We start from the raw sequence: 98,214 nt of genomic DNA, 5'->3' as shown, positions 1-98,214 counted from the left end.
GCGGCGGCTGCTGCGCAGCATCGCCAAGGGCGAGGCGATCACGCAGGACACCTCGACGCTCGAGAACCCGGCGATCCTGGAGCAGTTGTCGCAGGCGAATTGATCGCTGCGCCTACGACTCCGCCGTGAAGCCGATGCGCCTGACCAGCGGTCCCCAGCGTTCGAACTCGGCCTGCTGCGACTTCGCCATCTCGTCCGCGGTCGAGCCGCGCGCGATCAGGCCGACGACGCCGAGGCTGTCGATGACGGCACGCTCCTTGACCGCGGCATTGACGGCCGCGTTGGCGCGCGCGATCGCGGCCGCCGGCGTCTGCGCGGGCGCATAGAAGCCGAACCATTCCTCGGTCGTGAGGTCCGCGAAGCCCTGCTCCGCGAAGGTCGGCACCTCGGGCGAGAACGGCGAACGCTGGCGGCCCGAGGTCGCGATCATCCGCAGCTTGCCCGCGCGGTGGTTGGCGAGGAAGTCGCCGCTCGGCGTAACCATGGCGGCGATCTGCCCGCCGACCACGTCGGTGATGCCGGGCACCGAGCCGCGATAGGGCACGTGCCGCAGGTCGACGTTGGCCGTGAGGCCGAGCAGGGCACCGATGAAATGCGGCGTGGAGCCCGCGGCCGGCGAGCCGTAGTTCGCCTCCTGCGGATTCGCCTTGGCCCAGGCCAGGAAGTCCCGCACGGTGACCACGCTGGTCGGCACCTTCGGTCCCACCGCCAGACCGTGGTGCATGACCGCGCCGATCGACACGGGGGCGAAGTCCTTGTTCGCGTCGTAGCTGAGCTTCGAGTAGACGTGCGGATAGATCGAGGTGCAGGAGAACGGCGACAGCGCCAGCACCGAGCCGTCGGCCGCCGCCGACTTCAGCACCTCGAGCGCGATGCGCCCGCCGGCCCCCGGGCGGTTGTCGACCACCGCGACATTGCGCGAGTACGCGGAGCCCGCGACCTTCTCGCCGATGCGGCGCGCCACGCTGTCGCCGGCGCTGCCCGCGGGAAATCCGTAATAGATCTTGACCTGGTCCAGTGCCTGGGCCGAAGCCGCGAGCGGCAGCAGCGAGGCGAGGGCGCCGCCGCCCGCTGCCTGAATGAAGGTCCGTCGTGTCTGCATGAAAGTCTCCTCGGTCGTTGTGAATGTCGTGCTTCAGGCGGCGGGCGCGATGTCCGCGCCGGCCTGCGGCGTGCGCACCTTGGCGCCCGCGCCGTCGAGGAAGGCCTGCACGCGCAGCTTCGCCTCGGGCGCGCTCTGCGTGATGGCGCTCATCAGCGCTTCGGTCATCAGCCCGTGGTCCGCGGGCTGTTCCGCGATGCGCGGCAGCGCCTGCATCACCGCGAAATTGGTCAGCGGCGCATTGCGTGCCACCTGGTGGGCCAGTGAGAGCGCGTGCGACCAGGCCTTGCCTTCGGCCACGAGGTACTGCGAGAAGCCGACGCGCTCGCCCTCGTCGGCGCGGTACACGCGGCCGGTGAGCATCATGTCGGCCATGCGCGAAACGCCGATCAGCTTGGGAATGCGCACCGATCCGCCACCGCCGACGAAGATGCCGCGCGTGCCTTCGGGCAGCGCGTAGAAGGCGCTGGCATCGGCCACGCGCACATGGCAGGCCGCGGCCAGCTCGAGGCCGCCGCCGATCACGGCCCCGTGCAGCGCGGCGATCACGGGCACCGGGCCGAACTGGATGGCATCGAGCGCCGCATGCCACATGCGCGAGTGCTGCACCGCCTGCGGCGGATCGCGGTGGGCCAGTTCGGACAGGTCGAGCCCGGCGCAGAAGTGCGCGCCCTGGCCGCCGAGCACGGCGGCGCGCACATGGCCGGGCAGGTTCTCGAACGCATGCCGCAGCTCCAGCACCAGGCCGTCGTTGAGGGCATTGCGCTTGCCGGCGCGGTTCAGGTGCAGGTGGGCGATCTCCTCCTGGAGTTCGAGGGTCAGGAACTGGTACTGCATGGCTTTCGATGAGGTCGGGGAAGAAGCTTTTTGCGTTTCTCAATACACGTACAGATGTGTATGGTTAGGCGATGCTATCAGCCGGATCCGGACGAACGGCTCAGGGTTTGCCCAAGGGAATGGGCCCTGACTCTGGTGCATGCGGGCCTCCGCTATCATCGGCGCATGCTGACGACCACCCCTGGCAAACCGCGCCCGCGCAAGGCCTCGGCCGCACTGCAGCGCAAGAGCGAGGCCGGCGCCAAACCGGCCTCCGAGCGGTCCCAGCTCGGGCCCGCCGACTGGATCGTGGCCGCGACCGAACTGCTGATCGACAAGAGCATCGACGCGGTCCGCGTCGACGTGCTGGCCAAGCTCCTGCAGGTGACGCGCGGCTCCTTCTACTGGCACTTCGTCGATCGCGACGACCTGCTCAAGCGAATCCTCGTGAGCTGGCAGGAGGCGCAGACCGAGCAGATCATCGCGCGCTACCGCAAGCAGGGCGTCCAGGCGCAGGACCTGATCGTCGAGCTGGTCGAGCTGCCGTTCCATGGCCGCGCGGCCATGAAGGGCGCCTCGGTCGAACTCGCGGTCCGGGCCTGGGCCCGGCGCGACGAGATGGCGCGCATGATCGTCGACGAGGTCGATGCCAAGCGGCTCGCCTACATCGAGGAATGCTTCCTCTCGTGCGGCTTCGACGCCAGGTCCGCGCGCTCACGTGCCTTCACGCTCTATTGCTACATGCAGTCGGAGTCGCTGTTCAGGAACCAGGGCTCCGCCGCCGACAAGGCCGAGCGCCGCCGCTTCGTGGCCCAGATGCTGCTGGCGCCGGAGCCCGGCAAGGCCCAGGCACGCTAGCTCAGTCGTAGGCGCAGCTGAAGCTGGCCGCCAGGTTCTTGTCGCCGGTGCCGCGGTACTTCGGCCAGGTCGGATAGCGGCACAGCGGACGGGTCATCTCCACGCTCTTGCCGTCGGCCGCGAGCCGCGCCGCCGTGAGCGAATCGTCGGGCGCCTTGCCCTTCTCGACCCAGTTCTCGAGGATCGCGAGGTTGTCGACGATGCCGGCACCCGGGCCGCCCGGACCATGGACCACGCCCGGCAGCATGTAGAAGCGCATGAAGGAATCGGTCGTCTCCTGGCCCAGCTTGCCGACCACGCTCTGGTAGTAGTCCGTGGCATAGCCGGGCGGCACCAGGTTGTCGCTCGCGCCGGCCCACAGCAGCAGCTTGGCGCCGCGTCCCGCGAAGGCCGACAGGTCGGGATTCGTCGCGTTGACCTTCTCGGAGAGCTCGAGCCAGCGCGCCGGATCGGACCCCGGCGTGTAGCCGAGCACCGTCGTGTTGACGTTCGAGGTCACCTGGTACTTGAGCCACCAGTCGGAGAAGAAGTAGAGCTGGCTCGCCGGCGCCGTCGGGCTGGCGCCGAACTGCGCGATGGTCCAGTTGCCGGCCGCCGCCGCCTCGCCGCCCACGCCCCAGGCCGGCGCCCTGGTGATGCCGTTCGCCACCGGCACGGGCAGCGTGAAGTCCGAGCGCATGAAGTCGACCGAGGCGATCTGTGGGTCCGACAGGCAGCTGTCGCCGCTGTCCGCGCCGCCTGGGCAGCGCAGCGTGCGCACGTCGAAGCGGCAGGCGCTGACATGGGAGATGACGCCGTCGACCGCGCCATCGAGGCCATCGCAGGCCGCCATCTGGGCATCGCCGAACAGCTTGATCTTGGCCGGGCTGAGCCAGCCAGCGCCGTTGTTCGAGAACGCCAGCTTGGCCAGCGCGATCCCGCGCTGGATCACGTTGCTGTAATCGACCACCGGCTCGCCGGCCACGATGCCGTCGTAGCTCTGCGGATAGCGCTGCGCCTGCAGCAGCGCCTCGCGGCCGCCGGTGGACATGCCGTAGAAGTAGGTCCTGGCGGCGGGCTTGCCGTAGATCGACTGGATCGCGGCGCCGGCCGCCTTCAGCACCTGCGGGTGGTAGGCGAAGGCGAAGTTGTCGAAGGCCGAGGGGTTGTTGAGCGTCGAGCTCAGGTCAGGCACCTGCACGCCGCCATCCGCGCTGACCCATGCATAGCCGCGCTTGTAGACGTCGCCATTGGCCAGCATCACGAGGTCGGGCCCGACGACCACGCCGTCGTAGCCGCCACCGCCGATCTGCACCAGCCGCTGGTTCCACACCGAGTCCTCGGGCAGGTCGATGCGGAAGTTGATGGTCGAGGTGGGCGAGCTCACGATGGCGCCACGCACCTGGCAGGTCTGCAGCGTGGTTGCGGACGCGGCCATCACTTCGGCCGTGGCGATGCTGCCCGGTCCGACGGCCTTGCCGACGAGTCCGCTGCAGCGCTCCTTGAACGCGGCCCGCGGGGCCGGCGGTGCGGATCCCGGCCCGTTGGCGCCGGCATTGGCCGCCGCGATCGCGGCCGCCAGCGCGGCCGCGTCTCCACCCCCGCCGCTGCCGCCTCCGCACCCGGCGATCAGCGCGGCCAGGCTGCATGAAAGGGCAAGGGCTATCGATCTGTTGCGAGTCATGTTGTCTCCGGTTTGGGTCGCCAGTTCGATCATTTACCATACACATATGAATGGTCGGAGCGGATGATAGGGAGGGCGAAGCGACGCGCAGCCAGGACTTACCCTGACTTTTCCATACAGAAGTGAATGGTCGGAAAGACTCGGCCAGGCGCCGAGAGCGCATCGATCCGGGGCTCAGCCCGCGTGCCGCGCCCGGTAGGCAGCCGGCGCCAGCCCGGTCCACTTGCGGAAGGCGCGGCGGAAGTTCGCCGCCTCCGAGAACCCGGTGCGCAGCGCCACCTCGTCGATCGTGAGGCGCGTGCTGCGCAGCAGATCGGTCGACAGCTCGAGCCGCGCCTCGTCGACCAACTCCTGGAAGCGCACGCCCTCGTCGGCGAGCCGGCGGTGCAGCGTGCGCACCGAGAGCCCGAAGCGCTCGGCGAACTGCTCGGCGCCGGGCATCTGGCCGCGCCCGCCCAGGCAGGCCATGCGCACGTGTTGCGCGAGGCCGCCGCCTTCGCCGGCGTTGTGCTGCAGCTTCTCGCACAGGCGCCGGCACTGGTCGGCCGCATAGGCATTGGCCTGGGGACAGGGTCGCCGCAGCAGCTCGGCATCGAAGGACCATTCGAGCGTGCCGGCATCGAAGCGCACCTCGCACTCGAACATCGCCGCATAGGCATCGCCATGCGCGGGACGCGGGTAGGGCAGCTTCAGCGAGCGGGAAGGGAAGGGCGCGCCGAGCACGCAGCTGGCCAGGCTCAGCGTGGTGCCGATCCAGAACTCGGTGGCCAGCGGCAGCAGGTCGCCGAGGTCCATGACGTCGCGGCCCTCGAACTTCGCGAGCCCGCCCTCGAGACGGAAGCGCTTCTCGAGCACCGGGCCGACCAGCTTCAGGTGCTTCATGCCGACGATGATCGCGTCGCCGATGGTGGCGCAGCTCGCAGTCGCGTAGCCATAGATGCCGAAGTCGCCGAGCTGCTGGCGCGCGCCGGCGCGCAGGCCCACGTCGGGGTGGTGGCTCAGCCGCTGGGCATTGCGCAGGATCGCGATCTTCTGCGCGTTCGACATGCGCGCCTCGGAGTCGCCGAGCTGCCGCGCCTGCACGCCGCTGCCCCGCAGCAGGGTGTCGGCATCTATCCCTTGGTCGGCCATCTCGCGCACCAGCGCGCGCAGGCCCAGCATGCTGTGGACGATCGCGTCCAGGTCCCTGCCGTGGCTGCCGACGATCTCGAAGGTGGAGGGGGAGGCGTCCATGTCCATTCGCGGGCTTCGGGTGGTTGGCAGATTCTGACCCCTCGCTGGCGCGATCGACCCTGGTGCTACCACCCGCCCGGCGGAACACTGCGCGGCGATCCGGGCCCTTCGGCACCGGCTCTCCAACCAGGAACGAGACATGCCATCACCCATGAACGCCGACCTCCGGCATCCGCTGCGCGAGGTCTTCGAGCGCTACCACGCGAGCTGGGAAGCCCGCTCGCCCGAACGCATCGCCGCGCTGCATTCGCCCGACACGGTCTTCCAGCTGCACGATGGTTCCGCGCCCGTGCACGGCCGCGCGGCATTGCAGCAGCAATGCGCCGCCATGTTCGCGAAGTTCGATTTCGCGCTCGAGCCGCTGCGCCTCTTCTACGGCGACGGCCACTGGACCTTCGAATGGTGCATGGCCATCGCGCTGCGCGATGCCGAAGGCAGTCCGTTCACGGCCACGGTCGAGATGCTCGACCTGGTGACGGTCGATGCGCGCCACGAGGTGACTCGCAAGGACGTCTACATGAACGGCGCGCAGGCGATGGCGGCGTTCAGCCGCGCGGGCATCGCCACGGATGGCGGCATCCGGTACTGAGCGCGGGGCATGACCATGCAAGACCTCCCGAACATCCCGCATTGGCCCGCGGGCGTTCCGCGCACGCTGGCCCCCGCACGCACGCCGCTGTGGGCCAACCTCGAGACCAGCGCGCGGCGCCATCCCGATCGCGCCGCCTTGGTCTTCCTCGGGCGCGAGTTCCGCTACGGCGAACTCTGGCAGGCGGTGCTGTCGCTCGCGGGCCGGCTCCACCGCCTCGGCGTGCGCCAGGGCGACCGGGTGCTGCTCGACATGCAGAACTGCCCGCAGCTGGTGATCGCGCATTTCGCGATCCTGCGCGCCAATGCCGTCGTGGTGCCCATCAACCCGATGAACAAGGCGCAGGAGCTCCGGCACTTCATCGCCGACGCGCAGGCGAAGCTGGCCTTCACCACGGCCGACCTCGCGGCGGAGATGGTCCGTGCCAGCGATGCATTGCCGCCGGGCGAGGGCCTCGACCACCTGGTGGTCACGCGCTTCACCGATGCCTTCGATCCCGCGGCGGTGCCGCCGCACGAATGGCCCGTTGCCTGGCGCGAGTGGCTGACCGCGCCGCATCCGATGCCGGCGCTGCGCCGGGGCCAGGTGCACGACTGGGCCGATGCGGCCAGCGGCGACGAGGCACCGGCGCCCACCTGCGCCGCCGGCGATCTCGCAGCGCTGCCCTACACCAGCGGCACGACCGGCCATCCCAAGGGCTGCATGCTGTCGCACGCGGCGATCATGCACAACGCGATGGCGGTCAAGGCCTGGAACGGCCTCGTGCCCGAGAGCGTGAACCTGGCCGTGGTCCCGATGTTCCACATCACCGGCATGGTCGGCGTGATGCACGCGGCCATCCACGCGGGCGCGTGCTCGGTGCTCATGCCGCGCTGGGACCGCGAGGTGGCGGCGCACCTGCTGTCGGCGCGCGGCGTGACGCACTGGGCCAACATCCCGACCATGGTGATCGACCTGATGTCGGCTTCCGCTTGGGAGCGGCTCGATCTCTCGCGCCTGGCCTACATCGGCGGCGGCGGCGCGGCCATGCCCAAGGCGGTCGCGCAGGGGCTGCTCGAGAAGACCGGACTGCGCTATGTCGAGGCCTACGGCCTGACGGAGACAGCCGCGCCCTCGCACAGCAATCCGCCCGACGCCGCCCGCCAGCAGTGCCTGGGCCTGCCCTACATCGGTGTCGACGCGCGCGTCATCGATCCGCAGACGCTGCAGCCGCTGGGGCCGGAACAGGACGGCGAGATCGTGGTGCGCGGGCCTCAGGTCTTCGCGGGCTACTGGCGCCAGCCCGAGGCCACGCGCGCCGCCTTCGTCGAGATCGAGGGCCTGCGCTTCTTCCGCACCGGCGACATCGGCCGCGTCGACGCGGACGGCTACTTCTTCATGACCGACCGGCTCAAGCGCATGATCAATGCGTCCGGCTTCAAGGTCTGGCCCGCCGAGGTCGAGGCGCTGATGTACCGGCACCCGGGCATCCAGGAGGCCTGCGTCATCGCCACCCGGGACAGCTACCGCGGCGAGTCGGTCAAGGCCGTGGTGGTGCGCCGGCCCGGGCATGCGGAGCTCGACGAACGGGCGTTGATCGATTGGTGCCGCGCGAACATGGCGAGCTACAAGGTGCCGCGCGCCTTCGAGTTCGCCGAGACGCTGCCCAAGAGCGGCAGTGGCAAGGTGATGTGGCGGCTGCTGCAGGAGCGGCAGGACGCGGCGGATGCGGCCTGCTGACGCCGCGCCGCTCACCGCTCACCGCTCACCGCTCACCGCTCACCGCTCACCGCTCACCGCTCAATCGAGCTTGATCCGCGCCTCGCGGATCACCTTGCCCCACATCGCGCGATCGGCATCGATGAAGGCCTTGAACTCCGCCGGCGTGTTGCAGCGCAGCTCGCCGCCGTAGTCGCGCCACTTGCGCGCGAGCTCGCTCGACTGGCAGGCCTTGCGCATCGCCGCGCTGAGCTTCTCGAGCACGGGCTTGGGCGTGCCCGCGGGCGCGAGCAGCCCCTGCCAGGCGATCGGCGCGTAGTCGGGCAGGCCGGCCTCGGCAAAGGTGGGCACGTCGGGGAAGCTCGGCGCGCGCTCCTTGCCGGTGATGGCCAGCAGCCTGAGCTTGCCGGTGTGGATGTTGCCCGCGGCGGCCGGCAGGCCGTCGAACATCAGCTGCACCTGGCCCGCGATCAGGTCGACGTAGGGGCTGCTGCTGTTGTAGGGCACGAGGTTGGTCTTCACGCCCGCGGCGCTGTTGAACCACAGGGCCGACAGGTGCGAGTAGCTGCCGATGCCCGCGGTCGCGACCGCCACCGAATCGGGCCGGGCCTTGAGCGCGGCGATCAGTGCGCGCGCGTCGCGCGCCTCCACGCCGGGCGTGGCGATCAGGCCGGTGTTGAGCACGCCGAGCAGGCTCACGGGCGCGAAGTCCTTCTCGGCATCGAAGGGCAGCTTCGAATAGAGATGCGGCACCACCGACAGCGAGCTGGTGGTGCCGATGTAGAGCGAGTAGCCATCGGCCGGCGCCTTCGCGGCGACCTCGGTGCCGATGATGTTCGAGGCACCGGGGCGGTTCTCCACATAGAAGCTCTGGCCCAGCAGCTTCGTGAGCTCGGCCGCGATCTCGCGCGCGTTCGCGTCGGGGCCGCTGCCGGCGGGGAAGGGGGCAATGATCCGCACCGCCTTGCTCGGGTAGTCAGCCTGGGCCCAGGCCGCGCCCGCCAGCACGCCCGCGACGGCGATGCATCCATGGGCCAGCCAGCGGCGGCCCCGCGTCTTCGAAACAGTCATCGGTTTGTCTCCATTCGATCTTGGGTGCGGCTTGCACCGGTCGCGATGATAGATAAAACATAGTTATTGTCAAAATATGAGAATAACTATAGTATTTCATCATCGAGACGGAAAAGCTCCGTGCGATTTATCGTTTGGAGACATTGAGATGACGTATTTCGGCCCCTCGGACCTGCAGTTCAGCCACATCGGCCTCTATGTGAGCGACCTGCCGCGCATGGCGCGCTTCTACAAGCAGGCGCTGCGCTTCACGCAGACCGACGCGGGCGACCTGGGCTCGGTGCAGCTGGTGTTCCTGAGCCGCGATCCGCGCGAGCACCACCAGCTCGTGCTGGCCACCGGCCGGCCCGCGAACCCGGGCTTCAACGTGGTCAACCAGATCTCGTTCCGCGTGCCCGACCTCGGCGCGCTGCGCCGCTTCCACGACCGGCTGCTGGCCGAGGGCGCGAGCGAGATGCACCCGGTCACGCACGGCAACGCCATCTCCGTCTACTGCCGCGACCCCGAGGGCAACCGGCTCGAGCTGTTCATGGACACGCCCTGGTACTGCGACCAGCCGCTGCGCGAGACCATCGACCTGTCGCAGTCCGACGAAGCCATCCTCGCGCAGGCCGAGGCCATCGCGAAGCGCTTCCCCAAGTTCATGAGCCGCGCCCAATGGCAGGCCGAGGTGGCGCGCCGCATGCAGGAAGACCAGCGTGGCTGAAGCGGCGCGCATGTACGACGTGGCGATCGTCGGACTCGGGCCGACCGGTGCCACGCTCGCCAACCTGCTGGGCGCGGCCGGGTTGTCGGTGCTGGTGCTCGAGAAGGAGGCCGGCATCTTCCCGCTGCCGCGCGCGATCCATTTCGACGGCGAGGTGCTGCGCATCCTGCAGGGCGCGGGCCTGCGCGAGCGCGTGCTGGCCATCGCGCGCCCCGGCGAGCAGGGCATGCATTTCGTCAACGGCGCGGGCGAGACGATGCTGATTCGCGGCGGCAGCGCCGCGCTCGGCCCGCATGGCTGCGCCAACAACTACTACTTCCACCAGCCCGAGCTCGAGGCCGTGCTGCGCGAAGGCCTCGCGCGCTTTCCCAACGTGGAGCTGCGGCTGCGGCACGAGCTGATCGGCATCGCGCAGGACGCGGACGGCGCCACGCTGAGCGTGCGTGACCTGCAGCGGCAGGAAAACACCACGCTGAGCGCGCGCTATGTCGTCGGCTGCGACGGCGCGCGCTCGCCGGTGCGCCGGCAGATGGGCAGCGCGATGGTTGACCTCGGGCTGCGCCAGCCCTGGCTGGTGTTCGACGTGCTGCTGCGGCAACCGGTCGCACTGCCCGACCACACGGTGCAGCACTGCGACCCGGCGCGGCCCATGACCTACTGCAACGTGGTCGGCGACCGGCGGCGCTGGGAGATCATGGTGCTGCCCGACGACGACCGCGAGGCGCTGGTGCAACCCGACACGCTGTGGCGTCTGGTCGCGCCCTGGGTGAAGCCCGAGCAGGCGTGGCTCGAGCGCGCCGCCATCTACACCTTCCATTCCGTCATCGCGCAGGGCTGGCGCCAGGGCCGGCTGCTGCTGGCCGGCGATGCCTGCCACCAGACGCCGCCGTTCCTCGGGCAGGGCATGTGCGCGGGCATCCGCGACGCGGCCAACCTCGCCTGGAAGCTCGAGGCCGTGCTCGCGCGCGGCGCGCCCGCCGCGCTGCTCGATACCTACGAGTCGGAGCGCGCGCCGCATGTGCGCGCATTGATCGAGCTCGCGGTGCGGCTGGGCAACATCATCCAGACCACCGATCCCGCGCGCGCGGCCGAGCGCGATGCGCGCTTTCGTGCCGGGCGCCCCGAGATCTTCGAGCTGCCGCCGCAGTTGCTGGGCCAGGGCGCCTTCGATGCCGACGCGGGCTCGCTCGCCGGGCGGCCCTTTCCCCAGCCGCGGCTGACCGACGGCCGCTTGCTCGACGAGCTGCTGGGCCGGCGCAGCGCGGTGATCGGCAGCCCCGACGCGCTCGCGGCCGCCGCGCCCGCCACCGCCGAACGCTGGCGCCGCGCCGATGCCATCGTCATCGACCGGCCCGACGCGCCGCTGCGCCACTGGCTCGAGGCCCACGAGGCGCGGGCGGTGATACTGCGCCCCGACCGATATATCGTCGGCATCGCGCGCACGGGGCACGATCTGGATCGCATCTCGCAACACCTCCCCGTCGCGCCATGACACTCTGGAGGAATTGGCGTGCCGGAAAAATCCATGTCCAGCCTGGGGCGCATGCTGGGGGTGCTCGACCTGTTCGACGACACCCACCTGACGCGCACGGCGGACGACATCTCCGCGGCGCTCGAGGTCTCGCTGCCCACCGGCTACCGCTATGTGCGGCTGCTGCTCGAGGCCGGGCTGCTGCAGCGCGTGGAGGATTCGCACTACGCGCTCGGGCCGCGGATCATCCTGCTGGACCACTACATCCGCAATGCCGACCCGGTACTGCGCGAAGGCATCCCTGTGATGCGCGAACTGGTGGCCGCCACCGGCTTCGACTGCGTGAGCTCGGGCATCTTCGGCATGCAGGTGCTCGACACCCATCGCGAGATGGGCGGCGCGCCGCCGACGCTGGCCTACGGGCGCGGCCGGCCGCGGCCGCTGTTCCTGGGCGCCGCGCCCAAGGTGCTGCTCTCGACCTTCGCGCCGCCGCAGCTGCGCAAGGTCTTCGATGCCCGCCACGACGAGGTCGTGCGCAGCGGGCTGCCGGCCGAGTGGAGCGAATTCCGCCGTCTCTACGCGGGGATCCGCAAGGCCGGCCACTACGTGTCGATCGGCGAACTCGAACCGCAGCTCGCGGCCGTGGCCGCGCCGATCCCGAAGGCAGACGGAGGCGCATGGGCCGCCATCCAGCTGGTCTTCGACACCTCGCGCCTGTCCATCGTCGACCTCGACAAGATGGTTCACCTGATCACCGAGGGCGCGCAGCGCATTGGAGGTCGGCTGGCGTAGTTCTACTTCACCCACTCCTCCTCACGGACAGACCATGAAACTCATCAGCTACCAACTCAACGGCACCGACAGCTACGGCGCGGTGACCGGCGACCGCGCGGACCGCGTCGTCGACCTGCGCCAGATCTTCGGCGAACGCGCCGCGGACCTGAAGGCGCTGATCGCGGCCGACCTGCTGGCCGAGGCCGCCACGGCCGTGGGCCAGGCGAGCGCCACGCTGGCGCTGAGCGAGCTTCAACTGCTGCCCGTGATTCCCAACCCCGGCAAGATCGTCTGCGTGGGCCTCAACTACGGCGAGCACGTGCGCGAGACCGGCCGCGAGATCACCGAGCAACCCACGCTGTTCCTGCGCGTGGCCGAATCGCAGCTCGCGCACGGCGAGGACATCGTGCTGCCGCCCGAGTCGACGCGCCTCGACTACGAGGGCGAGATCGCGGTCGTGATCGGCCGCGGCGGCCGGCGCATCGCCGAGGCCGATGCCTGGGAGCACATCGCGGGCTATGCCTGCTACAACGACGGCAGCATCCGCGACTGGCAGACCGCCACGCCGCAATGGACCGCCGGTAAGAACTTCTGGCGCACCGGCGGCTTCGGCCCCTGGATGGTCACGCGCGACGAGATCGCCGACGGGCGCGTGATGACGCTGGTCACGCGGCTCAACGGCCAGGAGATGCAGCGCACCACCACCGACAAGCTGATCCACAGCATCCCGCGCCAGATCGCCCACATCTCGGCCTTCACGCCGCTGGCCGCGGGCGACGTGATCGTGACCGGCACGCCGGGCGGCGTGGGCGCCAAGCGCAACCCGCCGGTGTGGATGAAGCCCGGCGACATCGTCGAGATCGAGGTCGACGCCATCGGCGTGCTGCGCAACGGCATCCGCGCCGAGTAACCCGCCGGCGGCATTCCCATGAACCGACGATTCGATCGCCGGAGCGCGCTGCTGCTCGCTCTGCTATGCGCCGCGCTGCCCGCCGCGGCGGCCTCCGACTATCCCTCGCGCCCGATCCAGGTGATCGTGCCCTTCGCCGCCGGCGGCGGGCTCGACATCAATGCGCGCAGCCTCGCGCAGGCCATGTCCGAGAACCTCGGCCAGCCCTTCGCGGTGATCAACCGCGACGGCGCGGCCGGCACTATCGGCCTGAACACGGGCGCCGGCGCGCGCGCCGACGGCTACACCGTGGTCTTCACGCCCGCCGTGCCGCTGACCAGCGAGCCGCACCGGCTCAAGGCCCTGAACTACGGGCTCGACTCCTTCCGCTACGTCTGCAAGGTGTTCGACAACATCTTCGCGATCGCGGTGCCGGCCAAGTCGCCGTACCGCAGCGTGCAGGACATCCTGGCCGATGCGAGGAAGGAACCGGGCAAGGTCAGCTACGGCACCTCGGGCGCCGGCTCGATCCCGCACCTGGGCACCTCGGACATCGAGGCCGCCAGCAAGGTCGCGCTCACGCACGTGCCCTACAAGGGCGACGCGCCGATGCTGCAGGACCTGCTGAGCGAGCGCCTGAGCTTCGGCGCCGTGCTCGCGAGCTCGCTCACCGGCCACCTGCAGTCGGGCGCGCTGCGCCTGATCGCCGTGTACACCGACAAGCGCCATCCCTCGTTCCCCGACGTGCCCACCCTCAAGGAGTCGGGCGTGCCCGTGGTGCAGGCGAGCTTCGGCGGCGTGCTGGTGCCCGCGAAGACGCCCGACGCGGTGGTCGCGCGCCTCGAGTCCTCGTGCCGCGAGGCCGTGGCCTCGCCCAAATACCAGGCCTGGGCGCGCGGCGCCAACCAGGTGGTCGACTTTCAGCCCGGCAAGGACTTCGAGCGCCAGGTGCGCGAGGACAGCCGCCTCAAGGCCGCGACCCTCGCGCGCCTCGGACTGGCCGCGCCATGACTTAGGATTCCGCGATGACCCGTCCCATCCTCCATACCCTGATCTGCAGCACGCGGCCCGGCCGCGTGGGCCCGGCCGTCGCCCAGTGGGCGCACGGCATCGCCGAAGCGCACGGCGGCTTCGAAGCCCGTCTCGTCGACCTGGCCGCCTTCGGCCTGCCGGTGTTCGACGAACCCGAGCATCCGCGCCTGCAGCGCTACACGCACGAGCACACGCGCGCCTGGAGCGCGAGCGTCGCCGAGGCCGATGCCTTCCTGTTCGTGCTGCCCGAATACAACTTCGCGCCGCCGGGCGCGCTGGTCAATGCCCTGAACTACCTCGTGCGCGAATGGCAGTACAAGGCCGTCGGCTTCGTGAGCTACGGCGGCATGTCGGGCGGCATCCGCGCGGTGCAGGTCACCAAGCAGCTGCTCGGCACGCTCAAGGTGGTGCCGATGCTCGAGGCGGTCGCGTTCACGAACGTGGGCCAGCAGCTGCAGGCCGAGGGCGGCCTGTCGGCCAACCCCGCCAACGCGACGGCCGCGAAGGCGATGCTCGACGAACTGCTGCGCTGGACTTCAGCGCTGCAAACGCTGAGGTCGTAGGGCGCCAGCGAGAATGCGCGCATGAACCCCATCGCGCGCGAAGACATCACGGGCCTGGTGCTGGCCGGCGGCCGCGGCAGCCGCATGGGCGGCGTCGACAAGGGCCTGCAGGACCACCGCGGCACGCCGCTGGCGCTGCATGCGCTGCGCCGCCTGCAGCCGCAGGTGGGCACGGCCATGCTCAGCGCCAACCGCAACCTGCCCGACTACGAGGCGATGGGCGTGCCCGTGTGGTCCGATTCCATCGAAGGCTATGCGGGGCCGCTCGCGGGCCTGCTGACCGGGCTCGAGCATGCGCGCACCGATTGGCTGGTCACCGTGCCCTGCGACACGCCGGACTTTCCGTCGGATCTGGTCGACCGGCTGGCCGAGGCCGCGGCCGCGCAGGGCGCCGAGATCGCGATGGCCGCCACGCGCGAAGACGGCGAGCTGCGCGCGCAGCCCGTGTTCTGCCTGCTGCGCACCGGCCTGGCGCCGAGCCTGCTCGCCTTCCTGCAGGCGGGCGAGCGCAAGTTCGGCCAATGGACCGCGCAGCACCGCAGGGTGCAGGTGGCGTTCGACGATGCAGCGGCCTTCTTTAATGCAAACACCAGCGACGAGCTGCGCCAATTGCAAGGCTGAGCGCGGCGAAAGCGATGGGGCCGCCGCGGCCGAGAGCTTCCTGGGGCGCGGCTGGTTCACTCCGTGGCGTCGAAGGCCTCGCTGTACGCAACGCTGCCGGTCGGCACCGTCCCCGCCAAAGCGAGCGCCATGAAGTACTCGGGCGGAACGCCCGGCAGCGTCAGGCCGGGCTCGGCCCTGAAGCCGAAGCGCGCGTAATAGGCCGGATCCCCCAGCAGCACGCAGCCACCGGCGCGCAGAAGGCGCAGCGCGTCGAGGGCTTGCGCCATCAGCAGCGAGCCGATGCCCCGACCCTGGCAGTCGGGCCGCACCGAGATCGGACCCAGGCCGTACCAGTCGCCCGCCCGACCGTCGACGCGAACCGGGGACACGGCCACATGGCCGACGAGCCGCTCGTCCTCGATGGCGACCAGCGACACCGTGAGCTGGCCCCGCGCGCGCAGTGCCCGCACGATGAACTGCTCGGTATGGCTCGTGTGCGCGGCATGTTCGAAGGCCGCGATGGTGACGGCTTCGATGGCCTGGGCGTCAGCGGGCGTTTCCTGGCGGATGTGGATGTTCATGGTGTCGGATTCTCGGGCCGGCCATGCACGGCATCGAACGCGTGTCAGCGCTTCCCGGTGGTCGAAGCGCGGGACTACAACCGGCCCTGCCGCATGTCCTCGGTCATCTTGAGGATCCTCTGCTGCTGGCCGACCTGGACACGCTCCCACAGCGTGCCCTTGCCCTGTTCGCGGCCGAGGCGATCCTCGCGCCGCAACCATTCCTCGGCGCTGCGGATCCTGCCCGGGTGGATCTCGTCGAGCAGCTCGTAGTTGCGCCGCACCACGTCGTGCTTCCAGACGTTCCAGAAGCCGGTGAAGTTGTCGCGCACGCTCATCGTGCTCTTGTCGCGCGGATCGGCGTTGTAGCCGGCCGGCGCATCGGCGATGCGGCCGAAGGGGCCCTGCCAATAAGCGGCCAGGTCGGTGTCGACATAGCGCGCCGGCTGGCCGGTGACCCGCTCGAACGCTGCGGCGAGATCGGCATAGCGCACATGCTCGATCGCGACCTCGAGGTCCATGCCGTTGGCGAGGTTCGGATGATCGAACAGCCAGCGCACGTAGTGGCCGCAGTCCTCGAGCGCCACGTGCGGCACCGCCCCCTGTCCCAGCGGCACGCGCCAGGTGAGCACGCCGTCCTCCACGGCGGGGGACATCGGCGTCATCGCCGAGATCGCCATCTCGATGTAGGGGCCCGAGGTGAAGATCGCCGCGCCCATGCGCTCGCGGTGGGCCTGGTTCTGGAAGCGTATCCATTCGCCCATGCGGCCCTTGCCGTCGTAATGGCCGGTGCGAAAGGCCGCGTCGAAGCCCGCCTTCTTGAGCGCGTAGTCGAGGTTGCCGTAGACGAAGAAGCGGATGCCCTGCTCGAGCGCGATCTCGTAGGCGCGGAAGGCCCAGTAGGTCTCGGCCTTCTCGCCGGTATTGAAGCCGTCGATGTTGACGAAGGCACCGTCGCAGCTCGAGAAGCCCTCGCGCAGCACGGCCTCGTCGGCGAAGCTGCCCTCGAGCAGGCTCACGTTGCCCAGTGCCAGCAGTTCCTTCGCGCGGCGCGAGGCCGTGTCGCGCGTGAGCACGCGCACGGCGTAACGGCCGTCCGCGACCAGCGCACGCACGATCGGCATGCCCTGGGCGCCGGTGCCGCCGACGACGAAGATCCTCGAGGTTTTCTTGGAGTTCATTTCATCTTTCCTTTGAATCGTTCACAGTGAGAGTGACTTCATTGTATGACGTGCATAATTCTATTGGTCGAGTTCGACGTGCCTTCGACAAGTCGGATGAAGCGGAGAGAGGGAAGCGGAGCGCGCGGCCTAGAGGCTCGCGGCGTCCAGCCGCAGCCGGCCCAATATCGAATCGCGCGAGCGCGCGAGCACCGCATCGGAGGCCTTGCGCTGGCCGATGCCGCGTGCCAGGGTCATCGCGCCGACCATCTCGGCGACCACGGAGCCCGCGAACTCCCGGGCCTCGCCGATGCCCAGCGCCTCGATCGGCCCGGCGAGCGCTTCGGTCAGCGTCTCGACGCCGTGCTGGAAGTCGCGGCGCGCCTCGGCGCCGAGGCGGGCAACCTCGTTCACGAGCAGCGGCAGCGGGCAGGTGATCGTCATGCTGTCGCGATGCTGGGGGGAGAGATAGAAGCGCAGGTAGGCGGCCAGGGCCCGGTCCGGCGGCAGCTCGGCCGTCACCTTTGCGAAGCGCTCGGCGATCTCGCCGTACATGCGTTCGAGTGCGGCGTCGACCAGCGCATCCCTGGAGCCGAAGTGCGCATAGAAGGCACCATGCGTGAGCCCCGCATCCGCCATCACGCTGGCGACGCCGACCGCGGCGACCCCATCGCGGCGGATGGTCTTCGCGGCCTCCTTGAGGATGCGCTCGCGCGTCTGTGCCTTGTGTTCTGGCGAATATCTCATGCGGCTCGCGGTCCGGTTCTTTGCATGATCTTCATCATACGATGGCCCATGCCTTCCGCGACAGGTCGGCGTGCGTCAGGAGCGCGAAGTGCCGGGCAGGTCGAGCTCGATCCAAGCCGGCGCATGGTCGCTCGCGCCCGGGCGCCCGCGCACGTCGCGGTTCACGCCCGCATCGCGCAGCAGCGGCGCGAGTTCGGCATTGAGCAGCAGGTGATCGATGCGCAGGCCTGCGTCGCGCGGGAAGCGGTTGCGCCAGTAGGTCCAGAAGGTGAAGGGCGCGCGTTCGGGATGGCGCGCGCGGATCGCGTCGGTCCAGCCCTGCTTCAGCAGGCGCGCGTAGGCAGCGCGGCTCTCGGGCTGCAGCAGCGCGTCGTCGCGCCACGAGGCGGGGTTGTAGATGTCGGCATCGGTCGGCACGACGTTGTAGTCGCCCGCGAGCACCACGGGCAGGCCGCTCGCGTACAGCTTCTTCGCATGCTTGGCGAAGGCTCCGAACCACTGGAGCTTGTAGTCGAACTTCGGCCCGGGCTGCGGATTGCCGTTGGGCAGGTAGAGGCAGCCGATCACCACGCCGTCGACCACGGCCTCGAGGTAGCGGCTCTGCGGGTCGTCCTCCATGCCCGGCAGGCCGCGCCCGGTTTCGATCGGTTCGCGCCCGCGCGCGAGGATGGCCACGCCGTTCCATGCGGGCTGGCCGTGCGCGACCACGCCGTAGCCCGCGCGCCGGATCGCGGCGAGCGGCAGCTTGGCGTCGGGCGACTTGAGTTCCTGCAGGCAGGCCACGTCGGGCTTCGACGCGGCGAGCCATTCGAGCAGCCGGTCGAGCCGGCTGTGGATGCCGTTGACGTTGAAGGTGGCGATCTTCATGGCGGCCATCTTCCGGCGCGTGCCGGCGCTTCGCGCGTCGGACAACGCGTCCTCCTGCCCGCAGAAATCACCCGGCCATGACGTCGCGCAGGTAGATGCCCTGCGACAGCGCGCCCTTGACCTGGCGCGTGCCCTCGTCGACCAGCACCTCCTCCTGGCCGGCCTCGATGGCCGCGAAGGACTGGCGCACCACGTCCTCGGGCGAGGCCTTCGGCACTTCGAGCGCGCGCACCATGTCGGTATCGATCGGGCCGGCATGGAAACCCACCACCTGCGTGCCCTGGGCGCGCAGCTCGTGGCGCAGGCCGTTGGTCAGCGCCCAGGCCGCGGCCTTGCTCACGCCGTAGGCGCCGATCATCGGCGTGTTGGCCCAGCTGAAGAGCGACAGCAGGTTGAGCATCGCGCCGCCGCCGTTGCGGCCCAGCACGCCCGCGAAGGCGCGGCTCATGTGCAGCATGCCGAAGAGGTTGGTCTCGAGCTGCTCGCGCAGGACGGCCACGGGGTCGGTCTCGGCATCGCCGCCGACGAAGCCGCCGAGCCGGCCGATGCCCGCGTTGTTGATCAGCAGCGTCACGTCGCGGCAATCGGCCGCGACCTGGGCGACCTGCGCGGGATCGCGCACGTCGAGCCGGATCGGCAGCACGCCCAGCAGCGGAATCTGCGAGGGCTCGCGCGCGGCGGCATAGACCTTGGCGGCGCCGAGCGCCAGCGCCTGGCGGGCGAATTCGAGGCCGAGGCCACGGTTGGCGCCCGTCACGAATACGACGGAACCTTGGATCTTCATGGTGTTTCCTTGTGCGCCGGAGCGCGGGGTGAGTCAAACGGTGGCCAGGGCGATCTGGTGCAGGAACAGGGTGCGGCGATGGCGGAAGCCGAGCCGCTCGTAGAGCGCGATGGCATTCGCGTTGTCGCTGAGCACGTGCAGGAAGGCGGTCTCGCCGCGCGCCTCGATGCGCGCGCGCAGCAGGTTCACGAGGCCGGCGGCGAGGCCGCGGCCGCGCCAGGCGTCGTCGACGCAGACCGCGCTGATCTCGGCGTGGCCGTCGAAGCGCATGCGCTCGCCGGCCATGGCCACGAGCAGGCCCTGGTCGCGGATGCCGAGGTAATCGCCCATCTCGAGCGTGCGCGGGCCGAAGGGGCCGGGCCGGGTGCGGGCGACGAGGGCCAGGGCATCGGGCACATCGGAGGCGTCGAGCGGCGTGGCTTGCAGCTGCGCCGCACGGCCCGAGCCGGGGTGCAGCGCGACCATCTGGTGGACCTGGCCGATCAGCCTGGCTTGCAGGCCATCGATGCCGGCGACCGGCGCGAGCGTGGGCAGCATGACGCGGTCGTCCGGACCCAGCAGCGCACGCAGCGCCTCGAAGGCGGCCGGGCTTTCCTCGGCCAGCCCCGCGAACGGCGCGACCTCGGGGTGGTAGCGGCGGGCCAGGGCGTTGCCGTGTCCCAGGTGCGCCTGCGGGCCGACCAGCGAGGTCCAGGCCGAACGGTCGAGCGGGGAGTCGATGGGTGATGTCATGGTCTCTAGCGTAGGGCTGTCTTTCCTGGAGGACAACGGTCGTAAATGACAATATTGATATCATTTGCGCCATGATGAAGCTAGCGATCCTGGCGCTCGACGGCGTGTTCGATACCGGCCTGAGCGTGTTCCTCGACCTGTTCTCCGCGGCCAACGAGGTGGCGGCCGAGCAGGGCGCGGCGCGGCCGCCCTTCGAGCTGCGCGTGGTCGGCGTGCGCCAGCGCATCCGCACGGCGCATGGCCTGACCATGGTGGTGGACCCGGCCGACGCGCTGCGCCAGCCCGACTGGGTGCTGGTGCCCGCGCTCAACACCAAGCAGCCCGCGCGCCTGGTCGAGGCGCTGGGCCGGCGCGACGTGCGCGATGCCATGGCCATGCTGCGCAACTGGCATGCGCAGGGCAGCGGCGTGGGCGGCGCCTGCATCGCGAGCTTCCTGCTGGCCGAGACCGGCCTGCTCGACGGCCAGGAGGCCACCACCATGTGGCCGCTGGCGCCGCTGTTCCGCGAGCGCTATCCGCGGGTACGGCTCGACGAGTCGCGCATGGTGGTGGCCTCGGGCCGCGTGGTCACGGCCGGCGCGGCGATGGGGCATCTCGATCTCGCGCTGTGGCTGATGCGGCAGGCGAGCCCCGAGACGGCCGCGCTGGTGTCGCGCCTGATGCTGGTCGACAAGCGGCCCTCGCAGGCGCAATACATCATTCCCGACCACCTCGCGCATGCCGATCCGCTGATCGAGCGCTTCGAGCGCTGGGCCCGCGAGCGCCTCGCGCGGGGCTTCTCGCTGCACGACGCGGCGGACGCGCTCGCGGTCAGCCCGCGCACCCTGCAGCGGCGCATGGAGGCCGTGCTCGGCAAGTCGCCGCTGGCCTTCTTCCAGGACCTGCGCGTCGAGCATGCGCAGCACCTGGTGTCGATCGGGCAGGGCCTCGAGGAGATCGCGAGCGAGGTCGGCTATGCCGATGCAGCGACCGTACGCAGCCTGCTGCGGCGCAAGCTGGGGCGCGGGGTGCGGGAACTGCGCTCGGCGCTGGCATAGGTCGTGGGGCACGATCTCTTCGTGTCCGCCAATGGCGCGATTCGCAAGGCATCCGAATTGGCGCGTCGATTCAGTGGACGCGCAATTGCTCTGCTTCTTTCATGGCCCGGCGCATTGGCGAAATAGCGCTCGCTCATTCGACGCGCGCCGTGTTGCGAGCGCATTCCACGCTCAGGCTTCGCCGCAATTCGAGACGCCGGCGAAAGGCTTTTATTCGTAATGAGATAAATTCTCATTCGAATTGATTGCGTCGTCAGAGGGCAACAAGATTCGCAAACCAAAGGTAAAGTTGCCGTAAATCGATAGTGCGAGTCATTATCATTTGCGGGTACTTTGTTACGCCGATGTCACTTCCAGTGCACACCCGGCGTGACCGCCGGCGCCGCGCGCCGGCAGCGCTTTCACCTCGACAAATCACTCACAACATGACCTACATCAGAAGCCGCAAGCACTCGACTTCGCGCTATCTCAACGCGCACGCCGCCACCACGACCGCCGCCACCCTGGTCGCGCTCGGATCGGTCGGCGCGGCGCATGCGCAGGGCGCGCTGAAGGCGGTCCAGGTCGATGCGGCGCCCGACTACAAGGTGGAGCAGTCCTCGTCCTCGAAGCAGACGGCGCCGCTGCTCGACACGCCCAAGTCCGTCACCGTCATCCCGCAGGAAGTGATGACGCAGATCAACGCGACGACGCTGACCGAGGCGCTGCGCACCACGCCCGGCATCACCTTCGGCGCCGGAGAGGGCGGCAACCCGGTCGGCGACCGCCCGTTCCTGCGCGGCTACGACAGCCAGGCCAGCACCTTCGTCGACGGCCTGCGCGACATTGCGCCGAGCACGCGCGAAGTCTTCAACCTCGAGTCGGTGGAAGTGGTCAAGGGACCGGACTCGACCTCGGGCGGACGCGGCGGCGCCGGCGGCACGATCAACCTCTACACCAAGGCACCGAAGCAGGAGAACTTCTTCCTCGGCTCGGTCGGCCTGGGCAGCGACAAGTACCACCGCGAGACGATCGACTGGAACCGCAGCTTCGGCGAGAACGGCGCCTTCCGCCTGAACCTCATGGACTTCGGCGCCGATGTCGCGGGCCGCAACGGCCCGAGCAACAAGCGCTTCGGCATCGCGCCCTCGATCAGCTGGGGCCTGGGCACGCCCACGCGCGTGACGCTGTCGCTGTTCCACATGCGCACCGGCGACGTGCCCGACGGCGGCATTCCCTACTACCTGCCCTCGAGCTTCCCGCGCTTCGGCGTGGTCGAGCTCCAGCCGACCTACGGCTTCGACCGCAAGAACTGGTACGGCGTCGAGAGCCGCGACTTCCGCAAGGACAAGTCCGACTCGGTCACGCTGCAGGTCGAACACGACATCTCGCCCGAGATGAAGCTGCGCAACATCACGCGCTTCACCAAGAGCAGCATGGACTACATCTGGACCCAGCCCGACGACAGCCAGGGCAACGTGGCGCGCGGCCTGGTGTGGCGCCGCTTCAACGGCAGCATGCGCGACATCGACACCTTCGCGAATGCCACCGAGCTCAGCGGCAAGCTGCAGACCGGCAGCGTCAAGCACAGCTACGTCACGGGCCTGGAGCTGTCGCGCGAGCGCGCCGACAACGACAGCTACACCCAGGTCAACCGCGCCTACACGGCGCAGCAGAAGTGCCCGGGCGGCGCCGGCGTGGGCTCGAGCTTCGTCTGCACGAGCCTCTACTACCCCACGTCCAGCGACCCGTGGCTGGGCACCTTCGTGCCCAACGGCAACCCGACCAGCTACCGCACCGACACCGCGTCGCTCTACGGCTTCGACAGCATCGAGCTGTCGCCGCAGTGGATCGTCAACGCGGGCCTGCGCCTGGACAGCTACAAGACGCAGCAGACCAACCCCTATCCCAGCACCACCGCCACGGGCGGCATGGCGCTGCCGGTGCTCACGAGCGGCATCCGCACGAGGTTCGAGCGCAACGACACGCTGCTCAACTACCAGCTCGGCGTGGTCTACAAGCCCGCCACCAACGGCAGCATCTATGCGTCGATCGGAACCTCCTCCACGCCGGGCGGCAACAGCCTGGGCCAGGGCTCGGAGAGCCAGGCCCTCAGCGGCACCGTCGGCGGCGTGGCCAACACCGCGATCGACCTGAAGCCGGAGAAGAACCGCAGCATCGAGATCGGCACCAAGTGGGACCTGCTGGAGCGCAAGCTGTCGCTGACCGGCGCGATCTTCCAGATCGAGACCACCAACGCGCGCATCACCAACCCGACCGACGGCACCGTGTCGCTGGCCGGGGACAAGCAGGTGCGCGGCTTCGAGCTCGGCTTCTCGGGCAACATCACGCACCAGCTCTCGGTCTTCGGCGGCTACACGCTGCTCGACAGCAAGGGCAAGAACCTCGGCCAGAGCAGCACCACCGACGCCAACGGCCGCACGGTCTACGTGCCCAACGCCGGCACGGGCCAGCCCTTCCCGAACACGCCGAAGCACAGCGCGAGCATCTGGGCGACCTACAAGCCCACCTCCGACTGGACCTTCGGCCTGGGCGCCTTCTACCAGAGCGAGGTCTACGGCGGCTTCGCCTGGGCGGCCGGCACGGGCGGCGCCACGCTGATCAAGCGCAGCATTCCGGGCTACACCCGCATCGACGCGATGGCCGGCTACCGCGTGAACAAGAGCTTCAACCTGCAGCTCAACGTCCAGAACCTGACCGACCGCATCTACTACAACACGGCCTACTCGACGCACTACGCGAACATCGCGCCGGGCCGTTCGGTAACGCTGACGGGCAACTTCTCGTTCTGATCGCCGAAGCGCTCGACACGACGACGAGAGTGAACAGCGAAGGCGCATCCCCCGCGTTCGTGTTCCCCAACGCGAGCGCGCTCAACACCCTGACGCGCGCGCAATGGGACGCGCTGCTCGCCGGTCCGCCCGAGCGCGCCGCTACCTGGCTGTCGGCGGCCGCCCATGCGGGGCATGCCGAAGCGCAGGCGGTGCTCGGGCAATGGCTGCTCGATGGCCGCGGCGTGGCGCGCAACGAGACCTCGGCCTTCGCCTGGTTCCAGCGCGCGGCTGAACAGCGCCATCCGATGGCGGCCAACATGCTCGGGCGCTGCTTCGAGCATGGCTGGGGCACCGCGCCCGATCCGCAGCGCGCGGCGAGCGCCTACCGCGTGAGCGCCGAGCTCGGCCTCGACTGGGGCATGTACAACCTCGCCAACCTGCTGGCGACCGGGCGCGGCATCGCGCTGGACCACGCCGCGGCCTTCGACTGGTACCGGCGCGCGGCGGCGCGCGGCCATGCGCGTTCGATGAACATGCTCGGCCGCTACCACGAGGACGGCCTCGTCGTGCCGCCGGACCGTGACCGGGCCCGCGCGCTCTACCAGGCGTCGGCCGAGGCCGGCGACTTCCGCGGTCGTTTCAGTCACGCCAGCATGCTGGTGGAGCAGGGCGAGGTCGACGCGGCGGTGCGCTGGTTCGAACGCATCCCCGAGACCGCGCCGAAGCACTACCTGGCCGAGGTCGTCCAGCGGCTGCGGGCCTCGCCGCTGGCGGCGCTCAGGGAGGTCGCGGACCGCCTGGAGGCCCAGGCGTCGGCGCGCGCCTGAAGACCGCCCGGCGATCCGGTATCCGCGCGGCACGAACCGGAAGCTCACGGGAACGCGGCATCGCAGGCGACTGCTAAAATTGAGAACCATTCGTATTAAATCCTGAACGCAGTCTGCGCGCTGCGTGGAGATGCCATGCCGGCCGCCGAGTTCGTGCCTCCGCACGAAGTGCAAACGCTCTACAGCAACCACCACGGGTGGCTGCAGGGGTGGCTTCGCCGCAAGCTGGGCTGCCCGCACAACGCGGCCGACCTCGCGCAGGACACCTTCGTGCGCGTGCTCGGCAAGAAGGAGCCGGTGGCCGCCGCGGAGCCGCGCGCCTACCTCGCGACCATCGCCCACGGGCTGGTGGTCGACTTCCATCGCCGCCGCGCGCTCGAGCGCGCCTACCTCGAGACCCTGGCCGCGCTGCCCGAGCCGCAATCGCCCTCGCTCGAAGAGCGCGCGATCGTGCTGGAGGCGCTGAGCGCGATCGACGCGATGCTAGACGGCATGAAGCCCGCGATCCGGCAGGCCTTCATCCTCTCGCAACTCGAGGGCCTGACCTATGCGCAGATCGCGCAGCGGCTGCAGGTGACGGTGCGCACGGTCAACAACTACATGCTCAAGGCGCTCGAGCATTGCTACCTGCTCGCCCCATGAGCTCCTTCGAACTCGATCGACCGGGCGGCGACATCGGCCTGCCCGCCGGCCACGAGGCCCGCGTGCGCAAGGAGGCGATCGCCTGGTACGCGCAGCTGTGCTCGGGCGAGGCCACGCCGGCCGACCAGGAGGCCTGGCGCCACTGGCACCGCGCGCATGCGGAGCACCGTCGCGCCTGGGAAAAGCTCGAGGCGATGCAGGCCACGCTGCAGCGCGTGCCCGGCCACATCGCGGCTTCGACCCTGCACGCGGCCGCCGCAGCGCGCACCGACCGCCGACGCCTGCTGCGCGGCGTCGCGCTGATCGCCTCGGGCGGCGCGCTCGGCTACCTGTCGTGGCAGGTGGCCGACGGCGGCGGGGGCTGGCCCGCGCTGCTGGCCGACTACCGCACCGGCACCGGCGAGCAGCGCACCGTCGACCTCGCCGACGGCTCGCGGCTGCTGCTCAACACGCGCAGCGCGGTCGACGTGGTGTTCGACGGCACGCGCCGGCTGGTCCGGCTGCGCGAGGGCGAGCTGCTCGCGGAGACCGCGCGCCACCGCGTGCCCGGCAGCCACGATGCGCGCCCCTTCCTGGTCGAGACCGCGCAGGGGAGCATCCTCGCGCTCGGCACCCGCTTCACCGTGCGCAGCGAGGGCGGCATCACGCGCGTCACGGTGCTCGACGACGCGGTCGAGGTCCGGGCCGCGAATGCGCCCGAACGCGCGCTGCGGCTGCAGGCCGGCCAGCAGGTCGACATCGGCAGCGACGGCGTGGGCGTGCCGCATGCGGCCGACACGGCCTCGGCCGCCTGGGCCCAGGGCAGCCTGGTCGTCAACGACTGGACACTGCGGGAGGTGGTGGCCGAACTCGCGCGCTACCGGCGCGGCCGGCTGGCCTGCGATCCGGCGGTGGCGAACATCAAGGTGTCGGGGGCCTTCCCGATCCACGACACCGACAGGGCGCTGTCGGTGATCGCGCGCAGCTTCCCGGTGCGCGTGGCCAGCCTCACGCGCTACTGGGTCTCGCTGGTGCCGGCCTGATTCCCGCATTCCGGGTCCGCGCAAAAAAATCTTCCGCCGCCTTTCATCTTTTCCGATTTCGTTCGGCCTTCCTCCTGAGAACCATGGCGAGCGCCATGGATTGCAGTTCTGCCGAAGGAATCCCATGCACGCGCACCCGTCCTCACCCACCCCCGTCTCCAAGGCGCTGCTGTGCCTGCTGGCGCTGGCGGCCGCCATGCCCGTCGCGGCGCTGGCCGCCGAGCCGGCGCGGCTCGCCGCCAGCGCCAGCGCGCCCGGTGCCACGCGCGCCTACCGCATCGAGCCCGGCCCGCTGGCCGCGGTGCTGGGCCGCTTCGCGGCCGCGGCGGGCGTGGCGCTGTCCTTCGATCCCGCCCACACCCGGGATCTGAACTCGCGCGGCCTCGACGGCAGCTTCACGGTGCAGGCCGGCTTCGCCACGCTGCTCGCGGGCACGGGCCTCGAGGCGGTCGAGGGCGGTGCGGGCGAATTCATCCTGCGCCGCTCGGCGAGCGCGCAGGCCGAGCCCGCCGTGATCGAGGGCGCCGGCGCGCTGCCTGCCGTGCGCGTGGTGGCGCGCGCGGCACCCGTGCCCGGCGATGCCGACGACCGCTACCAGCCCACGCCCGATGCCTCGACCCTGCGCACCACCGCGCCGGTTCTCGAGATCCCGCAGGTGGTCAACGTGGTGCCCGCGCAGGCGATCCGCGACCAGCGCCCGCGCAACATCGACGATGCGCTCACCAACGTCAGCGGCATCAACCAGGGCAACACCCTGGCCAGCACGCAGGACACCATCATGAAGCGCGGCTTCGGCGGCAACCGCGACGGCTCGATCATGCACAACGGCATGCCGCTGGTGCAGGGTCGTGGCCTCAACGCGGCGGCCGAGAGCGTGGAGGTGCTCAAGGGCCCGTCCTCGCTGCTCTACGGCCTGATGGACCCCGGCGGCGTGATCAACGTGGTCAGCAAGAAGCCGCAGCTGCGCCAGCGCACCGCGCTGTCGCTGGGCGCCTCGGGCTATGCGGGCGGGCGCAACGGCACCGGCCAGACGCTCGACACCACCGGTCCCATCGGCGAGAACGGCCTGGCCTACCGGCTGATCGTCGACCGCGTGGACGAGGACTACTGGCGCAACTTCGGCACCCACCGCGAGACGCTGGTCGCGCCCTCGCTGGCCTGGTATGGCGAGGACACGCAGGCCGTGCTCTGGTACGAGTACCGCAAGTTCGTGACGCCCTTCGACCGCGGCACCGCGCTCGACCCGCGCACCAGGAGCCCGCTGGACCTGCCCAAGACGCGGCGCCTGGACGAGCCCTGGAACGAGATGCGCGGCGAGAGCCACCTGGCCCAGCTCTCGGTCGACCACCAGTTCGGCGGCGGCTGGGCCGGCCACCTGAACCTCAGCTACAACCGCGAGACCTACGACGCCAACCAGCTGCGCATCACCGGTGTGAACACCACGCGCGGCACGCTCACGCGCAGCAACGACGCCACGCACGGCGCCCTGAGCACCGACAGCTATGCCACCGCCTACGTCGACGGCCGCGTCGAGCTCGGCGGCATGCGCCACGACCTGCAGTTCGGCTGGGACGCCGAGTACCGCAAGATCTACCGCGCCGACCTGCTGCGCCAGGCCGTCGCGCGCAGCTTCAGCTACCTCAACCCGGTCTATGGCCTCGAGTTCCCGTCGGCCACGGTGTCGGCCAGCGACAGCGACCAGACCGACAAGCTGCACAACCAGTCCTTCTTCTTCCAGGACTCGATCCATCTCAATGAGCGCTGGATCGCGGTGGCCGCGCTGCGCTACCAGGCCTGGTCGCAGACCGCGGGCCGCGGCCGTCCGTTCAAGGCCAACACCGACACCGACGGCTCCAAGGTGCTGCCGCGCCTGGGACTGGTCTACAAGTGGAGCGACAACCTGTCGCTCTACGGCAGCTACACCGAGTCGCTCAAGCCGAGCTCGACCATCGCGCCGCTGTCCTCGGGCTACGTGCTCGACGCCTCGGTGGCGCCCGAGCAGGGCAGGTCGTGGGAGCTCGGCGCCAAGCTCGACCTCGCCGGCGGCCTCACCGGCACCGTGGCGCTGTTCGACATCCGCAAGAAGAACGTGCTGGTCTCGCAGTTCAACGACGTGACCAAGCTGACCGACTGGCGCACCTCGGGCGCGGCGCGCTCGCGCGGCCTCGAGGTCGACGTGGCCGGCGAGCTCGGTAAAAACTGGAGCGCGATCGCGAGCTACGCCTACATCGACGCCAAGACCACCGAAGACCCGCTGTACGCCGGCAACCGCCTGTGGAACGTGGCGCGCCAGACCGCGTCGCTGTCGGCCGTGTACGACTTCGGCCAGGTCTTCGGCGCCGAGGGCCGGCTGCGCGTGGGCGGCGGCGTGCACTACGTGGGCAAGCGGCCCGGCGACTCGGCCAACAGCTTCATGCTGCCGGGCTACACCACCGCCGATGCCTTCGCCACCTACGACACGCGCATCCACGGCCGCAAGGTCAAGTTCCAGCTCAACGTGAAGAACCTGCTCGACAAGACCTACTACCCCTCGGCCGCGAACACCTATTTCATCTCCATGGGCGACGCGCGCCAGGTGTCGCTGCTCACCACCTTCGAGTTCTAGGCCATGAGGGACGTCGCTTCCATCGATCGCCGTGGCGCGCTGCTGCGGCTCGCGCTGCCGCTTGCAGCGGGACTGGCCGGCGCGGCCGGCGCTCAGGCCGCGTCCGGCCGCAAGCTCGTGCTGCTGGTGCAGCGCGGCAGCCCCAACGCGGCGGTCGACGAGCAGGTCGCGCAGCACCTGGGCACGCGCGGCTTCGCGGTCGCCATGCTCGACCAGGCGGTGGAGCCCGGCGCGGCGGCGGGCGCCGAGCTGGTCGTGATCTCCTCGACCGTGGCCGCGAAGGACGTGCATCCCGGCTGGCGCCAGCTGCCGGTACCGCTGCTGACCTGGGAGAACGACCTGCTCGACGATCTCGCGATGACGGGCAAGCGGCACGACGTCGATTTCGGCGAAGCCGCGAAGGAACGCTACCTGTGGCTGGTCAACGCACCGCATCCGATGGGCGCGGGCCTGCCAGCCGGCGTGGCCAACGTCTACCAGCGACAGGCCGGCATGAGCTGGGGCCGGCCCGGACTCGGTGCCACCACCATCGCCACCCTCTACGGCCAGCCCGAGAAGGCGGCCATCTTCGGCTACGAGAAGGGCGCCACCATGGACTACGAGTCGCTCGCGCCGGCGCGCCGCGTGATGTTCTTCCTCGGCAACGACGGCTTCACCAACTTGGCAGCGGCCGGTCGCGCGCTCTTCGACGCGGCCGTGGACTGGGCCGCGGGAGCGCGCTGAATGACGATGCCGACATGGCGCCAGGCCTGGTTCCAGCTGCACTGGCTGCTGGGCATCACAGCGGGCAGCGTGCTGCTCGTGATCGGGCTCAGCGGCGCGGTGCTGTCGTTCCGCGAGGAGCTGATCGATGCGCTCAATCCGGGCGGCCGCCACGTGGCGGTGCAGACGCAGGAGGCGCTCGCGCCGCCGCAGCTGCTCGCGGCCGTGCGCGAGGCCTTCCCGGGCCGCCAGGTCGGCACGCTCGCGCTGTTCGCCGAACCCGGCGCCGCGGCGCGCGTGATCTTCGCGCCGCGCCCCGGCGAGCGCCGCGGCGACACCGTCTACCTCGATCCCTACGCGGGCCGGCCGCTGCCGCCGCTGGTGGGCGCGGAGTTCTTCGAATGGGTCGAGGCGCTGCACCGCTGGCTGCTGCTGCCGCGCGAGCCGGGCCGCGTCGCGGCCGGCGTGCTGGCGATCGGGCTGTTCGTGCTGGCGCTGTCGGGCCTGTACCTGCGCTGGCCGCGGCGGCCGCTCGACTGGCGCGCCTGGTTCACCTTCGATCCCGCGCTCGAGGGCCGGCCCTTTCTCTGGGGGCTGCATTCGGTGGCCGGCGCCTGCGCCCTGCTGCTGTACCTGGTGTTCACCACCACCGGCGTCTACTGGGCCTTCGACGCCGTGCGCGACCGCGTCGATGCCTTCGCGGGCCAGCCACGCGCGCCCGCGCAGGCACGCAATGCGCCGCGCGTGCGCAACATGCCGCGCGACGACGCCGGCGCGGTCGACGTGGCGCCCGCCTGGGCCACGTTCCAGCGCCAGGCCGCCGCCAGCGGCTGGAGCGAGGTCATCCTGCGTGTGCCCACGGGGGCCGCGCCCACGGTGCTGTTCACCTGGCTCGATGCGCATCCGGCGCACGAACGCGCGCGCAACCGCATGACGGTGCGCCTGCCGGGCGGCGAGGTCGCGCAGGACGAGCGCCATGCGGACAAGCCTGCGGGCGGCCGCTTCCTGGCCGCCATCTATCCGCTGCACATGGGCACCTATTTCGGGCTGCCTGGGCGCATCGCGATGATGCTCGCGGCGCTGATGCTGCCGGTGTTCACGGTCACGGGCTGGATGCTCTACCTCGATCGCCGACGCAAGAAGCGCGCGGTGGCCGCGGAACGCTCGGCGTTCGCGGCCGGGGCAGGGCGGCCGCCGGCGGACAGCGCGACAGCGCCCGAGAGCGTGCTCGTGGCCTTCGCGAGCCAGTCGGGCACGGCCGAGGGCATCGCGCTGCGCAGCGCCGCTGCGCTCGAGGCCGGCGGCCTGCGCGTGACCGTCGCTTCGCTCGCGCGGCTCGACCCCGAGCAGCTGCGCCATCACCAGCGCCTGCTGCTGGTGGCCAGCAGCTTCGGCGAGGGCGGCCCGCCCGATGCGGCGCGGCGCTTCGCCCAGCGGCTGGTGCGGGTCGGCGGCGATGCGCTCGCGCACCTGCGCTACGGCCTGCTGGCGCTCGGCGACCGGCACTACGCGTGCTTCTGCGGCTTCGGCCATGCGCTCGACCATGCGCTGGTGGCGGCGGGCGCGCAGTCGCTGTTTCCGATGATCGAGGTCGACAACGGCGACACGGCCGCGCTCGCGCGCTGGCGCCGCCAACTGGTGGCGCTGCGCGGCGCCGATGCGGGGCCGGCCGGGGCGCTGGCCGATGAACCGCTCGAGCCCGCGTTCGAACCCTGGACCTTGAACGCGCGCCGGCTGCTGAATCCCGGGAGCCTCGGTGCGCCGCTCTACGAGATCGAACTCGCCGCGCCGCCCGAAGCGGCTGCGGCGTGGCGGCCCGGCGCCTTGGCCGAACTACAGCCGCGGCTCGCGGCCGACACGGTGGCGACCCTGTTGCGCGCGACGCCGTGGACCGCGGATGCACCCGTCGTGTTCCAGGGCCGGCACTGCACGCTCGCCGAGGCCCTGGCCCGCAGCGCCGTGCCCGCGCCGCAGGCCCTGGTGCAAGGCCTCGACGCGCAGGCGCTGGCCGATGCGCTGGTGCCGCTGGCCACGCGCCGCTATTCGATCGCGAGCCTGCCTTCGGAGGGCCACGTGCGGCTGCTGGTGCGGCAGGCGCGCCATGAGCAGGGCCTGGGCATTGCCTCGGGCTGGCTCACGGCGCATGCGCCGTTGACGGCGCAGGTGCCGCTGCGCCTGCTCGCCAACCCCGGTTTCGCGCCCGTCGCTGACGACCGCCCCTGCATCTTCGTCGGCAACGGCTCCGGTTATGCCGGCCTGCGCGGCCACCTGCGCGAGCGCATCGAGCGCGGCCATCGGCGCAACTGGCTGGTGTTCGGCGAACGCCAGCTGGCGCGCGACGCCTTCTTCATGGACGAGCTGCGCCACTGGCAGGCCACGGGCCAGGTCGAGCGCGTCGACCTCGCGTTCTCGCGCGACCATGCGCCGCGCATCTACGTGCAGGACCGCCTGCGCGAGCACGCGGGCGACCTGCGCCGCTGGGTGGGCGAGGGCGCCGCGATCTTCGTCTGCGGCAGCCTGCATGGCATGGCGGCGGGCGTGGACGAGGCACTCGAGGCCGCATTGGGGCGTGCCACGCTCGACGACCTGATCGCCGAAGGGCGTTACCGGCGCGACGTGTACTGAGAAGGCGCGCGCGGAGGCGGCGCTTCAGCCGCCGTTCAGCTTGATCGGCAAGCTCGGGGCTTTGGCCATTCTTTCGCGCATGCCCGAGCTTTCCCGTCCTTCCGCATCCGACCCGGCCCCGGTCCACCTGTCCATCGAGGGCCTGCGTGCATTGCACGTCGGCCCCATCGCGCTGCAGGCCGCGCGCGGCGAATGCATCGCCATCCTCGGCCCTTCGGGCTCGGGCAAGAGCGTGTTCCTGCGGCTGGTGGCCGACCTCGATCCGGGCGAGGGCCGCGTGGTGCTCGACGGTACCGATCGCGCGGCGCTGTCGGGCCCCGAATGGCGCCGGCGCGTGATCTACCAGGCGGCGGAGCCGGCGTGGTGGGGCATTGGCGTGGCCGAGCACTTTCCGGCCGGGCTCGACAGCGGCGTGCTCGCGGGATGGATCGCGGAGCTGGGCCTGCCGCGCGACGTGCTGCAGGCCGACATCGCGCGGCTGTCGACCGGCGAGCGCCAGCGGCTGGCCCTGCTGCGCTCGCTCGCGCACCGCCCCGTGGTGCTGCTGCTCGACGAACCCACCGCCTCGCTCGACCCCGCCACCACGCTCGCGGTCGAAGCGCTGCTGGCGCGCGAGCAGGCCGCGGGGCTCACGCTGCTGTGGGTCACGCATTCGCACGAGCAGGCCGCGCGCGTCGCGGCACGCCATCTCGAACTGAACGCGGGCCGGCTGCAGCCGGTGGGGAGCGTCGCATGAGCCCCATCCACCTCGACGCCACCGACCTCGTGCTGGCCACGGTGCTCGTGCTGCTGAACGCGCTCGCCTCGCTGCTGCTGGGGCTGCAACTGCATCGGCAGGTGCTGTGGGCCGCCGCGCGCATGGTGGTGCAGTTGCTGCTGGTGGGGCTGGTGCTGCGCTTCGTGTTCGCGGCGGCCTCGCCGGGCGCCACCCTGGCCATCGTGCTGCTGATGATCCTGGCCGCGGCGCGCGAGGTGGCGGTGCGGCCCGCGCACCGGTTGCGCGGCGGCGGCAACTTCGGCATCGGCGCGGCGGCCGTGGGCGTGTCGAGCGTGGCGACGGTGGTGCTGGCGCTGATGACCGCGATCCGGCCGCAGCCCTGGTACGACCCGCGCTATGCGATCCCGCTGATGGGCATCGTGCTCGGCAGCGTGCTCAATTCGGCCAGCCTGGGCCTCGACAGCTTCTTCGAGGGCGTGACCGAGGGGCGTGCGCGCATCGAGGCCCGGCTGGCGCTGGGCGCGACCATTCACCAGGCGATGGCGGCGCTGATCCGCGCGTCCATCCGCAAGGGGATGATCCCGATCGTCAACCAGATGTCGGCGGCCGGCGTGATCACCTTGCCCGGCATCATGACCGGCCAGCTGCTCGCGGGCATGGACCCGGTCGAGGCCGCGAAGTACCAGATCCTGCTGCTGTTCCTGCTCACAGGTGCCGGTGGCATGGCCGCCGCCGGCGCGGTCTACCTGGCGGCGCGCTCGCTGACCGACGACCGGCAGCGACTGCGTGCCGACCGCCTGCGCTGAACCGGCAACCCCCTGGACGGACGATGCGCCCATCTTTACCTGCTGTTTTCAATCCGTTCGGCAGTTTTGCAACTGCGCTGCATCATGCTTTTGGAGAGCGCGCCGCACCGCGGCAGCCACCGTACCGACCCATCGACCATGCCCATGCCTGCTGAAAAACACCGGGAAGAAACGCTCGGCGACGACGTCGTCCGCCAGCGCCTCGAGGAAGCGGACATCCGCGTCAACGCCGAGCGGCTGCAGATCCTCGGCCGGCTGATGTCGAACGCCGGCCAGGCCTGCACGGCCCAGGAGCTCTATCCGCGCGGGGTCGAGGAATCGAATGCCGCCGCGGTGTCGCGCGTATACCGGACGTTGCACCTGCTCGAGAAGAAGAAGGTGATCGAGCGGCGGGTGCGGCAGGTGCGCGGACGGCCGGTGTTCAGCTACGTCTACGGTGCGCAGAGCGCGCCCTCGCGCATCCGCTTCCAGTGCCGAAGCTGCGGCGCCAGCGTGATTGCCGAGGATGTCGAGCTGCGCGAGCAGGTCGCGAAGGTGGGAGCCGACCAGGGGCTGCCCGTCGCCTCGAAGGAGGACATCGTGGTGTGGATCGCGTGCAACCGCTGCAGCGCGGGCGCGCCCGACTGAGCTACTCGACGCGCGCGGCCGTCTCCGACCACCAGCCGCGCAGCACCCAGTAGAGCGGCGGCAGCATCAGCACGGCGCACAGCCAGGCATGGCGCGCGCCCTCCTCGAAGAAAGGCGCCACGGTCAGCGCCCAGGCCACGCCGTCGTCGCGCAGTTCGGGAATGCGCAGCAGGTCGGCCACGCTGTAGAGCAGCAGCTGGATCGCGAGCAGGGCCAGCAGCAGGGCCGAGACGCGGAACGCCAGCAGCAGCCGCGCGCGCAGGTGCAGCCACTGCCATGCGGGCAGCAGCAGCCCGGTGGCCGTGACGCCCAGCAGCACGCCCAGCGCGGCATCCACCATGCCGGCGCGCGCGCCGATCGCGCGCACGAAGACCGCGATCTCGAGCGATTCGCGAAAGGCCGACAGCGCGACGAAGGCCACGACCAGGAAGGGCGCGGCGGGGCTGTCGAGCCAGGCTTCATGGAACAGGTGGACGCGGCCGCGGATCTGCCGCACCGAGGCCGCCATGCTCGTGGCCATGACCAGGATGCCGATCGCCATCAGGGTGCTGAGCCCGGCGCTGACGTTGCGGTCGATAGAGGCATCCATCAGCAGCATCGACAGCGCCGCGGCCGGCGCGAGCCCCAGGCCCAGGCCCCAGCCGACGTACTTGAGCAGCGAGAGACGCCGGGATTCGCGCAGGCAGGCATACAGCGAGCCCACGATCAGGATCAGCTCGGCCAGCTCGCGCAGGGTGATGGCGAAGGCGTCAAACATCGGTGGGTCGGCGCGGCATCGAGATGACAACGATTCTCATTGTTAAAGTATCGCACGGCCGTCCTCGAGCGGCCCCGTGCGACACTGCCGTCGCGCCTTCGACAACAGAAACAGCGCTCAGCAGCACTCAGGGGTATCGCCGTGGCCGTGAACGATCAAGAAATCCTCAGCATCGTCGACCGGGCCGTCGACGAGTTCAACGGCGACCTCGACGACCTCGAAAGCGCGATCGGCATGCTGCTGCTCGGGCGGCATTACGGCTGGCGCGTGGTGTTGCTGATCCACAGCCCGACCACCGTGCGCAAGTACCTGAAGATCCTCGGCCTGAAGAACCTGCGCGACGTGCTGCCCGAGGTCGGGGTGCTCGCGCATCGCTCGAACGCCTGGCGCCTGCTCGACGGCACCAAGAACTTCTGGAAGGTCGTGCGCGGCCAGATCAGCGGCGTGCGTTCCGCCCGGGTCGAGAAGACCCCGAGCAAGCCCTCCTGACCCCCTCCGATTCGTCTGGATCCGGGACTCGCCGGAGGGTCGGCCGTGCGCGCTTGCGTGGCATTTCCCCAACACGAAAGTAGTTCTTGCAAGGACTACTTGTCCTTGGGTTGCAGAGCCGGCGACTTGCTTTTTTCTACCTTGAATCCGATTCGCAGGGATTGGTTTGCGCCGAATCAGTAGCACTTGACAGTACTACTACCTGCTTCTACATTTGCTTGAAATTGCGAATCGTTCGTATTTCCGTCTCTTTCGCGGCCGCGATCAGAAGGGGGAGATGGCAGCGGCGATGCGCTCTTTCGCAGCCGGCGCGAATGCGCCTTCTCTTTCCTTCATCGGTTCCAAATGAACAAGTCACGCAGCCCGCGCCTTCCGGGCATGGCACCCGCTACCGCGCCCAGCGCCGTCGTCCGGGCGATTCACCTGCTCACCGCCGGCGCCACCCTGGCCCTCGGCGCATCGACCGCCTGGTCGCAGACCGCGACCGGCACCAACTCGCTGCCGCCCATCACCGCCACGGGCGCCGAGCAGGGCTACGCCGCCCGGCGCAGCACCACCGCCACCAAGACCGACACGCCGCTGCGCGACACGCCGCAGTCGATCAGCGTGGTGACCGGCGACGAGCTGCGCGACCGCGCGGTGCAGAGCATTGCCGAGGCCGCGCGCTACGTGCCGGGCGTGGGCTTCGCGCAAGGCGAGGGCAACCGCGAGACGCCGATCTTCCGCGGCATCAGCACCACCGGCGACTTCTTCATCGACGGCATCCGCGACGACGTCCAGTACTACCGCGACCTCTACAACATCGAGCGCGTGGAGGTGTTCAAGGGCCCGAACGCGATGATCTTCGGCCGCGGCGCCACCGGCGGGCTGATCAACCGCGTGAGCAAGCAGCCCGAGTGGACGCCGTCCTACGGCGCCTCGGTCACGCTGGGCTCGCACAGCAACCGCCGCCTCACGGCGGACATCAACCAGCCGATCAACGACCAGCTGTCGTTGCGTCTCAACGGCCTGTACGAGAACTCCAAGAGCTACCGCGACGGCGTCTGGCTCGAGCGCTCGGGCATCAACCCGACCCTGAGCTGGCGCCCGAGCGCGAAGACGCTGGTGACGCTGGGCTACGAGCACTTCAAGGACAAGCGCATCGCCGACCGCGGCATCACCTCGTTCCGCGGCGTGCCGGTGGCGACCGATCCCTCGACCTTCTTCGGCAACGCGGCCGGCAGCCCGACCTGGTCCTCGCTCGATGCCCTCAACGCGCTGGTCGAGCACGAGTTCGACAACGGCGTGGTGCTGCGCAACCGCACGCGCTGGTCCGAGCAGGACAAGTTCTACCGCAACGTGTTCCCCGGCGCGGTCAACGCGCTCGGCACCACGGTGGCGCTCAGCGCCTACGACAACGCGACCACGCGCAAGAGCTTCTTCAATCAGACGGACGTCAGCTTCACGCTGAACACTGGCGCGGTGAAGCACAAGTTCCTCGTGGGCGCGGAGATCGGCAAGCAGGACACCGACAACTTCCGCAACACCGGCTACTTCAACAACACGGCCACCAGCGTGAACGTGCCGCTGTGGCTGCCGACGACCTACGCGCCGGTGTTCTACCGCCAGTCGGCGACCGACGCCAACAACAGCGGCACCGCCAAGGTCGCGGCCCTCTACGTGCAGGACCAGATCGAGCTGAGCCCGCAGTTCCAGCTGATCGCGGGCCTGCGCTACGACCGCTTCCGCGTCGACTTCCGGAACAACCGCAACGGCGACCGCTTCAAGACCGACGACGACCTCGTGTCGCCGCGCCTGGGCGTGATCTACAAGCCGGTCGAGCCGCTGTCGCTGTATGCGAACTACAGCATCGCCTACCAGCCGCGCGCGGGCGACCAGCTATCCTCGCTCACGCTGAGCTCGTCGGCGCTCAAGCCCGAGAAGTTCAAGAACTACGAGATCGGCGCCAAGTGGGACGTGCTGCCCGCGCTCGCGGCCACCGCCGCGCTCTACCGCCTCGACCGCTCCAACGTGGTGGTGCTCGATCCGACCGACCCGACCGGCGCGCGCACCATCCTCAGCGACGGCCAGCGCACCCAGGGCTTCGAGCTCGGCCTCAGCGGCAACATCACGCCGGCCTGGAGCGTCTCGGGCGGCTACTCCTACACCGACGCCAAGTTCAAGGCCGACACCTCGGCCACGATCCGCGCCGGCGCCCGCGTCGGCCAGGTGCCCAAGCACACCTTCGCGTTGTGGAACCGCTACGACTTCACGCCCATGTGGGGAGCGGGTGTCGGCGTGATCCACCAGGCCAAGATGTTCGCGTCGAGCGAGCAGATCGTGACCGCCGCGCAGCCGTTCCCGAACGTGGTGCTGCCGGGCTACACGCGCGTCGACGCGGCCGTGTTCTTCACGCTCAACCGCAACGTGCAGATGCAGCTGAACGTCGAGAACCTGTTCAACCGCAAGTACTTCCTCAACGCGAACAGCAACACCAACATCACGCCGGGCGCGCCGCGCTCGTTCCGCGTGTCGCTGAACGCGAAGTTCTGATGCGCGCGGCCGGCGAGCTTCATCGCCCGCCGGCCGTGTCCGCCCGCGAACCGAAGCTTTCAGGAGCCCGACGATGAATCCACCCACGAGCCCGCCTTGGCAGCCCGACGCGATGATCCGCCTCGTCAACCGCAAGGCAGGCCTGCGCCATCCGGCGTTCGGAGCGCATTCCGGCGTCACCGACCGCAACCAGCTGCAGCACGACCGCATCCTCGCGGTCATGGCCGAGCCCGAGGGCGACAGCTTCCATCCGCGCGATCTGCACCGCAGGCTCACGCAGCGGGGCACGCCGATGAACATGTCGGCGATCTATTCGGCGCTCAAGCGGCTGGCCGCCGAGGGCGCGATCGAGCACCTGCTGGTGGAGCGCAACGGCCGCGCCGTCTCGACCTACCGTCTGCCCGAGCACGAAGCCGCCGCGCCTTCCGAGGCCGCGGGCCGGCTGGTGTGCACCGGCTGCGGGCGCTCGGTCGACCTCCGCGGCACGGGCCTGCTGTCGCGGCTCATCGCCGATGCGGGCAAGGCCCATGGCCTGCCGCTGCCGGTGGAGGCGGTCGAGGTGCAGGTGCTGTGCGAAGCCTGCCGCGAAGCGCGGGACGACTGAGCTTCGTGCCTCCCGCGCGCCGCCATCACCAGCGGTGCGTATAGCTCAGCTTCAGCACGGCACCGGGAGCCGGCAGGCGGCTCGTGTTGTTGTTGCTGCGAAGCAGCTGGCTGTAGAGCGGGAAGTACTTGCGGTTGAAGAGGTTCTCCACGCCGATCGCCAGGTTGTTCCTGTCGTCGATCTTCCAGCGGCTGATCAGGTCGACGGTGGTGTAGCCGCTGGTGTCGCGGCGTCCGAAGCTGCTCACGCCGTCGAGGCGGTAGTCCTTGCCCGCATACGAGGTCGCCTGCAGCCGGTGGCTCCACCGGCCATCGGGCTTGTACTCGACGTAGGCCGTCAGCTTGAGCGGCGGGATGCGGTAGCCGGTCATGTCCTGGTAGCGCGCGGCGCCCTGCGGCAGTTCGCGGCCCTTCATCCAGGTGAAGCTGCCGCCCAGGGCCCAGCGCTCGTCGTCGCTGAAGTAGTCGAGCGCGCCTTCGAGGCCGTGGATGCGCTCCTTGGTGCGCAGCAGGTTCAGACCGTTGTTGAAGCTCTGCACGGCGCCGAGGTCCGACTGCGACTGGAAGGCCGCGAGGTTCGCGACCACGTTGGAGAAGCGGCCGCGCCATCCGAGCTCGAAGGTGTCGGTCTTGACCGGCTGCAGGTCGGAGCCCGCGATGTTGAAGGCCGGCGTGGCATTGCGCACCTGCAGGCCGATGTCGGGCAGCTCGAAGCCCTGGCTGTACGACAGGTAGAGGTCGTGCGCCTTGGTCGGGTTGAAGACCAGGCCCGCGTTGTAGGTCCAGCCCTTGTAGTCGACCGCGCCGCCGTTGACGGCACGCGGGTTGGCCACGCGCGATTGCGACAGCGGCACGAAGCTGTCGAAGCGCGTGCGGGCGCGGTCGTAGCGCACGCCGCCTTCGACCGACCACCGGTCGTCGAAGCGGTGCTGCAGCTGGGCGAAGCCGCCGAGGCTGCGCGTGGTGATCGGCGGCATGAAGATGCGCGAGCCGGTCTTGAGGAAACTCAGGCCGCCGCTCAGGTCGTACAGGCGCGGCTCGAACACGTCCAGCGGCATGTCGCTGCGTTCCTGGTTGAAGTCGGCGCCCCAGGTCAGTTGCGTCTTCCTGTCCGCGCCCAGCGGCGTCTTGATGGTCAGCCGGCCGCCGTAGACCTCGGAGTTCTGCGTGACCTGGTCCACGTTGGCGCCGCGCACCGACACGCCGCGCGCATCGAAGGGCGCGAAGCGGGTGAAGAAGTCGCGGTAGTAGAACTGCGCGGCCAGCGAGCTGTCGGCGATGTCGCGGTGCTGGTAGTCGATGCCGACCAGCGTGTTCTTCACGCGGTTCTGCTCGGCCAGCTGCAGCCCGCGCAGCGGCCGGGCCGCGGCGCTGCCGGCGGGCAGCTTCGCCACCGAGGGATCGGAGCCGTAGTCGGTGTCCTGCTTCGCGTCGTAGTGGCTCGCGGACAGCTGCAGCCGCTGGTCCGCATCGATGCGCCAACCGATCTTGGCCGAGGCGCTGTAGATGTTCGAGTCGAACAGGTCGCCCTGGCTGGGCTCGGGCGCGATGCGGTTGCCTTTCGCGTCGTAGGAGGCCCCGACGCGGCGCGCGCCGAGGCTCAGCGTGTAGTCGAGCTTCTCGCCCGCGCCCGAGAGGTAGTGCTGCACCTCGCCGCCGAAGCCCGCCGAGCCGATGCGCGACAACGGCGTCACGCCGGTCACCGTGGTCTCGGCGCGGGTCTGCCCGTCGGGCTGGCGCGTGCGGATGGAGACGATGCCGCCGGCCGCGCCGCTGCCGTAGATCGCGCTGCTGCCGCGCAGCACCTCGATCTGCTCGACGTCGGCCGGATTGACGTTGGCGAGGTTGCGCGAGGAGTCGCGGTTGGTGTTGAGCGGAATGCCGTCGACCAGCACCAGCATGTTGCGTCCGCGCAGGGTCTGGCCGTAGTCGGTGATGGTGTGGCTGGAGTCGGCCATGCCGGGCACCACCTTGCTCAGCAGGGTGGCCACGCTGTCGGAGCCCTGGCGCAGGACCTCGAGCTCCTGGCGCTCGATCACCGTGACCTGGCGCGTGGGTGCCATCAGGTTGCTCTGGGTGCGATCGGTGACCGTGATCGGCGCGAGCGAATCGACCGGGCTCGCGGGATCGGCGGCCGGCGCGGCGGCGCCGGCGGGCGCGGGACGGCCGGCCGGCCGCGTCGCATCGGCTGCATCGGCCGCCTCCAGCGTGAAGTTGCCGCCGCCCAGCGCGCGCGTGCGCAGGCCGCTGCCGGCCAGCAGGCGGTCGAAGCCTTCCTGCACCGCGAACGCGCCGCGCAGGCCCGGCGTCGAGAGGCCGCGCGTGCGTGCCAGGTCCATGCTGAGGTTGACGCCGGCCTGGCCCGCGAAATTCAGCAGCGCCGGGCCCAGCGGGCCGGCGGGAATGTCGTAGCGCGCGGCGGCCTGGGCCACGGCGGGATCGGCGGCCCGGGCCAGCGGCGCGGCCAGCGTGCCACACAGGCCGAGCAGGCACAGCGCGCCGCGCACGCTGCGCACGAGCGGGCGCGGCGGCGCCGCGCGGAGGGTTCGGGAAGCGGAAGGGCGGGGCCGTTCGGTCATGAAGGGGTTCCTGTCGTCGATCGTTGAAAGCGGGTCTCGTCCTGCATGACAGGCGAGCCGCGAAAACCGGACAGGGCGGCGCAAAAAAAGAACCCGCCGGGGTGGCGGGCCAAAGGGGGTGGTGGTTGGGGCAGTCAACGCGCGGCGATGGTCACCCAATAACGCGTTCTGGATTCGATGCGCACCGGCAGGGTCCGGGCCAGCAGTTCCAGGATCCGGTCGGTGTCGTCGAGCTGGAAGGCACCCGAGACGCGGATCTCGGCCGCCGCCGGATCGCAATGCAGGGCGCCGCTGCGGTAGCGCGCGAGCTCGGCCGCGAAGTCCGCGAGCCGCATCTCCTCGGCATAGAGCACGCCGCGGGCCCAGGCATCGGCGCCGGCTGGCAGTGCGCGTGGCGCCGACACGCTCGTCGCGCTGAAGAAAGCCTGGCGCCCCGCGGGCACGATAACGGGGGCACCGGGATTGCGCGCGGGCCGGATCTCGACCGCGCCTTCCAGCACGCCGAGCCGGCCGCGCGCGTCGTCGCTGCGCACCACGAAGCGCGTGCCGAGCGCGCGCAGGCTGGCATGCGCGGTCTGGACGAGGAAGGGACGCGGGTCGGGCGCGGTCTCGATCAGGATCTCCCCGGCCCGGTGGCGCAGCAGCCGCTGCGTGTCGTCGAAGTCCAGGCTCACGGCCGATGCGGTGTCGAGGTCGAGCCCGCTGCCGTCGGGCAGCGTCAGGTGCCTGCGCTCGCCGGTGGCGGTGCTGACGTCCGCGCCGATCGCCTGCCAGGGCAGGGTGCGATAGCCGATCCATGCAGCCGATGGCACGCCGAGCAGCAGCGCCACCGTGCGCAGCAGCGCGCGCCGGCCGGCCGCGTCCCGGCGCCGGTCGAGCACCGGCATGCCCACGGCCGCGGGCACCGCGCCGAAGCGACGGCTCAATTGCTCGGCGCTCTGCCAGACGCGCTGGTGCTCGGGGCTCTGGTTGCGCCATGCCTCGCAGCCTTGCAGGTCGGCCGCGCTCGGGCGCCCGGCATGCAGGCGCGCAAGCCACTGCGCGGCTTCGTCGAGCAGCCGGGGATCGACCGGGGCGCCCGCGGGTCTCACGCGCCCTGCGCCAGCATCAGCCGCAGGCATTGCCGGAACCCCTGCGCCATGTAGCGCGTGACGGTGCGCACGCTGAGCTTCAGCCGCGCGGCGATCTCGTCATAGGACAGGCCTTCGAGCTGCGACATCAGGAAGGCGGTGCGCACCGCGGGCGGGAGTTCGTCGAGCAGGGCGTCGAGTTCGTGCAGCGTTTCGAGCAGGATCGCGCGCTCCTCGACCGAGGGCACCAGCGCCTCGGGCAGCAGGGCCAGCGAGGCCAGGTAGGCGCGCTCGAGCGACTGGCGCTCGAAGTGATTGACCATCAGGCGCCGCGCCACGGTCGTGAGGTAGGCGCGCGGCTCGCGCAACGGCGGAATGGCATCGGCGCGGTAGCCGGTCCACACGCGCATGAAGGTGTCGTGCGCGATGTCCGCCGCGTCGCCGCTGTTGCCGAGCCGGCTGCGCAGCCACCCGCAGAGCCACCCGTGGTGGTCGCTGTAGAGCGCGTGGACCTCCCGCTGCAGGGCTGATTCGCCGATCACCATGCGCTTTCTCGTGCAGACCTGCTGCCGCCCTCTGTTTCTAAATAGGAATCCTTCGCATTGTAATGCCTTGTGGCTACGCGCCCCCCGCTCAGTGGCCGGCGCGCGGCAGCACGAAGGCGAGGGTGGCTTCCAGCCCGTCCTCGTCGGCCTCGCTGGTGTCGCCGCGCGGGCGCACCAGCGAGGCGGCGATCACGTTGAGGCCGCTGCTGCCCAGCGTGACCGTCGCGCGGCCCTCGCGGTCCGTCCTCACGCGCGGACCCGCGGTGTGGCCCGTGAAATCGCCGATCACCTCCACACCCGCCACCGGCTGGCCCTTCGACAGCACGCGAACCGCGAGGCGCTGGCCGCGCCGCAATGCGAAGGGATCGGCCAGCGGCACGATCTCCAGTTCGGCACCGAGCGGCGCGAACGGCAGGCGGACCGGTGCGAGCAGGGTCGTGCCGTACTTCATGTAGTGCCCGGCCTTGCGCGCATCGGGCACCTGCCGGCGCGAGCCGCCGACCCACTTGCCGTCGCGGCCCTGCGACCAGAAGCCGTCCTCGAGCGCCACCCACAGCACGGCCGCGTCCCCGGCCGGCTCGACCACCGCGTTGCGCGCACGCGCCGACACCTGCACCTGCGCTGCCGCACCGGCGGCGGTGAACGCCTTCGTCTCGCGCAGCTGCCGCGGCTCGTAGGCCTCGTCGAGCGCGCCTTCGCCGAGCACCACGGCCAGTTCGCCCGCGCGCTGCGCGACCCACACGCCATGGGCCGACGACGCGCCGCAGCACAGGGCCGCGAGCGCCAGGACCATGTGCCGCAAGCCATTCCTTGCATCGATCTTCATGCGCGCCTCCATCAGAAGTTGGCCGTCATCGACAGCCGGACGATGCGCGGATTGCCCTGCGTCACGCCGCCGTAGTTGACCGAGCTCCAGTAGCGCCGGTTCGTCACGTTCTCGATCGACAGCCGCAGGATCGATGGCACGCCCATCAGCCGCGTGACATAGGCCGCGCCCAGGTCCCAGCGCGTGAAGCTCGGCACGATCAGCGCGCTGGCGCGGTCCAGCGGCCGGTTGCCGACGTGGTAGATGCCGGTGTTGAACGACAGCCCCGGCACCGCCATCAGCCGGTAGTCGAGGAACAGGTTGGCCTGGAAGCGCGCCACGTTGCTCGGGCGGCGACCCTCGAGCGCGGGGTCGCCGGTCTCGCGCTGTTGCGCGTCGAGCCAGGACACGCCGGCGATGCCACTGAGTTGCGGCGTGATCTCGCCATTGGCCGTGAACTCCACGCCGCGATGCCGCTGGCGGCCCTGCTGGCGGAAGACGTTGTCGACCGGAGAGACCGCCTGCAGCGGCTTGTCCATGTCGAAGGCCGCGGCCGTCACCATCAAGCCGTCGCGCACGCGGCTCTTCACGCCGATCTCGTACTGCCGGCTCTTGATCGGCCCGAGCTTCTGCAGCGCGTTGTCGGCGTAGCTCGGTGCATAGGCTCCCTGCTCGAAGCCCTCGCCATAGGTCGCATAGAAGGTGGTGCGCTCCGAGGGCTTGTACATCGCGCTCACCGTGGGCACGGTCACGTTGGTCGTGTACTTCGGCGTGCCGTCGTACTTGCTGCCGATGTCGCTGCCGTAGTCGATGTGGCGCGCGCCGATCAGCAGCTGCCAGTTCGGCCCGAAGGAGATCGTGTTGCTCGCGAACAGGCTGCTCTGGCGCGCCTTGCTCGCGGGCAGGTGCGTGTCCTCGGGGATGAAGGGCGCGAAGTAGGGCAGCGGCCGGTAGATATTGCCGATGTACTGCGGGAAGCGCAGGTAGTCGCCGTCGGGCGACTGCAGGCTCGAGTACGAGTAGCCGATGACCGCCTCGTGCCCGATCGAGCCGGTATCGAAGCGCCCGGTCGCGAACACCTGGCCCGCGGTGGTGGGATAGGCCTCGCCCTCGTAGCGCGTGTTGCCGGCGAGCACGTCGCCGTTCGGCGCCACCTTCGAGGCATTGAAGAAGATCGCGTTGCGCTTGGTGCGGCTCAGCGCGAGCTGCGCCGTCAGGTCCCAGTGCTCGCCGAGCGCGTAGTTCAGCCGCGCGCCGAGGTTCCACGCGTCGGTCTTGTACTGGCCCCAGGGTTGGCCGACCAGCGTGCGTGGATCGAAGCTGCGCGCGGGCACCAGCAGGCCGTCGCTGCGCGGGCCGATCATGCCGCTGGCGGCCAGCGACTTGCGCTGCCAGTCGAAGTCGAGTTGCAGCAGCGCATCGCGGTTGAGCTTGATGTCCATCGCGCCGCTGAGGAAGTCGCGCCGCAGGTCGCCGAAATGGGTGAAGTCGCCGACCCGCTCGCTCGCGGCATTGAAGCGGTAGCCCACGGTGCCGGCCTCGTTCAGCGGACCGCCGGCATCGACGCTGGCATAGCGCCCGCCGTAGCTGCGCACCTCGGCGCTCACGCTGGCGAAGCGCTCGCGCGTCGGGCGCTTGAGCACGTAGTTGACGATGCCGCTGGGTTCGCCCACGCCGTACAGGAAGCCCGACAGCCCCTTGAGCACGTCGACGCGCTCCTTGTTCTCCAGCGGCACGTCGCTGTAGATGTTCGCCAGCAGGCCGTCGCGGCGCACGTTGTTGAAGGAATTGGCCGAGAAGCCGCGCACCGCGACGCCGTCGAACGAGGAGAAGCCCGAGGTGGGCGTGACCGAGGGATCGTTGCGCAGCACGTCGAGCGCGGTGCGCGCGCGCTGGTTCTCGATGGTGTCGACGGTGTAGGAGCCGACCGCGAAGGGCAGGTCCTGCAGCGAACGCACGCCGAGCGCGCCGGCGTTCACGTCCTGCACGTCGTAGAGCCGTTCGCGCTGGGCGCTGACCACCACCGGCGCCAGCGTGCCGGTGCGCGCCGCGGCCTCGGCGGCCGCGTCGGACGGCGCGCTCGCACCGGTGGCCAGCGCGCCGATGCGGCGCAGTCGCCAGCCGCCGCCGGCCCCCGGCACCGCCTCGAGGCCGCTGCCGGCCAGCAGCCTGGCCAGGGCCTCGTGCACCGCGTAGCGGCCCTGCAGGCCGGGACTCGCGAGGCCCTGCGTCAGGGTCGGGTCGATCGCGATCATGGTGCCCGACTCGCGGCCGAAGCGGCCCAGCACGCTGTCGAGCGAGCCGGCGCCGATGGCATAGCTGCGCGCAGCCTCGGCGGCCGGCGCGGGCTGGGCCAGCGTCGGGGCGGCCGAGGCACCGAGCAGCGCCAGGGCCGCGCTCAGGCAGCCGGAGCGGGCGAAGGGCGCGAGCGGAAAGGGGCCGGTCCGGGCGACGGACCGAGCATCGAATGCCATGGGAAGAACTCTCCGTGATCGTTGGAAGATGGGGCCCCGCGGCCTTCGCCGCGGGTGTCTCTTCCTGCTTGATGCACGAGGTCTGGAAACCTGCCGTTTTTCTTCGATCTTTTTTTCGCGGCCCGTTGCCCCTGCTATCGCGCCGCGATCGTCGTCCAGTAAGGGCCGAGCGAACGGCGACGTACCGGCAGCGTTTCTTCCAGCATGTCGAGCACCGCATCGGTCCGCGCGACCGGGAACGCGCCGCTCACGAGGATGGCGCCCACGGCCGGGTCGCAGCGCAGCACGCCGGGCCGATAGCGCCCCAGCTCCACGAGGAAGTCGTCGAGCCGCATGCGCTCGACCACCAGCACGCCCTGAGTCCAGGCCGCGGCGTTCTCGCTGCCGGGCTCGGGTGCCGAGATGCCATCCGCCGCGTAGCGCGCGCCTTGGCCCGCGGGCAGGCGCAGCGTGCCTTCGCGGCCGGCCACGCCGAGCTCGACCTGGCCTTCGAGCACGACGACCTGCCCCGGGGCGGAGGCATCGGGCGCGCGCACCAGGAAGCGCGTGCCGATCGGCACCACGCGCCCGGGCCCCGCATGCACGACCAGCGGCCGCGCGGCCGGGTCGTGGCCCGAGCTGACCATGATCTCGCCGCCGAGCAGGCGGATGCCGCGCTCGGCCGCGCCGAAATCCACGTCGATCGCGCTGCGCGTGTTCAGCACCACGCGCGTGCCGTCCGGCAGCAGCACGTCGCGCCGTTCGCCGGTGGCGGTTCGATAGTCGGCGCGCCAGTAGGCCATGTCGTCGCGCAGCGCCCAGGCGCCCACGCCGCCGCTCGCGGCCAGCACGAAGGCCTTGAGCGCCCAGCGCCGCCGCGCCGCGTCGGCGCCGCGCAATGCGCCGCGGGCCGTCTCGGGCGCGAGGCCATGCACGCCGTCGCGCAGGTCGGCACCGAGGCCGCGCACGCGCTGCCAGGCCTGCTCGTGGTCGGGGTGCGCGCCGCGCCAATGCTCGCAGGCCGCGCGCTCGGCGGCGGAGGCGGCGCCCGATTGCAGCCGCACCAGCCATTCGACCGCCTGCGCGACGATGGCGCGATCGAGCGCCGCATCGCCCGCGGGCTGGAAGACTGCGCGCCGCGGCGCCGTGCCGGTCTCAGCCGCCATAGACGGCGTCGTAGCAATGCGCGTAGGCCTTCACCATGTCCTTCTGCACGACGTGGATCGACAGGCCGAGCCGCTGCGCGATCTCCGCATAGGGCAGGCCGTCGAGCTGCGACAGCAGGAAGACCTCGCGCGTGCGCGGCTTCAGCCCGTCGAGCACGCGGCTGACCGCGGCCAGCGCCTCGAGCACCAGCAGGCGCTCCTCGGGCGAGGGGCTCGTGGCCTCGGGCAGGTGGGCGATCGCCTCGAGGTAGGCGCGCTCGAGCGCGAGGCGGCGGAAGTACTGCGCCGCGATGCGGCCGGCCACGGTCGTGAGGTAGGCGCGCGGTTCGCGCAGCGGGCCGGTCTCGTCGGCCGACAGGATGCGCGCGAAGGCGTCCTGCGCCAGGTCGGCCGCGTTCTCGAGGTTGCTGAGCTTGCGCCGCAGCATCTGCAGCAGCCACGAATGGTGTTCGCCGTACAGCGTGGCGACCAGTCGCACGGAGGCATCGGAGGTGGACATCGGAGGACGGCAGGCCGCGCGGCTCGTTGAGAATGGTTCTCATTGTACGAACTTCGTGTGCATGCCGGCCGCGACCGTCGCGACCGGACAACGCTGGCGACGTTCAGCCGCCCTGGAGCACCGCCGACAGCGGCGCGATCCGGATCGCGCCCGGCTCGCCGGCCGCGGGCAGCGCCAGCGCGCGCAGCACCGCGTATTCGCGCATGCGCGCCGCGCCGTGCGGATCGCCGGGCACGCGGCCCAGCGAGGGATGGCACATCAGCACGTCACCGCGCCCGGCCACCGCGAGCCAGGCCAGCAGGCGCGCGCGGTAGGCCTGCCCATCGCCCGAGAAGCCGTAGACCCCGAGCAGGCGCCGGCTGGTGGGAATGCCGTGCTCGCGTGCCAGCGCCGCGAGCGCCGCGCCGCCCAGGCGGTGGATGACACCGGCCTTGAAGCCGTCGCTGCCGCGGCGCCAGCCGGGCTCGGTGCTGCGCAGCCACGGCGGCGCATCGGGATAGCGGCGCGCGAGCTCGGCGACCAGCAGCTCGCGCACTCCCGCGAACTGGTGCACGTGCCGATGGCCGTCCACGAAGGCGGGCGCGCGGCCCATCGCGTCCTCGAAGCGCGCGAGCTGGGTGCGGATCTCCGCCTGGATCGCCTGCCGTGCCGCCGGGCGCAGCCGAGGCGCGACCAGCAGGCCGAGCAGGCCCGGCTCGCGGCCGCCGGGCGCGGCCGGCGACGTCAGGTCCAGGTGCAGGCCGATGTCGGTGCGTTGCCGGTCGAGCCGGCGCAGCAGGCGCGCGCCCGACGACCAGGCAGCGCGGCGCACCATGCAGCCCACGGCACTGAGGCGCTCGTGCTCGACCAGCGCGAGCACCGCTTCGTTGATGGCATGCCCCATGCCGAAGTCGTCGGCGCAGATGCAGACCGGCCGGGTGCCCTCGGGGGCCGTGTCGCGCGGCGATGCGTTCATGGTTGCCGCTCCGGCAGGTCGTCGGACAGGCCCGCGCAATGCGATCCGCGGCGCGCCGCGCCGTCGTGGCGCCAGACGGCCAGCCGGTCGTTGACCGCCACCAGCTTCGTGCCCGCGAGCCACGGATGCTGGAGCTGCGAGTTGTTGGGGCCGACCAGCCAGGTGACGCGAGGCGCGCACAGTATCGCGGGCAGCCGCGATGCATCGACCAGCAGCCGCGAGGCCCGGGCCTCGTCGAAGCGCGCGGCATCCGCGAGTTCCTTGCGCCAGTCGTCGCGCTCGGGCTCCGGCGGGTTCTTCCATTCGCCGAGCACCATCACCGGCGCGCGCAGATGCCAGTAGAACGGGATCTCGTAGATGTAGCTGTCGAGCATCAGCACCTGGTCGTCGGGCCCGATGCGCGCGTCCGCGGGCAGGCGCAGCCGCGCGCCCGGCTGCGGCATCGCGACCAGCGTGCCCACGCCCGCCAGGCACAGCGCCATTGCCGCCGCGGCGGCCGCCTTCAGGCCCCGCCCTTCGCGCATCGGGCCGCTGGCCAGGATGCGCCGCGCCACCACGCAGGCCAGCGGCGCGAGCACCGGCAGCACGTAGCCGACGAGCTTCGAGCGCGGCAGCGAGAAGAAGACCACGATGACGATCAGCCAGGTCCACATCAGCCGGTCGACGTCGCGCGCGGCGGCGCCAGGCTCCGGCGCCGCGTTCCCGCGGCGCGGCAGCAGCAGGCCGAGCGACCACGGCAGCGTCAGGCCCGCCAGCACCGGCAGGTAGAACCAGAACGGCTGCTCGTTGTTGAAGCCGCTCGAGGCGAAGCGCCGGAAATGCTGCGTGATCACGAAATAGTCGAAGAACTCCGGATACGCGCGCTGCATCGCCACGAACCAGGGCGCCGCGAGCGCGAGCAGCAGCGCCCAGCCGGGCAGCCAGCGGCACAGCCGCCACAGCGTGGCCAGGCGTCGGGTCCAGGCGCACCAGGCGGCCAGCACCAGGAACGGCAGCAGCAGGCCGATCAGGCCCTTGGCGAGCAGGCCGGCGGCGGCGCCGGCATGCGCGAGCGCCAGCGCCGCGCGCCATGGCTGCCCCTCGTCGTGCGCCAGCACCGCCCAGGCCGCGAGCAGCACCGTCGCCGAGATGCAGCCGGCCACCAGCATGTCGAGATTCGCGAACTGCGCGCCCAGGAAGAAGTAGGGCATGGTGGCGAGCACCACCGTCGACCACAGCGCCAGCCGGTCGTCGGTCCAGCGCCGCAGGAAGGCGAACAGCGCGATGCCGGCGGCGCTCGCGCCCAGCACCGAGGGCAGCCGCGCGGCCCATTCGACCGGCCCCGCCACGCCCATCGCCGCGGCGCCGATCCAGTAGAAAAGCGGCGGCTTGTGGAAGAACGGCAGGCCGTCGAGCCGCGGCACCAGCCAGTCGCCCGAATGCAGCATGGCCAGCGCCACCCCCACGTAGCGGCCTTCGTCGGGCGCCATCAGCGACCGGGCCCCCGAGGTCGCCAGCAACCACGCGACCAGCACGATACCGACCCGCAGAACCTGCGCGCGCCCCCGAGCCTCGCCGCTCACGGACCCTCCGTGGCGAGGCCGCTGCCACGCTCGCGGCGAACCACGTACAGCGGTCGCCCCTTCGACTCCTCGTAGATCCGCGCGACGTACTCGCCGAGGATGCCGGTGGAGATCAGCTGGATGCCGATGAAGAACATCAGGCTCACGACGATCGTGGTCCAGCCCGACACCGCGTTGCCGAACAGCAGCCGTTCGACGCACAGGTAGAGGCCATAGGCGAAGGCCGGCAGCGCGATCGCGAGGCCCGCCACGCTCACCATGCGCAACGGCCAGGTCGTGAAGGCGGTGAGCCCGTCGAGCGCCAGCAGCACGAGGCGGCGCGCGTTGAAGCTCGAGTGCCCCTCGGCGCGCGGCGCCGGCGTGTAGGGCAGCGCCACCGCGCGGAAGCCGACCCAGGCGTAGAGCCCCTTCATGAAGCGGCCGCGCTCGGGCAGGCGCATCAGCGCGTCGACCACCTTGCGGTCCATCAGCCGGAAATCGCCCGCGTCCTCGGGCACCGCGAAGCGGTCCGAGGCATTGAGCAGCCGATAGAAGAGCCGGCTGCCGAGCCGCTTGAAACGGCTCTCATCGTCGCGCCGCTCGCGCACCGCATAGACCACTTCCGCGCCCGCGCGCCACTGCGCGAGCATCGCGTGCAGCAGCTCGGGCGGATGCTGCAGGTCGCCGTCGAGCAGCACCACCGCGTCGCCCACGGCCGCGGCCAGCCCCGCGGTGAGCGCGGCCTCCTTGCCGAAATTGCGCGACAGCGAGATGCAGCGGAAGCCGCGCAGCTCGCACCAGGCCTCGGCCACCGCGGCCGTGTCGTCGGTGCTGCCGTCGTCCACGATCACGATCTCCCAGCTCAGATGCGTGGACCAGAGGATGTCTTCCAGCAGCGGCAGCAGCCGGCGCAGGTTCGGGCCTTCGTTGAAGCAGGGGATCACGCAGGAGAGGCTGCGCGTTCGTGCCTCGGGTGCCGTGGGCGCCAGTACCGCTTCGGGCGCGCGGTGCAAGGGTGTGCGCGCGTTCACGGCAGCCTCCAGGTCGCGGGCGCCGCATCGTCGGCGGGCAGGAGCCGGCGTGCGAGCCGCACCGCGATGGCCAGCGCGCCCGCGAGCACCGCGCCCAGCGCGAGGCCGGCGGCGATGTCGAGCGGGAAATGCACGCCCACGTAGATGCGCGCCCAGCCCGTGACGATGGCCGATGCCAGCAGCGCGAGCCCGACACGGCGCAGGCTCGGGCGCAGCAGGCAGGCCGCGGCCACCATGAACATCACGCTCGCATGCGTGCTGGGCAGCGAGCCGCGGCCCGCGTGCTCGATGTAGGCCTGCGCCATGCCCAGCACGAAGGGACGCGGCTGGTCCAGACGCAACGCGATGGCATGAGAGAGCATCGCGCAGGGCCCCGCGGCCGCGAGCACGATCCACAGGTAGGCCCGGTCGGCGGCCTTTTTCCAGATCGCGAGGCCGACGATTCCGGCGCTGAGCCAGGCGCCGCCGAGCGCGAAGGCGGTGGCGAGGAGCAGCGCCGGGCGCGCCGGAGGCGTGCCGGCCGCGAGCCATTGGAACAGGGTGATGTTCAGATCGCTCATCGCGCAGGCCTCGACGCGGCAGCGAAGACGAATGAAGGGGGCAAGCCGATGCGCGCGAGCGGCGCAGGGCGGCACAGGGCGCGGCTTGCGCACCCGGAAAAAACGAACACGGGAGACCTCCGATCGAGGAAGAGAAGGGCTGCCGCGGCAAGGCATGCGCGGCGCGGGGGGCAACGCGCGAGGCGTCGCTTCTCTCAGTGCGCGAGGGGTGGTGCGGCGGCGGGAGGGCGGCGCCTCCACGGCAATGCGGGCGGTGGCGCGCCACCGCGGGGCGGCACCTGCTCGGGGCCGAGACGGCTGGCCGGCCGGATCGGCCGGATGGGGATCAGCGCCAGGGGCAGCAGCGCGAGCACCAGCGCCAGCAGCGTGTTCAGGCCCGCATTCAGCGCATGGGGGTGATCGATGCCCGCGGGCACCTGCGCAAAGATCGTGGTCTCGCGATCGGAGGCATGGTTCTCGCGGTCGTCGGCCTCGAACTGGCTCGTTTCTCCGAGCGCGCGCACCCGCAGCATGGGCTCGTCCTCGATGCCGTCGCAACAGAAGTGGACGGCGATGAAGGGCTGCAGGAACACCAGCAGGATGCCCGCGAAGCACCATGCGCGATGGTGCGCTTCGGCGAATCGGCGGATGCGTGCGAGCAGCATGCGCGGATGCTAGAAGCCTTGCGTGAACGGAACCTGATCGGGCCGGTCAGCATCCCGCAAGCTGCGCGAAGGCTGACGCCACCCGGTTGCGTCATGGATCTGTCATCGCCCGGCCACGGGCTTTCGGTGGGCGGCGCCCATCGAGGCGGCGATGGCCACGACGCGCTCGACCATCGGATCCCGCGTCCTCGCGCTCCATGCGACCGCGATGGTCACGATGTCCACGGGTTCCTTCAAGGGCTTGATCGCGACCCGCTCGCCTCCGAGGTCGTGCAATCCCAGCGGTACCAGCGCGATGCCCTGGCTGCAGCCGACCATGGCGATCTGCGAGGTGACCGAGCGCGACTCGTGCAGGATGCGCGGCGTGAAGCCGTGCGAGCGGCAGGCCGCGACGATGCCATCGAAGAAGCTCGGGCTCACCGCGCGCGGGAACATGATGAACTCCTCGTCCGCGAGTTCGCGCATCGCGATGGTCTTGCGCGCGGCCAGCCGGTGCCACGACGGCAGGGCGACGCCGAGCCGTTCGGTGCGCAGCGGCCGCGCCTGGACCTGCAGCCCCGCATCGCCCTCGATGCGCGCGAAGGCGACGTCGATCGCGCCCTCGTCGAGCGCGACCAGTGCCTCGGCGCTGTCGATCTCGATCACCGAGATGCTCGCGTCCGGCACCTCGGCCTTCAGCTGCTCGATCACGGCGGGCAGGGGACTGGCCATGGCCGTGGTGATGGCGCCGATGGTGAGCATGCGCCCGCGGCCGCGCAGTGCCTCCTGCACCGAAACCTCCACGCGGTCCATCTGGAACACCAGCTTCTTCACCGCCGGCAGGATGGCCGCGCCCTCGGCCGTGAGCTGCACGCCCTTGCTCGAGCGCTCGAAGAGCCGCACCTTGAGCGCGGCCTCCAGCACCTGGATCTGTTCGGTGAGCGGCGGTTGCGACATGCCCAGCCGCGCCGCGGCGCGCCGGAAGTGCAGCTCCTCGGCGACCACCGAGAAAAGGTAGAGATGGCGGAGCAGGCGAAAGTTGATCATCGATAGGCCAAGCGTATCAAGTTCTTCTTGTCTTGCGAATGGACGTATCAGGTACGGCCCCGGAACATCGGTGCTTCCTCGCCTCGATGAACGCCATGAAAGACTCGATCGCCTCCCTCGATGCCGTTGCGCGCCGCCTGCGGCGGCTGCTGGTTCGCGGCGCGCTGGCGCTGCCGCTCGTGCTGCCCGTCCTCGGCGGGGCCGCGCAGGCCGGCTATCCCGGCAAGCCGATCCGGATGGTCGTGCCCTATCCCGCGGGCGGCGCCGCGGACGTCGTCGCCCGCGGCTTCGGCCTGCTGCTGGCCGACAGGCTCGGGCAGCCGATCGTGATCGACAACAAGCCCGGCGCCTCGGGGAACATCGGCACGCTCGACGTCATGCGGGCCCGGCCCGATGGCTACACGCTGCTGTTCAATCCGTCGGCGCACGTGATCAACCCCGAGGTGCTCGACAAGACGCCCTACCGCGCGCTCGAGGACTTCACGCCGATCAGCCAGGTGGCGAAGGGCCCGCTGGTGCTGATGGCGAGCCCGGCGCTGCCGGTGAAGTCGCTCGCGGAGTTCGTCCGGCTGGCGCGCTCGCAGCCGAAGGACATCAGCTTCGCAACCTCCGTGATCGGCTCCGCCAGCCACCTGGCCGAGGAGCTCTTCAACCGCATCAACGGGGTCGACCTGCTGATCGTTCCCTACAAGGGCAACGCGCCCGCGCTCAACGACCTGATGGGCGGCCAGGTATCGGCGATGTTCGATCCCGCGGTGACCGCGGTGCCCCTGGCCCGCGGCGGCCGGGTGCGCGCGCTGGCCGTGACCGGGAAGACCCGGCTGCGCTCCGCGCCCGAGATTCCCACCACCGAGGAGGCCGGCCTGCAGGGCCTGGAGTTCTACACCTGGTACGGGCTCTGGGCGCCGAAGGGCCTGCCCGGCCCGATCGCCGCGGCGCTCGAAGCCGCCGCGCGCGAGATCGCCGCGAACCCGAAGTTCGTGGCCGCCATGGACGACAAGGGCCTGCAGGCGATCGGATCGAGCAGCGCGGAGTTCGCCGCGCTCATCGCGACGGAAAGCAGGCTCTACCGATCGATCGCCCAGCGGTCGAACCTCCGCATCACCAGCCCCTGAAAGACCATGAGCACCGACGCCCAACGACTCTCCCGCCTCGCCGACCTCGACACCAACACCGTGTCCGACGCGCTCGACTTCCTCGAACTGCCCGGCGCCACCGTGGGCCTGCGCCCGCTGTGGCACTGCCCGAGGATCGTCGGCCGCGCCTCCACCATCCAGTTGGCGCCCAAGCAGGCCGACGGCGGCCTCACGGTGCATCCCATCACCAGCGTGATCGCCGAGAGCCAGGGCGACGACCGGGTGCTGGTGATCGCCGGCGGCATCGAGGGCGTCTCGTGCTGGGGCGATATCGTCGCCAATGCCGCCACGATGAAGCACATCCGCGGCACGGTGATCGACGGCTTCAGCCGCGACATCGACGGCAGCGAGGAGATCGGCTATCCGGTGTACGGCCGCGGCGTCACCATGGTCAGTGCGCGCAACCGCCTGGTGCAGACGGGCTCGGGCGCGCCCGTGACGGTCGCCGGTGTCGAGGTCGCGCAGGACGACTTCGTGATCGCCGACCGCTGCGGCACGGTCTTCGTGCCGGCCGCGCGCATCGACGAGGTCCTCGACATCGCCGAGCGAACGGCAGCGAAGCAGGCCGTCATGGTGTCGCGCATCCGCGCCGGCCAGTCGGTGGCCGAGGCCATGCACGACAGGCACTTCGCGGCGGTGATGGAAGAACGCCGGCCCGCCGAAGCGCGATAGGCCGGTCCGCATCGATCCTTCCCGAGGTACTCCATGAAGAAACTCGCAAGCCTCCTGGCCGTCGCGCTCGCGCTGGGCATCGCGGCCGAAGCACCGGCCCAGACCCTCGATCGCATCCGCGCCACCGGCGTCGTCACGCTCGGCGTGCGCGACAGCTCGCTGCCGATGTCCTATGTGCTGGGCAGCGACCAGGCCGTGGGCTTCCAGGTCGACATCTGCCAGCGGATCGTCGCCGCGATCAAGAGGCAGTTGAACCTGCAGAAGCTCGAGGTCCGCTACCAGGTCGTCACTTCGCAGAACCGCGTGCCGCTGGTCAGGAACGGCGCGGTCGACCTCGAGTGCGGCTCCACCACCAACAACCAGGCCCGCCAGCAGGACGTCGCGTTCACGCTCACCACCTACATCGAGGAGGTGCGCATGGCGGTGCGGGCCAACTCGGGCATCCGCTCGATCAGGGACCTCGAGGGCCGGACCGTGGTCGCGACCACGGGCACGACCTCGGTCCAGCACCTGCGGCGCAACAGCCGCGCCACCGGTCTGAAGTTCAACGAGATCCTCGGCAAGGACCACGCCGAGAGCTTCCTGATCCTCGAATCGGGCAAGGCCGACGCCTGGGTGATCGACGCCGGCCTGCTCAATGCGTCGATCGCGAACGCGCGGAACCCGGCCGACTTCGCCGTGGTGGGCGAGGTGCTCAACACCGAGCCGCTGGCGATCATGCTGAGCAAGGACGACGCGCCGCTCAAGGCGCTGGCCGACCAGACCCTGCGCGACATGATGCGTTCGGGCGAGATGAAGGCGCTGTGGAACAAGTGGTACGCCGAACCCATTCCACCGCGCAACGTGCGGCTGAACATGGCGCCGCCCGCCGCGCTGCAGAAGCTCTGGCAGGACCCGAACGACCTGCCGATGGAAAGCTACGCGGCCCCGCGATAGACCACGACACCCAGCGAGATCATCTTGACCTCTTCCAATTTCGACATCGGGCCCGTCCCGAAGCTCGCGCCCGAGGCGCTGACCGCCGCGCTGCGGGACGTGGTCACGCCGCACATCAGCGACAACCTGCAGCGCATGTCGGGCATGCTCGGCCTGCGGCGCTTCAACCGCTCGCGCAAGCTCGTCGGCACCGCGTACACGATCAAGGCGCGGCCCGGCGACAACCTGCTCGTCTACCGCGCGCTCAAGGAGATCGAGCCGGGCCATGTGCTCGTGATCGACGGCGGCGGCGACCCGAACAACGCCCTGGTGGGCGAACTCATCATGCTGTATGCGATCCAGCGCGGCTGCGCGGGCTTCGTGATCGACGGCGCGATCCGCGACGTGCGCGCCTTCTTCGAGGCCGACTTCCCATGCCACGCACGCAGCAGCACGCATCGCGGGCCCTACAAGTTCGGCCCCGGCTCCATGAACCGCGACGTCTGCGTCGGCGGGCAGGTGGTGCATCCGGGCGACGTGGTGGTCGGCGACGAGGACGGTGTGGTCTGCTTCGATCCCGCGGACGGGGAGCGCCTGCTCGCGGCCGTCGCGCAGACCGCCCGGACCGAGGACGCGATCAAGGCGGAGATCGCCACCGGGCGCGTCGAACAGGGCTGGCTCGAGCGAACCCTGTCGGCCCACGGCCTCTGAATCCCGTCACCACACTCCCAGTGAAAGCCATTCCCATGCAACAAGAAGACAAGGACCTCGTGGCCCTGTTCGAAGGCCTCGACACCCCCGGCGTTTCGGACGCCATGGACAAGCTCGGCCTGCCGGGCCACTGCTTCGGCCTCGTGCCGCTGGCCGACTACGCCGGCGTGACCGTGGGGCCCGCCTTCACGGTGAAGTACGTCCCGGCCAGCACGCCCGCGGGCTCGGTCGGCGATTTCATCGACGAGGTGGCCGAGGGCGACGTGCTCGTGATCGACAACGGCGGCCGCACCGACTGCACGGTGTGGGGCGACATCATGACCCAGTACGCCGGCCAGCGGCGGATCGCCGCCACCGTGATCGACGGCGTCTGCCGCGACGTGTCGAAGGCATTGGACGACGGCTACCCGCTGTTCACGCGCGGGCGCTTCATGCGCACCGGCAAGGACCGCGTGCAGGTCGAGGGCGTGAACGTCCCGGTGTCCATCGGCCAGGCCCGCGTGGCCGCGCGCGACATCGTGGTGGCGGACGCGAACGGCGTGCTGGTCGTGCCGCGCGCGCGGGCCCGCGAGGTCGCGGAACTCGCGCGCGGGATCGAAGCGGCCGAGTCGCAGATCCGCGCCTGGATCGCCGAGGGCAAGACCCTGGGCGAAGCGCGCGCGGCGATGGGCTATCACACGCTGCAGCGCAAGGCACCATGAGCGGCGACACCGCGGCGGCGAGATTGAACGTCCACCTCGCGGCGGCGCAGCCCTCCGCGACCTACAGGATGATGGACCGGGTGGCGGCGCGCCGCGCGAGCGGCGCGCGCATCGTCTCGCTGTCGGCCGGCGAGCCCGACTTCGACACGCCCGCGCACATCGGCGACGCGGCGGTGGCGGCCATCCGGGGGGGCCACACGCGCTACACGCAGGTCGCGGGCCTGCGCGCGCTGCGCGAGACCGTCGCGGCCAAGTTCCGGCGCGAGAACGGCCTGGACGTCGGCTGGCAAGACACGATCGTCTGCTCGGGCGGCAAGCAGGTGATCTTCAACGCGCTCGCGGCGACCTTGAACCTCGGCGACGAGGTGATCGTGCCGGCGCCGTACTGGGTCAGCTACCCCGAGATCGTGCAGCTGTGCGGCGCCCGGCCGGTCGTGGTCCCTTGCGGCGTCGCTTCCGGGTTCAAGCTCGGGCCCGAAGCGCTGGAAGCCGCGATCACGCCGCGCACCCGGTGGCTGATCCTCAACTCGCCGAGCAATCCGACGGGCGCCGTGTACACGCTCGTGGAACTGCGCGCGCTCGCCGAGGTGCTGCTGCGCCATCCCCAGGTGCTGGTGCTGGCCGACGACATCTACGAGCACCTGGTCTTCGACGGGCTGGCCTTCCACACGCTGGCCCAGGCCGAACCCCGCCTCGCCGCGCGCACGCTGACGATGAACGGCGTCTCGAAGGCCTATGCCATGACCGGCTGGCGCATCGGCTTCGGCACCGGCCCGCGCTGGCTGCTCGAAGCGATGGAGAAGCTGCAGGGCCAGCAGACCTCGGGCGCCAGTTCGATCTCGCAGCATGCGGCGATCGCCGCGCTCGACGGGCCGCAGGATTTCATCGCGCGATCGCGCGCGAGCTTCGAGCTGCGGCGCGACCTGCTGGTCGCGGCGCTGAACGCCACCCCAGGCTTGCGCTGCGATGCGCCCTCGGGCGCCTTCTATGCCTTCGTCGCGTGCGAGGAGCTGATCGGCCGGACGACGGCGGCCGGCACCCTGCTGGCCAGCGACGAGGATGTCGCGCTCGCGTTGCTGGAGGAGGCGGATGTCGGCGTGGTCCACGGCGCGGCTTTCGGGCTCTCGCCGTACTTCCGCATCGCCTACGCGCTCGACGAGGAGTCGCTGCGCATCGCCTGCGATCGCATCGAACGCTTCTGCCGCGCGCTGCGTTGAGCCGGATTCAGGGCAGCAGCCAGGCCTGCATCCACACCGCCATATGGTCGAGCAGCTGTTCGATCACCAACTCGTCGGTCAGGCCCGATTTCTTCGGCACATGGAAGCCGTGGTCGGCCGCCGCGTATTCGTCGACGCTCGCCCAGTCACCGAGCGAATCGACGACCTGCGCGAAGCAGGGCGGTTCCGCGAGCTTGTCCTGCGCGCCGTGCACGAACAGCATCGGCACGTCGACCTCGTGCAGGTGCGCCGCGCGATCGATCGAGGGCTTGCCGGCCGCATGCAGCGGGAAGCCGAGGAAGACCAGCCCGGCCACACCGGGCAGCAGGCCCAGCGCCTGGGCCTGCGACGTCATGCGTCCGCCGAAGGACTTGCCGCCCGCGAACAGCGGCAGGCCCTGGAAATGCGCCGCGGCACTGGCCACGGCCGCGCGCACCGCGGCATGCGCGAGCGGCGGCGCGTCGGGCCGCTTCGAACCGCGCTCCATGTACGGGAACTGGTAGCGCAGGCAGGCGATGCGGCGCTCGGCGAGGCCGCGTGCCACGGCCTCCATGAACGCATGCGTCATGCCCGCGCCCGCACCGTGCGCGAGCACCAGGGCGAAGCGCGCATCGTCGGCCGCATCGATCAGGCCCGACACGCGCAGCTCGGCGTCGACCTCGATCGCGATCTTTCTCGACGTGCTCATGCGGCGGCCTCGATGGGTGGGAGTCCGAACAAGCGCCGGCTGTTGGCGCTGCAGGCCGCGATGACCTCGGCGACATCGCGTTCGAGCAGTTCGGCCACGCCCGCGGCCACCCAAGGCAGGTACGCCGGTTCGTTCGGCTTGCCGCGCAGGCCCGCGTTCTTCGGCATCAGGTAGGGCGCATCGGTCTCGAGGTGCAGCCGGTCCAGCGGAATGGCCGGGATGGCCGCGCGCAAGGCCTGGCCGCGCTGCAGGTCCGTCACCCAGCCCGTGATGCCGATATCGAGGCCCATCGCGAGAAAGGCCTCGGCTTCGGCGCGGTCGCCGGTGAAGCAGTGCACCACGCCGTGCGCGCCATCGGCCACCACGGGCGCGAGCATGTCGTGGAAATCGGCGAAGGCATCGCGGCAGTGCAGGAACAGCGGCTTGCCGGTCCGCGCGGCCATCGAGAGCTGCCGGTCGAAGGCCGCGCGCTGTGCCTCGGGCGTCGAGAAGTTGCGGTTGTAGTCGAGGCCGCACTCGCCGACCGCCACGACCTCGGGGCAGCGCCAGAGTTCGGCCAGCTGCTCGAAGGTGGCGCCATCGAAGGACTTCGCGTCATGCGGATGCACGCCCGCGGTCGCGAAGACCAGGCCCCGATGCGCCCGCGCCAGCTCGAGCGCGCGCAGGCTCGAGGCGAGCGAGGTGCCCGTGGCCAGGATCTGCGCGACGCCCGCGGCCTTGGCGCGCGCCAGCAGCGGCGCGGTCATCGACGCCAACTGGCTCGAGTGGAAGTTGACACCGATGTCGACGAGGAGAGGGGAGGCGGCTTGCGCTTCGATGCTCATGCATCGATGGTACGAGAACACCGCGCGATGCCGCGGCCCTCAGCTGCAGCTGTAGCTCGCCGCCGCATTCACATCGCCCGAGCCCTTGTACTTCGGGTACTTGGGGTACTGGCAGGCCGGCATGCTGCGCGCCGTGCCGCCGCTGGTGAAGTTGTAGGTCAGCTGCGTGGGCGCGTCGTCGTTCTCCACCCAACCCATGATGGCCGAGGCCCAGTCCACTTCCTGCAGGCTGCCGCCCGCGCCATGCCCGCCGCCGGGAACGATGAAGAAGCGTGTCGCGCTGTTCGGATCGGCGAGCCCCAGCGACCTGGCGATACCCGTCATGGTGGTCCAGTTGCGGTAGTGGTCGTTCGGCGACAGCAGCGCGTCGCTGCCGGCGTGCCAGGAGATCAGCTTGCGGCCCGAGGCCACGTAGCTGGCGATGGCGGCCTTGTCGTGGTCGGCGCCGATGCGCGCCAGGCCCGCGCCGAGCATGTAGTAGTCGGTCTCGAACTGGAAGCCCGCCTGCCTGGCCGGCGTGAGCCAGGCGGGGTCGCCGCTCGCGAGCAGCGCGAAGCCGCCGCCGAGTCCGCCCCAGCCGAGCCCGAGGCCGTTGCCCCACGAATAGCCCGAGAGCACGGTCGAGCCGTTCGAGAGCTTCAGCGGCGACAGGAAGGACTGGAGCGTGCCCACCTGCGCGGCGCTCAGGCAGAGGGCCGGATCGCTGCTCGCGCCCGCCATGCCACACTGCAGCACGGCCGGATCGAAGCTGCAGGCCTGCGGATTGCCGATCAGGTTGTCGCTGGCGCCGTCGAGCGCATCGCAGGCCGACAGTGCGGCCGCATAGGCCGCGCCGGTCTGCGCGGGGCTCAGCGCCGCGGGCGTGCCGGTCAGCGAGGCCGCGCGCAGCCAGGCGCTGGTCTGGCCCGCCATGTCCATGGTCTCGCAGCCGGAGACGATGCCATCGAACTCCTGCGGCCAGCGCTGCGCGGCGATGTAGGCATTGCGTCCGCCGTTGGAGCAGCCGTTGAAATAGCTGTGCGTCGGCGCCTTGCCGAAGAAGGCCTGGGCGACGGCCTTGCCGAAGCGCAGCGTGGTGCCCACCGCGGCATAGGCGTAGTCGGTCGCCGACTGCTGGCCCTCGGCCGTGCCGCTGGCCCAGACGCCGGGCGCCGCCTGCGCGGGCACGCTCGCGCGGTTGCCGCCGTTCGAGGCCGCGTACACCGCGCCCTTGATCGCGAGCGTGGGGTCGACCGCCGTCACCGCGCCGCCGCCGTCCTTGGTCACCGCCGAGGCGATGCGTCCGTCGAAACCGCCGCCACCCTGTTGCCAGTAGCGGCCGGTCCAGTTGTCGGGCACGTCGATCTCGATGTCGAGGAAGGGCGCGCGCGTGCCCAGCACCTGGCAGAAGCCCGAAGCGTTGACCGCCGCCTTGGCTTCGAAACGCGCGGTCTGCGTGACCGTGACGCCCGCCAGCACCTGTCCCTTGAGGCCGTTGCAGGTGCTCTTGAGCTGCTCTACGCTGGGGCCCGACGGACCCGCGGGCGGCGGCGCGGCCGGTGCGGGCGCGGGCGCCGGAATCGGGAAGAAGCCGCCTCCGCCGCCACCTCCGCAGCCCTGCAGGGCCAGGCCGGCGGCCATCAGCAGGCCCGCCGACAGCAGGACACGGTTCACACACTTCTCGTCACGCATGGTTGTCTCCGATTTTTTGATGGGGTGCCGGTGGATCGATCAGAAAACCAACCGACCGGTCGGTTTGGAAGCCGCGCAAGGCTAACGCAGCAGTGCGGACACGGGCAAGCGGCAAGGGCTCGGGACTAACCCCTAAGATCGCGGACCGCGTGGCCTCGCGCGCAGCCCCTCATTGCCCTCCATGACCGTTGACACCGCTTCCCCCCGCCCTGGCGACCAGCGCAGCCTGATCGCCAGGGCCGCCGCCGAGCTGTTCGCCCGCAAGGGCTATGCGGCGACGTCGATGAACGAGATCGCCGAGGCCAGCCATCTGTCCAAGCCCGGCCTCTACCATCACTTCAAGGACAAGGCCGAGGTGCTGCTTCACATCGCCGACGGCCATGTGTCGCGGCTGGTCGACATCGTCACGGGCGTGGAAGCGCTGCAGCTCGCGCCCGACGAGCGGCTGCCCGAGCTGATCGAGGCCTTCATGGCCGAGTACGCCGAGGCGCAGCACGAGCACCGCGTGCTCACCGAGGACGTGCGCTTCCTGGCCCCCGAGGCGCAGGCACGCGTGCTCGACAAGGAGCGCACGGTGGTGCGGGTGTTCGCCGACGCCATCGCCGCCACGCGCCCGGATCTGCACGCCTCGCAGCTGCACAAGCTGCTGACGATGTTCCTGTTCGGCATGCTCAACTGGATGTTCACCTGGTTCAAGCCCGGGGGACGCTTCTCCTACGACCAGATGGCACCGATCGCGACGCAGCTGTTCCTCAACGGCATCACGGGGCTGGAGATCGCGCCGGCGAAGAAGGCGCCGAAGGCGCGCAAGCCGTGATCGGCTGATCGAACCCATCGCGCGCCTCTCCGTCATGGATCTTGCGAAGGCCGGGCCGCTCCATCGAGCTTGATGCGGCCGCTCGCGAGCAGCGCGCGGTGGCGCGCGATCTCGGCGGCGACGGTGCGCCGCATTTCCGCGGGATCGCCCGAGGCGGGATCGAAGCCCCGCGCGACCAGGGGCTGGCGCAGCTTCGGACTGATCAGCGCGCGCTGCCAGGCCTGCGGGACTTCGCGCCGCGCCGCCGCCGGCATGCCGGCGGGCAGCACCAGACCGATTCAGGAGTGGTTTTCATATGCTGCGGATATGGCCGCGTTCGCCTTCATCTTCCGGCACATCGGCGGATGGAGAGGGGCTCTGCCCCTCGCGCGGAATGCCCGTCACGGTGACAGGAGAAGGCGCGCGCGTGGCCCGCTTGAAGATCGATGGCGAAATCCCCGTGTGCTCCTTGAAGAAGCGCGAGAAGTTGCCGGGCGCCGAAAAACCCAGGTCGAGCGCAACGTCCGTGAGTTCGCCACCTTCGCTGACGCGACGCATCGCTTCCTCGACGCGCACGCCGCTCCAGAACACCTGCGGTGTCGTGTGCAACTGGTCGCGGAACAACGCGAAGAAGTGCGCCCGCGACAGGCCGACCTTGGCCGCGATCTCGTCGATGGTCGTTTTCTCCGAGACGTGCGCGCGCATATGGGCGATGGCGGCCCGAAGGCGATGATCGAGCGTGACGCCGATGCCCGCCGCGACCGAAGGGGCCTCGCCGCCCGTCCTGGAGGCCGCGATGGCGGCTTCCAGCAGGCGCTCCACCTCCCTGTCGACCTGGTCGCGTCCGCTGCCGGCGGAGATCATCAGGTCCAGCACACGCCAGCATGAACGGCGCAGCGCATCGCCGATGGGCACCCGCGGCGAGGGAAAGCGAAAGCTGCGGTCCTTCGCCTGGCCGAGCTCGTCGAGCCACTCCTTCTTGATCATGAAGACGATGAACAGGCTCGATCCGCTGTCGTCCAGGCGAACCATGTCGTGCGCCTCGAACGCGTTCACGCCCAGCGCCACGCTCTCGCTGTAGGGCACGGTTTGCGCACCGACATGCGCGCAGGCGCGCGCCCCGCCGAGCCAAAGGGCGAGCTGCGTTTCCGAGTGGGCGTGCGACACCAGATTGGCGCTCGCCTCCAGGACGATCGCCGTGCCGAACGCGCCTTCGTGAAGTGCATAGGCTTCCTGCATCTGTCTGCTTCATCGAGGTGGTTTGCGGCGATTGTTCCCTCCCGGCTCCGCGACCGGCACCGCGCCTCGGGTAAGTCCTTAGGAGGACACCAGACGATCCGATACGTCGCCGGATCGACCGATAAGCGGCGTGGGCCCGCAATTCCTAGAGTTGCCGCATCGCCACAACACAGGAGCAAAGCTTCATGCGAATCGCCACTTTCACGAGCGAAGGCCACCGCAAGGTCGGGCTCGTCTCCGCCGACGGGAAGACCGTCACCCCGCTGCAGCTCACGCAGGTCCAGGCCGACAGCGGCGTGCTGACGCTGATCCAGTCCCTTGCCGAAGGCGGCTCGCTCCCGGAGCCGGCCGGCCCCGCCGTCGACCTGGGCGAGGTGGTGCTCGATGCGCCGCTGCCCAGGCCCCTCCGCAACCTCTGGTGCGTGGGCCGCAACTACCATGCGCACGCCAAGGAACTGGCGGCCTCGGTGTTCAAGGACAACACGGCCAGGACCGACGAATGGCCCATCGTCTTCACCAAGGTGCCCGAGTGCGTCGTGGGCCCGCACGACGACGTGCTCGTTCCTTCCGGGGTCTCCACCCAGATCGACTACGAAGCCGAACTGGCCGTCGTGATCGGCAAGGGCGGCAAGAACATCGCGCGCGCCGCCGCGATGTCGCATGTGTTCGGCTACACGGTCGTCAACGACGTGACCGCGCGCGATGTGCAGATGCGCCACGGCCAGTGGGACCTGGGCAAGTCTTTCGACACCTTCTGCCCGATGGGCCCGTGGATCGTCACCGCCGACGAGTTCAACGGCACAAGGACGCGCGTGCGCTGCTGGGTCAATGGCGAACTGCGCCAGGACGGTCCGACCGAGAACATGATCTTCGACATCCCCACGCTCATCGAGACCATCTCGCGCGGCATCACGCTCTACCCCGGCGACGTCATCGCGACCGGCACGCCGGCCGGCGTGGGCATGGGCATGAGTCCGCCGCGTTACCTGCGCGCCGGCGACGTGGTGCGCGTGGAGATCGACCGGCTCGGCGCCATCGAGAACAAGTTCGTCTGAAGGGCTGCGCATGACGACTCGAATTCTGAACGACCTGGCCGTCGAGATCGACGGCACGGGCGAGGCACTGCTGTGCATCCACGGGCTCGGCGGCTCCTCGAACAACTGGACACCCCTGTTGCCGGTGCTCGGCGGCTTCCACTGCATCAGGCCCGATCTTCCAGGCAGCGCGAGGTCGCCGCTGCCGCAAGACGGCCAGGCGTTGTCGATCGAGCGCTACGTGGACGCGATGGTGCAGTTGCTCTCGGCGCTCGACATTGGATCGGTGCATGTCATGGCCCACTCGATGGGCACGATCGTCGCCCAACACCTGGCGCTTCGCCGTCCCGGCACGGTGAAATCGCTGGTGCTCCTCGGCCCGCTGGCCGCGCCTCCCGATGCCGCCCGCCCCAACATCGCGGCCCGTGCCAACGCGGCGCGAGGCGGCGTGGCCGCCATGCAGGAAATCGCCGATGCCATCGTGAAGGGCGCGACCAGCACGCCAACGAAGGAACAACAACCGGCGGTGCTCGCGCTGGTGCGGGAGAGCGTGATGCGCCAGTCGCCCGAGGGCTACGCGCAAAGCTGCACGGCGCTCGCCGATGCGCAGTCGGCCGCGCTCGAACGCCTGGATGTGCCCACCCTGCTGGTCACCGGCGATCAGGATGGCGTGGCGCCGCCGCACAACGTCCGCGCCATGCAGGAGCGCATCGCGGGCAGCCGCGTCGTCGTGCTCGACGGATGCGGCCACTGGACGACCTTCGAACAACCGCAGCGCTGCGCACGAGAAATCGACGCCTTCTACGCGGCACTGCGCTGAGACGGCGCCAGGCGCCATTCGACAACCCCATGGCCGGCAACGCATGCCGGAGGAGACAACGATGACCCGTATTGCATTCACCAACGTTCGCATCTTCGACGGCTCGGGCGAGGACCCCTACGCCGGCGACCTTCTCGTGGAGGGAAAGCGCATCGTCGAAGTGGCGCGCTTCCCCCGGCGAGTGAGCACCGATGACGCACGCGTGATCGACGGCAAAGGCCGCTTTCTGATGCCGGGCATGACCGAGGCCCACACGCATTTCTCGTGGAACGACCAGCCGTCCCTCGCTGCCATTCAGTTCATGCCGCCCGAGGAACACATGCTCTGGTGCGTGCGCGTGGCCAAGCGCTACCTCGACATGGGATGGACCTCCGCGATCGGCGCGGCAGCGGCCAAGCCGCGGCTGGACGTGGTCTTGCGCAACGCCATCGACGCGGGCGAGTTCCCCGGCCCGCGCTACCTGGCCGGCAGCCAGGAGATCACCACCATCGGCGCGCTGGGCGACAACACGCTGCCGCACATGAAGTTCGAGGAACTGAGTTTCGGCAGCGTCTGCAGCGGCCCCGAGGAGATCCGCAAGTCGGCCCGTACCTTCATCAAGTACGGCGTGGACCACCTGAAGATCAATCTGTCGGGCGAGTACATCGCCGGCCTGCCCGCGGAGATGTCGCCGTTCGCCGAAGACGAGGTCGCCATGCTGGCGCAGGAAGCGAAGCGCTACGGCAAGCGCATGGCCGCGCATGCGCGCTCCAGCGAGTCGGTCAAGCAGTGCGTGCGCCACGGCATCGAGATGGTCTACCACGCCAGCTTCGCCGATTCGGAAGCGCTCGACATGCTCGAGGCGGCCAAGGACCGGCACTTCGTCGCACCGGGCATCGGCTGGCTCATTCGCACGACCTACAACGCGGCCGAGTACGGCATCACGGAGGCGGTCGCCACGCAGATGGGCTACAAGCGCGAACTGGAGATCGCATCGGCGTCGCTGCGCGAGATGCACAAGCGCGGCATTCGCATCCTGCCGGGCGGCGACTACGGATTCGCGTGGATGCCGCACGGCACCAATGCCAACGACCTCCAGTACTTCGTCGACTACATCGGCATGACACCCAAGGAGGCGCTGATGGCTGCGACGCGGCTGGGCGGACAGATCATGCTGCGGCCCGACGAACTGGGACGCTTGAAGGCCGGCTTTCTCGCCGACATCGTTCTGGTGGACGGTGACCCGCTGCAGGACCTGTCGCTGCTGACGGACCCGGCCAGGGTGCAACTGGTGATGAAGGATGGCGTGATCCACAAGGACTGCGCAACCCCGGTACCGCCGCACGCGGCCTTGCACCTCGACGGCGGCGACACGCCATTGCAGGAACAGGGCGTCAAGGAGGCGCTGGCCGAGATGCAGTGAGCTTGGCTTGCAAGCCCGCCCGTGATGAGCCGGCGTGCTGCCTCGATCGCGTTCCCGGCGGCCGCCGGGCCTCGGCCCGAAGCGGCCGACCCTTACACTGCCGCCCATGCGTACGCCGGGCGCCACCTCCACCCCGTCGGGCCAAGTGCCCGGACCCGCCGATTCCCATGCGCAGTTGGTCCGCGAACGCCTGCTGCGCCGCATGTTCGTGATGGGCCCGCCCACGGTGCTGACGGCGCTGGCCTCGGCGATCGCGATGGCCGGCGTGTTCTTCGGGATGACGCGCGGCTACGGCGCGCTGGCATGGGGCGTCGCGATCTGCACGCTGCTGTGCCTGCGACTGGTGTTCATGCGCTGGAACGCGCGCCTCTATCCCGAGCCCGAGTTCACGCTGCGCCAGCCCGATGGCGCCTGGCGCTTCATGCTGCCGCTGGGTGCCTACATGTCGATGTGGACCCTGGCGCCCTGGGCGCTGATGCCGCCGGGCACCGAGTCGCCGATGCGCATCCTGATCCTGCTGCTGGGCATGTTCGCGGTGCTGATGGGCTCGGTGCCGGTGATCGCCACCTGGCGCGCGATGGTGCCCGTGGTCACGATCCCGCTCACGCTGGGCGTGGTCACGCGCTTCGCCTGGATGGGCGGCACCGATGGCTGGTTCACCTGCGTGGTGGGCCTGCTGTTCGGCGGCTCGATGGCGCGCTATGCGCTGTCGCAGCACCAGCTGATCCGGCGCAGCCTGTCCGACCAGATCGACAAGGAACTGCTGAGCGAGCAGCTGCTGCGCCAGTCCTTCGAGCTGCAGCGGCTCAACCGCGAGCGCAGCCGCTTCTTCGCCTCGGCCAGCCACGACCTGCGCCAGCCCGTGCATGCGCTGGCGCTGTTCTCGCGCTCGCTCGAGCGCGACCTGGCCGACCATCCGCTGGCGCCCGTGGCCGGCCGCGTGGTGCAGGCCACCGATGCGGTGAGCGGCCTGCTCAACGCGATGCTCGACATCTCGAAGATCGATGCCGGCACCGTGGTGCCGCAGCCGGTACGAATGGCGGTGGACCCGCTGTTCCTGCGGCTGTCGCAGATCTTCGAGCCGCGCACCCAGCAGGCGGGCTTGGCGCTGCGCTTCCACACCGCGCCCGAATGGCTGCAGACCGATGGCGACCTGCTGCTGCGCGTGCTGACCAACTTCGTCGACAACGCGCTCAAGTACACGCGCCAGGGCGGCATCCTCGTGAGCGCGCGGCCGCGCGGCGACCGCCTGCGGCTGGCCGTGTGGGACACCGGCCTGGGCATCGCGCCCGAGCACCTGCCCCATGTGTTCGACGAGTTCTACCAGGTCGACAACCCGCAGCGCGACGTCGCGCGCGGCCTGGGCATCGGGCTGGCGATCGTCAAGCGGCTGGTGGACCTGCTCGGCGGCGAGATCGGCGTGCGTTCGCGGCTCGGCCACGGCAGCGTGTTCTGGGTCGACCTGCCGCGCCGCCCGCCCGTGCCCGCCGCCTTGCCCGTCGCGCCCGCGGCCATGCCCGATGCCGCGCAGGCCGACAGCACCGAACCGCCGCTGGTGCCGCCACGCGTGCTGCTGCTCGACGACGAGCAGCCGGTGGGCGAGGCGGTGCGCATGTGGCTCGCGCCCTACTGCGAGCGCATCGAGATCACCTGCCGGCTCGCCGATGCCAGCGCGCAGGTGCGCGCCACGCCCGACGGCTTCGACGCCTTCCTCATCGACTTCCGGCTCGCCGATCCGCAGGACGGCATCGAGGCGACCGCCGAACTGCGCCGGCTCGCCGGCCGCCGCGTGCCCACGATCCTGGTCACGGGCGATACCGATCCCGAGCGGGTGCGCGCGGCCTATGCCAGCGGGCTGGTCGTGATGTTCAAGCCGGTGCAGCCGGAGGTGCTGTTGCGCACGTTGCACCAGATCATTCGCGGGGAGCACAAAGAGCGGGGCTGAGAGGGCCCCGCGGGCGATCTGCGACACCCGCGGTTCAGGTGTCCGCCGACTCCACGCCAACGTCGCACCAGATCATCCTTTGCATGCTCTCGAAGCTGCGCAGAAGTGGGTGTCACCCCGAAAGGAATCGCGTCGTCAGGCCTTCGGCGCCTCGTCGCGCAACCGCCGCCACAGCGTCGAACGGCTGATGCCGAGAATGACGCAGGCCTGGTCCTGGTCACCCTGGACCGACTGCAGTACCTCGCGCACCCGTTGCCGCTCCGCGGCCGTGCGCGCGCCCTTGAGCAGGCGATTGCGCGCGGGCGCCGGACGCGCCTGCGTGCATTCCGCGAACACCTCGAGCAGCCGGGCGCGGTCCAGCCGGCCCTCGGGCGCCAGGTAGCCGTGGCAGGCCAGCAGGCGCTCGACGAGGTTCTCGAGTTCGCGCACATTGCCGGGCCAGCCGTAGCCCGCGGCCAGCTCCAGCAAGGCGGCGAGCCAGGCCGATGCCCGGTCCGCGGGCACACCCGCCGCGGGCGCGCGGCGCGCCATCAGGCCGGCGGCCAGGGACGCGATATCGGCACCGCGCTCGCGCAGCGGTGGCGTCTCGATGCGCAGCACCGCGAGCCGGTAGTACAGGTCACGCCGAAAGAGGCCACGCTCCACCTGGCCCGCCAGGTCGGCATGGGTGGCCGCGATCACGCGCAGGTCGACCGGCACCGCCGCGGTCGCGCCCACGCGCAGCACCTCCCGCTCCTGCAGCACGCGCAGCAACCGGGTCTGCAGCGCCAGGGGCATGTCCCCGATCTCGTCGAGGAACAGGGTGCCCGTGTGGGCGGCCTCGATCAGGCCGGTCTTGCCGCCGCGCCGCGCGCCGGTGAAGGCGCCTTCCTCGTGGCCGAACAATTCGCTTTCGAGCAGGCTCTCTCCCAGCGCGGCGCAATTCACGGCCAGGAAGGGCTGGGTGGCGCGCCGGCTCGCGCTGTGGATGCCCTGGGCCACCAGTTCCTTGCCGGTGCCGCTCTCGCCGACGATGAGCACGGTGGCGTCGCTGGCCGCGCACTGCCGCGCCAGCTCGCGCACGCGCCGTGCCGCGGCGCCGTCGCCCGCGAAGGCCTCGATCCGGTAGCGCGCGGGCGCGCCGCGTTGCCGCTGGTTGGCGCGCAGGTGGCGGTCGGCGCGCTGGATCGCGGCAGGGTCGCGGCACACCAGCAGCGCGCCGGTGACCTCGCCGTTCTCGACGATGGGCGCGCGCCGCACGACCAGCGTGCGCATGCCGATCTGCAGCACCTCCTCGACCGGGGCTTCGCCCAGGCGCAGGGTGGCGCCGAGGTCCAGCACGGGCTCCACCTCGCTCAGCACGCGGCCGACGAGCTGCGCCACGGAAGCGCCGAGCAGTTGCGCCATGGCAGGGTTCAGGGCCTCGATGCGCTGGCGCAGGTCGACCGCGACCACGCCGTCCTGCAACTGGCCGAGGATGGTGCCGAGCCGTTCGCGGCGCGCGCGCTCGGCATGGCCGTGGCGTGCCAGGTGGAGGGCGTCCTGCAGCGCCTGGCGCACCGCATCCTCGGAGTACATCAGCACGCTGGCGATGCCGGCCTGCTCGGCCAGGTCGGCCACCAGCCCGGGCGACACCACGGCCTCGATGCCGGCGGCGCGCAGGGCCTCCACGCAGGCCGGCGCGTCCTCCGCGCCGCGGTAGCTGAACTGCGCGATGCCCATGCCGAACAGCGCGTCGAGCTGCGCAAGGTGCTCCGACGGACCGTCGAACGACACCAGACCTACCCGGGGCGAGAGGGCGCGCGCCGCGGCCAGCGCGCGCATCAGGTCGAAGCCGCGCACCTCCACGATGGCCACCGGAATGTCCAGGTGCCGGCGCAGCCATTCGCCGCTGGCGCCCGCGGCCACCACCGCGTCGACGGGGCGCCGGGCATGCAGCGCGCGCACGGCCGCCACGGCATCGTCGAAGGCCTGCCCGACCAGCTCGACCTCCGCCTGCCCGGCCACCTCCGGTATCAGCCGCGCCAGCACGCGGCCCAGTCGGTGGCGGGCCACGGCCACGATGTGCAGCGGCCGCGGCGTGGTGGGGGAATGAGGGCTCGGAGCGGCGGGCAATGTATTCATTTCAATGGATTTCATTGTCTCATTCATGAAATCAGATTGAAATCAAGAACGGGACGAGCACTCGCCGAGGCAGCGCGAATTCCTTTCGAATCAATGACTTGGAAACGAGGGCCGCACCCCTGGCGCCGATGGCACAACGCTTGCGCAAACCCCGGCTTCCAGCCCAAAACCAAGGAGACCTCCGTGCGCTTCCATCGCCTTTCCACCATCGCCTGCCTGACCGCCACCGCGCTGGCCTGTGCCTTGCCGCTGGCCGCGCAGGCCCAGGCCTGGCCCGCCAAGTCCATCCGCTTCGTCGTGCCGTTCGCGGCGGGCGGCGCCAACGACCTGCTGGCGCGCTCGGCGGCCGAAGGGGCGGCCAAGGTGCTGGGCCAGCCGGTCATCATCGACAACCGTCCCGGCGCGGGCGGCTCGCTCGGCGCCGACCTGGTGGCGCGCAGCGCGCCCGACGGCTACACCTTCCTGATCAGCGCCGCGGGCGTGATCTCCAACAGCATGATCAAGAAGTCCCTGCCGTTCAAGGACGAGGACCTGGTGCCCGTGGTCATGATCGGCCTGGCGCCCTCGGTGATCGTGGTGCCCCAGTCGGCCCCGTACGACAACCTGCGCGACTTCGTCGAGGCCTCGAAGAAGGGCGCGGGCTTCAACTTCGCGACCGCGGGCACCGGCAGCACGCCGCACTTCGTGGCCGAGATGCTCAACGTGAAGTACGGCGCGAAGCTGCAGGCCGTGCCGTACAAGAGCGGCTCGGAGAGCACGACGGCCGTGCTGGGCGGGCAGGTCGAGGGCACCTCCGAGGCCAGCATCATCGCGTTGCCGCACATCCGGGGCGAGGGCAAGTTCAAGCCGCTGGCCACCACCTGGACCCAGCGCATCTCGGCCTACCCGCAACTGCCCACGGCCGTCGAGCAGGGCTTCCCTGAGCTGCAGATCGCGCACTGGGCCGGGCTGCATGCGCCGCGCGGCACGCCCAACGACATCCTGGACAAGCTCGCCGCCGCCGTCGACAAGGCCATGCGCGACCCCGCCACCGTGGCCAAGCTCCAGGGCCTGGGCATCGAGCCCGTGGGCGGCACGCGCCAGGAGTTCGTGAAGTTCACCGATGCCGAGCGCAAGCGCCTGGGCGAGATCGTCAAGGCGGCCCGGATGCAGGAGAAGTGAGCGCACCGCGGGCTCTTCTTCCTTTTCCTTCCAGCCGATCCATGAATACCAAACAACAATTGCGCGCCCTGGCGCAGGCCCGCCGCGGCGTCATCGTTCCGGGCGCCTTCAATGCCCTGTCGGCCCGCATCGTCGAGGACCTGGGCTTCGAGGCGATCTACATCACCGGCGCCGGCGTCACCAACATGTGGTTCGGCCTGCCGGACCAGGGCTTCGTGGGCCTGGCCGAGATGGCCGACCACACGGCGCGCATCCGCGATGCGGTGCGCGTGCCGCTGATCGTCGATGCCGACACCGGCTTCGGCAACGCGCTCAACGTGCGCCATGCGGTGCGCACCCTCGAGCGCGCGGGCGCCGACTGCATCCAGCTCGAGGACCAGATCGCGCCCAAGCGCTGCGGCCACTTCGAGGGCAAGGCCGTCATCTCGACGGAGGAGGCCGTGAGCAAGATCAAGGCGGCCGTCGATGCGCGGCAGGACCCCGACCTGCTGATCCTGGCGCGCACCGACGCCTGTGCCGTGCTGGGCTTCGAAGCCGCGATCGAGCGCGCGCAGCAGTTCGCCGAGGCCGGCGCCGACATCCTGTTCGTCGAGGCGGTCACCAGCGCCGAGCAGATCCGCGCCTTGCCGCAGCGCCTCGACCGGCCACAGCTCATGAACATGGTGATCGGCGGCAAGACGCCCGTCTTCGGCGCCGAGGACCTCGGCGGCATGGGCTATGGCCTCGTGCTGTACGCGAACGCCGCGCTGCAGGGCGCCGTGGTCGGCATGCAGAAGGCGCTCACGGTGCTGCGCGATGCGAGGCGGCTCGAGGAAGATCCCGCGCTGGTCGCTCCGTTCGCCGAGCGCCAGCGGCTGGTGGGCAAGCCCGAATGGGATGCGCTCGAGCGACGCTACACATGAAGGGGGTGTTCGGGCGTTGAGGGGCGTGGACCCTTCATCGCTGCCCGGACGCGAACAGTTCCAGGTGCCCGCTGCGCAGCTGGAACTTCTGCACCTTGCCCGTCGGCGTCATCGGCAGCGCGTCGACGAAGCGGATCGACTTCGGCACCTCGAAGCGGCCCAGGCGCTCGCGGCAGAAGGCCAGCAGCTCGTCCTCGCCACAGGCTTCGGCGGCGGGGCGCCGCACCACGAAGGCCGCGACCGCCTCGCCCCAGTGCGGATGCGGCAGGCCCACCACGGCCGCGGCGCCCACCGCGGGATGGGCCAGCAGCACCGCCTCGAGCTTGATGCTCGAGACGTTCTCGCCGCCGGACTTGATCATGTCCTTCTTGCGGTCGAGGAACAGCATCTGCCCGTCGGCCTCGAACATGCCGATGTCGCCCGTGTGGTGCCAGCCGAAGCGGCGCGCAACGGCCGTCGCCTCGGGGTCCTTGAGGTAGCCGAGGAAGACGTTGGGACCGCGATGGACGATCTCGCCGATCTCGCCCGGTCCGAGCAGGCGGCCGTCATCGTCCATCACCGCGGTCTCGACGCCCGCCACCGACATGCCCCAGCAGTTGCCGTCCTTGCCGGGATGGTCGCTCGCGCGGTAGACCATGGTCGGCGGGTACATCTCGGTCTGGCCGGTGCCCAGGCGCACATCGGCGCACATCTCGCTGCGGATCTGCGCGAGCAGGTTCTTCGGTATCGGCGCCAGGCCGTACATGCACAGGCGCAGCGACGAGAGATCGGTGGCGGGGCGCCGCGGATGCTTCATCAGCGCGTCGTACATCATCGGCAGGCACGACAGCCAACTGATGCGCTCGCGCTCGATCGCCGCCAGCATGGCCGCGGGATCGAAGCCGCTGGCCAGCCAGATCGTGGCGCCCGTCAGCAGCGCGCCCATGCTGATGGTGTGCTGCGCGCAATGGAACAGCGGCAGCACCGAGCCGACCACGTCGTGCTCGGTGGCCTCGAAGCTCTGCGCGCAGCTCAGCAGCGCGCCATGCACCGAGCGGTGCGAATGCATCACGCCCTTCTGCTTGCCGGTGGTGCCGCTGGTGTACATGATCAGCGCGAGCTCGTCGTCGCCGCCCGGCGCGCCCAGCGGCTGCGTGGGCGCGCGCGAGGCCAGCGCGTCGAAGGGCAGGGTGCCCGCGGCGGCCGGCTGCGGGCCGCCGATCACCACCGTCAGCAGGCCCAGGCGCCCGATCAGCGCGCGCAGCGCCGGCACGGCGTAGAGCGCGGCGTCGATGAAGGCACCCCCGACCTCGGCATGGCTCAGCACGTGCTCGATCGCGGCCGCGTCGAGCTGCACGTTGACCGGCACCCAGACATTGCCGGACTTGTGGATGGCCTGGATCGCGCTCAGGTGCTCGATCGAGTTGAGGCACAGCGTCGCGATGCGGTGGCCCGTGAATCCCTGGTCGCGCAGCGCCTCGCCGACGCGCTCGCTGCCGGCGTCGAGTTCGGCGAAGCTGATGCGCCGCTCGCCCTGGATCACGGCGGTCTTGCCGGGATGGCGGCGGGCGCCGCGGCGCACGATGTCGGCGAGGGACACGCGCGCGATGGCCGCGCGTTCGGGGTCGATGGTCTGCATGCGGGGGTCTCCTGAAGGGGGGCGAAGCGAAGAGGTCACGGTTCCACGAAGAAGTCGATCAGCGGCTCGACGCCCGGCGTCACGAGGTAGGGCGCGAAGTCGGTGACGCCGGCCTCGCGCAGCACCTGCTCGTCGAGCAGCAGCTGGCCCGTGAGTTCGCGGCTCGGCCGGGTCAGGATGTGCCAGGCGGCGTCGGCCATGACGGCCGGCACGCGCGCCTGGCCCGCCACCTCGGGCGCCGCGATGCGCAGCGCGCTGGTGGCGATCACGGTGCGCGGCCACAACGAATTGCTCGCGATACTGCGTTCGCGCAGCTCCTCGGCCAGGCCGCGGCTCAGCATGCTCATCGCGTATTTCGAGGTGGTGTAGGCCGCATGGCGCGCGAACCACTTGGGGTTCAGGTCCAGCGGCGGCGACAGGGTCAGGATGTGCGGATTGGCGGCCTTCTCGAGGTGCGGAAGGCAAGCCTGCGCGCAGAGGTAGCTGCCGCGCGCGTTGATCTCGAACATCAGGTCGTAGCGCTTCATCGGCGTGCGCTCCACCGTCTCGAGGTGGATCGCGCTGGCGTTGTTGACCAGGATGTCGATGCCGCCGAAGCGCGCCACGGCGGCATCGACGGCCGCGCGAACCTGCGCTTCGTCGCGCACGTCGACCACCACCGCGAGCGCCTGGCCGCCGGCCGCGACGATTTCCTCGGCGGCGCTGTGGATGGTGCCCGGCAGGCACGGGTCGGCCGTCGCGGTCTTGGCGGCGACCACGATGTTGGCACCGTCGCGCGCGGCCCGCAGCGCGATGGCCTTGCCGATGCCGCGGCTCGCACCGGTGACGAAGAGGGTCTTGGATCTGAGGGAAGGCATGAACGCTCCGGAATCGCGATCGCTCGATCGCGGGATGCGCAGGCTATGCGCGCCGGGCGGGGCGGCGCTTGCGCAGACTGGCTGGCATGGCGGCGCGCGGCAACTCAGCCAATCGACGCAAGGCGCGCCGGCACGCTGCGAGCGACGATCGGCGAGCCCACTTCCGGCGTCGAGCCCCGCACCCGATGATCACGCTCTACCACTGCGCGAATGCCCGTTCGTTCCGCGTTCTCTGGATGCTCGAGGAACTGGGCACGCCGTACCGGCTGGAGATGCTGCCGTTTCCGCCGCGCGTGCTGCGGCGCGACTACCTCGCGATCCATCCGCAGGGCACGGTGCCGCTGCTGGTCGATGGCGAGATCCGCATGAACGAGTCGGTCGCGATCTGTCAGTACCTGGCCAGCCTGCATGCGCCGACGCCGCTGAACGTGGAACGCGACGAGGCCGGCTATGCGCAGTACCTCAACTGGCTGCACTTCGGCGAGGCCTCGCTGACCTTTCCGCAGGCCCTGGTGCTGCGCTACGGCACGCTCGAGCCGCAGGAGCGCCGGCTGCCCCAGGCCGCGCAGGACTACGCGCAGTTCTTCCACGGCCGCCTGCGGACGATCGAGCAGCTGCTCGAGACACAGGACTTCGCCTGCGCCGGCCGCTTCACGGCCGCCGACATCTCGCTCGGCTATGCGCTGATGCTGGCGCGCGTGCTGGGGCTGCACGAGCGCTTCGGCCCGGCGGTGCACGCGTACTGGTCGCGGCTGAGCGCGCGCGCGGGCTTCGAGCGCGCGATGGCGGTGCAGGAAGAGGCGGCCGCGCGGCTGGAGCTGCCGTTGGTGCCGACGGCCGGCGTGGGCACCGGCAGGCGGCCGCCGGCGCACGGCTGAAGCGCGGGCCGCTAGAGCGAGAGCGTGCCTTCCACGCAGCTCACGCAGGCACCGCCCACGCGCACCTTGCCGTGGGCATCGACGCGCACCTTCACGCGCCCATCGCGTCCCACGCAGCGCCCCTGCGCGGCCACGTAGGCGATGCCGTCGGGCGGCAGCAGGCCGCGCTCCCACTGGAAGGCCGCCGCGCTGGCATTGCCGCTGCCGCAGACGGGGTCTTCCTCGACCCCGCTCGAGGGCGCGAAGGCCCGGACCTCCATCGACACCTCGCCTTGCGGGTAGCGGCCGTACACGATGAGGCCGGTGACGCCGAGACGGCGCTCGAAGGCCGCGAGCCGCGCGAAGTCGGGCTGCAGGTCGATCACCGTGGCCGCGTCGGCCAGCGGCAGCACGACCCAGCGCGGGCCCACGTCCACGATGGCCGGCGCGGCCTCGGGGCTCGGCTGGCGGCCCAGGATGCGCCCGAGCTCCGCGAGGTCGTCGGCCGCCAGCGGCGCCAGTTGCGCGGAGGGCAGGGCGAAGGCCAGTTCGCGGCCCTCGGGGCCGTCCTCCACCGTCACGTCGACGAGGCCGACACCGCACTGCTGCACCAGCCGGCCGCCGTCGCGCAGCGCGCCCCGTTTGGCTTCGAGGAAGGCATGCGCGCTGCCCAGGGTCGGATGGCCGGCGAAGGGCAGCTCGTTGCGCGGCGTGAAGATGCGCAGCCGATAGTCGGCCTCGGGCACGGTGGGCGGCAGCACGAAGGTGGTTTCCGAGAGATTGGTCCAGCGCGCGATGGCCTGCATGGCCTCGGTGTCCAGGCCGTCGGCGTCGAACACCACGGCCACGGGATTGCCGGCCAGCGGTCGGGCGGTGAAGACGTCGACCACGGTGTAGCGATGGGGTCGTTTCATGCGGGGCTCCAGGGGATGTCGGTGCGTCAGGCAGTGTCGTGCATTCACTTCGCGGCGGCGTCCAGCACCGTCGAAAGGGCGGACAGCGCGGGTGCCAGGCGGTCGGGCGGCAGGTAGCCGAAGCCCAGGCGAAAGACGCGCTCGCTCTCGCCGAACCAGGCGCCCGAGGCCAGCTGCAGTTCGTGCCGCGGCAGCAGGTCCCAGAAGCGCGAGACGGCCGCGTCGTCGAAGCGATCGGCGCGCAGGCGCAGGCAGCACAGCGCGCCGCCGTCCGGGCGGATCCATTCGATGCGCTCGCGCTCGGCCTCGCACCAGGCCGCCAGTGCCGCGAGGCCTTCGGCGAGCAGCCGGCGGCGCGGCGCGAGCACGAGCTCGCGATGGCGCAGCAGCGCGGTGGCCAGCGCCTCGTCGAGCACCGAGCCCGAGATCACGGTGTTCATCTTGGCCACGACCAGCCGCGCGCGCAGGTCCGCATCGGGCACCGTGAGCCAACCGGTGCGCAGGCCCGGCGCGCCCAATGCCTTCGACACCGAGGCGCCCGTGACGATGCGCGGATGCAGCGCGGCCAGGCTTTCCGGCACGGCCTCGCCGCCGTAGCCGGCCTCGCGGTAGGTCTCGTCGATGAACAGGATGGCCTGCGGCGCCTGGCTTTGCAGCAGCGCGAGCAGTTGCTCGATGGCGGCGCGCGGCGTGCGCACCCCGCTGGGGTTCTGCGGCGAGGCGAGGCTCACGAGCCTCGTCTTCGGCGACAGGCTGGCGGCGATCGGGTCCAGGTCGAGCCGGTAGCCGTTCTCGAAGCGCAGCCCGACCTCGCGCACGGTGACACCCGCGCCGCGCAGGCAGTCGCGGCTCGGCGGAAAGCAGGGCGTCACGAGCACCGCTTCGTCGCCGGGCCGGCAGACCTCGAAGGCCAGCAGGAACAGCCCGAGCGCCGTGCCCTGGGTGGTGACGATCTGCTCGGCGGGCACGCCGCAGGCCTTGGCGATCTCCTCGCGCAGTTCGACCGAGCCGGCCGAGCGGCCGTAACCCAGCTTCAGGCCGCGCAAGGTCTCGAGCCCGGCCATGTCGAGCACGTCGCCGACCGTCAGGTCCTGCGAGGTGCTCTCGGCCAGGTTGAACGGCCGGTTCACGTCGAGCAGGGAAATGATCTCGTTGCAGGGAAAGCGGCCGCGCCACGCCGGCTGTGCCGCCGCGGGGGCTTCGTTTTCAAGCACTGTCATTCGTTTCCAGGTCGCCCGGGTGGGAGGGTCATCCAGCGCCCGGGGCGTGTCGGGCAGCGGGAAATACCGGCCATGCTAGTGATCGCCGGGCCATCGGAACAGCCACAATTTCCGTGAATTCGGACCAGCACAGTTCGCGTGCCTTCGGAAGCCGCTTCACCCACAATCGAGCCTCGTCATGCACGAGCCCCCCATGAACACAGGCACCCTTCAGCGCAACAGGCAAGCGGCCGGCAACGTGCCCGCACCCCATCGCTACGAGCAGCTCGCGGAACTCATCGTCGACACGATCGACAACGGCACGCTCGCGCCCGGCGAGCGCCTGCCGTCGGTGCGCGCCGTCAGCGAGCAGCACGGCATCAGCATCTCGACGGTGCTGCAGGCCTACCGCCTGCTCGAGGACCGCGGCGTGCTGGTCGCGCGGCCACAGTCGGGCTTCTACGTCGCCGCCACGCAGGGCGGAACGCTGGCGCTGCCCTCGGCCTCGCGCCTGCGTTCGAAGGCCTCGACCGTGTCGATCAGCGGCGCCGTCGCGGCCCTGCTCGAGCACGCCTCCAACCCGGCGCTCGTGCCGCTGGGCTGCGCGGTGCCCGACGCGGCCCTGCTGCGTTCCCACCGGCTCGACCTCGCGCTCGCGCGTGCCGCGCGCCAGCATGGCGATCGCCACAACGTCTACGGCACGCCGCGCGGCGACCCGCGGCTGCGCCGCGAGATCTCGCGGCGCGCAATGCGCATCGGGCATGCGCTGTCGCCCGACGACGTGGTCATCACCAACGGCTGCACCGAAGCCTTCACGCTCGCGCTGAGCGCCGTCGCCAGGCCCGGCGACACCATCGCGGTGGAGTCGCCCACCTACTTCGGTTTTCTCCACACGCTCGAGGTGCTCGGACTCAAGGTGCTGGAGCTGCCCACCGATCCCGTCGAGGGCATCCACATCGAGGCCTTCGCTCGGCTGCTCGATGCCGGCCCGGTGGCGGCCTGCCTGCTGTCGTCGAGCTTCAGCAATCCGCTGGGCGTGTCGATGCCCGATGCACGCAAGCGAGAGCTGCTGGCCTTGCTCGCGCGGCACGACGTGCCGCTGATCGAGGACGATGTCTACGGCGACATCCACTTCGCGCGCGAGCGGCCCACGCCCTTCATCGCGCTCGACGGCGGCGCGAACACCCTCTACTGCAGCTCGTTCTCGAAGAGCCTCGCGCCCGGCTACCGCGTGGGCTGGATCGCGCCCGGCAAATACGCGCAGCAGGTGGTCGACCGCAAGCTCGCCTTCAGTCTCTGCAGCCCGGTGCTGCCGCAGATCGCGCTCGCCGACTTCCTTGCCAGCGGCGCCTACGACGCGCACATGCGCCGATTGCGCCGCCTGCTCGAAGAGAACCTGCGGCACCTGACCCGCGCCATCGAGGCCAGTTTTCCAGCCGAGACACGCGTCAGCCGGCCTGCCGGGGGCTTCGCGCTGTGGGTCGAACTGCCGCGCGGCTTCGACTCGCGCGCGATGTTCGACGCGGCGCTCGAGCTCGGCATCTGCTTCGCGCCGGGCGATGTCTTCTCGGCGAGCCGGCGCTTTCGCAACTGCCTGCGACTGAGCGCCGGCTGGCGCTGGAGCGAGCGGATCGAGGAGGGGGTTCGGCGGCTGGGGCAGCTCGCAGGCCGCCAGCACCGGTCCTGAGCTTCCAGGGGCCTGCGAACACGATGCAAGGGGTCGCGAAGCTCGCCAGAGCCCGTCCATCACGGCGCGTGATGCCGCGTGTCCATCCGCACATGCAAGAAACGCAGCGCTGAGGGGCGGGCTCTGGCGAGCTTTCCCCCGGGTTGCCCCGCAAAGGGGCTCGTTGTAGTGCTGACAGGCCCTAAGCCGAAAGCCGGGTGAATTGCGCCCGCGAGAGGAGTCGCCTGAAGTCGCCGTCGAACGTCACCAGGTGTTCGCCCTGGTGGGCGACAGCCGCCGCCAGCCATGCGTCCGGTATATCGTTCGCTGCCAGCTTGTTGTTGGTGCAGATTTCGCGCAGCAAATGCCACTCGCCGCCGAGCTGCGGCTGCTCCACTCCCGGGGCTTCGAGAATCGCATCGACGAACTTCAACGCCGCGCTGATCGGCGTAGGCGTTACGAAAACTCTCGGGTTCGTGACGAGTCGAAGGAAACTGGCAATCACCATGGGCTGCAGCGCAAGCGGCCTTCCCGCACTGGCGCCTGCAAGGGCCTGCTCGAGCCATGCAAGCGCGGGCACGTGTTGCGGATGGTCGCTCCTCGAGGCGGCGACCAGGATATTCACATCAGGCGTCACGATCGGCGGCGTCCAGCATTTCCTTGTTGCTCAAGCCGCTGATGCCATCGACCAATCCGCCCTTGCCGCGAAACACTGGCAAGCGAACGGCGCCGGTCGGAAGGGGCCTCGCCTTCAGCCGCAGCTGCAGTCCTTCCTCGATGAGGCGCGTGAGACTCGTGCGTTGCTGCACTGCCATCGCCTTGGCCTGCGTCAGCAAGCTGTCATTGAGATTGAGCGTAGTCTTCATGAGGTCGCCGCGAGATTTTCGATACAGATTTCTGTATCGTAGTTCGATTGCCACGAAAGTCAACCTGACGCGCTCGCCGAGGCAGCGTCCCGAACAAACCGCCCGCGCGTCGAACCTCACCACGCAGGAGCGCGCCGCCCCTCCTCGGCGAGGAACTCGACCAGCGTCGGCAGCGAGGCATCCATCGGCCGGTTGGCACGCACGCGCATCACGTATCCCCATGAGCCGGCCATGCGCAGGCCCGGCGTCAGCGCCACCAGCCGGCCGCGCGCCAGTTCCTCGTCGACCAGCGGCGCACGCCCCAGCGCGATGCCCACGCCCGCCGCGGCAGCCGCGACCACGGTGCTCAGGCCGCTGAGCACCAGCGGCTCCTGGCTCGCGCTGTCGGGCAGGCCCAATCGGGGACGCCAGGTGCGCCAGTCGGTCTCGGGGCTGTCGATGTGCTTCTCCTCGAGCCAGCGGTGGCGCGCGAACACGCGCGGGTCGTCGCGCTCGCCGGGCTCGACCAGCGCGGGGCTGCACACCGGCACCACGGTCTCTGTCATCAGCGGGATGTCGCCGGGCGCCGCGAGGTGCGGGCCGAGCGCGCGCACGTGCAGGAACGCGAGATCGATGTCCTGCGCGTCCCAGGCGGGATCCTGGCTGGCGTGCAGGAACAGCTGGATGTCGATGTCGGGATGCAGCTCGATGAAGCGCCCGATCCGCGGCGCCAGCCACAGCGCCGCCAGCGACGGGTTGGCCGAGATGTTGAGGCTGTTGCGCCGCGTGCCATGGGCACCGGCGCGGGTGTTGCGGCATGCCGTTTCGAGCAGGGTCAAGGCCTGTTGCACCGACACCAGCAGCGCGGCGCCGGCCTCGGTGGTCCGCGCGCGACGCACCGTGCCGCCACGATGCAGCAGGGTCACGCCGAGGTCTTCCTCGAGCGCGCGCAACTGGTGGCTGATGGCGCTCTTCGTGACATGGAGTTCGGAGGCGGCACGGCTCAGGCTGCCCAGGCGGGCAACGGCTTCGAAGGCGCGCAAGGCAGCCAGTGGTGGCATGGGGCGGGGTGGAGCGGCAAAGGGTGCAATCTATCTCAACCCAGGATTGAAAAACCATCGCTTTCGCCGCCCCGCGCGATGCATGACGATGACGGCCCGACAGGAAGAACTGATCGCACCACCATGTATTTCGATATTCGGCTTTGGCAATTGACAGCGGGCCTGCGCCTGCAGATGGCGGGCGGCATCCTGCTCGGCCTGCTGGCGCTGGCGGCCGGCATCGCGCGCTACGTGTTCCTCGGCCAGTTGCTGGCACGCGTGTTCGACGGCGCGCCCTACGGCGACTGGATCGCACCGGCCGCCTGCGTGGGCGCGATGGTGCTGCTGCGCGCACTGTTCGACCATCTGCGCACGGTGCAGGCCAACCGCGCCTCGGCCGAGGTGCAGCAGGCGCTGCGCGCACGGCTCTACGACCGCATCGTGGCACTGGGCCCGGCCTGGTTCGCCAACCAGCGCACCGGCGGCGTGATGCTGACGGTGGTCGATGGCGTGGAGCAGTTGCAGACCTTCTTCGGCCAGTACCTGCCGCAGGTCGTGATCGCGGCCGCGGCGCCGTTCGCCATCTTCGCGGTCATCGCCTTCTGGGACCTGCCGACCGCGCTCGTCTTCCTGGCCGCGGCGCTGTTCGCGCTGCTCGGGCCGATGGCCGTCCACATGCTCGACAGCCGCGCGAGCCTGGCGCGCACGCGCTCGCTCAACGAATTCGGCGAGGAGTTCCTCGATGCGATGCAGGGCTTGCCCACGCTGAAGGCCTACGGCCAGGGCAAGGCCTGGGGCGAGCGGCTGGCGGCCCGCGCGCACAAGCTCTCGGACAACACCTTCTGGGTGCTGTCGGTGAGCCTGCTGACGCGCGGCATCAGCGACCTCGGCGTGGCACTCGGTGCCGCGCTGGCGCTCACGGTGGGCGCCTGGCGCGTGACGGCCGGCGACATGAGCGTGGAAGCCCTGCTGATCGTGCTGATGGCCGGCACCGAGATCTTCCGTCCGCTGCGCGAGCTGCGCTCCGTGCTGCACCGGGGCATGCTGGGGCAATCGGCCGCGGCGAGCATCCATGCGCTGATGGATGCGCAAGCACCGACGGCCTCGCCTGAAACGACGCCGAACGCCGCCGGGCCCGCGCATCTCGCGCCCACCATCGAATTCGACGCCGTGGCCTTCTCCTATTCGCCGCAGCGCGCGGCCCACCAGGGCCTGTCGTTCCGCATCACGGCCGGCGAACGCGTGGGCATCGTGGGCCCGAGCGGGGCCGGCAAGTCCACCATCGTGCGGCTGCTGCTGCGCGAGTTCGTGCCGCAATCGGGCACGGTGCGCGTCGGCGGCCACGACGTCAACGGCCTGGCCACGCAGACCCTGCTGGGCCACATGGCGCTGGTGAGCCAGGACATCACGCTGTTCCACGGCACGCTCGACGACAACCTGCGCCTGGGCCGGCCCGATGCCACCCACGAGCAGGTGCGCGCCGCGGCGCGGGCCGCCAACATCGACGACTTCATCATGGCGCTGCCGCAGGGCTACGCCACCCAGGTCGGCGAGCGCGGCCTGCAGCTCTCGGGCGGCCAGCGCCAGCGCGTGGCGATCGCGCGTGCCCTGCTGCGCGACGCGCCGATCCTGATCCTCGACGAGGCGCTGTCCTCGGTCGACACCGAGAACGAGGCGCTGATCCAGCAGGCGCTGGACCGCCTGATGGTCGGGCGCACCACGCTGATCCTCGCGCACCGGCTGGCCAGCATCATCGGCGCCGACCGCTGCCTGGTGCTCGATCAGGGGCGCGTGGTCGAGGAGGGCCGCCATGCGGTGCTGATGCAGCGGCAGGGCCTCTACCACCGCCTGATGCACGAACAGGCCGTGGGCCTGGCCGGCGCGGCGCCCGCGCCTGTCGATGCGCAGGCCGCATCGGTGCGGCGCATTGCCGCGGAAGAGGAGGGCGATCGCGGCCCCGCGCTGCGCCCGCTCGATGCCGATGCCGAGAAGGTCGGCTGGAAGGCCACGCTCGCCACCTTGCTGTCGGTGGTGCGGCCCTGGCGCGGCACGCTGATCGCCACCATCGTGTTGGGCGTGGCGCGTGTCGCGGCCTTCATCGGCGTCGGCGTGCTCAGCGCGCTGGTGGTGGCCGCGATCCGCGACGGCCGCGACACCTCGGCGCTGATCGTCGGCCTGCTGGTCGCGGCGCCGCTGGCCGCGCTGTTCCACTGGCTCGAGTCGTGGCTGGCCCATGCCATGGCCTACCAGCTGCTGGCCGACATGCGCGTGAAGCTCTACGACAAGCTCGAGCGACTGGCGCCGGCCTACCTGCTGCAGCGCCGTTCGGGCGACCTGGTCGCGCTCGCCACGCACGACGTGGAGATGGTCGAGTACTTCTACGCCCACACCATCGCGCCGGCCATCGTCTCGGTGCTGGTGCCGCTGTCGGTGCTGGGTTTCCTCGCGCTCTACAGCTGGCCCGTGGCGCTGGCGCTGCTGCCGTTCCTCGCCTATGCGCTGGTGTCGCCGATACGGGGCCGCCGCCAGGTCGATGCGCTCGGCGACCGCGCCCGCCATGCGCTGGGCGAGATGAGCGCCCATACCGCCGAGACCATCCAGGGCCTGGCCGACCTGACCGCCTTCCAGGCCACGGGCCGCCGCCGCGCGCAGTTCCTCGAGGTGGCGGACCGCAGCCGCGCGCGGCGCCTGGACATCCTGAACGACCTGTCGCGCCAGACCGCGTGGTTCGAGATCGCGATGGGCCTGGGCGGCCTGGCCGTGGCCGTGGTCGGCGCGCTGCAGGTCGCGAGCGGTGCCTTGCCGGCCGGCATGTTGCCGCTGCTGGTGCTGATCGCGCTCGCCACCTTCCTGCCGGTGTCGGAGATCTCGCAGGTCAGCCGCCAGCTGGCCGACACCATCGCGGCCACGCGCCGCCTGCACGTGGTCGAGAACGAGCCCGAGCCCGTGGTCGACGGCCCGCTGCCGCCGCCGGCCGCGGGCCGCGGCCTGTCGCTGGCCTTCGAGCGCGTCTGCTTCGCCTATCCGGGCAAGGCGCAGGACACCCTGCACGAGCTCGGCTTCGAGGTGCCGGCCGGCGCCACCGTGGCCGTGGTCGGCGCCTCGGGCGCCGGCAAGAGCACCGTGGCCAGCCTGCTGCTGCGCTTCTGGGATCCGCGCCAGGGCCGCGTGAAGCTCGACGGCGTGGACGTGCGCGAGCTGCGGCTCGACGGCCTGCGCGAACGCGTCGCGCTGGTGTCGCAGGACACCTACCTGTTCAACGACACGCTCGAGGCCAACATCCGCCTGGCGCGCCCCGATGCCAGCGGCGAGGAACTGGCGCTCGCGCTCGACCGCGCCGCGCTGACGGACTTCGTGCGCACGCTGCCCGAGGGCCTGGCCACGCGCGTCGGCGAACGCGGGATGCAGTTGTCGGGCGGCCAGCGCCAGCGCATCTCGATCGCGCGCGCCTTCCTCAAGAACGCGCCGGTGCTGATCCTCGACGAGGCCACCTCGCACCTGGACACGCTGTCGGAGCTGCAGGTGCGCGGCGCGCTCGATGCGCTGATGCGGCACCGGACCACGCTCGTGATCGCGCACCGGCTGTCGACCATCCGCGACGCCGACCTGATCCTGGTGCTGGAGCACGGCACGCTGGCGGAGGCCGGCACGCACGACGAGCTGCTGCGCCGGCAGGGGGTGTATGCGAAGCTGGCGAGCCACCAGGGCGCGAGTGCCGAACCATCGCAACGGGCGCGGGCATGAGGGTGCGCGGTCCGGCCCGCGGCGGGCTTCATAAGCCGCGCCTATCGCCCCATCCGATCAAACGATTGGCCTGAAATCGCGCGCTGCGAAACCATCTCCTCCGTGCAGCGATGTGCTGCCGCATCAACCAGGAGATGACTTTGGCCAAGATTGTTTGCGTGCTCTACGACGACCCCGTGACGGGCTATCCCACCACCTACGCCCGCGACGACCTGCCGCACCTGGAGCGCTATCCCGATGGACAGACGCTGCCCACGCCGCGGCGCATCGACTTCCAGCCCGGCACCCTGCTGGGCAGCGTCTCGGGCGAGCTGGGCCTGCGCAAGTACCTCGAGGCCAACGGCCACCAGCTCGTGGTCACCTCGAGCAAGGACGGCGCGGACAGCGTGCTCGACCGCGAGCTGCACGACGCCGAGATCGTGATCTCGCAGCCCTTCTGGCCCGCCTACATGACGGCCGAGCGCATCGCGAAGGCACCCAAGCTCAAGATGATCGTGACCGCGGGCATCGGCTCCGACCATACCGACCTGCAGGCCGCGATCGACCGCGGCATCACGGTGGCCGAGGTCACCTACTGCAACAGCAACAGCGTGGCCGAGCACGTGGTGATGATGACGCTGGGCCTGGTGCGCAACTACATCCCTTCGTACAACTGGGTGGTCAAGGGCGGCTGGAACATCGCCGACTGCGTGGCGCGCTCCTACGACCTCGAGGGCATGCAGGTGGGCACAGTGGCCGCGGGCCGCATCGGGCTGCGCGTGCTGCGGCTGCTCAAGCCCTTCGACGTGAAGCTGCACTACCTCGACCGCCACCGTCTGCCCGAGTCGGTCGAGAAGGAGCTCAACCTCACGCACCACACCAGCCTCGAGAGCCTGACCAAGGTCTGCGACGTGGTGACGCTGAACTGCCCGCTGCACCCGGAGACCGAGCACATGATCAATGCCGACAGCCTGAAGAAGTTCAAGCGCGGCGCCTACCTGATCAACACGGCGCGCGGCAAGCTGTGCGACCGCGACGCGATCGCCTCGGCGCTCGAGAGCGGCCAGCTCGCGGGCTATGCGGGCGACGTGTGGTTCCCGCAGCCCGCGCCGGCCGACCATCCGTGGCGCACGATGCCGCACCACGGCATGACGCCGCACATCTCGGGCACCAGCCTGTCGGCGCAGTCGCGTTATGCGGCCGGCACGCGCGAGATCCTCGAGTGCTACTTCGAGAACCGGCCGATTCGCAACGAGTACCTGATCGTGCAGGGCGGCCAGCTCGCGGGCGTGGGCGCGCATTCGTACAGCGCGGGCAATGCCACCGGCGGCTCGGAAGAAGCCGCGCGCTTCAAGAAGTAGCACCTCGTGCTCTCGACGACCGCGGCGCCTCGCAAGGAGGCAGGCGCGCCGCGGCGCGACCGGATCGCCAGCATCCTGCTGGCGGGCCTGGGCGCGTTCGTGGCGCTGGCAACGGTGGGCGCGCTGGCTGCGACCACGCACGACGCCTGGGTGATCGGTTCGTTCGGCGCCAGTTGCGTGCTGCTGTTCGGGTTTCCCGATGTGCCGTTCTCCCGTGCGAAGAACGTGATCGGCGGCCACCTGCTGTCCTCGGCGGTCGGCCTGCTGTTCCTGCACCTGCTGGGGCCGGGCTGGTGGGCCATGGCCGCGGCCGGCGCCTGCGCGGCGATGCTGATGATGGCCACCGACACGGTGCACCCGCCGGCCGGCAGCAACCCGGTCATCATCTTCCTGAGCCAGCCGGGCTGGGACTTCCTCGTGCTGCCGACCCTGGCCGGCGCCTGCGTGCTGGTGCTGCTGAGCCGGCTGTACCGCTTCGCGATCCGCTGCCGGGCCGCGAGACGGGCTGCGTGACCGCCTCGGGCGGTCGCCCGCCCGAGGCAGTGTTTCGAAATGGAACAACCGGCCTTTTCACCGCGCGGGCGCCGCACCCGATGTATTCTGGCAAGCACAACGCAATCCTGCGACAACGGCTCATCAGGAGACACCGGCATGCGCGACTACCTGCAGTTCTATATCGACGGCCATTGGGTCGACCCCGCCACGGCAAAGAGCATCGACGTGATCAACCCCGCGACCGAGAAGCCGGCCGGCCGCATCTCGATGGGTTCGGCCGCCGATGTCGATCGCGCGGTGCGCGCCGCTCGCGCCGCCTTCGGCGACTATTCGCGGACCAGCGTGCAGGAGCGCATCGCGCTGCTCGAGCGCATCGTGGCCGAATACAAGAAGCGCTATGCCGACATGGCGGCGGCCATCACCGAGGAGATGGGCGCGCCCGCCGCACTGGCCAGGGACGCCCAGGCCGCCATGGGCCTGGCGCACCTGCAGACCGCGCTCGAAGTCCTGAAGACCTACAGGTTCGACGAGGCGCGCGGCACCACCCTGCTGGTCAGGGAGCCGATCGGCGTGTGCGGCTTCATCACGCCCTGGAACTGGCCCGTCAACCAGATCGCCTGCAAGGTGGCGCCGGCGCTCGCGGTGGGCTGCACGATGGTGCTCAAGCCCTCGGAGATCGCGCCGTTCTCGGCGGTGATCTGGACCGAGATCCTGGATGCGGCCCAGGTGCCCGCCGGGGTCTTCAATCTCGTCAATGGCGACGGGCCGACCGTGGGCGCCGCGATCTCCAGCCATCCGGAAGTCGACATGGTGTCGTTCACGGGCTCCACGCGCGCCGGCATCGAGGTGGCGCGCAACGCGGCCCCCACCGTCAAGCGCGTGCACCAGGAGCTCGGCGGCAAGTCGCCGAACATCATCCTCGAGGACGCGGACTTCAAGCGCGCCGTGACGGCCGGCGTGCGCGGCGTGATGGGCAACTCGGGGCAGTCCTGCAATGCGCCCACGCGCATGCTGGTGCCCAATGCGCGCATGGCCGAGGCCCTGGCCATCGCGAAGGAAGCGGCGGAGGCCACCACGGTCGGCGATCCCGCCAGCGGCGCGGCCCTCGGCCCGGTGGTTTCGGCCGCGCAATGGGACAAGATCCAGACCTTGATCCAGAAGGGCATCGACGAAGGCGCCACGGTGGTGGCCGGCGGTCCCGGCAAGCCCGCGGGCCTGGAGACCGGCTACTACGTCAAGCCCACGGTGCTGGCCCAGGTGAACAACCAGATGACGGTGGCGCGCGAGGAGATCTTCGGCCCCGTGCTGACGATCCTCGGCTACGACACGGTCGAGCAGGCCATCGAGATCGGCAACGACACGCCCTACGGGCTCGCGGCCTACGTGTCGGGCACGGACCCCGAAGCGACGCGAAAGGTCGCTGCGCGCCTGCGCGCCGGACAGGTGAACATCAACAGCGCGGCCCTGGACCTGAGCGCACCGTTCGGCGGCTTCAAGCAGTCCGGCAACGGGCGCGAATGGGGCGATCACGCGTTCGGCGAATTCCTCGAGGTCAAGGCCATGCTCGGCTTCGCGCCGAAGGCCGCGGCCTGAGTCTGCAGTACCCGGCACACCTGCCCGCGGCATCCACGTGCACAGGGCAGCGGGTGCTTCCCGCAGCGAAATCAAGGAGGAGGCCGAAGGCCGGGGGACATTCGCGGAGGGAAGTACCCGCTGTCCTGTGCACGCGCCCCGAACAGCAGGCCGAACCTCACTGCCGTTCCTGAACGAACCCGATGGCGATCGCCACCTCCATCCGCCGCGGCGGCTTCTCGAACGGCGCGCCGGCCTGCGCCGCCCGCATGGCGCTCTCGTCGAGCACCGGGTAACCGCTGCTCTTCGCCACCGCGAGCGAGCCCGACAGGATGTTGCCTTCCTCGGTCAGCGTGAAGCGGATCGTCGGCGCGCCGACATAGCCGGCCTCGCGCGCCTCGGCCGGATAGACGAGCTTGCCCTGGATCGCCTTGCGCAGGCCCGCGAGGTACTTGCGCAGGGCATCGGCGCCGTCGTCGCGCGCGCGCACGGTCTGCTGCATGCGCTCTTCCTCGGCGGCATTCGCGACCGGCGGCGGCGCGGCCACGGGCGCCTGCGTCGGCGGCTCCGGCGGGGCGCGCACGGGTTCCTCGACGCGCGCCACCTGCACCGGGCTCGGTGCGGCCTGGCGCGGCGCCGGTGCCCGCTCGCGTGTCTCCTTGCGCGCCACCGGCTTCGGCTGCGGCGCCGCAGGAGGAGGCTCGGCCGGCCGCGCCACCTGCTGCTGCTCGACCTGGCGGTTGCTCACCATGCCCAGCAGGTCGACCACCAGCTGCTCGCGCGGTGGTGGCGATGCCTCGGGCCGCGCGCGCACCAGCCACGGCAGCACCAGCGCCGCGTGCAGCAGCACCGAGAGGCCGAGACCGATGGCGAACCTCATCGCGGCGCCGGCTCCGTCTGCACCGCCACCTTGGCGAAGCCCAGCTGCTTGAGCACATCGGCCACGTCGATGAAGCGCTGCAGCTGCACCGTGCGGTCGGCGCGCAGCAGGAAGGGCGTCTGCTTGTCCATCGCGGCGAGCCGGGTCTTGAGCGCGTCGGCATTCAGGGCCTCGCCGCCGAAGTGGATGGTGCCCGCCGCATCGATCACGATGGTCTGCGTTTGCGAGGTGTCCGAAGGGCTCGCGCTGGCCTGCGGCAGGTTGACCGGAATCCGCCCGCTCGCGATGAAGCTCGAGGTCGTCAGCACGATGGTGAGCAGCACCAGCATGATGTCGACGAAGGGGAGCATGTTCATGCTGTCAATCGGCTTTTCGGTCACGCGCGATCTCCCATTCGAGGATCAACACCTGCACCTTGCGCAGCAGCGTGTTGTAGAGCACCACCGACACCAGCGCCACCCCCAGGCCCACGGCCGTGGCCTTCAGCGCGAGCGCGAGGCCGACCATGATCTTCCCGGTGTCGATGGAGGCGTCCTGCCCCATGTTGTAGAAGGTCAGCATGATCCCGAACACCGTGCCCAGCAGGCCCAGGTAGGGCGCGTTGCTCGCCACCGAGGCGATGACGAAGAGCTTGCGCGTGAGCAGCAGCTCGAGCGACTTGATGTCGCGGATCGCGTGCGTGTCGATGCGGCTGTAGAGCCAGGCGCGTTCGATGCCGATCGCGACGACGAAGACGCTCAGCACCACCAGCAGTCCGATGACGCCGTAGTCGATGGCGCCGGCGAGCCAGTTCATGTTCATTCCGTGGTCCTCCTCGATGCTTCAGAACAGCACGCCGGCCTGCACCAGCACGCGCGTGCGGCCCTCGCGCGCAATCTCCTGCGGGCGTGACCCGATGGCGCGCGCGACCTGCAGCCGCCCGAACAGCGCGCCGTAGCGCGCCTGGTAGCCGATGCCCACGTCCGACAGGCGCACGCCGTTGCGCGTCGTGTAGTCGGCGTTCTGCAGCCAGGCGCGGCCGAGATCGGCGAAGACGCCCACCGAATGCGTGAGCCCCTCGGGCGCCGGCAGCGCATAACGCACTTCGGCATTGAGCAGGTAGCCGTTGTCGCCGCTCACCCACTCGCGGTACGCCTTCACGCCGTTGGGGCCCGAGATGCTCATCTGCTCGCTGCCATCGAGGTTCTTGTTGCGCAGCGCCTTCTGCAGGCTCAGCGCGCTGCTCGCGGTCCAGCCCTTGGCGAATTCCACGTTGGCGGCGAGCCGCAGGTTCAGGTGCGCGAAGTCGCCGGCCGTGTTGGCGCCGGCCCGGTTGAGCGCCGCCTGCGCGGGGTTGTCGATGTCGAGGTGGCCGTAGCTGAATCCGGCGACGACGCTGGTGTAGCCCGGCCGGCCCAGCAGATCGCCCCAGCGCTCGTGCTGCACGGCGAAGGTCGCGACCCGGGTGGTCTTGCGGTCGACGCTCTCGACGGCACCCACCTCGTCGCGCAGATGGCGCTGCGCGAGGTTCAGGCTCAGCGACAGGTTCTGCGCGCGGCTGCGCAGCAGCGGATAGCTCAAGGTGGCTTCGACCGTGCGCGCCCGTCCCCTGGCCTCGAGGTCCTCGTAGTCGCCGCCCAGGTGGTAGGTGGTGCGCGCGGCGGCCAGCTCCAGGCGCAGGCCGCTCGCGGTCAGCGGAAAGCCGTAGGCCACGCGGCCGTTGTCGAGGCCGCCGCCCTCGGTGCCCATCAGATTGAGGCTCAGCCGGTCGGCGATGCCGAAGGGCGAGTTGATGTCGAGCCCCGCGCTCAGGCGGTTCTTGCCCGTGTAGAGCGAGCCCTGGTTGTCGCCCAGTACATAGCCGCTGAAGCGCTTGCGCTCGCCCACCTCGACATCGAAGTCCGAAGTGCCCGGGGCTTCGCCGGGAGAGATCGTGAGGCGGGGCAGGGTGGCGCCGGGCATGTCGCCGACCAGCAGCATCGCGCGCTCGAGCTGCGCGCGCGAGACCGGCTGGCCCGCCTGCAAGGGCGCGAACGCATCGGCCACGGTCGCGTCGTGCACCAGCGAGCGGTTCTTGAGCGTGAGCTTGCCGTAGCTGCCGATCAGGACCCGGACCGTCAGCGTGCCGGCGCTCGCGTCCTGCCGCGGCACATAGGCGCGCGCCACGAGGTAGCCGCGGTCGCGCAGCAGCGCCGTGATCCGGCCCGCGGCCTGCTCGATCTCGGCCATCGACAGCGCGCGGCCGCGGTAGGGATCGAGCGCGGCCCGCAGCTCGGCGGGCGGAATCTCGTCGGCGCCCTCGACCTTGAAGTCGCGCACCGTCAGCGTCTCGCCGGCCGGCAGGGCGAGCGGCCGCTCGGGCTGCTCCACGATCACCGGCGCGGGCGGTTGGCGCGGGGTGCCCAGCGGACGCGGCGGCTGGGCTTCGCGCAGCGCATCGCCGCTGCCGTAATTGGGGATGGGCGCCACCTGGGCATGGCCACTGGTGGCGAGCGAGCAGAGCACGGAGAAGGCGGCGAGCGCGGGATGCGCCCGGCGTGAGGACGAGACGGGACGAAGGGGGTTCATGTCGCAACGGGAACGAAAAGGAGAAGGGGGGAGGCGGGACCGGCCATGCCGTCCCGCCGCGGGGCGGCGATGTCAGCGCGGCGGCGCCGCGGGCGCCTTGGCGCCTTCGTCCTCGAGTTCGAACACCTTGCCGTCGATCTCGATGCGTTCCACGTTGGCGGAGAAGCTGCGCCGATCGGCGAAGACGATGTTGTCGGCCAGTGCCGCGGCCCGTTGCGTGAATCCCGCTGTCGTCTGGGTCGCGGGGCGTTCCGGTTGGCGCTGGGCCTCCGAGGTTGCGGCGGCCGCGAGACGCGAACCCGTTTGCGCGCGTTCCTGCAGCGCCGCCGCGCGCGCGGCGGCCTGCGCGGCGGCGACGGCGGCCGCCTGCGCTTCGGCGGCGGCCTGTGCCGCGGCCTCGCTCGATGCTCGGGCGGCCGCCTCCGCCGCGGCTTGCGCTGCCGCGGCCGCGCGGGCCGCCGCCTCGGCCGCGGCCTGGGCCGCTGCTTCGGCCGCCGCATCGCGGTAGGTGCTGTTGGTGATGGTGCCCGAACCCGTGTTGTTCCCGATCAGGCGACCCGTGGTGTCGTTGCCGTGGATGACCGACCCGGTGGCGTGCGAGTTGTCGATGTCGCCGCCCTGCATGCGGCCCACCAGTCCGCCGGTGAAGTCGTAGTCGGCGCCGCCCGTCACGTTGCCGCTGGCACGCGAGTCGAGGATCGAGCCACCGTCCATCTGCCCGACCAGGCCACCGGCCGCGTAGGAGCCGAACACGTTGCCGCTCGAAAAGGAATCCGTGATGAGGCCCGCGTTGCCGCCGACCAGGCCGCCCGCGATCTCGCCCCTGACGTTGCCCGTGGCATGCGAGCCGAAGATGGTGCCGCTGTTCGAGCCGACCAGGCCGCCCACGCCCGCGCTGACCGGCCCGCCGTTGACGTCGCCCGTGGCATAGGAATTGGTGATGCTCGCATCGGGCCCTCCGTTGCTGCCGACCAGCCCGCCCGCCGAAGCACCCGAGGCCGTGACGGTGCCGCTGGCATGCGATCCCGAGATGGTGCTGCCGTTGTTCCAGCCGACCAGGCCTCCGATGTTCTGGGAAGCGTTGCTCGCGCCGCCTGTCACGTTGCCGCTGGCGTAGGAGTCGACGATGCGTGCCCCGCCGAGGTTCTGCCCGGCCAGGCCACCGACGTTGGAGTCGCCGCCCGTCACGTTGCCCGTGGCGTAGCTGTTGGTCACGGACGCGGTAGCGCCGCTGTTGATGCCGACGAGGCCGCCGACGGAGCTCGCGTTGTCCGACACCGACACGTTGCCCGTGGCGTGGGAGTCCTCGATCGCGCCGTTGAGATTGCCGCCGACCAGTCCGCCGATGTTTCCGTTGAGCAGGCCGGTGCTGGTGTCGGTGACCACCGAGACGTCTCCGGTGGCGCTGGAGCGAAGAATCTTGTAGGTCGCGCCGAAGTTCCTGCCCACCAGTCCGCCGATGTAGCTGAAGCCCCCCGCGTAGCGTGTCGATGCCGTCACGGCAGCGGTCGAAAAGGAGTCCGAGACGATGCCGTTGCCGACGATGAACTCCCCGGTTTCGAGGTTGAAGCCGCTCCCGTTGTAGCCCACCAGGCCACCCACGTTGACGACGCCCTGCACCTTTCCGGTGACGTAGGCGCGGCTGATGGCGCCGCCGAAGTTCTCCCCGACCAGTCCGCCGACCCGGCCATAGCCGCTGACGTCGACGCCGAGCAGGCCGATGTCGCGGATCGCGCTGCCGACCTGCGCCGTGCCGACCAGTCCGACCGGCGTCTGCAGATAGTCGTCGTGCACCGGCTCGATGATCCTCAGGTTGCTGATGGTGTGGCCCAGGCCCGCCAGCGTGCCCGACAGCGAAGACACGACGGCGCTGCCGTAGGTCTTGCCCGCCGCATCGAGATTGCCCGCGAGCGCATAGCGGCCCGCCGCCACACCGCCCGCATCGTCGATCTTTTCCAGGTCACTCATGCTGTGGATCAGCGTGTAGGCCTGCCCGTTCATCGCGAGCGTCGCGTCGGCACCGCTCAGCGTGACCGACGCGCCCTGGCCCCCATCGATGCGGTAGTCGCCGCCGTAGTTCAGCTTCAGCCCCGCGCGCGCGCCCGTCGCCGCGATCGGCGCATCGATGCGCACGTCGTTGGCCGCGGTCAGCGTGAGCGCGGTGTTGGCCGACCAGTTCACGGCCTGTTCGATGTACAGATGGCCATCGGCGCCGTTCCCGCCCGTCGATGAGATCGCCACGTTGTTGCGGCCCAGCTGCCTGCCGAGCTGGGCACCGCCGATGTTCGCGCCAGCGCCGACGGTGAAGGCACCCGAAGCCAGCGTCCATGTGCCGGTGTCGCCGTTCGCGGCCTGGGTCGTGACAACGGCGTCGTCCGACACGCGCACGCTGCGGCCCGAGGTCTCGACGGTTCCGCCGCCGACGGTCGCGGGCGAGGAGGCATCGAGCGTTCCGCCCACGTCGACCGTGCCGCCATCGGCGCGCAAGGCGATGCGGCCCTTGAGATCGTCCATCGTGCGCGCCTGCACGATGCCGGTGTTGTTGACCTGGCTGCCCAGCAGATCGTCGGCCGCCTTCGCTGTCAGGATCACCGTGCCGCCGTCGGCCTGGATCGCGCCCTTGTTCTCGACCAGCGCGCCGAGCGTGCCTTCGTCGATGCTGAGGCTCACCAGCGAATCGCCATTGAAGTTGAGGCTGATCTTCTCGCCGCTGCCCAGCGCCACCGTGCCCTTGGTGGCGACGATCACGCCCTGGTTCGACACCGAGCGCCCGAGCAGCGCGACATAGCCGCCCTGGGCCGCGGTGAGCGTGCCCATGTTGATGACCGAGCCGCTGCCGCCATTGCCGCGGAAAACGAAGCGCCCGGCATTGAAGTCCGCGTCGCTGATGTCCAGCGTGCTGGCCACGAGGCCGGCCGTGTTCACGCTGCTGCCACGGGTGAAAAGCACGCCATTGGAATTGACCAGGAAGACCTTGCCATTGGCATTGAGCGCGCCCTCGATCACGCTGCGTTCATTGCCCACGACGCGGTTGAGCGTGATCGCCGAGGCATTGGGCTGGTTGAAATTGACGGTTTCGCCGGCGGCGATGCCGAAGCCCTGCCAGTTGATGCTCGCGCGCTGCGTGCTCTGGTCGATCCGCGTCACGCTGCCCATCTGGCCGATGGTGGCACTGCCGCTGGTGACCGTGCCGCCCTGCGGCGCGGCCATTCCCGGGAATGAATAAGAACAAAGCAACGCGTAAATCGCCGCGCATACTTTCGAATTCAATTCGAAGTGGGGTCTTCTGGATTTTTTCGTGAGTCGCTTCATTCGTTCACCTGTCTCGTTATATTTCTGAGAGTATAGCGTCCGTGATTTTTTTGGCGCAATAGAACGTTTTTAGCTCGCATATGACATCAATTCGATGTTCATGCATTACTCGAATGCTATGCAACCTATATGCAGCTCTATATAGCGCTAAAGACTCACGGACAACCATTCATTCAATTCTTCGAGGAGATAACGTGAAAAGACTTCCGGTCAAGAAAATTGCATTGAGCGTGTCGGCATCGGTGCTGATGCTGGGTACATCCGCCACCTGGGCGCAGTCGATCACCGTGGCGGTGGCCGCGAATTTCCAGGGCGCGATGGTCCAGCTCGTCAATGCCTTCGGTGCCTCGGGCCTGCCGTTCTCGGGCAGCAGCTTCACCGTGACCTATGGCGCGACGGGCGATTTCCAGACGGCGATCAACACCGCGCTGGCCACGCCCGGCGGCACCACGCCCTACGACCTGTTCTTCGCGGCCGACGACACCACGCCGGCCGCCCTGCGCACCGGCCATCCCACCGTGGTGCAGGTGCCGTTTCGCTATGCCGAGGGCAAGTTGATCCTGTGGTCCAAGTACGGTCCGAACGTGAGCACCAGCGGTTCGAGCGGCTTCACCAATCCCGCGAGCTACGCCTACGCGAACGGCCAGGTCGCGATCGCCAACCCGGTCACCGCGCCGTACGGCACCGCCGCGCAGCAGGTGCTGAGCCGCGTCAACGCCATCACCTACCCGGGCGGTGCCTACGACGCCAAGTTCGCGCAGTACACGACCATCGGCACCACCTACACGGCGGTGAATGCGAGCACCAGCGCCACGACCTATCCCAATGTCGGCTTCGTCGCCAAGTCCCAGCTGTGCGACAGCAGCACCGGCGCCATCCGCACGCCGCTGACCGGCACCTACTTCGAGTACACGCCGGCCACGGTCAACGGCAACCCGCCGCATGACCGCCTGCTGCAGGACGCCGTGGCGATCCGCGGCCGCGCGGGCTCGACCAACGCCGCGGTCGACGCCTTCATCGCCTACGTGGGCAGCACGGCCGGTCGCGCGATCATCCTGAAGAACTGCTACATCTAGGGCAGGAGCATCGCCGGCGGGGTTCGATCGGGCATCGCTGTATTTTGTAAGATACAGCGATTGCCCCGATCCAGGCAGACGGATACCGCCGATGACCATGATGCTTCCCGAATTGCTCCGATCCGCCGTCACCGAGGCGGGGTTGCCGTTGGCGGCCCTGCGGCGCGCACGCTCGCTGTCGCAGCGCGCGGTCCGGCAGATCGCGTCCGGCATCCGGCCCGGCATGACGCATGCGCAGGCCACGGCCCTGGCGGCGACGACGCTGCAGGCGCTGGAGATGGAGCGCAACTGGCATCCGGTCGCGATCCGCTTCGGCGAGGACACGCTCAAGACCGCCAGGGACGCATCCGACCCGGGCCGCGTGCTCGGCGAACAGGACATCTTCTTCATCGACATCGGCCCCGTGTGGGAAGGCCACGAGGGCGACGCCGGCGAGACCTTCGTGGTCGGCGGGGATCCCCAGATGGAGGACTGCGCGAGAACCGTGCGAGCGATCTGGCATGAAGTGGGTTCGCGCCTGCGCACCGAGGGCCTCGATGGCGAGACGCTGTATGCGTACGCGACGCAGCGTGCGCAGGCGAGGGGATGGCGCCTCAACCTGGGCCTCCACGGGCACCGTGTCGGCGACTTCCCGCCTGCGATTCCCGCGGCCGGGCGCGATCCGGGACTCTGGGTGCTGGAGATCCAGATCGCGCATCCGACGCGCCCGTTCGGCGCGTTCTACAAGGACCTGCTCATCGCGGACGAAGTGGTGCAC

The 98,214-nt window shown here is 70.3% G+C and carries 88 protein-coding genes (1 of these 88 running past the window's edge); 45 read left to right on the top strand and 43 right to left on the bottom strand.

Features of this window, described 5'->3' with window-relative positions:
* Positions 1-112: 112 nt before the first annotated feature.
* Together KV106_RS25645 and KV106_RS25640 are read right to left on the bottom strand one after the other, a co-directional pair.
* Positions 113-1,102, bottom strand: a complete 990-nt coding sequence (locus tag KV106_RS25645) for a Bug family tripartite tricarboxylate transporter substrate binding protein (RefSeq protein ID WP_261213310.1) — start codon at positions 1,100-1,102, stop codon at positions 113-115.
* Positions 1,103-1,135: 33 nt separating this feature from the next.
* The gene (locus KV106_RS25640) at positions 1,136-1,939 is read right to left on the bottom strand and encodes a crotonase/enoyl-CoA hydratase family protein (RefSeq protein WP_057596253.1); all 804 of its coding nucleotides are present in this window, start codon (positions 1,937-1,939) and stop codon (positions 1,136-1,138) included.
* Positions 1,940-2,104: 165 nt separating this feature from the next.
* Between KV106_RS25640 and KV106_RS25635 the strand changes: the two genes are divergently transcribed.
* Positions 2,105-2,776 (top strand): TetR/AcrR family transcriptional regulator, encoded by a 672-nt coding sequence (locus tag KV106_RS25635; protein ID WP_261213308.1) that lies wholly within the window; start codon positions 2,105-2,107, stop codon positions 2,774-2,776.
* A 1-nt stretch (position 2,777) separates the two neighbouring features.
* Here the strand turns inward: KV106_RS25635 and KV106_RS25630 are convergent, their stop codons facing one another.
* Positions 2,778-4,439 carry a tannase/feruloyl esterase family alpha/beta hydrolase gene (locus KV106_RS25630; RefSeq protein ID WP_261213307.1) on the bottom strand — a complete coding sequence of 554 codons (1,662 nt, stop codon included), beginning with the start codon at positions 4,437-4,439 and terminating at the stop codon, positions 2,778-2,780.
* Between the two features lie 174 nt (positions 4,440-4,613).
* Positions 4,614-5,672, bottom strand: coding sequence for an AraC family transcriptional regulator (locus KV106_RS25625; protein ID WP_064262314.1), 1,059 nt, complete (start codon positions 5,670-5,672; stop codon positions 4,614-4,616).
* A 151-nt stretch (positions 5,673-5,823) separates the two neighbouring features.
* Here KV106_RS25625 and KV106_RS25620 point away from each other — a divergent pair, with 151 nt between their 5' ends.
* Positions 5,824-6,261, top strand: coding sequence for a nuclear transport factor 2 family protein (locus tag KV106_RS25620; protein ID WP_261213301.1), 438 nt, complete (start codon positions 5,824-5,826; stop codon positions 6,259-6,261).
* A gap of 15 nt (positions 6,262-6,276) precedes the next feature.
* Complete coding sequence (locus tag KV106_RS25615; RefSeq protein ID WP_409976559.1) at positions 6,277-7,980, top strand: long-chain-fatty-acid--CoA ligase; 1,704 nt, start codon at positions 6,277-6,279, stop codon at positions 7,978-7,980.
* A gap of 60 nt (positions 7,981-8,040) precedes the next feature.
* Here the strand turns inward: KV106_RS25615 and KV106_RS25610 are convergent, their stop codons facing one another.
* Positions 8,041-9,030: a Bug family tripartite tricarboxylate transporter substrate binding protein gene (locus KV106_RS25610; protein ID WP_261213298.1), complete on the bottom strand. Its 990-nt coding sequence runs from the start codon at positions 9,028-9,030 to the stop codon at positions 8,041-8,043.
* 148 nt (positions 9,031-9,178) lie between these two features.
* On the opposite strand from KV106_RS25610, the gene KV106_RS25605 reads away from it, so the two are divergent.
* From KV106_RS25605 to mobA, 7 genes are read left to right on the top strand one after another with little or no spacing between them, the layout of a single operon-like run.
* Entirely contained in the window at positions 9,179-9,736 is a 558-nt protein-coding gene (locus tag KV106_RS25605; RefSeq protein WP_261213296.1) for a VOC family protein, read from the top strand.
* On the top strand, positions 9,729-11,228 hold the full coding sequence (gene mhpA / locus KV106_RS25600; RefSeq protein WP_261213294.1) for a bifunctional 3-(3-hydroxy-phenyl)propionate/3-hydroxycinnamic acid hydroxylase MhpA: 1,500 nt from the start codon (positions 9,729-9,731) through the stop codon (positions 11,226-11,228). Before KV106_RS25605 ends, mhpA begins: the two co-directional genes overlap by 8 nt.
* A gap of 33 nt (positions 11,229-11,261) precedes the next feature.
* Positions 11,262-11,999, top strand: a complete 738-nt coding sequence (locus tag KV106_RS25595; RefSeq protein WP_057596260.1) for an IclR family transcriptional regulator — start codon at positions 11,262-11,264, stop codon at positions 11,997-11,999.
* A 34-nt stretch (positions 12,000-12,033) separates the two neighbouring features.
* Positions 12,034-12,891, top strand: coding sequence for a fumarylacetoacetate hydrolase family protein (locus KV106_RS25590; protein WP_261213291.1), 858 nt, complete (start codon positions 12,034-12,036; stop codon positions 12,889-12,891).
* Positions 12,892-12,909: 18 nt separating this feature from the next.
* On the top strand, positions 12,910-13,881 hold the full coding sequence (locus KV106_RS25585) for a tripartite tricarboxylate transporter substrate binding protein (protein WP_261213289.1): 972 nt from the start codon (positions 12,910-12,912) through the stop codon (positions 13,879-13,881).
* A gap of 14 nt (positions 13,882-13,895) precedes the next feature.
* A complete protein-coding gene (locus KV106_RS25580; RefSeq protein WP_261213287.1) occupies positions 13,896-14,465 on the top strand; it encodes an NADPH-dependent FMN reductase in 570 nt (189 codons plus the stop codon).
* Positions 14,466-14,486: 21 nt separating this feature from the next.
* Positions 14,487-15,086 carry a molybdenum cofactor guanylyltransferase MobA gene (mobA, locus tag KV106_RS25575; RefSeq protein WP_261213285.1) on the top strand — a complete coding sequence of 200 codons (600 nt, stop codon included), beginning with the start codon at positions 14,487-14,489 and terminating at the stop codon, positions 15,084-15,086.
* A gap of 56 nt (positions 15,087-15,142) precedes the next feature.
* On the opposite strand, the gene KV106_RS25570 is transcribed toward mobA, so the two are convergent.
* From KV106_RS25570 to KV106_RS25545, 6 genes are all read right to left on the bottom strand, one after another.
* Entirely contained in the window at positions 15,143-15,649 is a 507-nt protein-coding gene (locus KV106_RS25570) for a GNAT family N-acetyltransferase (protein ID WP_261213284.1), read from the bottom strand.
* 74 nt (positions 15,650-15,723) lie between these two features.
* A complete protein-coding gene (locus tag KV106_RS25565) occupies positions 15,724-16,809 on the bottom strand; it encodes an NmrA family NAD(P)-binding protein (RefSeq protein WP_261213282.1) in 1,086 nt (361 codons plus the stop codon).
* Between the two features lie 129 nt (positions 16,810-16,938).
* Positions 16,939-17,535 carry a TetR/AcrR family transcriptional regulator gene (locus tag KV106_RS25560; RefSeq protein ID WP_261213279.1) on the bottom strand — a complete coding sequence of 199 codons (597 nt, stop codon included), beginning with the start codon at positions 17,533-17,535 and terminating at the stop codon, positions 16,939-16,941.
* Positions 17,536-17,610: 75 nt separating this feature from the next.
* Positions 17,611-18,402: an exodeoxyribonuclease III gene (locus tag KV106_RS25555; protein WP_261213277.1), complete on the bottom strand. Its 792-nt coding sequence runs from the start codon at positions 18,400-18,402 to the stop codon at positions 17,611-17,613.
* Between the two features lie 67 nt (positions 18,403-18,469).
* Entirely contained in the window at positions 18,470-19,186 is a 717-nt protein-coding gene (locus tag KV106_RS25550) for an SDR family oxidoreductase (protein ID WP_261213275.1), read from the bottom strand.
* A gap of 33 nt (positions 19,187-19,219) precedes the next feature.
* Positions 19,220-19,918: a GNAT family N-acetyltransferase gene (locus KV106_RS25545; protein ID WP_261213272.1), complete on the bottom strand. Its 699-nt coding sequence runs from the start codon at positions 19,916-19,918 to the stop codon at positions 19,220-19,222.
* A gap of 74 nt (positions 19,919-19,992) precedes the next feature.
* Between KV106_RS25545 and KV106_RS25540 the strand changes: the two genes are divergently transcribed.
* The 11 genes from KV106_RS25540 (at position 19,993) to KV106_RS25490 (ending at position 34,303) form a co-directional block, all read left to right on the top strand.
* Positions 19,993-20,955 (top strand): GlxA family transcriptional regulator, encoded by a 963-nt coding sequence (locus KV106_RS25540; protein WP_261213322.1) that lies wholly within the window; start codon positions 19,993-19,995, stop codon positions 20,953-20,955.
* Positions 20,956-21,380: 425 nt separating this feature from the next.
* Positions 21,381-23,747, top strand: a complete 2,367-nt coding sequence (locus tag KV106_RS25535) for a TonB-dependent receptor (RefSeq protein WP_261213270.1) — start codon at positions 21,381-21,383, stop codon at positions 23,745-23,747.
* Between the two features lie 29 nt (positions 23,748-23,776).
* Positions 23,777-24,556, top strand: a complete 780-nt coding sequence (locus KV106_RS25530; RefSeq protein ID WP_409976558.1) for a tetratricopeptide repeat protein — start codon at positions 23,777-23,779, stop codon at positions 24,554-24,556.
* A 135-nt stretch (positions 24,557-24,691) separates the two neighbouring features.
* Positions 24,692-25,198 carry a sigma-70 family RNA polymerase sigma factor gene (locus tag KV106_RS25525; RefSeq protein WP_261213268.1) on the top strand — a complete coding sequence of 169 codons (507 nt, stop codon included), beginning with the start codon at positions 24,692-24,694 and terminating at the stop codon, positions 25,196-25,198.
* Positions 25,195-26,220: a FecR domain-containing protein gene (locus KV106_RS25520; protein WP_261213265.1), complete on the top strand. Its 1,026-nt coding sequence runs from the start codon at positions 25,195-25,197 to the stop codon at positions 26,218-26,220. Before KV106_RS25525 ends, KV106_RS25520 begins: the two co-directional genes overlap by 4 nt.
* A gap of 124 nt (positions 26,221-26,344) precedes the next feature.
* Positions 26,345-28,825, top strand: coding sequence for a TonB-dependent siderophore receptor (locus KV106_RS25515; protein WP_261213263.1), 2,481 nt, complete (start codon positions 26,345-26,347; stop codon positions 28,823-28,825).
* Positions 28,826-28,828: 3 nt separating this feature from the next.
* Positions 28,829-29,548, top strand: coding sequence for a hypothetical protein (locus KV106_RS25510; protein WP_261213262.1), 720 nt, complete (start codon positions 28,829-28,831; stop codon positions 29,546-29,548).
* Between the two features lie 6 nt (positions 29,549-29,554).
* On the top strand, positions 29,555-32,152 hold the full coding sequence (locus tag KV106_RS25505; RefSeq protein WP_261213318.1) for a sulfite reductase flavoprotein subunit alpha: 2,598 nt from the start codon (positions 29,555-29,557) through the stop codon (positions 32,150-32,152).
* Between the two features lie 79 nt (positions 32,153-32,231).
* Entirely contained in the window at positions 32,232-32,888 is a 657-nt protein-coding gene (locus tag KV106_RS25500) for an ABC transporter ATP-binding protein (protein ID WP_261213259.1), read from the top strand.
* Positions 32,885-33,676: an ABC transporter permease gene (locus tag KV106_RS25495; protein WP_057589858.1), complete on the top strand. Its 792-nt coding sequence runs from the start codon at positions 32,885-32,887 to the stop codon at positions 33,674-33,676. Before KV106_RS25500 ends, KV106_RS25495 begins: the two co-directional genes overlap by 4 nt.
* A 144-nt stretch (positions 33,677-33,820) precedes the next feature.
* On the top strand, positions 33,821-34,303 hold the full coding sequence (locus KV106_RS25490; protein WP_261213256.1) for a transcriptional repressor: 483 nt from the start codon (positions 33,821-33,823) through the stop codon (positions 34,301-34,303).
* 1 nt (position 34,304) lies between these two features.
* Here KV106_RS25490 and KV106_RS25485 read toward each other — a convergent pair whose 3' ends face one another.
* Positions 34,305-35,060, bottom strand: coding sequence for an FTR1 family protein (locus tag KV106_RS25485; protein WP_261213254.1), 756 nt, complete (start codon positions 35,058-35,060; stop codon positions 34,305-34,307).
* Between the two features lie 147 nt (positions 35,061-35,207).
* On the opposite strand from KV106_RS25485, the gene KV106_RS25480 reads away from it, so the two are divergent.
* The 3 genes from KV106_RS25480 to KV106_RS25470 all read left to right on the top strand — a co-directional run bounded on the left by KV106_RS25480 (position 35,208) and on the right by KV106_RS25470 (position 38,685).
* Positions 35,208-35,549, top strand: a complete 342-nt coding sequence (locus KV106_RS25480; RefSeq protein WP_057589884.1) for a hypothetical protein — start codon at positions 35,208-35,210, stop codon at positions 35,547-35,549.
* Between the two features lie 378 nt (positions 35,550-35,927).
* On the top strand, positions 35,928-38,081 hold the full coding sequence (locus tag KV106_RS25475; RefSeq protein ID WP_261213252.1) for a TonB-dependent receptor: 2,154 nt from the start codon (positions 35,928-35,930) through the stop codon (positions 38,079-38,081).
* Positions 38,082-38,154: 73 nt separating this feature from the next.
* A complete protein-coding gene (locus KV106_RS25470; protein WP_057598519.1) occupies positions 38,155-38,685 on the top strand; it encodes a transcriptional repressor in 531 nt (176 codons plus the stop codon).
* Positions 38,686-38,710: 25 nt separating this feature from the next.
* On the opposite strand, the gene KV106_RS25465 is transcribed toward KV106_RS25470, so the two are convergent.
* The 13 genes from KV106_RS25465 to KV106_RS25405 form a co-directional block, all read right to left on the bottom strand.
* Positions 38,711-41,263 (bottom strand): TonB-dependent receptor, encoded by a 2,553-nt coding sequence (locus KV106_RS25465; RefSeq protein WP_261213251.1) that lies wholly within the window; start codon positions 41,261-41,263, stop codon positions 38,711-38,713.
* Positions 41,264-41,397: 134 nt separating this feature from the next.
* Positions 41,398-42,354 (bottom strand): FecR domain-containing protein, encoded by a 957-nt coding sequence (locus tag KV106_RS25460; protein ID WP_314733652.1) that lies wholly within the window; start codon positions 42,352-42,354, stop codon positions 41,398-41,400.
* Positions 42,351-42,878, bottom strand: a complete 528-nt coding sequence (locus KV106_RS25455; RefSeq protein ID WP_057589852.1) for a sigma-70 family RNA polymerase sigma factor — start codon at positions 42,876-42,878, stop codon at positions 42,351-42,353. The genes KV106_RS25460 and KV106_RS25455 overlap by 4 nt, the downstream gene beginning before the upstream one ends.
* A gap of 88 nt (positions 42,879-42,966) precedes the next feature.
* On the bottom strand, positions 42,967-43,704 hold the full coding sequence (locus KV106_RS25450; protein ID WP_261213248.1) for a DUF4198 domain-containing protein: 738 nt from the start codon (positions 43,702-43,704) through the stop codon (positions 42,967-42,969).
* Positions 43,705-43,715: 11 nt separating this feature from the next.
* Positions 43,716-46,157, bottom strand: a complete 2,442-nt coding sequence (locus KV106_RS25445; RefSeq protein WP_261213247.1) for a TonB-dependent siderophore receptor — start codon at positions 46,155-46,157, stop codon at positions 43,716-43,718.
* A gap of 134 nt (positions 46,158-46,291) precedes the next feature.
* A complete protein-coding gene (locus KV106_RS25440) occupies positions 46,292-47,302 on the bottom strand; it encodes a FecR domain-containing protein (RefSeq protein ID WP_261213245.1) in 1,011 nt (336 codons plus the stop codon).
* Positions 47,292-47,801 carry a sigma-70 family RNA polymerase sigma factor gene (locus KV106_RS25435; protein ID WP_261213243.1) on the bottom strand — a complete coding sequence of 170 codons (510 nt, stop codon included), beginning with the start codon at positions 47,799-47,801 and terminating at the stop codon, positions 47,292-47,294. Before KV106_RS25435 ends, KV106_RS25440 begins: the two co-directional genes overlap by 11 nt.
* Positions 47,802-47,904: 103 nt before the next feature.
* The gene (locus tag KV106_RS25430; protein ID WP_261213241.1) at positions 47,905-48,756 is read right to left on the bottom strand and encodes a ChbG/HpnK family deacetylase; all 852 of its coding nucleotides are present in this window, start codon (positions 48,754-48,756) and stop codon (positions 47,905-47,907) included.
* Positions 48,753-50,318 carry an ArnT family glycosyltransferase gene (locus tag KV106_RS25425; RefSeq protein WP_261213239.1) on the bottom strand — a complete coding sequence of 522 codons (1,566 nt, stop codon included), beginning with the start codon at positions 50,316-50,318 and terminating at the stop codon, positions 48,753-48,755. The genes KV106_RS25430 and KV106_RS25425 overlap by 4 nt, the downstream gene beginning before the upstream one ends.
* Positions 50,315-51,310, bottom strand: coding sequence for a glycosyltransferase family 2 protein (locus tag KV106_RS25420; RefSeq protein WP_261213317.1), 996 nt, complete (start codon positions 51,308-51,310; stop codon positions 50,315-50,317). The genes KV106_RS25425 and KV106_RS25420 overlap by 4 nt, the downstream gene beginning before the upstream one ends.
* A 14-nt stretch (positions 51,311-51,324) precedes the next feature.
* Positions 51,325-51,888, bottom strand: coding sequence for a phosphatase PAP2 family protein (locus tag KV106_RS25415; protein ID WP_261213237.1), 564 nt, complete (start codon positions 51,886-51,888; stop codon positions 51,325-51,327).
* 194 nt (positions 51,889-52,082) lie between these two features.
* A complete protein-coding gene (locus KV106_RS25410; protein ID WP_261213235.1) occupies positions 52,083-52,532 on the bottom strand; it encodes a hypothetical protein in 450 nt (149 codons plus the stop codon).
* Positions 52,533-52,634: 102 nt separating this feature from the next.
* Positions 52,635-53,558, bottom strand: coding sequence for a LysR family transcriptional regulator (locus KV106_RS25405; RefSeq protein ID WP_261213234.1), 924 nt, complete (start codon positions 53,556-53,558; stop codon positions 52,635-52,637).
* A gap of 95 nt (positions 53,559-53,653) precedes the next feature.
* On the opposite strand from KV106_RS25405, the gene KV106_RS25400 reads away from it, so the two are divergent.
* From KV106_RS25400 to KV106_RS25375, 6 genes are read left to right on the top strand one after another with little or no spacing between them, the layout of a single operon-like run.
* Positions 53,654-54,673 (top strand): Bug family tripartite tricarboxylate transporter substrate binding protein, encoded by a 1,020-nt coding sequence (locus KV106_RS25400; protein WP_261213232.1) that lies wholly within the window; start codon positions 53,654-53,656, stop codon positions 54,671-54,673.
* A gap of 6 nt (positions 54,674-54,679) precedes the next feature.
* A complete protein-coding gene (locus KV106_RS25395) occupies positions 54,680-55,366 on the top strand; it encodes an RraA family protein (protein ID WP_261213230.1) in 687 nt (228 codons plus the stop codon).
* Between the two features lie 33 nt (positions 55,367-55,399).
* Positions 55,400-56,302 carry an amino acid ABC transporter substrate-binding protein gene (locus KV106_RS25390; RefSeq protein ID WP_261213228.1) on the top strand — a complete coding sequence of 301 codons (903 nt, stop codon included), beginning with the start codon at positions 55,400-55,402 and terminating at the stop codon, positions 56,300-56,302.
* Between the two features lie 24 nt (positions 56,303-56,326).
* On the top strand, positions 56,327-56,992 hold the full coding sequence (locus tag KV106_RS25385) for an RraA family protein (RefSeq protein WP_261213225.1): 666 nt from the start codon (positions 56,327-56,329) through the stop codon (positions 56,990-56,992).
* Between the two features lie 35 nt (positions 56,993-57,027).
* On the top strand, positions 57,028-57,693 hold the full coding sequence (locus KV106_RS25380) for an RraA family protein (RefSeq protein ID WP_261213224.1): 666 nt from the start codon (positions 57,028-57,030) through the stop codon (positions 57,691-57,693).
* The gene (locus KV106_RS25375) at positions 57,690-58,910 is read left to right on the top strand and encodes a pyridoxal phosphate-dependent aminotransferase (RefSeq protein ID WP_261213222.1); all 1,221 of its coding nucleotides are present in this window, start codon (positions 57,690-57,692) and stop codon (positions 58,908-58,910) included. Before KV106_RS25380 ends, KV106_RS25375 begins: the two co-directional genes overlap by 4 nt.
* 7 nt (positions 58,911-58,917) lie before the next feature.
* On the opposite strand, the gene KV106_RS25370 is transcribed toward KV106_RS25375, so the two are convergent.
* From KV106_RS25370 to KV106_RS25360, 3 genes are read right to left on the bottom strand one after another with little or no spacing between them, the layout of a single operon-like run.
* Positions 58,918-59,598 (bottom strand): alpha/beta hydrolase family protein, encoded by a 681-nt coding sequence (locus KV106_RS25370; RefSeq protein ID WP_261213221.1) that lies wholly within the window; start codon positions 59,596-59,598, stop codon positions 58,918-58,920.
* Positions 59,595-60,422, bottom strand: coding sequence for a TatD family hydrolase (locus KV106_RS25365; protein ID WP_261213219.1), 828 nt, complete (start codon positions 60,420-60,422; stop codon positions 59,595-59,597). The genes KV106_RS25370 and KV106_RS25365 overlap by 4 nt, the downstream gene beginning before the upstream one ends.
* A 39-nt stretch (positions 60,423-60,461) precedes the next feature.
* Entirely contained in the window at positions 60,462-62,075 is a 1,614-nt protein-coding gene (locus tag KV106_RS25360) for a tannase/feruloyl esterase family alpha/beta hydrolase (RefSeq protein ID WP_261213218.1), read from the bottom strand.
* A 199-nt stretch (positions 62,076-62,274) separates the two neighbouring features.
* Here KV106_RS25360 and KV106_RS25355 point away from each other — a divergent pair, with 199 nt between their 5' ends.
* A complete protein-coding gene (locus tag KV106_RS25355; RefSeq protein WP_261213216.1) occupies positions 62,275-62,910 on the top strand; it encodes a TetR/AcrR family transcriptional regulator in 636 nt (211 codons plus the stop codon).
* A 32-nt stretch (positions 62,911-62,942) separates the two neighbouring features.
* Here the strand turns inward: KV106_RS25355 and KV106_RS25350 are convergent, their stop codons facing one another.
* Both KV106_RS25350 and KV106_RS25345 read right to left on the bottom strand, forming a co-directional pair.
* Entirely contained in the window at positions 62,943-63,179 is a 237-nt protein-coding gene (locus KV106_RS25350) for a type 2 periplasmic-binding domain-containing protein (RefSeq protein WP_261213214.1), read from the bottom strand.
* A 22-nt stretch (positions 63,180-63,201) separates the two neighbouring features.
* The gene (locus KV106_RS25345) at positions 63,202-64,128 is read right to left on the bottom strand and encodes a helix-turn-helix domain-containing protein (protein WP_261213212.1); all 927 of its coding nucleotides are present in this window, start codon (positions 64,126-64,128) and stop codon (positions 63,202-63,204) included.
* A 185-nt stretch (positions 64,129-64,313) separates the two neighbouring features.
* Here KV106_RS25345 and KV106_RS25340 point away from each other — a divergent pair, with 185 nt between their 5' ends.
* The 4 genes from KV106_RS25340 (at position 64,314) to KV106_RS25325 (ending at position 69,329) form a co-directional block, all read left to right on the top strand.
* A complete protein-coding gene (locus KV106_RS25340; protein ID WP_261213210.1) occupies positions 64,314-65,183 on the top strand; it encodes a fumarylacetoacetate hydrolase family protein in 870 nt (289 codons plus the stop codon).
* A 10-nt stretch (positions 65,184-65,193) separates the two neighbouring features.
* Positions 65,194-65,982, top strand: a complete 789-nt coding sequence (locus KV106_RS25335) for an alpha/beta fold hydrolase (RefSeq protein ID WP_261213208.1) — start codon at positions 65,194-65,196, stop codon at positions 65,980-65,982.
* A 61-nt stretch (positions 65,983-66,043) separates the two neighbouring features.
* Positions 66,044-67,384 carry a metal-dependent hydrolase family protein gene (locus KV106_RS25330; protein WP_261213206.1) on the top strand — a complete coding sequence of 447 codons (1,341 nt, stop codon included), beginning with the start codon at positions 66,044-66,046 and terminating at the stop codon, positions 67,382-67,384.
* 106 nt (positions 67,385-67,490) lie between these two features.
* A complete protein-coding gene (locus KV106_RS25325) occupies positions 67,491-69,329 on the top strand; it encodes an ATP-binding response regulator (protein ID WP_261213204.1) in 1,839 nt (612 codons plus the stop codon).
* 135 nt (positions 69,330-69,464) lie between these two features.
* On the opposite strand, the gene prpR is transcribed toward KV106_RS25325, so the two are convergent.
* Positions 69,465-71,432 (bottom strand): propionate catabolism operon regulatory protein PrpR, encoded by a 1,968-nt coding sequence (prpR, locus tag KV106_RS25320; protein ID WP_261213202.1) that lies wholly within the window; start codon positions 71,430-71,432, stop codon positions 69,465-69,467.
* Positions 71,433-71,639: 207 nt separating this feature from the next.
* Here prpR and KV106_RS25315 point away from each other — a divergent pair, with 207 nt between their 5' ends.
* Together KV106_RS25315 and KV106_RS25310 are read left to right on the top strand one after the other, a co-directional pair.
* Complete coding sequence (locus KV106_RS25315) at positions 71,640-72,593, top strand: tripartite tricarboxylate transporter substrate binding protein (protein ID WP_057589879.1); 954 nt, start codon at positions 71,640-71,642, stop codon at positions 72,591-72,593.
* 41 nt (positions 72,594-72,634) lie between these two features.
* Positions 72,635-73,495 (top strand): isocitrate lyase/PEP mutase family protein, encoded by an 861-nt coding sequence (locus KV106_RS25310; RefSeq protein ID WP_093349771.1) that lies wholly within the window; start codon positions 72,635-72,637, stop codon positions 73,493-73,495.
* Positions 73,496-73,529: 34 nt separating this feature from the next.
* On the opposite strand, the gene KV106_RS25305 is transcribed toward KV106_RS25310, so the two are convergent.
* Positions 73,530-75,113: a class I adenylate-forming enzyme family protein gene (locus tag KV106_RS25305; protein ID WP_261213199.1), complete on the bottom strand. Its 1,584-nt coding sequence runs from the start codon at positions 75,111-75,113 to the stop codon at positions 73,530-73,532.
* Positions 75,114-75,148: 35 nt separating this feature from the next.
* A complete protein-coding gene (locus KV106_RS25300; protein WP_261213197.1) occupies positions 75,149-75,970 on the bottom strand; it encodes an SDR family oxidoreductase in 822 nt (273 codons plus the stop codon).
* A gap of 185 nt (positions 75,971-76,155) precedes the next feature.
* On the opposite strand from KV106_RS25300, the gene KV106_RS25295 reads away from it, so the two are divergent.
* A complete protein-coding gene (locus tag KV106_RS25295) occupies positions 76,156-76,848 on the top strand; it encodes a glutathione S-transferase family protein (RefSeq protein ID WP_261213196.1) in 693 nt (230 codons plus the stop codon).
* A gap of 11 nt (positions 76,849-76,859) precedes the next feature.
* On the opposite strand, the gene KV106_RS25290 is transcribed toward KV106_RS25295, so the two are convergent.
* Together KV106_RS25290 and KV106_RS25285 are read right to left on the bottom strand one after the other, a co-directional pair.
* Positions 76,860-77,741, bottom strand: a complete 882-nt coding sequence (locus KV106_RS25290) for a PhzF family phenazine biosynthesis protein (protein ID WP_261213194.1) — start codon at positions 77,739-77,741, stop codon at positions 76,860-76,862.
* 44 nt (positions 77,742-77,785) lie between these two features.
* Positions 77,786-78,961, bottom strand: coding sequence for a pyridoxal phosphate-dependent aminotransferase (locus tag KV106_RS25285; protein WP_261213192.1), 1,176 nt, complete (start codon positions 78,959-78,961; stop codon positions 77,786-77,788).
* Between the two features lie 193 nt (positions 78,962-79,154).
* Between KV106_RS25285 and KV106_RS25280 the strand changes: the two genes are divergently transcribed.
* Positions 79,155-80,627 (top strand): aminotransferase-like domain-containing protein, encoded by a 1,473-nt coding sequence (locus KV106_RS25280; RefSeq protein ID WP_261213191.1) that lies wholly within the window; start codon positions 79,155-79,157, stop codon positions 80,625-80,627.
* Positions 80,628-80,808: 181 nt separating this feature from the next.
* Here KV106_RS25280 and KV106_RS25275 read toward each other — a convergent pair whose 3' ends face one another.
* The 3 genes from KV106_RS25275 to KV106_RS25265 form a co-directional block, all read right to left on the bottom strand.
* Positions 80,809-81,231 (bottom strand): TA system VapC family ribonuclease toxin, encoded by a 423-nt coding sequence (locus KV106_RS25275; protein WP_261213189.1) that lies wholly within the window; start codon positions 81,229-81,231, stop codon positions 80,809-80,811.
* A 1-nt stretch (position 81,232) separates the two neighbouring features.
* A complete protein-coding gene (locus tag KV106_RS25270) occupies positions 81,233-81,472 on the bottom strand; it encodes a DUF6364 family protein (RefSeq protein WP_057589819.1) in 240 nt (79 codons plus the stop codon).
* A 116-nt stretch (positions 81,473-81,588) separates the two neighbouring features.
* Entirely contained in the window at positions 81,589-82,512 is a 924-nt protein-coding gene (locus KV106_RS25265; RefSeq protein WP_261213186.1) for a LysR substrate-binding domain-containing protein, read from the bottom strand.
* A 123-nt stretch (positions 82,513-82,635) separates the two neighbouring features.
* Here KV106_RS25265 and KV106_RS25260 point away from each other — a divergent pair, with 123 nt between their 5' ends.
* The 4 genes from KV106_RS25260 (at position 82,636) to KV106_RS25245 (ending at position 89,663) form a co-directional block, all read left to right on the top strand.
* A complete protein-coding gene (locus KV106_RS25260; RefSeq protein ID WP_261213184.1) occupies positions 82,636-86,235 on the top strand; it encodes an ABC transporter ATP-binding protein/permease in 3,600 nt (1,199 codons plus the stop codon).
* Positions 86,236-86,375: 140 nt separating this feature from the next.
* Positions 86,376-87,575 carry an NAD-dependent formate dehydrogenase gene (locus KV106_RS25255; protein ID WP_039262297.1) on the top strand — a complete coding sequence of 400 codons (1,200 nt, stop codon included), beginning with the start codon at positions 86,376-86,378 and terminating at the stop codon, positions 87,573-87,575.
* A gap of 6 nt (positions 87,576-87,581) precedes the next feature.
* Entirely contained in the window at positions 87,582-88,088 is a 507-nt protein-coding gene (locus KV106_RS25250; RefSeq protein WP_261213181.1) for an HPP family protein, read from the top strand.
* A 138-nt stretch (positions 88,089-88,226) separates the two neighbouring features.
* Positions 88,227-89,663 carry an aldehyde dehydrogenase family protein gene (locus KV106_RS25245; protein ID WP_057589816.1) on the top strand — a complete coding sequence of 479 codons (1,437 nt, stop codon included), beginning with the start codon at positions 88,227-88,229 and terminating at the stop codon, positions 89,661-89,663.
* Between the two features lie 157 nt (positions 89,664-89,820).
* Here the strand turns inward: KV106_RS25245 and KV106_RS25240 are convergent, their stop codons facing one another.
* The 5 genes from KV106_RS25240 to KV106_RS25220 form a co-directional block, all read right to left on the bottom strand.
* On the bottom strand, positions 89,821-90,522 hold the full coding sequence (locus KV106_RS25240) for a TonB family protein (protein ID WP_261213178.1): 702 nt from the start codon (positions 90,520-90,522) through the stop codon (positions 89,821-89,823).
* Positions 90,519-90,878, bottom strand: coding sequence for an ExbD/TolR family protein (locus KV106_RS25235; RefSeq protein WP_261213176.1), 360 nt, complete (start codon positions 90,876-90,878; stop codon positions 90,519-90,521). The genes KV106_RS25240 and KV106_RS25235 overlap by 4 nt, the downstream gene beginning before the upstream one ends.
* A 4-nt stretch (positions 90,879-90,882) precedes the next feature.
* Positions 90,883-91,323: a TonB-system energizer ExbB gene (gene exbB, locus KV106_RS25230; RefSeq protein WP_057589813.1), complete on the bottom strand. Its 441-nt coding sequence runs from the start codon at positions 91,321-91,323 to the stop codon at positions 90,883-90,885.
* A gap of 21 nt (positions 91,324-91,344) precedes the next feature.
* Complete coding sequence (locus KV106_RS25225; protein ID WP_261213172.1) at positions 91,345-93,069, bottom strand: ShlB/FhaC/HecB family hemolysin secretion/activation protein; 1,725 nt, start codon at positions 93,067-93,069, stop codon at positions 91,345-91,347.
* Positions 93,070-93,141: 72 nt separating this feature from the next.
* Positions 93,142-96,279 carry a GLUG motif-containing protein gene (locus KV106_RS25220; protein WP_261213171.1) on the bottom strand — a complete coding sequence of 1,046 codons (3,138 nt, stop codon included), beginning with the start codon at positions 96,277-96,279 and terminating at the stop codon, positions 93,142-93,144.
* 296 nt (positions 96,280-96,575) lie between these two features.
* Between KV106_RS25220 and KV106_RS25215 the strand changes: the two genes are divergently transcribed.
* Positions 96,576-97,457 carry a substrate-binding domain-containing protein gene (locus tag KV106_RS25215; protein ID WP_172705309.1) on the top strand — a complete coding sequence of 294 codons (882 nt, stop codon included), beginning with the start codon at positions 96,576-96,578 and terminating at the stop codon, positions 97,455-97,457.
* A 91-nt stretch (positions 97,458-97,548) separates the two neighbouring features.
* Positions 97,549-98,214, top strand: partial view of an aminopeptidase P family protein gene (locus KV106_RS25210; protein WP_261213169.1) — the 5' portion only. 15 nt of this gene lie beyond the right edge of the window; only the first 666 of its 681 coding nucleotides appear in the window; its start codon is at positions 97,549-97,551; its stop codon lies off the right edge, out of view.

It is taken from the genome of Variovorax endophyticus, from assembly GCF_025376855.1.
Classification (GTDB): domain Bacteria; phylum Pseudomonadota; class Gammaproteobacteria; order Burkholderiales; family Burkholderiaceae_C; genus Variovorax.
Note: the sequence above shows the minus strand (reverse complement) of the source record. Positions and strands in the feature narration are given on the sequence as shown.

What these genes read in the sequence shown, in the direction of transcription:
- KV106_RS25335 (WP_261213208.1), top strand. Translation starts at nt 65,194, where the DNA reads ATGACGACTCGAATTCTGAACGACCTGGCCGTCGAGATCGACGGCACG.
- KV106_RS25310 (WP_093349771.1), top strand. Translation starts at nt 72,635, where the DNA reads ATGAATACCAAACAACAATTGCGCGCCCTGGCGCAGGCCCGCCGCGGC.
- KV106_RS25545 (WP_261213272.1), bottom strand. Translation starts at nt 19,918, where the DNA reads ATGACATCACCCATCGACTCCCCGCTCGACCGTTCGGCCTGGACCTCG.
- KV106_RS25465 (WP_261213251.1), bottom strand. Translation starts at nt 41,263, where the DNA reads ATGACCGAACGGCCCCGCCCTTCCGCTTCCCGAACCCTCCGCGCGGCG.
- KV106_RS25580 (WP_261213287.1), top strand. Translation starts at nt 13,896, where the DNA reads ATGACCCGTCCCATCCTCCATACCCTGATCTGCAGCACGCGGCCCGGC.
- KV106_RS25565 (WP_261213282.1), bottom strand. Translation starts at nt 16,809, where the DNA reads ATGAACTCCAAGAAAACCTCGAGGATCTTCGTCGTCGGCGGCACCGGC.
- KV106_RS25365 (WP_261213219.1), bottom strand. Translation starts at nt 60,422, where the DNA reads ATGAGCATCGAAGCGCAAGCCGCCTCCCCTCTCCTCGTCGACATCGGT.
- KV106_RS25620 (WP_261213301.1), top strand. Translation starts at nt 5,824, where the DNA reads ATGAACGCCGACCTCCGGCATCCGCTGCGCGAGGTCTTCGAGCGCTAC.
- KV106_RS25485 (WP_261213254.1), bottom strand. Translation starts at nt 35,060, where the DNA reads ATGTTTGACGCCTTCGCCATCACCCTGCGCGAGCTGGCCGAGCTGATC.
- KV106_RS25495 (WP_057589858.1), top strand. Translation starts at nt 32,885, where the DNA reads ATGAGCCCCATCCACCTCGACGCCACCGACCTCGTGCTGGCCACGGTG.
- KV106_RS25450 (WP_261213248.1), bottom strand. Translation starts at nt 43,704, where the DNA reads ATGAAGATCGATGCAAGGAATGGCTTGCGGCACATGGTCCTGGCGCTC.
- KV106_RS25300 (WP_261213197.1), bottom strand. Translation starts at nt 75,970, where the DNA reads ATGCCTTCCCTCAGATCCAAGACCCTCTTCGTCACCGGTGCGAGCCGC.
- KV106_RS25280 (WP_261213191.1), top strand. Translation starts at nt 79,155, where the DNA reads ATGAACACAGGCACCCTTCAGCGCAACAGGCAAGCGGCCGGCAACGTG.
- KV106_RS25345 (WP_261213212.1), bottom strand. Translation starts at nt 64,128, where the DNA reads ATGCAGGAAGCCTATGCACTTCACGAAGGCGCGTTCGGCACGGCGATC.
- KV106_RS25515 (WP_261213263.1), top strand. Translation starts at nt 26,345, where the DNA reads ATGCACGCGCACCCGTCCTCACCCACCCCCGTCTCCAAGGCGCTGCTG.
- KV106_RS25305 (WP_261213199.1), bottom strand. Translation starts at nt 75,113, where the DNA reads ATGCAGACCATCGACCCCGAACGCGCGGCCATCGCGCGCGTGTCCCTC.
- KV106_RS25265 (WP_261213186.1), bottom strand. Translation starts at nt 82,512, where the DNA reads ATGCCACCACTGGCTGCCTTGCGCGCCTTCGAAGCCGTTGCCCGCCTG.
- KV106_RS25330 (WP_261213206.1), top strand. Translation starts at nt 66,044, where the DNA reads ATGACCCGTATTGCATTCACCAACGTTCGCATCTTCGACGGCTCGGGC.
- KV106_RS25525 (WP_261213268.1), top strand. Translation starts at nt 24,692, where the DNA reads ATGCCGGCCGCCGAGTTCGTGCCTCCGCACGAAGTGCAAACGCTCTAC.
- KV106_RS25400 (WP_261213232.1), top strand. Translation starts at nt 53,654, where the DNA reads ATGAAAGACTCGATCGCCTCCCTCGATGCCGTTGCGCGCCGCCTGCGG.
- KV106_RS25630 (WP_261213307.1), bottom strand. Translation starts at nt 4,439, where the DNA reads ATGACTCGCAACAGATCGATAGCCCTTGCCCTTTCATGCAGCCTGGCC.
- KV106_RS25355 (WP_261213216.1), top strand. Translation starts at nt 62,275, where the DNA reads ATGACCGTTGACACCGCTTCCCCCCGCCCTGGCGACCAGCGCAGCCTG.
- KV106_RS25610 (WP_261213298.1), bottom strand. Translation starts at nt 9,030, where the DNA reads ATGACTGTTTCGAAGACGCGGGGCCGCCGCTGGCTGGCCCATGGATGC.
- KV106_RS25455 (WP_057589852.1), bottom strand. Translation starts at nt 42,878, where the DNA reads ATGGTGATCGGCGAATCAGCCCTGCAGCGGGAGGTCCACGCGCTCTAC.
- KV106_RS25390 (WP_261213228.1), top strand. Translation starts at nt 55,400, where the DNA reads ATGAAGAAACTCGCAAGCCTCCTGGCCGTCGCGCTCGCGCTGGGCATC.
- KV106_RS25340 (WP_261213210.1), top strand. Translation starts at nt 64,314, where the DNA reads ATGCGAATCGCCACTTTCACGAGCGAAGGCCACCGCAAGGTCGGGCTC.
- mobA (WP_261213285.1), top strand. Translation starts at nt 14,487, where the DNA reads ATGAACCCCATCGCGCGCGAAGACATCACGGGCCTGGTGCTGGCCGGC.
- KV106_RS25605 (WP_261213296.1), top strand. Translation starts at nt 9,179, where the DNA reads ATGACGTATTTCGGCCCCTCGGACCTGCAGTTCAGCCACATCGGCCTC.
- KV106_RS25380 (WP_261213224.1), top strand. Translation starts at nt 57,028, where the DNA reads ATGCAACAAGAAGACAAGGACCTCGTGGCCCTGTTCGAAGGCCTCGAC.
- KV106_RS25395 (WP_261213230.1), top strand. Translation starts at nt 54,680, where the DNA reads ATGAGCACCGACGCCCAACGACTCTCCCGCCTCGCCGACCTCGACACC.
- KV106_RS25410 (WP_261213235.1), bottom strand. Translation starts at nt 52,532, where the DNA reads ATGCTGCTCGCACGCATCCGCCGATTCGCCGAAGCGCACCATCGCGCA.
- KV106_RS25285 (WP_261213192.1), bottom strand. Translation starts at nt 78,961, where the DNA reads ATGACAGTGCTTGAAAACGAAGCCCCCGCGGCGGCACAGCCGGCGTGG.
- KV106_RS25640 (WP_057596253.1), bottom strand. Translation starts at nt 1,939, where the DNA reads ATGCAGTACCAGTTCCTGACCCTCGAACTCCAGGAGGAGATCGCCCAC.
- KV106_RS25375 (WP_261213222.1), top strand. Translation starts at nt 57,690, where the DNA reads ATGAGCGGCGACACCGCGGCGGCGAGATTGAACGTCCACCTCGCGGCG.
- KV106_RS25550 (WP_261213275.1), bottom strand. Translation starts at nt 19,186, where the DNA reads ATGAAGATCCAAGGTTCCGTCGTATTCGTGACGGGCGCCAACCGTGGC.
- KV106_RS25505 (WP_261213318.1), top strand. Translation starts at nt 29,555, where the DNA reads ATGCCGACATGGCGCCAGGCCTGGTTCCAGCTGCACTGGCTGCTGGGC.
- KV106_RS25625 (WP_064262314.1), bottom strand. Translation starts at nt 5,672, where the DNA reads ATGGACGCCTCCCCCTCCACCTTCGAGATCGTCGGCAGCCACGGCAGG.
- KV106_RS25615 (WP_409976559.1), top strand. Translation starts at nt 6,277, where the DNA reads ATGCAAGACCTCCCGAACATCCCGCATTGGCCCGCGGGCGTTCCGCGC.
- KV106_RS25645 (WP_261213310.1), bottom strand. Translation starts at nt 1,102, where the DNA reads ATGCAGACACGACGGACCTTCATTCAGGCAGCGGGCGGCGGCGCCCTC.
- prpR (WP_261213202.1), bottom strand. Translation starts at nt 71,432, where the DNA reads ATGAATACATTGCCCGCCGCTCCGAGCCCTCATTCCCCCACCACGCCG.
- KV106_RS25560 (WP_261213279.1), bottom strand. Translation starts at nt 17,535, where the DNA reads ATGAGATATTCGCCAGAACACAAGGCACAGACGCGCGAGCGCATCCTC.
- KV106_RS25520 (WP_261213265.1), top strand. Translation starts at nt 25,195, where the DNA reads ATGAGCTCCTTCGAACTCGATCGACCGGGCGGCGACATCGGCCTGCCC.
- KV106_RS25555 (WP_261213277.1), bottom strand. Translation starts at nt 18,402, where the DNA reads ATGAAGATCGCCACCTTCAACGTCAACGGCATCCACAGCCGGCTCGAC.
- KV106_RS25325 (WP_261213204.1), top strand. Translation starts at nt 67,491, where the DNA reads ATGCGTACGCCGGGCGCCACCTCCACCCCGTCGGGCCAAGTGCCCGGA.
- exbB (WP_057589813.1), bottom strand. Translation starts at nt 91,323, where the DNA reads ATGAACATGAACTGGCTCGCCGGCGCCATCGACTACGGCGTCATCGGA.
- KV106_RS25415 (WP_261213237.1), bottom strand. Translation starts at nt 51,888, where the DNA reads ATGAGCGATCTGAACATCACCCTGTTCCAATGGCTCGCGGCCGGCACG.
- KV106_RS25595 (WP_057596260.1), top strand. Translation starts at nt 11,262, where the DNA reads ATGTCCAGCCTGGGGCGCATGCTGGGGGTGCTCGACCTGTTCGACGAC.
- KV106_RS25405 (WP_261213234.1), bottom strand. Translation starts at nt 53,558, where the DNA reads ATGATCAACTTTCGCCTGCTCCGCCATCTCTACCTTTTCTCGGTGGTC.
- KV106_RS25445 (WP_261213247.1), bottom strand. Translation starts at nt 46,157, where the DNA reads ATGGCATTCGATGCTCGGTCCGTCGCCCGGACCGGCCCCTTTCCGCTC.
- KV106_RS25590 (WP_261213291.1), top strand. Translation starts at nt 12,034, where the DNA reads ATGAAACTCATCAGCTACCAACTCAACGGCACCGACAGCTACGGCGCG.
- KV106_RS25240 (WP_261213178.1), bottom strand. Translation starts at nt 90,522, where the DNA reads ATGAGGTTCGCCATCGGTCTCGGCCTCTCGGTGCTGCTGCACGCGGCG.
- KV106_RS25245 (WP_057589816.1), top strand. Translation starts at nt 88,227, where the DNA reads ATGCGCGACTACCTGCAGTTCTATATCGACGGCCATTGGGTCGACCCC.
- KV106_RS25440 (WP_261213245.1), bottom strand. Translation starts at nt 47,302, where the DNA reads ATGGCGGCTGAGACCGGCACGGCGCCGCGGCGCGCAGTCTTCCAGCCC.
- KV106_RS25260 (WP_261213184.1), top strand. Translation starts at nt 82,636, where the DNA reads ATGTATTTCGATATTCGGCTTTGGCAATTGACAGCGGGCCTGCGCCTG.
- KV106_RS25475 (WP_261213252.1), top strand. Translation starts at nt 35,928, where the DNA reads ATGGCACCCGCTACCGCGCCCAGCGCCGTCGTCCGGGCGATTCACCTG.
- KV106_RS25585 (WP_261213289.1), top strand. Translation starts at nt 12,910, where the DNA reads ATGAACCGACGATTCGATCGCCGGAGCGCGCTGCTGCTCGCTCTGCTA.
- KV106_RS25490 (WP_261213256.1), top strand. Translation starts at nt 33,821, where the DNA reads ATGCCTGCTGAAAAACACCGGGAAGAAACGCTCGGCGACGACGTCGTC.
- KV106_RS25435 (WP_261213243.1), bottom strand. Translation starts at nt 47,801, where the DNA reads ATGTCCACCTCCGATGCCTCCGTGCGACTGGTCGCCACGCTGTACGGC.
- KV106_RS25235 (WP_261213176.1), bottom strand. Translation starts at nt 90,878, where the DNA reads ATGAACATGCTCCCCTTCGTCGACATCATGCTGGTGCTGCTCACCATC.
- KV106_RS25370 (WP_261213221.1), bottom strand. Translation starts at nt 59,598, where the DNA reads ATGAGCACGTCGAGAAAGATCGCGATCGAGGTCGACGCCGAGCTGCGC.
- KV106_RS25270 (WP_057589819.1), bottom strand. Translation starts at nt 81,472, where the DNA reads ATGAAGACTACGCTCAATCTCAATGACAGCTTGCTGACGCAGGCCAAG.
- KV106_RS25535 (WP_261213270.1), top strand. Translation starts at nt 21,381, where the DNA reads ATGACCTACATCAGAAGCCGCAAGCACTCGACTTCGCGCTATCTCAAC.
- KV106_RS25540 (WP_261213322.1), top strand. Translation starts at nt 19,993, where the DNA reads ATGAAGCTAGCGATCCTGGCGCTCGACGGCGTGTTCGATACCGGCCTG.
- KV106_RS25510 (WP_261213262.1), top strand. Translation starts at nt 28,829, where the DNA reads ATGAGGGACGTCGCTTCCATCGATCGCCGTGGCGCGCTGCTGCGGCTC.
- KV106_RS25635 (WP_261213308.1), top strand. Translation starts at nt 2,105, where the DNA reads ATGCTGACGACCACCCCTGGCAAACCGCGCCCGCGCAAGGCCTCGGCC.
- KV106_RS25225 (WP_261213172.1), bottom strand. Translation starts at nt 93,069, where the DNA reads ATGAACCCCCTTCGTCCCGTCTCGTCCTCACGCCGGGCGCATCCCGCG.
- KV106_RS25470 (WP_057598519.1), top strand. Translation starts at nt 38,155, where the DNA reads ATGAATCCACCCACGAGCCCGCCTTGGCAGCCCGACGCGATGATCCGC.
- KV106_RS25570 (WP_261213284.1), bottom strand. Translation starts at nt 15,649, where the DNA reads ATGAACATCCACATCCGCCAGGAAACGCCCGCTGACGCCCAGGCCATC.
- KV106_RS25430 (WP_261213241.1), bottom strand. Translation starts at nt 48,756, where the DNA reads ATGAACGCATCGCCGCGCGACACGGCCCCCGAGGGCACCCGGCCGGTC.
- KV106_RS25295 (WP_261213196.1), top strand. Translation starts at nt 76,156, where the DNA reads ATGATCACGCTCTACCACTGCGCGAATGCCCGTTCGTTCCGCGTTCTC.
- KV106_RS25500 (WP_261213259.1), top strand. Translation starts at nt 32,232, where the DNA reads ATGCCCGAGCTTTCCCGTCCTTCCGCATCCGACCCGGCCCCGGTCCAC.
- KV106_RS25290 (WP_261213194.1), bottom strand. Translation starts at nt 77,741, where the DNA reads ATGAAACGACCCCATCGCTACACCGTGGTCGACGTCTTCACCGCCCGA.
- KV106_RS25220 (WP_261213171.1), bottom strand. Translation starts at nt 96,279, where the DNA reads ATGGCCGCGCCGCAGGGCGGCACGGTCACCAGCGGCAGTGCCACCATC.